This window comes from Haloterrigena sp. H1, assembly GCF_005938085.1.
GTDB lineage: Archaea > Halobacteriota > Halobacteria > Halobacteriales > Natrialbaceae > Natrinema.
This window is the reverse complement of the sequence record NZ_SMZK01000002.1, coordinates 286,440-401,782: the sequence shown is the minus strand read 5'-3', so window position 1 is coordinate 401,782 and position 115,343 is coordinate 286,440. Positions and strand designations below refer to the sequence as shown.

Below are 115,343 nucleotides of genomic sequence, written 5' to 3'. Positions count from 1 at the left end.
GGCGACGCCGACGAACAGGACAGTGTTCACGAGTGACGTTCGAGACAGCGATGCGATTCCGGAGACACCGTGACCCGACGTACAGCCTTTCCCGAGGCGCGTTCCGATCCCGACGAGGATACCGCCGCCCAGTAACCGCCACCACTGGACCCTGGTTACGAAGATTCCACTGGTGAGAACGAGTCCATAGAGGGCTGCACCGATGACAATGCTGACCGCAAAGATGACTCGCCAGTCGCGTGAACTGACATACTGTTCACGCTGGAACCGCGGGAGATCAGAAACATATGATAGCGTCGTCTCGAAAAATGTACTGTTTCCCGCGATGATCCCCGTCCCGAGATAGATCACTGCGATGCCGAGGCCGACAAAGAGTCCACCAATGAGATACTGAGTGATCCCTCGTGGGAACAGTTCAGTCGCCAGTGAAAGGGTCACGGCAGACATGATCATCTGTCACCGGGAGCCACACCCTGACTGGTAGCGCAGTTGCTCGAGCTGATTCCGAGAGGAACGGTTTCGGCATTCGTCTGGGAACGGTTCCCGTTCCACTCGCGGGAAGTTGGTACTGGCACTAGCAAAATGTGAGTCGTTTACGTCGCATAAGGATTCTATTTGCAGTCCACTGCAACACCATCCATATCATCTAACTAATGAATATCCAAATATTATTACCAACAAAAAGAGACAGCAGCGATGAGTGCAACGATTGAACTGGTAGACTACTCGCTGGGGCGGGGTGCGTTCTCGTATTTGACCATCTTCTCGGGCTTGTCGTCGTGAACGACGGGGTTTCCTCGCTACCGCAAGATGAGGAGTCGTTCGTCCCCGAAGAGGTTCTGACGAGTGCGAAAGGGACAGTCGATGAAGCGGAGCTCTCGCTGGCGGACAACGAGGAAATCCTCCCCGCCCTGAGCGAGTTGACCCCTGTGTGCGAAAACGACCGGTCGTACTTCGTGCTCGGAAACTACGACCGAGAGCCGATTCGACGGTTGAACCTCGTGACCAACCGACTGAATCGGCGAACGGATGCGTACGCCTTCCGGATGGTCGACATCCGTGGCGAGTGGGATAATAGCATCCAGAAATTCTGCCTGATCGCCGATATCGTCACATATCTCGTCGGTGTCGCCGAAAAGGAACCGAGCGACTTCCTCGTCGAACAGGGGCTCCTGGTCGGAACGGTCGACTATTTCTCGAAAAGCCACGTCCTCAAACGCGAATACGAGGACGAAGACCCTCCCTTTGGCTGGATGCAAGACGGTGTCTTCGAACGCTTCGACGACGAAGACCGGCTGTATCGCTGGCGCACCGAGGCGGATCTCGTCGAAGCAACCGACGAGCTTCGATAAGCATCAGCCCCGTCGTCGGTGTCATGATTTGTGCCGAGCAGTCGTTGACAGTCAGCATATTCTGCACAACGGCTATGGCTCAGGCCCAAGTCATGAGAGTGAATGTCCACACGTGAACCGTTCGGTCAGTCCGGTCGGCTTCTGGCCGGCGTCCTCCTCCTCATCGCGCTCGTGGGGCTCCTGTCTTGGGCAGGCACAGCCGCCGTCGATCCGCTAGAAAGCACGTATCCCGATGAAGCCGACGTGACGACAGCTCGCGACTCGTATATCGGTGAGTGTGTCGTTCTCGGTGGGTCTGTCGTCGAAACTGACCCCCTCGTGATCGCAACGCAGCCGAACGGGAACGGCAGGTTCACCGTGGTACAGACCGCCGACAGCTTCGAGCGTTCGACCGGCCCCCTCGAGACGGGCGATCGCGTGACAGTTTTCGGGACACTCGAGGACACGTCGACGCTCGGCGCGGAGCGAACGATCTCCACGGACCTGTGGGAGACGTTCTATATGGTCGTCGTCTCTTTCATCGGCGGGTGCTGGGTTCTCGTACGGCTCGTCCGCGGTTGGCGCATTGATTGGGATCGGGGTGTACTCGTTCCACGACTTACAACGCCGACGAGTGGTGGCAAACCCGGTGTCGATCCCAGTCTGTCTCGAGGTGATGAGACATCAGCCGATGGCTCGAACGAGCGATATCAGGACCGCTCGAAGACTGATCGACATCGGGAGCAGCGTGATCGGTGATGCCCGACCTCCTCACGCACGTGCTGGTCGGCTACAGCATCGGGACGCTGCTTTCGGTTCGATATGAGCAGGTCCGACCCGCACAGGTTACCCTCGTGATGGTCGGTGCGCTGTCGCCGGATTTCATGAAGATCACGCCCGCGATCCCGACTGGCCCGCTCGAGATAGTGACCGACGATCCCATCTCGTGGGCGCCTCTACACACGCTCGGGGGGAGCGTGCTCGTCGTCCTCCTGGGATCGCTATTGGTTGCACCCGACTATCGACGACAAGCGATTGCGCTGACTGCGATCGGCGCAACTTCTCATCACGTCCTCGATGTTGCGTTGCTCACGGCGACCGGCGAGGCGTACGCTGTTTTCTTCCCGATCAATACGTATCGGCCACCGTCTCCGGATCTGTATCTCAGTACTGATCGCTGGCCTGCAGCCGTTGCAGGCGTCCTCGCAGCTGTTTCGTGGGCCGCCTGCCGGTATGATCTCACGGAGCCATTGCCGATCTCGGATTAGACTCGTTTCCGGGTGCTGGCTGGTCTGGTGGACAGAGCTACTCGTTTTCCTTCCACTCGCCAAGTTCGCGTGGATCGACGTGGACAAACACATCATCAACCTCCGGGATGTCACGGATGTCCGCCGCGATCGTTGACTCGATGTCGTGCGCTTGCTGGAGCGTAAGGTCGCCTTCCACCTCGATGTGCAAGCTAACGTCGACTTCGGGGCCGACGTAGTGGGCGACGACATCATGGGCACCGTGGACGTCCGGATGAGCGAGCGCCCGCTTGCGTATCTCCTCGCGGAGTTCGGGTGGTGGCGCTGCACCAACGAGATAGTCGATGTTTTCGCTGACAATCTCGTAGCCCGTATAGAGAATTCCCAGCGCGACGAAAGCGCCAGCAAGCGGGTCGAGAAGCGGGTACCCTGCAGCAGCACCCAAGACGCCCGCAAGCGCCGCAGCAGCGGTGAGGATGTCGTTGCGGTTGTCGAGCGCTGTCGCGGTCGTCGCTGGTGAGTTATACGCATTGGCAACTCGCAGACAGTAGCGATAGAGCCCGAACTTCACCACCGCGCTTGCGACAAGCACGCCGACCGCCCACGGGCCAGCGACCGCTGCGTAGTTACCCGCGACGAGCGTCATAACTGATCGGTAGAAGACGGTTCCGCCCGCGGCGAGTACGCCGGCGGCAACGAACAGCGAGACGAACGGCTCGATACGCTCGTGGCCATGTGGATGTTCGAAGTCCGGGGGTTGGGTAGTAACGTACAGCCCAGCGAGCACGATGATGCTGTAGACCGTGTCGGCAATGCTGTTGACTGCTTCCGAGCCGATGGCATAGCTCCCGGACGTCCACCACACCGCACCCTTCGCGACGGCCAGCAGGAGATTTACCGCAAGTACGACGACACCGACGCGTCGGACAGCGTCTCGTCGGTCCATTCACTGGTGATTCCGCGGGAGCGCCGATAGTGCTTTTGTTACCAGTGAGGTCAGCGCGCCCCTTCGGTGACGTTGCGTGTTCGATTGAGCAGAGATGGTGATGAACTGATTAGTGAGGCTTAGTTGGCAGTGTGTGCGTGCTCTTCGTGACCTCCCTCATTCCTGATCGAGTCCGTGCGATGGAGCCAGTAAAGGACCAAGAAAAAGCCGGTCGCGAACACGTTAAGAATCAGCTTATAGTTCATCTCGATTTTGACTTCTGCGATCTGGACACCGGACGGGTCAGGAATGACTCCCAGGCCCAGGAAGACGAAGTGGATAACGAACCCGGTGAGGACAGCGGAGACAAAAATCATCCCCGAGAGGAGGGCTGCGAATTTCGTCCCGTAGTACTCACGGTATGCGTCCATGATCGGCGGGACGATGAGGTCAGCGTAGATGTAAGAGAGGACCGACCCGAACGGGAGACCGTTACTGAAGAGGACGGCCCCGAACGGGACGTTCCCAACCGAACAGACGAACGTGGCGACGCCAATGACGGCACCGAGGGCAGCAGTCCAGAAGACATAGACTGGCAAGCCGAACGTCGGGCCCGAGAACACGGACGTCCAGACCTGGTGGGGAATAAAGCCGGCAATAAGACCGGCGAAAATGAACCCAATCGCGATCTCGTCCCAGAGCATCCCCCACTCTTTCCACTGCTTGTCGGCGAGTGCCTTCCAGCCAGCAAGCGATGTTGCCTGCTCGCGAATAGCGGTGTTGGCCGCTTCGGGATCGAAGCTCTCCTTGCAGGACTGCGAGCAGAAGTAGTACGTTCGACCGTCGTGGTCGGTCGAATAGTCAGCTTCGTCGGGATCGACTTCCATCCCACAGACAGGGTCTTGGACAGTTTCGGACCCCTCGTCACGGACGTTCGCTCGAGCCTGCTCGACAACATCATCAGGAGCTAGATAGACGAACCCGAGCGCCATCAGGCCGATAAGCATGAACCCGCCGACGATGTCCGCCAGAAGGAACTGCCAGCCGAGCAGGATCCAGATGACAGCACCGATCTCGATGACGAGGTTCGTCGAGGCGAACATGAACGCCCCGAGAGTGGCTGCCGCAGACCCACCCTTCTTGAAGAGGTTCTTCGCGGTCGCGATGGCACTGTAGGAACACGACGAGGAGACGAAGCCGAACAGCGACCCGTAGCCGATCTCGCGTGGGCCGTGTCCCTCCAGCAGGTCCGAAATTGCTTCGCTCGAGGTCCACGCCTCAACGCCACCGGCAATTGCGAACCCGATGACCAGCGCCCACCACGTGATCCACGCCATCGCCGCAGTGGTCGTCACGAACTGCCGCGTGCTCTCGAGGAAGAACGTGGACAGTGGTTTGGCTGTGGTGAATACGCCGAGGCCGATCGTTGCGAGCGCGATGGCCGCGAGAATCGCGTATTCAGTTCGCTCCATACCTATAGTATCCGTTAGAACTTTCTACTCAGACAGTGTTGCTAAACACAGTGGATCATCTCGACGAGATCTCTGTCGAGGAATTGCAAGATGCCCTTGACAACGTGGAGGGGAAAAAGCCGACAGAACGGCTCTTAGCAGCAATAGCATACAAGAACGGCGTCACGCAGACTGAACTAGCCGAGTGGTACGACGTTCAGCGACGGACAATCTATAGCTGGCTCACGCGACTCGACACCGACGAGTCGCTTGAGCAAGCCGTTACTGATGCTCATCGCTCTGGGAGAAAACGGAAGCTCTCAGAAAAAGAGCAAAAAGAATTCGAAGAAGCTGTCCACGAATCACCAGAGAATGTTGGGGTTGATGCGCCGGCGTGGACGCCGGCGCTCGTCCAGCAGTATCTTGACGAGACGTACGATGTCGAGTACTCAATCCCGAGCTGTCGGCGGTTGCTCAAAGAAGCGGGATTGAGCTATCAAAAGCCTCGCCGTACAGCCGCTGAGTCTGATGCTGATGAGCAAGAAACGTTCCGTGAGGAGCTCAAAAAAAGCGGCGGGAAATGGACGCCACAGTAGTCTGCATCGATCAAACCAAGAAATCCGTCCAAGTCGAGCCGCGTGCCGCGTGGTTTCCCCGCGGTACGCGGCCGTCCGTCGAGTTATCTGGACAACGTGACTGGACGTGTCTGCTAGGCGCGATCACCGAGGACGGTGATCGCTTTTTCTCTCGGTTTGAAGAGTATGTTACCGCCGATCATGTAAAACATTTCATTCTCGCATTATGCAAAGAGTTCGAAGATGATCTAATTATTGTCCTGGATGGAGCACCATATTTTCGGGCGTCGGCCGTCACGGACCTAGCGGCCCGTGACGACCTCGCCTTCGTGACGTTGCCGGCGTACTCACCAGAGCTAAATCCTGTCGAAGAGTGCTGGAGACAACTACAAGCGGCACTCAGCAACCGTTTCTTTGGCTCACTCGACGATCTCACAACAGCAATTGACACTGCTATTGATCGAATTTCTGTACCAAATATGAGTAATTACTTCTAATGGTTACTATAGTGGGTGGAGACTCCCGCCTAATGCGGTTGTGACTAGAAACCCACCACCAACCTGGCTCCCAAATCTTGCTTTTCAAACGCGATGGGCGATTATCCTTAGCAAAGCGGGAGGATTAGATACGAGTTCGATAGAGTTCCAACTACCGGAGGTGCTGTCCAAAAGCCGGTTTGTAAGGGTTCCAGCGGTCGTAAACACAGTTTCAGTATTCTCCAATCGAATCCCCGATGGCACACCCATAAGATATTATACATAATATTTAACAGCCCTTGTGGAATGCTATCAGGGAGAATGCAAGCAGTACTGCTAGAAGAGTTCCAAGAACCGCTAACCGTCCAAGATGTCGAACGCCCTGAACCAGATCCGGATGGTGCCGTTGCCGAAGTCATCGGCTGTGGCATCTGCCGATCCGACTGGCACTGCTGGCAGGGAGACTGGGATTGGTTCGGCTACCGACCCGATCCCCCACACGTTCTCGGCCACGAGCCGACCGGCCGTATCGTCGCCGTCGGAGAGGATGTCGAAAACGTTGAAGAGGGACAGGAGGTTGCCATCCCGTTTAATTTTGCCTGCGGGACATGTGACCTCTGTCGCAACGGTCGAGAGAACATCTGTGAAAACCACGTCGGCCTCGGCTTTATGAACGAAGCACCCGGGGCGTTCGCCGAGGAGGTTCACATCCCCAACGCGGACATCAACGCCGTTCCGCTGCCGGACGGCATCGACGCTGAAGCAGCCGCCGGGATGGGCTGTCGGTTCATGACGTCTTTCCATGCAATGGCTCACCGGGCACCGGTAAGCGCCGGTGACGACGTCGTCATCCACGGCTGTGGCGGCATCGGGCTGTCGGCGGTCCACATCGCAAACGCCCTCGGGGCGAACGTCATCGGTGTCGACCTCATGGACGAGAAACTGGACCGAGCAGAAGACCTCGGTGCCGTTGCCACCGTCAATGCGGCGGATGTCGACGATCCTGCTGGTGAGGTCAGAGATATCACGAACGGCGGAGCGGACGTTTCTGCGGACGCACTCGGTATCGAAACGACGTGCCAGAACGCAGTGAACTCGCTCCGGAAGGGCGGAACCCACGTCCAGATCGGACTGACGACCAGCGATGAAGAAGGGATGATTCCACTCCCGACCGACGAGTTTGTCGCCAAAGAAATCGAGTTTAAGGGATCGCTCGGGCTCCAGCCCTCGCGGTACAGCGAAATGCTCGACATGGTCGAATCCAGCAAACTGGATCCGACAGCACTAGTCGAAGAAACGGTCGACATCCACGAGGTGCCCGACGAACTGGCCGCAATGAGCGATTACAACACGATCGGCATTCCCGTCTGCAACGAGTTCAGCAGTTGATCCTCCGGCCACTTCCACCGCTTTTTCGACAAGCGTGTGTAATAGTCGCGGACACTTGTCAGTGACCGCTCGAGCGTGCCACCTAGCCTGCACTACAGTCAACGATGGATGAACGATCACGTGCGGTCGGTTCAGCGCTGGTGTCGCAGATCCTCGAGCGTATCGACGTCCCGGAGGGCACCCGGATCATCGGTCGTAAGACAGGTACTATCATCGCTTTCGATCAGGACGGAGCGACCGCCGACGTCGCCGTCGACGGCGAGAAGCGCTTCGACGAGATGCGCGAGGAGTCCGCCGACGAGGGTCGATCGTTCACTGACGCCGAACTCGAGCGAAACTATACGCCGATCGGGATGAGCCTCGGCGGCGATACACCCTATCAGATCGCTTTCAGCATCGTCGCGGAACTACTCGCGGTCGCCCACGACCGGACACCACAGCACCTCTGCCGGCGAGAGGAACCGATTCACGACCGCGTGAATGTGGAGACTGACTGAGATGACTCACATCGACGACCCCGACGACGCTCCGTCCTCGGACGAAAAGGAAGGACAGATGCTCGCTCGAACATGGGTCATTGCCGCAAACTTCCGAACGCCCGCTGACTATGGCATTCCGACCGCGCCATCGCTCCCTGCAGAACGCCGGGCTGACGGGACCCTAACGTTTGTCGATCCTGATGACTTGACACCACTACTGACAGTCGAGACGCCAGTCTCGATACGGCGGTAGTTCCCTGACTCGAGCCGAGTCCACACGTCTCCAACGCCCGAGCGCCAATCAGGATCACTCGTCAGGAACCACGGCTGGATCGCCGAGTCGAATCCCCATCGGGTCCGGTCCGGGCAGTTCATGACCGTGAACGTAGCCGAGGTACAGCGCGCTATTGATGATTCCAATGTGGCTGAACGCCTGCGGATAGTTTCCGAGATGTGCACCAGTCTCGGGGTCAATCTCCTCTGCGACGAGCCCCAGCGGACTCAAATACTCGAGCAGTGATTCAAACCGTGACCGGGCATCCTCGACGCGTCCGGAGAGCGCGAGCGCATTGATGAACCAACATGAACAGAGGACGAACGCGCCTTCATCGCCGGGGAGTCCATCGTCACCGTGGTAGCGAGCCACAAAAATATCGTCCGTAACCAATCTCTCGTCGATTGCATCGATCGTCCCTCGGACGCGCTCGTCGTCGAAGGGCAAAAAGCCGACGAGCGGCAGCAAGAGCGCTGTCGCGTCGAGCGCGTCTGTCCCGTAGGACTGGACGAACGCGCCGATTTCCTCGTCGTAGCCGTTCTCGAGCACGTCTGCTCTGATCCGCTTGCGAGTCTCCCGCCAGCCCTCGAGCGGGGCGTCGCGGTCGCGTTCACGAGCGATTTCGATCCCGCGGTCGAGAGCGACCCAACACATCACTTTCGAGTAGACGAAGTGTTCGTTCCCGCCGCGGACCTCCCAGATACCCGAATCGGGTTCCTCCCAGACATCGCAGACGTAGTCGACGATATCCTGGATTCGGACCCATTCGTCGTCGTTCAGTGCTCGACCACGCTGGCACATTTCGTCGACAGCCAACAGGAGTTCACCGTAGATATCGAGTTGTCGCTGCTGTGCCGCTTCGTTGCCGACCCGCACCGGCCGCGAGCCGCGATACCCCTCGAGGTACTCGAGTTCCCGTTCCTCAAGATCCGCCTCGCCATGGAGGCCGTACAGCGGCTGAATTGCCCCGGGATCGGCCGTCTGACAGAGATCGACGAACCACTCGAAATAGTCGATCGCTTCCGTGACGGTCCCGAGGTTCATCAGGGCCTGGACGGTAAAGCCTGCGTCACGAAGCCAATTGAACCGATAGTCCCAGTTGCGGACGCCGCCGATGTCCTCCGGCAGCGACGTGGTCGGTGCGGCAGCGATCGCTCCCGATTCGGCGTGTGTCAGGAGCTTGAGAACGAGCTCCGAACGAACGACGATGTCGTGCCAGGGCCCTTCGAATGCACAGTCGTCCTCGGGACCGCAGTGATGTCCCCACTCGGTCCAATACTCAATCGTCTCGTCCAACGCGGCGTCGGGATCCGTGCTTGCGCTCTCGGCACCAGTACACCGGAGCAAGACCCACTCCGTCTGGCCTGCCTCGAGCGAGAACTCGCCGGTGATTCGACCGGCTTCGATCTCGAGGTCGACCGGGGTCTCGAGCAGTACCCGCTCGGCCTCGCCGGCAGCGAGGACACCGCCATCGACGGGTTCGAGCGTCGTCTCTGCACGACCGTAGTCGAACTGCGGTTCGAGGTCGATCGCGAGGTCGACGTCCCCATTCGTACAGGTGACTTTCCGGTAGAGGACCTGCTTCGGCTGGTCGACCTGCCCGGCTGGCGGCAGAAAGTCAGTCACCGTTACTGTGCCGCCGAGTGTCTGGAATGTCGTCTCGAGAACGTTCGTATCGTCGAGATACTGTTGCTTCGTCTCAAAGGGGGTTGTCGGCTTGATTTGGAACCGCCCACCACGGTCGGCATCGAGGATCGCGGCAAGAATACTTGGCGACTCGAGGTGTGGAAAGGGAAACCAGTCGATCGAGCCGTTCGGTGCGACGAGCGCACACGTCTCGAGGTTGCCGATGACGCCGTAGGACTCGATCGGCGAATACGCTTCGGACTCAGCCATCGTCACCACCAATGACACGGCTCGAGGTGACACACACAACGCACTCTACGGATGCGCCAAGAGACATGTGATCCTGTTTGGCGACCAGCACGAAAAAAGCGAATCACGCCCGACGTGAGATACTCGATTGTCAACTAATAAGCGGCCATGTCCTGTACTATTGGACAGCAGTCGGTACGGTGCCAGTCACATGCGTGCAGCCGTCACCTATAGGGCGGCCGTGAATCCGTGACTTGCTTCACGTCGTTCTGTCCGGCAATCTGAGCACCGATCGCAACTGGAGCAATGCGCTATCCGCGGCCCCCGGCGAGTCGGTCTGACTCCGGCAAGGACCAGAGTCGAAGCATCGAGAGCGTTCCGATCAGCGGCCCGATAGCGAGCGGGACGAACGCCCACCGCCAGCCGACGGCACGCTGGACGACGGGAATGAGCTGAATCGACCCGATGGTGATCAGGAAGCCGATAGCGGTCTGCAGCGTCAGTGCAGAGCCGACGTAGCTATCGTCTGCGAGTTCGGAGATGGCCGCGGAGAACTGTGCGGAGTCCGCGACGATGAAAAAGCCCCAGACGAGTACGAAGGAGGCGATGACGGTTAGCGACGAACCAAAGACCACGCCGGCAAGCAGACACGCACCTCCGGAGACAATCATCGACACACTGGTAACGACGGATCTCCCGGCGCGATCCGCGGCTGACCCCGCGATCCACGCCCCAACACCACCGATCGCGATCGTCCCGAACGCAAGCAGTGCCGCGTATCGCTCTGGGTTTGCCGTCCCGCTGGCCTCGAGGCTGGCGAGAAGATAAACCGGGATCCACGTCCAAACCGCGTAAAGCTCCCACATGTGGCCGAAGTAGCCGGTGTTTGCGAGGACGACGCCACGGTCGGTTACGATACGGCGGATCGCGCTTGGATCGAAAGGTGCTGTTTCAGGCTGATGGGGGCCGTCCTCGTAGGCCAGTACGAGCAGGCCGCCGACCGCTGCGATGGCGGCCGTTCCGTAGAGGACGACTCGCGGCTGTCCGATCCCACTAACAGCTCGAAGAAGGTGCGGCGAGGCTGAGCCGACAGTGAGCGCGCCGACGAGGACGCCGATGGCGAGGCCACGTCCCTTAACGAACCACGAGGCCATCATCTTCATCCCGGTCGGGTAGACCCCGGCCAGCGCGACGCCGGTGAGAAAACGCAGGACAATCGCTGACAAGCCTCCATCGACGACGCCAGCGATGAGGGCGGTCGCCGCCGCACCGGCAAACGCACACCCGGCGAAGAGATATCGTGGTCGGATCACGTCGGCGATGGTGAGCGAGGCCGAGAGCAGTGCCCCGACGACGAATCCGAGCTGGACGGCATTGGTCAACCACGCCGTCTCAGCCGGCGTGAGATTCCACATCTCGGCTAACTCGGGGCCAACAGCGGTCCCGCTGAACCAGAGTGTCATCGCGAACAGTTCGGCGATTCCGACAAGAACAAGTGCACGCCACTTGGTAGCAGTTGCCGTTGCCATTTCCCGATACACAACGGATGGCTAATATAAAAAATGTGGCTGATCAGTTGCGAGTCGACGCCAGTCGATACGCAACCACGAAGAACCTACGCTCGTTACGAGCGGGGCTATTTGACATCTCACGTCGGGCATCTTTGGCAGAAATCGTCGCAAAGTGAGATCTCCCTGCCTCATACTATCGGACAACAGTCAGCGAATGCTCGATCGCGTCCCGACGGCTGTCGCCGTCGGTGACAGCGTCTCGAGTACGATCGATGTATGAACCGTTTTGTCCGACAGTACAGTAGAGTGGTCGCGTTGTACACAGTTGTCTCGGAACCTGTGATATCAGATCATGTGTTTTCCTTAATTTTGTTGATGTTTTCATCAAGGAGTAGACGCCCATACGAGGGAGTTCCTCGATGGCCTCGGCGAACGGTCGTCCCTCTGGATATGCATATCGGTCCTCCGGAGTGAATAGCAGGGTGTAGTCGACGTCAAGGGTGACTGAAAGCCGACACAGTAATCCAAAAATCGAGTTCATTATATTCTGATATTCAGTTCACACCTATCGAGACCCATGACGCAGTGAAAATTCACGTTGATCTACACGGGGTTCCAGACGAACTTCGGGGATATGAACCCGATTTGATCGCCACGGAAGCATTCGTGAGAGAAGTGTACCGTACTCTCGCCAACTGGTATGAAGACGCGTACAGTATTAACCCCGAACTGACCGCTACCGAGTGGTTCCAAGACTTCGAGACGTCGTTACGGAACGCAGAACAAGCAATGGCAGAAGCAGACATTGACAGTGACGATACACTATCCATCGGATAACGATGACAATCGGCCTGAAACGTCACTTCCTATAACCCGACAAGCAGTGAATCCAGATTTATCCTATCCACTGCGTGGATCAACGTCCTGTTCGACGGAACGCACCTCATCTGCATACACCTTCACTCCACCGTCTTTCGTCAGACCGAGTGTCGTCGTCTCGGTGAGTTGATTAGCGGCAGTGATCGCTTCGAGCATCCCGTAGAGATGCGTGTATAGTTCTGGTCGACAGTATGCGAGCTTGATGCCAGCTTCGTCACCGCGAGCGTACACTCGAGTGACGAGGTCATCGAACGACGTTCCGGCTGGAACAGTAAATTGCACCGGCGCGCGTAGTGTCCGGGCAAGTTCGAGCGTCCGGCGTGCCTTCTCGATGTTCTCTTCTGCAGCCCGTTCGACAGCACTCACGTTCGAGGCGGTCGTTCCCAACGTGTCGGCCACTTCCTGCTGTGTATGACCGTTCTCACGGAGCGTGAGTACCTCCACCTGTCGGTCTGTCAATATTGTCTCCGTGGTCGCCACCATATAAAGTCAAACAAGAGTGTTTGAGATAAGCTTATTGATGAAACACTAATTGTTGTGATATGGCCGGTGACGGAAAGCGGATTCGCCGACGCTCAGTTCTCTCGGCGACCGCTGTCGCACTCTCGGGAGTCGCTGGTTGTTCCGGCACGCTCCAAGGGACCGACGGACAGTCAGTGACCGTCTCCATGCTCGCTGCGGGAAGCTTGAACAATGCACTCGAAAACGGATTGCGACCGAGCGTAGATGCAACGGTTCAGATAGAAGCACACGGCTCCGCCGAGGTTGCTCGGCTCACCGCAGCGGGACAGAAAGATCCCGATATCGTCTCGGTTGCGGATATCGCCCTCTTCGACTCACCACTTCAGCCGGACTGGTTTGCCGAATTTGCGACCAATTCGATCGTCATCGCGTACAACCCCGATACGGACGGTGGCCAACAGCTCGCCGACGCAGGAACCGAGAACTGGTATCAACCGCTCTTGAACGGAGACATTACGATCGGGAGAACCGACCCGGATCTCGACCCGCTCGGGTATCGAGCGCTGTTCATGCTCGAGCTCGCGACTGCACACTACGGGACGGACACGAATCTCCGAGACGCGATTCCACGGACAGAACAGATCTATCCCGAAACGCAGCTCATTAGCCAGTTCGAAACGGGGTCGATCGACGCTGCCATTGCGTATCGAAACATGGCTGTCGAGCGCGAATACGACTACATCGACCTCCCGGCGGAAATCGATCTCAGTGAGCCAAGCTATACAGACACCTACGAATCAGCGACCTACGAACTCCCGAGTGGAAAGGTCGTCAGCGGTGGGCTCATCAGTTATGGCGCAACGATTCGGAACCAATCTCCAGCCGCTGTTGATGTATTCATGGAACACATAACGGGCGAGTATCTGAACGAGTTCGGGTTCGTCGTTCCGGACGATTATCCACGGTTCACAGGCAATGCTCCCGACAAAGTCACGAACTAGTGCCGCCGTCGGGCGGTTCGACTGGCTGACAGTCGCGTTCCTCCTCGGAGCGGTGCTGCTCTGTTACTACCTCGTTCCGCTCCTCGCGCTCGTTCTCAGTCAGCCTCCAGGGGTCGTCATCCAGCGACTGACTAGACCTGCTGTCGTCTCAGCCGCGACCACATCACTGACGGCGTCGGTCACGAGTGCAGCCATCGCGACGCTGTTCGGACTCCCACTCGCCTACTGGCTTGCCCGCGTTGACGGACGAGTGAAAACGATCGTGACCGCCGTCGTCGTACTGCCGCTCGTGCTTCCGCCGATCGTCAGCGGAATGGTGTTGCTCACGGTCGTCGGCCCGAACACGTTCATCGGGGGACTGGCAGCAGCAAACGGACTCCAACTCACCCGATCAGTCGCCGGAATCGTGCTGGCACAGACGTTCGTCGCCTCGCCGTTCGTCGTCATCACGGCGAAAGCGGCGTTCGAGAGCGTCGACCGGAGTCTCGAGTATGCCTCACAGTCACTCGGAAAGAGTCGGCTGACGACGTTTCGCCGGGTCACGCTGCCGCTCGCTTGGCCGGGAATCCTCGCCGGCATCACACTCGCGTTCGCTCGTGCGATCGGTGAGTTCGGGGCGACAATCATGCTCGCGTACTACCCACGGACGATGCCCGTGCAGATCTGGGTCTCGTTTACAACGCTCGGATTGGAAAACGCCTTCCCCGTGGCTGTTATTCTGGTCGGAATCGCCGTCGCAACGCTCGTCGTGCTGAACGTGCTCGGGACAAACCCACTGGAGTAATCGATGCTCGACGTGACCTCCCTCACCAAGACGTACGACACCTTCGACTTCGGCCCTGTCGATCTCACCGTCGACGACGAAGTCCTCTCGATTCTCGGCCCGTCGGGCAGTGGCAAGACAACACTGCTGTCGCTGATCGCAGGCATCCTCGATCCGGATGGGGGTGCGATCTCGCTGAACGGCGAACATCTCGATGGACGCCCCCTCCAAGAACGGCGAACAGGTCTCGTGTTTCAAGACGGTGCCCTGTTCCCGCACATGACTGCCCGGGAGAACATCGGCTATGCCGCGACTGACCGGGAGCGAATCGCAGAGTTCGCGTCGCTACTCGAGATCGCGGATGTGCTGGACCGTCGACCGCCGACACTGTCAGGTGGCGAACAGCAACGCGTTGCGCTTGCACGCACGTTAGCGGCAGACCCTGATCTCCTGCTACTGGACGAGCCGTTAGCAAGCCTCGATGCGCCGATTCGGCGTCGACTTCGCAGGGAACTCCATACGCTGTTTACATCGCTCGAGATTCCAGTGATCTACGTCACTCATGATCAGCGAACGGCGACGGCGCTCGGTGACCGAACGGCTATCTTTCGCGACGGTGCAATCGAGCAGGTTGGATCACCAATGGCCGTTATCAACCGTCCCACAACGCGATTCGTTGCGAGATTTACCGGCAACGAGAATCTGTTCGAGGCAACCGTCGTTGAACAGCGCGAAGATACCACTCTCCTTCGAGTTAGCAATGTTCGTCTTCAGGCGACAGCAGCGGCCGCAGCTGGAACAGGTGTTACGCTCTGCATCCACCCATCACGTGTACAAATGCACGCACCGAGCGGGAGTGATGACCTCCACTGTGAGAACACGGCTTCGGGAACGATCGATCAGTGGTTAAACGAGGGTGATGAGTACCGAGTGGAAGTCGCTCTCGACGACGCACCGATCACGCTCACGACGACGATTCGTCCATCGAGTTTCGACCAATTACCGCTTGAAGCCGGTTCCAGCGTTCGGGTAACGATTCCACCAGATGCGATCCATCTGATCAAGTAATTCCTACACCGACGACGCTGCCAGATAACCGGCAGACGGGGTTACGACATCGAAATTCAGGGCCAACAGTCTCTCGGAGTCGTCTATCGCTCGCAGCGGGCTGCCGGTCGCCCTCTTGAGCACGACGTTGAGCCGTGTGAAGCCGTCGGCGCACTTGAGGTCGAGTAGCTGTTTTTCAATGTCCTTGAGTAGACCTCAAAAGCCGCCCGGATGGGCGCAGGGTGGTGGCCGCCGGGCGGACTGAGACAAAGTTCGGTTGAGGCTGATTGGATCGGTCTCTGTCGCGCGGGGTAACGCGACGGGAGAGGGTTCTGGCGGAAAGGCTATGAAATCCGTCTCGATTCTCAGTTGCTCGGAATCGGCTCTGCTGAACCTGTGACTACCTACTGTTCTGCTGTGTCCGTTCGCAGCTTCCTGTGACGTGGCGATGGGTAACTCTGCAGCAGACGTGTGAATTTATTATCTTGATTGAGCAGTAGAGTCTGACGATGACATCATATCAACGAACGGTTGTGATGTTCACCCTCATTGTCACCGTTTTGCTCTCCGGGTGCGTGTTCACCACGCCAACAGACGAGGCAACCCCCAACGTGACGAATCCGAATGAAACCGTTCCTAATAAGACAAATTCGAGCGAGACAACCTCTGATGGGACGGCTCAGAACGAGACATCAAAAACGGAGACGCAGCCAACGCCGAGTCCCGTGATCGATTCCGATCGGGACGAGTGCGGTTGGGACGGGCGCGAGTTCCTGTACAGTTATGCGAAAACCAATCAATCGCAGGCAGAGGCAAATTTCAGCAACCTCACAGACCCTCAACAAGAGTTCGTGCAGAGTCGACTTCTCAACTTTGGTGGACCGTTCGACGACCGTGACGATATTCCTGCATGGGTTTCGGAGACACTCCGCAAGAACGAGACGGTCTACAAACTGCAGTCTAATACGATTCGTGCAGAAGCCGTCTGGGAGTGTCCACCCAACTCGACTTCGCCACCGCCGTATTAAAAGCGCTCGTGGTTCGCTAGCTCGGCAGCGTCTATTGCTAGCACTGCTGTGTCGAATCTGTCATTCCGTCTGGCAGCTATCGAGTGCTCCAGCTACCGCTGTAAGAATTGCGACCGTACAGTCAATGACCAGAGGAGCACTGTCTTCGAACAGTCCTTGGTCGGACTCAAAACGTGGTTTTGGCTGTCTACGTCGGCATCCAGTCCAGCACGGATATGTGACAACCTGCTATTGATATGGGTCATAGGGCCGACGGATGATCAACTGTGACCCCCCGGGTGGTGGTGTTAGTTTCAGACGGACCCGTGGGGGGTCGAATACGACGCCGTCCGTGTGTCTAGGATGTGCCTCTGACTGAGCGTGATTTCTATGTCCCCAGTTTCACGCTCGAGTCAGTAGTTCGACCGAACCCATATCAGTCTTTCTGATAGTTCACAATATTACACAATAATATCTTTCGCTCTGTTGGATAGTGGTGTCTTTGTGGCCGGTAACAGCGCTCAGAATCAGCCAATCCGTGCGATGTCCACCGGCAGTCCGCCGCAGTCTCACTTCGGTTGGGGGAAACAGCAGACCGTCGTATCCCACGGGGTAACTGGTCTCGCCTCCGTGAGAACACCACCGTGCAGGCGCTGATTGTCTAGGTCGGCACAGGGGCTGGTTGGGTTTCGAGGGCGGACGACGAGTTAGAGCGGCGTGCAAGGCGGCGGCCACGCGGAGGCGAGTTCGACTCTGAGACCGGGAAATAGGATGCTAACTATCACCGAGATAGTCGTTGACGTTGACATGCTCCCACCCGTCGCGAACCGCTTCGTCGCCGGCGAGACGGCAGCCGAAGCGATCGACTACGCCCAGCAGACAGAGGACGCAGGCGTCGAGACTGTCATCAACAGACTCGGATCACACCACGACGAGTACTCAAGTGCCCGGGCGGACGCCACAGCGTACTGTCGACTCGTCGATGACATCATCAGCGCCGAGTTGGACACCGCAGCGTCGCATCCTTGTCTACGGCGGTCCGGAGCGACTCCGTCGGCGGCAGATAGAGGGGGACGTCCGACGGAACGGCAACACGGATCGCGCTAACGCTGGCCGTCGATTCGTACCCAACCAAGGACGATATCGGGGCGGTACGACTGGATAACCGTCAGTAACAGATCTGTAGCGTCAACGCTCGTCGTGAGGGACTACCTAAAACAGCGAGAGAGTCCAGCCGTTTACGGCGGTCGTGAATCGCGTCACTCGACGACGCGAACCACCGGTTACTCCCCGGCCGGAGTCTCCAAGTCGTCGGCGGCGTGGATCAACATCCCGCGCCACGTCAGACCGTGTTCGTTTTTCACGCGTTTGATGCGCTCATACTGTTCGTCGTCGGGGACTTCGATGTTAACGTGGTTCGACACAGTATCTACGAGAACCCGTATATTTATGTTAGTTATGCTCGTGCACAGAAGTAGCGATGAAGCGCACCAACGAGTTCGAAGTAGTTCCCCAATCCGACGCGGACGAGGAGTTGCTTCGACGGCACTTGGACGCTTCAGCCGCTCTCTGGAACGAGATCAATTATCAGCGCCGAACCAACTTCGAAGACCCGGACGGCGACGTTTGGGAGATCGACGAGTACCGCGGACGGTACGGCGGTACGCTCGGCGCGTCAACCGTTCAGCAGATCGAACGCAAGAACCGCGAAGCGTGGCGCTCGTTCTTCGCACTCCGAGAGAAGGGAGAAGCCAACGGCAAGCCCGGCTTCTGGGGCAACCAAGACAAGGGTCGCGAACTGCGGACGTACATCCGAAACACGTCGTACTCGGTCGAATGGGGCCAACACTCTCGGCTCGATATTCTTGTCGGCCAAGACCTGAAAGAGGAGTACGGTCTTGGATACGGCGAGCGTCTCGGGCTCGAAGTTCGGGGCAAACCCAACTGGAAAGAGTACGACAAACAGGGCCGATTGGAACTGTATTACGACGATGTGAGCGAGACGTTCAGAGCCTTTCAGCCAGTCACAATCGACAATTCTCGACTGGCACAACCACTGGCGGACGAAACCGCCGCTCTGGACATCGGCGCGAACAATATCGTCGCCTGTACGGTTTCAACCGGCGAGCAGTACCTGTACGAAGGGCGCGACCTGTTCGAACGGTTCCGCGACACCACGCAACGAATTGCCGAGCTCCAGTCAAAACTCCGCGAAGGGCGGTACCGTTCGACTCAAATCGACTCGCTGTACCGACGACGGACCCGACGGCGCGACCATGCACAGGACGCGCTCTGCCGGGATCTGATCGAACGTCTGTACGACCAAGGCGTCTCAACGGTGTATATCGGCGATCTCACCGACGTACTCGAGACGTACTGGTCTGTTCGGACGAACGCCAAGTTGCACAACTTCTGGGCGTTCCGGCGATTCGTCGGACGAATCGCCGATACCGCCGAGGAGTTGGGCATAACCGTCGAAGTCCGCACGGAAGCGTGGACCTCGCAGACGTGTCCAAACTGCGGCTCAACCAAGGACACAACGCGGCATCAAGACACGCTCACCTGTCGTTGCGGCTTCGAAGGCCACGCGGACCTCGGCGCAAGCGAGACGTTCCTGAGACGGCACGAAGACGTAGCACGGCCGATGGCACGGCCCGTGTGCCTCAAGTGGGACAGCCACGACTGGCTGGAGTCACCACGCTCTCTCCGTCCCAACGAGGAGCACACGAACCCGCAAGTTGCCTCCGTGGACTCGGCGTAGCCGAGACTCCCAGCGAGAGGAAACCCCGGCGTGAACGCCGGGGAGGATGTCATATCATCCTCATCTCGATGCTCGCGACGCCGCTCGTCGAGTTCGGGATTCCACTGCTCGCCGCACACCTGTTCATCCTCTACTTCGGCGTTATTGCCGACATCACGCCCCCGGTCGCTGTCGCCGCCTATGCCGCGAGCGGCGTCGCCAAGTCGGATCCGTTCGAGACGGGCGTGAAAGCGTTCTCGCTGTCGCTGAACAAGGCGATCGTCCCATTCGCATTCGTTCTCGCACCCGGAATCGTACTGCTTCGTGAGAAGGCCAACGCCGACGAGTTGCCGATCCGCGAGCAGTATCGTGTCGTCGGCTTCAGCGATCTCGCGGAATTATCGTACTCCGTGCCGGAAATCGTGATTCCCGTGATTGGTGTCTTCCTCGGAGTGATTGCCCTGGGTGCGACTGTCATCGGAACACTGTATACAGGTGTTAATCGCGCCGAACGGACCGGCTTCGCACTCAGCTCACTGCTGCTTATGGCACCGCGGCTGCTCTCAGCATCGGTGTTCGATCTGCTCGGCGTCGCCGGCATCACTATCTCGGTCGACACACTCCTGCTCGATCTCACGCTTCGTGGCATCGGCTTCGTGTTGTTCGTCGTCCTCGTGGCCAAAAACCGCCGTGAGGCGACGAGCCTGCACGAGACGAGACAGGCCACCGTGAGCTGAACCGGAACGAGCGATGAATCTGCCAAGCCGGCCGCTCTCGAGGCGATCCAGTACAGGTTGGCGGCTCATACTGCCGGACAGAACGACGTGACGCCGGTCGCATGTATGCGGCCGTCACTGGGGGACGGCCGGGAATTCGCGACCGGCTTCGTATTGACTGCTATCCAGTAGTATCAATCACGACAACCTAGCTGAATCGAGCAACGACGCCGGAAAGTCTGTTAACTGTTAACTCATTGTAGAACGTAGTCTACTGACGACAACTGCCATGGCCGAAGAATGGATCGAGGAGGCGTTAGCGGACCTCCCGCCGAGTGCGAACCTCGTCTACAAGGTCCTCGAGTACAACGGACGCCTGTCACAGAAGCGGCTTGTCGAGGAGACTCGGCTCTCGTCGCGGACACTGCACTACGCCATTAGACAACTGGAAGACGCCGGACTCATCGAGTCTCACCCAGCACGTTACGATGCCAGACAGACCTGCTACACCCTCGTTAATGACTCGGGGTGCTCGACGTACTCGCGCGATGCACTCGTCAATCCGGAGTGGGTCCGCGAGCGGCTCTCATCGTTCCAGCAGGACGATCCGTCCGCACGACTCGTCTACATCGAGGCCGATGACTCCGGCGGTGCGTTCATCCCAGGATCGATCGTTTTAGACCTGGAGTCGGACCTGCCTGACCCTAATCGTCAGCGGCTTCCCGACCGGCCGGAACTCGAGGAACTACTCGGCGGTCACGGCGTGACTGAAGACACGAGTCTGCTTCTCTACGATGATGGGGAAGGGCATCACGCCGCGTACGTATACTGGCTGCTCGCCTACTACGGACATCGAGACCAACGACTGCTCGACGGCGGCCTCGAGCACTGGACCGCGAAAGGCTACCCCACGACCGATGTTCCGGGTTCGTTTCCCTCGGTTGACTACACCACCAGCGGAACGTTCGATCACGTGCGTGCGTATCGCGACGACGTGGTCCGTGCAATCACCCAGGATACTATGCTGCTCGATGTCCGAAAGGCGTCCGAATACCACGGTGAGCTCGACGACGGAAGCGATCTGGCGGCGTCGACGCCTATCCAGGGACATATCCCCGGGGCCACCAACATTCCGCTTGATCGACTGTTCGACGGCCACCAGTTCGCTCCCCGGAGCGCCGTCGAGGACGTCCTGGCCGCCGCCGACGTCACCAGCAACCGGAAGATCATCGTGTACTGTGGGGTGGGAGCACGCTCGGCACTCGGGTGGTTCGTCCTCTCGGAACTACTAGGGTACCCCGACGTGATGAACTACGACGGCTCCTGGAGTGAGTGGGGAAGCCTCGTTGATGTCCCCGTAGAAACGGAGTGAGCGTTCTGTCCGGCACTCACTGTAGACGGAGTACGTGACCGCTTCTGGCCTCACCGCTGATTCACGGAGACCGTCCGGTTCGCCCCGACGAGAGACGCGTCCGCGTTCGCGGATGACGTTGACGTTGTCACCAGCCGAAACGGACATTGCTCCAGGATCATCGCAGATCAAAAGCTGCAATTATTGCAGCAAACTTGCCATGGGTCGGGCGAGTTCCGGTAATTACTCCCATCGCTATCTTTGTCACATTGGTTCACCTAGCCATAGGGTGGGAATGACACACATAGCAATTCTCGGCGCCGGAGCGGGCGGTGCGATGACCGCCAACATCCTGCGTCGGAAACTTGACCGACGCGAAGCGACGATTACCCTCGTCGACAAGAGTGTAGAGCACTTCTATCAGCCGTCGTTCTACCTCGTCCCGTTCGGCTATCTGGAGCCGGAGCAGTCGCGAAACATCCGCGACCTCGTCCACAGCGATGTCGAGTTCGTCCACGACGCGGTAACGGGTGTCGACCCCGACGATCAGGTCGTTCACCTCGAGGAAGCCGACGAGGATCTAACCTACGACTATCTGGTGGTGGCCACCGGCCACCGGCTCGCCCCGGAGACGACCCCAGGGATGGTCGAGGGCTGGGAGGAGACCGACACGGTGTACCCGTTCTACCACTACGAGGCGGCTCTCGAGATGCGCGAGGGACTCGAGGACTTCGATGGCGGCACCTTCGTCGTCACGATCCCGGACACACCGTTCAAGTGTCCGGGTGCGCCGCTGAAGATGACGATGCTCGCCGAGGACTACGCCCGGCGACAGGGGTTCCGCGACGACGCCGAGTTCATCATGACCCGGAACGCCGACCATCACTTCGGCGTCCAGCCCTACCGCGACAAACTCTACGAGATCTGGGACGAACGCGACATCGAGTTCAAGGCCAACACGTCGGTCACCGAGATCGACCCGGACGCGCAGGTCATCCATACGGACAACGGCCAGATCGAGTACGACTTCTGCGCACCCGTCTCGCCGCAGTACGGTCAGCAAGCCATCACCGACAACTCGCCACTGACCGAGGGAGACGACGAACACGAGGGTGAGTACGTCACGATCGACAAGCACACTCTTCAGCACGACGAGTACGATACTGTCTTTGCGCTGGGCGACTGCGAGAACGCACCACATTCCAAGACTGCAGCAGCCGCCCGCAAGGAGTCCCACGTTGTGGCAGAGAACGTCGTCCGCGAGATGAACGGCCGAGAGCTCGAGCCGGGGTACGACGGCTACGCGGCATGTCCGCTGCTGACCCAGAAAGGAAAGGCGATGGTCGCGGAGTTCGACTACGAAGAAAGTATATCCGCACCCGTCGAGACCCGTTCCAATTGGATCCTGGACGTCAACGTCCTGCCGTCGGTGTATTGGGACCTCTGGATGCGCGGGTACGACCCACTCCCAGTATAGACCCATGAGCCAAACAGACGCGAGTGGCGCGGCCGAAGCGGCACTCAGCGACGAAGAGGTGGCGGAACTCGCCGCGACACTCAACGAGAACGCCGACGAACTGCAAGAGTTGCTGGAATTGTTAAGCGTGCTCCAGGAGACGGCTGCGGACCTCGCTCCCGAGATGCGGACGGCTGTCCGGGAGAACCGCGAACCACTCCGTGACGTCAGGATGGCCTTCGAACGTGAGGAGACCCTCGTTCTCCTCCAGCAACTCGGCGAACATTCCGAGGACCTGACCGAACTGCTCGGCCTGCTGGATGCCACCGAAGGGCTGGCCTCGGATCTGGCGCCGGAACTCCGTCTCGCCGTCCGCGAGAACCGTGACGTCCTCCGGCGACTCCGAATGGCCGTCGAGAGCGAAGACATGGTCGTCCTCATTGAGCGACTGGGCGAGAACGCGGACGTACTCGCCGAAACACTCGACCTCCTGGATGCAACAGAGGGACTGGTCGAAGACCTCATTCCGGAACTCCAGGATGCCAGCGGAGACATGCGGCCGATGATCCGACAATCCCGCCTCGTCGCGGCTGGGTTAGTCGACGCGACTGCCGAGTACGACATCGATCCGTATCAGCTCGGACAGAATCTAGGGCACATGATGTGGCTCACACAGCGGGTCGGCGATCCCCAGGTTCTCAAGACGCTCGACGCTGGCTTGGGCGCATTCGCCGAGGAGGAACCCAAAGAGATAGGCATTCTGGGGCTGTTCAGGGCGCTTCGGAATCGGAACGTCCGGCGCGGTATCGGCCGAATCGTCGATTTCCTCCGGCGCGTGGGAGCAAGATGACGGCCCCGACCCTCGCGGCGACGTGTTGTTCCGGTCGAAGATGCGCCTTCCCCAGCCTGCGACGGTGTTGGCAGCTGTTGGCAGCTCATCGCGGGGCGCACCACGATGGTGGGGAACACTAACGAGCGGGTAAACGACATCTAGACAACACAAATATTCAATCATGGTTGACAAAATCACGGCAGACGAACTCAAAGAGAAGGTCGATCGAGACGAAGACTTCGTCCTCTTCGACAACCGAAGCCCCGAGGACTACGAGAACTGGCACATCGCGGCGGCCGAGAACATGGATTACTCGGCCACGGACGAGGAACTCCGAGGCGATTTCGACGCGGTTCGAGACGAACTCGACGAGGACACCGAAATCATCACCATCTGTGCCGTCGGCAATGCCTCCCAAGCGTTCGGCGAGTGGCTCGAGGAACGGGACTACGAGAACGTATCCTCTGTCGACGGCGGCATGGAGGCATGGAGCCGCGTGTACGATGTCGTCCCTATCGCGACGCGTGACGACGACATAGAGATCATTCAGCTCCAGCGTCGCTCGAAGGGTTGTCTCGGCTACGTTGTCGGGTGCCGACGCACCGGCGAGGCGGCGATCATCGACCCCTCTCGACACACCCAGCAGTTCCTCGAGACCGCCCGGGACCGTGGCTTCAATGTGACGGCAATCTTCGAGACGCACATTCACGCCGACCACCTGATGAGCGGCGGGAAGCGTCTGCGCGACGAGCTGGATGTCCCGTACTACCTCGGGAGCGAAATCGAGACGCGGGACCCGCAGTTCGAGTACGACCCCGTCGACCCCAACGACACCGTCGACATCGGCGAAGTCACGATAAAGGGCATCCACACGCCCGGTCACACTACTGGTTCGACGAGCTGGCTGGTCGAAGACGAGGCGGTCATGACCGGCGATACCCTGTTCGTCGAGTCCGTGGGCCGGACCGAACTCCAGTTCGAAGGTGGTGACGCCGAGGAGGCGTCGGCGGTGCTCTACGAAACGCTGCAGAAGTTGATGGCCGAACCGGACACCGTGGCGGTCCTTCCGGGACACTTCAACGTCACCGACGACGGCGAGTACGTCGGCGTCACGCCCGGGATGCCGATGCAGTCCCCCATCGGGCACATCCGGACTCACAACGAGATGATCCAGATGGACAAAGCGGAGTACGTCCAGGCCGCGTTCGATACCATCCCGGAGAAGCCTCCGAACTACGAGGAAGTCATCGCGACGAACGAGGGCAAACGCGAACTGGAGAGCGAGGAAGAGGCCGACGAACTCGAGCTGGGGCCGAACCGGTGTGCCGCCACCGAGGAGAGCGTCGTCGGCGACGACTAATCAGGGGGCACTCGAGAAGAATTACCGGGTCGTTCCCCACGATCGAATGGCCTCGGTGAGACCCCGGTCTTGCCCAACGATGTCACGGCGATAGTGCATGTACATTGCGCCGAGTGGTGGCTGGATGAGGTAGGCGAGCGCGATCGGCAAGACGGCTTCCGCCGGCGGGAACCCGGGCGCAGCTGCAATAGCCAGCGCGATCGAGAGGTTACGCATACTGGTCGCGTACACGAGTGCGACCGATTGGGAATCCTCGAGCAGCGTACGACCGATAGCGGCTCCGGTGGCGAGAATTAGTGCGTAGAAGGCCACCAGCGGCACGATCACGAGCGCCGAAGCGACGGGCGCTGAGAGGATACTCTCCGATTGCATCGTCATGGCGATGAACACGATGACCATCACGCCGAGGGAACTGACTCCGCCGAGTTTCGGCTTGAGGCGCTTGAATCCCGCAGCGCCGCGCCGGTGTAACAGCCACCGCCGGGTCAGGTTACCGGCAACCATCGGAATCACGACGACGATCGCCAGCTGGCGGTAAAGCGCGGCGGGATCGAATCCGACCGCATCCCCGACGAGCACCGACAGATACGGCGGCAAGACGAACACCGCTGCGATCAGGTTCACGGCGATCGCGACGAGGGCGTTCTCAAGATCACCCCCCGCCAGTCCGGTCCAGGCCGCCGTCATCCCCGATGTCGGGATCAGCGCGATCAGGTACAGTCCGACTGCGTAGTAGGGATTCCCCGCGAAGAACAGTTGGGCGAGACCGACGGCGAACACCGGCGCGATCACGAAGTTCATCACGAGACCCAGCACAACCGCCCGGAAGTGATGTCTGACCTGGAGGATCTCCCGCACGTCCAGGTTGATCATCATCGGATAGATCATCACGAACAGCGCTGGCAAGACTGCCTGCTTGAGGAGCGAGCGCGTCTCCGGCCCTACGACTTGGCCGGCAGCCAGCCCCGCGAACAGCGACGCCACTACGACGTAGATGAGGTTTTGTTTGACCGTTTCGAGTACGTGTCCGATCATCGTTCTCCCCCTCTGCCGCGTCGGCCGGACTCGGTGGTCGTTGCGACCCACACGTGTTGCGTCGAATTCTGCACCATCGTATTGTGTAGTATTGTAGTATCCATACAAAATACTTCTGTCTACGATAGTACATATCGAGAATCATCCGTCCGAACGTGGTCACCGGTGTGGTACGAGTCTCGATCCCCTCACCTATCGAGAACTGGAGACGTACACCTTCGCTTGCGAGTATGCGCTAGAGCCAATACAAGCAGCCTAAAAGGCTGTATCCACCGTTAACCCATCGCGGAATAAGCAGTGGCGGCGAGACTGATACCCCCTGTGCCAAGTGTAAGGTGATCACCTGTGGCAACTGCATCAAAACTGAGTGACTCGAGAGCAACTCGTGTGTACTGGCTGTTCGGTCGCTGGATAGTTTGCACTACGTGCAAAATACTCCGGGAACGCCTCGAGACGGTTCGGACAGTGTACACAGCGCTGTCGCTTCAGAGAAGAATAGTATTGGGCTCGATGGCTGACACTCGATCACAGATATCGCCAGCGGACTACCGTTCAGGAGTCCGTTACTGGTCGCGGGTGACGAACCACCAGTCGTAGTAGTTCAGGTCGTCGTCGTCGGCGGCCTCGGCTTTGCGCGCTGCGGCGTCCGCTTCGGTGCCCGGCGGCGACAGGAGGACTTGATCGTCGAACTTCTCGTTGTTCGGCCAGTCTGCGGGAGCAGCGACGCCGTCGTCGTCGCTTTTCTGGAGGGCACGCAGCGAGCGGAGGACTTCGTCGATATTACGGCCGATCTCCATCGGATAGGTCAAGCGCAGTCGGACCGTTCCCTCGGGGTCGATGACGAAGACGGTGCGGACGGTTGCCGTCCCCGCACCGGGGTGGAGCATGCCGAGTTGCTGAGCGACTGTCCCCTGATCGTCGGCGATGATCGGGAACTGAATGTCGACGTCGAGGTTCTCGGCGATCCACTCGGTCCACTTGATGTGCGAGTGAACGCGATCGACCGACAGCCCGAGCAGTTCGGCGTTCAGGTCCTCGAACTCCTCGCGGCGCTGCTCGAAGGCGACGAACTCGGAGGTACAGACCGGCGTAAAGTCACCGGGATGGCTGAACAGGACGAGCCACTGGCCCTCGTAGTCGTCGGGCAGCGATCGCTCGCCCATGCTCGTCTCGACGGTCAGCGCGGGGAACGTATCGCCAATGCCAGGTACGTCAGTCGCCGATTCGTCAACTTCAGGTGGTTGCTTCGACATCTACAGTTTTTCTTTGGGTAGCAGAGTACTAAAGTGCCCATCTACAAACTATATTTCCTTATTCTGCAACCCTCTTCCAGAGTACAACACATAATTTCCGGTTACTCACTCGAGTGACGTACCTATAGGTCAAATTGGATTCTACTCGAGTCCCAGTGACCCCGGGTGCAGGTTCTGTGGTGCCAGATGAGGGGACACTACGACAGGACATCCGGCGCTCTCGGAGTCCGTCACGAACCGAGCGACTGAACCGAGGCCGGCCAGTCAGCCATCGACTGACGAGAGCGTGACAATGACGGCTGACGAACGGGTCGCAACATACCTTCTCGAAGATCAGACGGCAGATCACACAGGCGCGATTCGGGAAGCGGTCCAAAACGACATCGACAGTCTCACTCAACACCACCCCTCGCTATCTGACACACTCAAGCGACTCAGAACACATTTAGCAATTGAATAATATGTTCTGAATATCTCCGAAATGGCTGTCTTGGATAATTTCTCCGGATTCGAGTTCGAGGATCTGATGGAAGACGTCTTCCGAAACCTCGGCTACGAAAACGTCCGGCAGGCCGTAAAAACGGCAGACGAGGGTCGAGACATTCTGATGGAGGAGGTCGTCGACGGGACTCGGCGAGCGATTGTTGTCGAGTGTAAGCATACAGGGACTGTCGGACGGCCGGTCGTCCAGAAACTTCATTCGGCCATTGCGACGTTTGACTTCGACGGACCCAAGCGCGGAATGGTCGTCACGACAGGTCGGTTTACCAGTCCCGCCCAAGAGTACGCTACCCGCCTCGAGCAGACTGGCGATCCATATCCTATCGAGCTGATCGACGGCACGGAGCTCCGCGAGATTGCTGATGAGATCGGTCTTGACCTCTATAACGGCCGCATCGAGATCCTCTGTGACGAGACGCTACGTCCCTACGACCCGGCGGCGACTGTCGATACACCTGTTCGAGAGGCGTTCCGCGACATCGAGAACATCGAGGCTTCCAACCTTCCGGAGCCACACTCGCAAGTGACGTTCCGTCCAGTCGTCTCGATTACTGCCGATACGAATGCGGTCTTCGAGACATCGGTGGGTGTCATCCACCAGATCAACGAGCGAACGCGGTTCGTCGTCCATGCGGAACGCGGCTATCCGGAGGTAGCCGATGACAATGTCGCGACGCTCGTCACCGAGAATCTTCACACGACAGTCGACCTTGACGAGGATCGATTTGAGAAGGTCTTTGATCAAGTCACCGAACGCCGGTTCGGACAGACCCAGACCGAGTACAAGGAGTGGGCCGTCGACCGACTGCAAGACTACCACACGACGGCAGTGACCTACACTGGTGACAACAACGTCACATACAACAAGACCTGCGAGCCGAACCTCTCGGACATCTCGGTTCAATCGATCGAGCCAGTGTACCTACCAGAAGTCCGTCAGACGACCGAACTACAGGCGTACACGTACTCCTATGAATACTATGCAGCGGGGCCGTCACGAGTAACTCTCGAGAACGGAATCCACCGCTGTGTTCACTGTGAGACGAGCGACGGCGACGAGGCCTACACTTACTGTGCCAACTGTGGAGCGATTGCCTGTGGCAGTCACATCAGAACTGAACGACTCGAGGACGAGCCGGTTTGTACGGGCTGTGCGGTCACTGAACGGTTCGCGTTCAAAACGAAATACTTCTACGACGAACACAACCTCGAGGCGTTCCGGACAGAATACGCGGAGATGCCACTTCACGAGAAAGCGATGGAGAACAAGCCGCTGGCCGGCGCTCTTCTCGTGTCGCTCTTCGTGATCGTCGGGCTCCTCGTTGCTGGTGGCGCGATCTGAGCCTCTGATAGTACCAATGGTGGTTTCCAGAAGATTTGGAAAGATCTTCGCGAGTGAAACGAGCGACGAGCAGCGAGACGCATGCGTCTCGCCAAGCGCGGGACTCGAGCACTCAGCTTGCTGTTTTCCATCGAGGCTGGACGGCTGCCCGCGACGCCGATGAGGTGAGCGAGTGATGCAGCAGACGCTCGCTGGCTGTGCCTTCTGCGACGCCCTGCCGGCACCGAGGCCGGTGAGGCATATACGTGGGGACGAGACAACTGATCTCCCACCTGATCTATGACATTTCTGAGGACGCAGTAGGGAAGAGAGGAGCCGACAACTACCAATCATCAAGTAACTTCAGCACTACATTGAACATAGTGCCGGACGACGACTACCACCGCCGAACTGCCATCACGCGGCTCGCCGTATCCCCCACCGACGAGCCACTTCTCCGAGATACCATCGGAGAGTGGAACAGGGATGCCAAATTGCCGTGAACAAGGCGTGGGAGCGGTGTCACTCCAAGTCCGACTACAAAACCTCGCCTACAACGATGTACGAGAGAACACACGTCTCGGCAGCCAACACGCTATCCTAGCGTGCCATCAAGCAGCCGAGAACATCAAGTCCTGTATCTCTCGCCGTCAAGACGGAAAAAGCCAGCAAACCCACGTACACCAGTCCGACCGTCACCTACGATAATCGGATGATGACCGTTTTCCCCGAGAAAGAGCAAGTCTCGCTCACTACGCACGGCGACCACTCTCGCGTTCGAGCCAACCTCGTACTTCCCGACGACAAGGACAGCTACCAGCACCAGTATATCGACAGCGATGAGTGGGAACCCACAGAATCCACTCTCCATTATCGAGACGGAGAGTGGTACTTGCACCTTGGCTTCCGCAAACCCAAGCAAGACGCCGAAGAAGAGATGACCGAGAACGGAACGGTTTTCGGCGTTGACCTCGGCGTCAACGAAATCGCTGTCACCAGCACAGCCCGCTTTTTCTCGGCTGGTGAACTCAACCCCAAGCGACGAGAGGTTTGAGCGCGTGCGTGGCGACCTCCAAGAGTGTGGCACGCGGAACGTGCATCGCACGCTTGAAGCTGTGAACGGACAGGAAGACGAGTACGTGAAACACGTCCTCCACAGCGTGGCAAATATCCATGACGATAATCGCCCAAGTCGGGATGCGTTTGAGTGCCAGCAGTGCGGGAATCAGAATCACGCTGATTACAATGCTGCCAAGAACGTGGCAGATGTGTATCTCCGACGCGAGCAACAGTCCTCGCGTGGGAGGGGCGTCAGTCAATACGCCCTGAAGTCTGGGACAGTGACGCCGAATCGAGGATACACCCCGTACTCTGATGAGACAGAGGCCGAGTCCACGGACAAGCCCCACCCTTAACGAGCGAACCCGTCAGGGTGAGCGAAATAGATTGGGGTGGTTGACCATACAAGCGACCCTCGAGACGATTATCCATCGCGTCCTCGTCGACGACTACCCTTTCGGACCACCACGCACGACCTCAAGCTGCGCAACGTCGACGGCGTTCGTATCAGGACGACCGCTGGCCAGTTCCTCGAAGAACTGAACACACAGGACGACGGCTGAGACCAGCGTGAGCGATTCCTGTCTCACAGGGTTTGATGTGCAAGCTCTGTGCATACGCCGAAACCGTTATGGAACTATGTGCAGAACCTGCACATAGAATGAGTGCAAGCGACGATCCGCGACGGGTTCACTTCCAGTCGCCGGAGTACCTCATCGACCGGCTCGATGCGATTGCGGAACTCTTCGATAAGGATCGGACGGATCTCCTCGTCGAGGCCATCCGAGAGTACATCGAAGACACTGCCGACAGCGAGACGTTCCAGGAACTCGTCGCGACAAAGTACTACGACGACCAGCTCGAGTTCGAGATGGTCAAGCAGTTGGTCGGTGCCGAGACGGCCCAGCGGCTCCGCCTTCTCAAAGCGGACCTCGAAGACGAGCCTCTCGATCTCGCTGCCCCCGACGACATCGACGTCTACGAGGGCGATGTGACGACGGTCGACACCGCGGTCGACGACGATCGATGAGCAGTCCACGACTGCGAACGGTCGTCGCCGACACCAGTGCACTCGTCAGTCTCGCCGTGCCCCGTGCCGACGCTGCCGTTGACATTGGCGCTCCGGACCCACTCCAGTACCTTCTCACCTCCTGTGACGTGTTCGTGCCACCGGAAGTGGCCGAAGAACTCCGCGACATCACACAGTATCAGGATATCCACGCCGCGGCTGCGAGTAACGTCCTCGCGGCCCGCAACCACTATACCGTCGAGGGTCCCTACGAACGCGACGATACCCCGGACTCTCGGCCGACTTTCGGCCTCGATGACGGCGAAACTGATGGCATCGTCCTTGCGAACGCGCTCGCCGTCGACGGGTTTCTCACCGACGAGTTCGGCGGAACGAACTTTCCACTCATCCACGCCGTGCTTCAGGGGCCGCGGATCGTCCCGACACCGCGGCTCATCTGCGACTACTTCCGGAACGGGCATATAGCCAAGGAGGAATCGAGAACACTGATCACGACGATCAGCCCGCATCGTAGCTGGGAGAACAGCCCCTATGTCACGCAACTGCTCCAGCGTCTCGAAGAGTAACCATTCTGCGAGTGGCCTTCATCCACTTGCGGTTATGCCGAGCATCCAGCGCCGGCACTCCTGAAAGCCCTCTGCCGCTCGGCATCCCACGACCGCCGCTGCGCTCCTCGTTCCAGATCGTCGTCTCCCCTTCTTTGACGTGTCGGTCAAACTCGTTTTGCCATGTTCGGTAGCCGGCAACGCGCGTTGCATGCGGACACTGGAGTTTGATCAACAGCGTGTTTCGGTGGGAGTAGTCGTGGAAGCGGCTCTGAACGTCGAGCCACTCTGTGAACTGCTCGCTCGAGACGGCGTCATCGACTTCGTCGACGAGGTCTTGGATCCATGCTTCGATCGTACTGTGCATCTCGTCGTGCCGGATGTCCGAATCGTCGAACGTTTCCCGGGAGCTGTTGCTCGTAGCCATGTTTGATTAGTGCTTCTCGAGTCGAATCGAATTGAACTGAACCCGAGAAGACCTCCGCCCCTCTGGGGTCTCACAAAACACGCCGGACTTGAGCAGCTGGGGTGCTGTTAGGAGTGGTGGTGAAGCTGCTAAGCCCCACCCTCAACGAGTCGCCGAAGACAGCGAGTAGGGCGGGGCAGTTCACACCGGAGAAGATCTTAATCGGATATTTTGACGACCTGTTTTCCGATATTGTCTCCGGAGAACAATCCGAGGAATGCGTCGGGTGCGTTTTCGAGTCCGGAGACGATGGTCTCGCGATGAGCGATGTCACCGGCCGCAACCCACTCGCCAAGTTGTTCGCTAGCTTCCTCGAACCGAGTGGCATAGTCAGCAACGAGTAGTCCCTGCACTTTTGCTCGCGTTGCGATGAGTTGTGTAAGCTTCCGTGGCCCCGTCGCCACTTCCTCGTCGTTATAGTGGGCAATTTGCCCGCAGACGGCGACGCGGGCGTCAAGGTTCAGCTTTGTAAACACCGCATCCGTGATCGGACCTCCGACGTTGTCGAAGTAGACATCAACGCCACTTGGTGCAGCATCATCCAGTGCTGCCTCGTAATCATCAACCTCTTTGTAGTTGATCGCGGTATCGAAGCCGAGCTCCTCGGTAAGCCAATCGACTTTCGCCTCGGAGCCAGCAAATCCAACAACGCGACAGCCACTCATCTTCGCAATCTGCCCGACGACGGAGCCGACTGCGCCGGCCGCTCCAGAGACGACAACTGTATCCCCCGGATTAGGGTCACCAACTTCGAGCAGTCCAAAGTACGCTGTTCGGCCCGGCATTCCGAGGACGCCAAGGTACGCAGGAGGGTCCGCCACATCGGGGTCAACGGGCATGACGCTATCGGCATCAAGGAGACTGTAGTCTGCCCAGGTTCCGTTTCCTGTCACAAGATCGCCAGCGTCGTAGGCGTCGCTCTTACTTTCGACGACCTCACCAACAACGGCGCCGTGCATTACGTCGCCAACCTCCCACGGCTCTGCGTACGATTCGGTGTCCCGCATCCGTCCCCGCATATACGGATCAACTGAGAGGTAGCGAACGCGGACAAGGAGTTGTCCGAATTTCGGGTCCGGAATGTCGCGCTCACGGAGTTCGAAGCTGTCCATGTCTGGCTCGCCCTCGGGACGTTCGGCGAATATCCATTCGCGGTTTGAATTTCGCACACCTACCATTCGGTACCCAGATAGAGGGCGTTTCGATCCCAGCAACACCTACCGGAACGGCAGATTCACCCAGGTGAAGTATGTGAACACGGTCACGCAGTCGACACCCACCAGGGGAACGATAGAAGTTACTACGAACCGAATAGTGGTTGCCGAATCAACGTCTGGTAGCACTTGAGGTGTATTCGACGGTGCTCACGGCGATAGAGCAGCGTCTCAAGGCACTCGAGTCCAAGCCACTAACTTGTGACTGGCGATAACCGGGCTAGGCCAATAATATTGCTATGTGTTGTAATTTCTCAGAAGGTATGTCGATCATAGTTGCGCGGCAATCAATCGTATGATTCGGGTATAGGTGCTTGTGAGTGGATTTCAGGAACGGTGTTGGCTGCGAGAGTAATGTAGCGGCGATACACAACCCTATCCAGTTACTTTTCCGTTCCAGATCTCGACACGAAATCGATGCCATCTGCTCTGTTTGTTATCAGTGAAGAAGGCTATTGGGGCGAAGAATGCGCGAATCCACTTGACGAACTCAGAAACAAGGACTTTGATATTGACATCGCGACTCCATCGGGATCGAAACCGGTCATCGATGAGACCTCACTGAATCCTGACAATGCTTTCGTCACCGAGGAGGCAGCAGAACTCGCTCAAGACCTCCACGAGGGTTACGAAGGAATTCAGAATCCCGAGCCAATCGCCAGCGTCGACTCAACGAACTACGATGTCGTGGTGTTCCCGGGAGGACACGGGACAATGTGGGATATCAACACCGACAGTCACGCTCGCGCGCTCCTGCGCGATGCAGTCGAGGGTAACGACGGAAAGGCATTAGTCGTCTGTCACGCTGCTGGACTAATGGCGTTCACGCGTACCAGTGATGGTGACTATCTAGTCGCAGACCGAGATGTGACCGGATTCCCTAACGCGTGGGAGGAAGACCTCGTTGACGAGAATGACCGCTTGCCAGATGGGCGTAAGCTCCCCTACTGGGTTGAAGATGAAGTGCGGGCTGCTGGTGCCAATTGGGATGCTGATCCTGATGCCGAGGAGAACGTTATCGTTGACGGCGACTTGATTACGGCCCGTGGTCCTCTGTCTTCCAGCGCTGCAGCTGACACGCTTTTGTCGGAACTCGGCGACGGAACATCTTCGGACGATTGATATCTTCTCTGCCCTGCTCGCACCCATTCGGGCGCTCGCTGAGGATGGGGGTTCCCAACCGCAGGTGGGAGATTACGGTTCGCGGTTCGTGACCTGTTCTCGCGGGACGAAATTGCCCTCGCTACGGTCGAACAGGCGAACCGCTGGCTGTGCCAACCAGCCGTTATTTCTATCCTGCGGAGAATTCGATCGTATCTCGTACAGTCTGTACCTATCTGAGTGGATCCAGAAGATTAACTGCCCAGATAGCGCACCTCTCTATGATGGCTATCACTACCGAGTTCGTCCTCCAGTCGTCCTCTCTTCCGCTTGTCAGTATTCCGAAGACACTGCAACCCGACGAAATAGAGTGTATTCACGCGCTCTGTTTTCAACCGGACGTGCAGGAATTTACCGTTCAGTTTAATCACGAAGATGATATCTCCAGAAACGACCTGCTGGCTCTCGAAGAAGTCGTGAAGGCTGATTCAGTGGGAGAAACAAGTGAGAAGACGATATACAAGCTCATCGTTGAACTGGAGGAATCAGTATCACAGGCGCTTTCCCCTGATTTCGACGGAGCACAGTTAGAACCGACTACCATCACTACCGAAGGGTGGCACGAAACGAAGGTGTTCAAGAAATACGAGGCCTTCAATGAATTCCGAAAGAGTTGCGAGAACCACAGTATCTCTCTCGATCTCATCTCCATTACTTCCGAACCATCTTCCTCTGACGATTCGTCCCAACATGGATTGACTGACCGGCAACGAGAGGCCCTCAACCTCGCTATCTCTCGTGGCTACTATGAGAGCCCGCGCCAGGTTACAGCCGAAGAGCTTGCCAAGGAACTCGGTATCTCACAACCGTCGCTGTCGAGTCTTCTCCGCCGTGGGGAACGGCAACTTATCACCACCTCCCTTGACACTCAGGTTCCAGTAGACACAATTTCCAGATAGTCACGAAATTGCCGAGTGGTTTTTGTCTGGAAGAGAGGAAAGCTTCTGGCGCTATTTAAATGACCTATCTGGATAGCATCAGCGATATCCAGTCTTGGGCCGCACAGTAGACTGTATACGATTATGAAGGCAGCAGTCTATCGTGGTCCCGGTGACATCCGTATCGAAGACAGACCCGATCCGTCGGTTGAGGAACCGACAGATGCTATCATCCGCGTTACACACACCGCCGTCTGCGGGTCCGACCTCTGGTTCTACCGCGGTGAGGAGGAGAAGGAAGAGGGTGAACCTGTTGGTCACGAACCGATGGGTATCGTTGAGGAAGTCGGTGACGATGTCCGGTCGGTCGAACCTGGCGACCGCGTGTTCGCTCCGTTCTCTACCAGCTGCGGCGAGTGCGAGTTCTGTCGCAAGGGACTCCACACGTCGTGCCCGAACGGCAGTTTCTGGGGCGGCGAAGGTCGCGGCGCGCAGGGTGAGAAACTCCGCGCGCCGCAGGCTGACGGTACGCTCGTCCGTGTCCCTGACAGGTACGCCAACGACGAGGACACGCTCGAAGCACTCCTCCCGCTGACAGACGTGATGTGTACGGGTCACCACGCCGCCGTCTGTGCGGATGTCCAGGCCGGTGACACGGCTGTCGTTATCGGCGACGGTGCTGTCGGGCTCTGTGCCGTCCTCGCCTCTAAGCGGCTTGGTGCAGAGCGCATTATCGCAGTTGGTCACCACGAGGACCGTCTTGAGCTTGCCGAGGACCTCGGCGCGACAGAAACTGTCGCCAGCCGCGGCGAAGAAGCCATCGAGGAAGTTCGGGAACTCACGTACGGTGGCGCGAATCACGTCCTCGAATGCGTCGGCGCGGAGTCCTCGCTGGAGACCGCTGCGAGTGTGGTCCGCCCCGGTGGCAATATCGGATATGTTGGTGTCCCGCACGTCGAGGACCCGTCGTTCCTTCAGCCGCTTTTCCTCAGCAACGCGTCGTTCACCGGTGGCCCTGCACCCGTCCGTGCATACGCCGAAGAACTCATGGAAGACGTACTGCAGGGTACCCTTGATCCATCTCCGATCTTCACGAAGATCGTTGACATCGACAGCGTCCCCGAGGGATATGAGGCGATGGACGAGCGAGACGCAATCAAGGTCTTGGTGAAAGTCGACCAGTAGAGCTCTGACCACCTCTCTACGTCCACCTCGAGTAAGTCTGCTATCTTGAGGAGTGCAGGAACCAACTCGTCAGCATCACCTCTCGCTTCGGTCTCGAGGTCGGGCAATGGCTCGCCGTCAGTCTGCGAAATATCGAAGACGGGCACTGGTCGAAAGCCCACGAGTCCCTTTTCCCAACTGTCCGGTGGGGTGTCCTCATACTCACAGTCACTGAGCTCGTGGTACGAGGAGGAGTTCCTCCAGTCAGGACACTGTTTTCTGATGATGGGCGCTCAGATACAGCTCGCCGTCTCGCCTTCTTTGACGTGTCGGCCAAACTCGTTTTGCCACGTTCGGTAGCGCGTGTCGCGTGTGGGCATTGAAGTTCGATCAACAGCGTGTTTCGGTGCGAGTAGTCGTGGAACCGACTCTGGACGTCTAACCACTCTGTGAACTGCTCGCTCGAGACGGCGTCATTGACCTCGTCGACGAGGTCCTGGATCCATGCTTCGATCGTACTGTGCATCTCGTCGTTCTGGGTGCCCGAATCGTCGAACGTTTCCCAGAAGCTACTGCTCGTAGCTATGTTCGATCACTGTTCCTCGAGTCGAATCGAACTGAACTCGAGAAGACCGCCGCTCCCTCTGGGGGCTCACAAAAGACGCCAGACTCGAGGCGGCATGCATTGCACTCGCTCGTCGAGAGATGGGCGAGAGCCCAACGGCCAACTTTGGACGGATCATCTGTCACACAGGTGAACGTCAAAAACTGCGCAAGGTTCCTTCCCTCGAGGGACAACTCCTCCATCACGACAGACGCCGGCCAGCCCATAAGGTTGCTCTAGGGTCGAGCGACCGACACGAGTTGTCGCTCGACAACTGAATTATTATTTATGCACACCATGTGAGTGTTACTGTCTCGCATGAGCACTGACGAACCTAGCAGCGCGGCCGAGAAGCACGGACACGAACACCACGAGGTAGAGGGACCGGGCTATCCGACGCCCGCGGCGATGCGGACCGAGTCGGAGCGCGAGAAGACGGCGTTCGTCATCGCGCTCCGTGTCGGGATGGACGTCGACGGCTCCGACTTCATCGGCGTCGTCGACCTCGACCCCGAATCGGACACGTACAGCGAACTGGTCGACACCGTCGAGATGCCGAACAAGGGCGACGAACTCCACCACTTCGGCTGGAACTCCTGTTCGTCATCGTGTCACACCGAGGGGCTGATGCGCGATCACCTCATCGTCCCCGGACAGCGGTCCTCCCGCATCCACATCCTCGACGCCGAGGACCCGCGTAACATGGAGATCGAGAAGGTCATCGAACCCGAGGAGATCTTCGAATACGATCTATCTGCGCCGCACACGGTTCACTGTGTCCCCGGTGGGAAGGTCGTCATCAGTATGCTTGGGGACGCCAACGGCGAACTCCCTGGTGGCTTCCTCCAGTTGGACCAGAGTGACTTCTCCATTGACGGCCACTGGGAAGCCGATAGCGGCGACATGGAGATGAACTACGACTACTGGTACCAGCCCCGTCACAACGTGATGATCTCGACGGAGTGGGCCGCGCCGAATACCTACTACCCCGGCTTCGACCTCGACGATGTCGAGGAGGGCAAGTACGGCGACAGCATCCACATCTGGGACTGGGAGAACAAGGAGCACCAGCAGACCCTGGACTTCGGCGAGGAGGGGCTGATTCCGCTGGAGATTCGCATGCCGCACGATCCCGAGGAGACCCAGGGCTACGTCGGTGCGGCGCTCTCCTCGAATATCCTCCGCTTCTGGGAGGAGAGCGACGGCGTGTGGGAGTGGGAGAAGGTCATCGACGTCGAGTCCCGCGAGCATCCCGACTGGGACATGCCCGTCCCCGGTCTCGTGACGGACATCGTCCTCTCACTGGACGACCAGTACCTGTTCTTCTCGAACTGGCTGCACGGCGACATGCGGATGTACGACGTGAGCGACTTCGGCAACCCTCGGCTGGTCGATCGGATCTGGGCCGGTGGTAACTTCGCCGACCGACAGGAGATTCAGGGCACTGAAATCCGTGGCGCGCCCCAGATGCTCCAACTCTCCCGCGACGGCAAGCGCGTCTACTGGACGACGTCCCTGTTCTCCTCGTGGGACAACCAGTTCTACCCCGAAATTGGCGAGCAGGGGTCGCTGATGATGAAGGCGGACGTCTACCCCGACGAGGGACGGATGGAACTCGACGAGGACTTCCTCGTCGACTTCGGCGACGCCCCGGGTGGCCCGGCCCGCGCCCACGAGATTCGCTGGCCCGGCGGCGACTGCACCAGCGACGTCTGGCAGTAGCCGCCGATGCCCCACGCAGTCACTCTGGAGTGGCGCGACGGCCGGGAGGCGACCGTCGAGGTTCGGGAGGCCGAGACGGTCATCGACGCTACTGAGCGTGCAGGCCTCGGCGTCCCCTACGGCTGTCTGTACGGTGCTTGCGCCACCTGCACTGGACGCCTGCTAGAGGGCGACCTCGTCCACGTCAAACGCCCGCGGGGGTTAAAACCCCGACACCGACAGGACGGTTACGTCCTGCTCTGTGTGGCCGAACCGCGCTCCGACTGCCGGATCGAGGTGGGTGCGGAGATACAGGCCGACCTCGTGCCGAACCCGTGGAAATGAGTTCGATCCCCCGACGCGCGGCTGTCGCCGCACTCGGTGTCGCCCTCCTATCGCCGCCGGCGACCGCCCACGGCGCGACCACCACCGCGACGGGTCTCCCCTTCCCGCTTGTCGCCGCTGGCGTCGTCCTCGTCAGTCTGCTCGGCGGCGGTTTCGTTCTGGGCGCGTACGGCCGACTTCCGTGGTCGCCGGGGCGAGCGGCTCTCCCAGTTCTCGTGTTCGTGCTCGGCGCCGCAGCGCTGGCGCTCGCCGCCACGCAGGCAGCGGCAGCGACCCTCGTCGGTACAGCAGCCGGCGTTGGCGTCGTCTATGTCGCCCGCGATGCGGCGATCACGGACTGCGGTACCTGTGCGGACGCTGCGTTGGGAGCCGTGACGCTCCACCGCGGCCTCGAAGGCGTCCTTCTCGCCACCGTCTACGCCGCCGATGCGGCGCTCGGTCTGGCGGGCGCCCTCGTCGTCGCTGGGCACGCCGCCGCCGAGACGGCCGTCGTCGGGTCGCTGTACGCTACCGCCGGCCGTCGGTACGCCCTCGCCGCGATTCTCGTCGTCCAGACGGGATTCGTCGTCGGCGTCGCGGCGGGATGGGGAGTTGTCGTCAGCGTATCGCCAATCGCCGAAGCCGGCCTGCTGGCGCTCGTCGGGGGCGTCCTCCTCGCCGTCGGCACCCGGGAGGCACGGCGTCGACACGTGGCGGCCGTCATACCAGCGTGAACTGCCTCGAGGTCAGAGTGATCGGGATTTGGTTTGAATACTCGTTTTGGAAGCATCCGCTTGAGCCGCCGGATTCGAACGGCGTACTGGCGTAGCCACGATTCAGAAGTGACGCAGACCACTCAAGCCCCGAGGCGGTTCACAGGGGCCGCCGTTCGAGTCACTCATCTGCCGATACCGCTTCGCCGTCTTCCATCTGCCATTCGAGTTCGACTTCTAGCTCGGCCTCGTCGTCAGTGACCTCGTACTCGACTTCCAGTTCGAAGCGCTCTGGTACCGCCACCATGAAGCCGTTCTCACCTTCGATGTCGATCATCCCGTTCTCGACACCGGTAGCGACTTCTCGCAGGATCTCTGCGCCGTCTGCCCGGTTCATCACTCGCTCACCTTCGCGTTCCGTCTCGTTGTCTGCCGATTCCGCTTCGGTCTCGGGTTCTTGTTCGTCGTCTGCCATACTGAGCCTACAATGGCTGCCAATAAAGCATATCGGGCTTCGTACCCAGGTTGTTCGGCGGTGGTCACCACTTCTGTCAAGACATGACCGGGAGGTCTCGCGGCTCTGAACGGGACCTACCCGGTCTGACGGATGGTTGTTCGTGCGACGGGTTTCATCGAGGAGTAGTCCACATACTGGTCGACCGATCGATAGTGCCCCGTGGCGTCGTACACGTGATCCTCGTTGATGACGGCAACGTGTGCCTGTGCGATCTCTGCTGTTGGTCGGAGGACGAGCAATTGAACGTCGGTGTCTCGGCGATAGAGGAGCCAACTTGCGACGAAATTTGCGAGGTCTGCACAGTCCCCCTCTTTGGTCCGCTGGACGGTTTCAACATCCGTGACGACATCATACAGACCGTATGCTGCGTCGGTTCGCTGGGTGAAGTGGCGGATGAAGTATCGGAGGTCGGGAGTGTGTTTTGTTTTCTCCGGTTGGACGAATTGTTCGGGGGCGGTGAGAAATCGAAGTGAGGAGCGGTTTTTGTAGCGGTGGATGTCGTCCGCGCGGGCGATGGTGCCGACGGTGAGGCCTCCCGCGAGAGCCGTGAGATACTGTCGGCGCGTAGGCATGGGAAAGTGCGGCAACCCTGGTGATATAGCTTTTTTGCTCTGTAGGATCGCTAGACGACACAGCTACAATCTCGTTATCTCCGTAGAAAGCGAAGAGACGGAGTATTGTGATATCGGAATTCCGCATCTTCACTCGTAATTCGGTCGCCAAAGCTAAACAAGTGTCAGTGTCGTGATCATCTGATAACACTCTCATCTATGGCGAATGGACCGACAAGTTGGTCTGCGTGTATTATATGAACGACGTATGAATTTGACAGAAGATTGTGGATACGAGTACGTGCAAACGCCCCAAGACTTGTGATATTCCGGTTGAGAATCTAGTATATGGATCTCAACATCTTGTCATGGCTTCTCAACTGGCCGCCTAGCCGGCGGATGATTGCGGTGTTTCTCGTCATCATTGTAGCGTCCATCGGGACGATCGCAGTACTCGGTGGGGTGACAGACACGCAACCCGACGAGAACATTACGGTTTCCGACGTCGATCTCTCGATTCGTCTCAACGATGACACTGAATACCCAGACACGAACGGCGCGGTCGAAACCTGTCTTGGGAGTGGGACACCAGGAGATCATCTCAGTGTACTGGGAGAGATCACAGTTAGCATCCCGGCAGCACACAGTGACGACACTCAAGCGGTTGTCCTGCAGTTGAACCAGACAAAAAATCGGACGGTTGGAACAATCGAAGGACAGGGTAGTGTGACGAACAACGTATTCTGGGTATTGGAAGATGACGAGACGCTCTCGGTGGGGAACACAACAACTGTCGAAGTTCACGTACGGGAGCAGGGCGCATCAGTAGCCTCGAGGACTCTCTCGGTGCCCGTCAAGAACGGCTCACGATCGTACGACTGCTAAATTCTTGCTCTATACTGACCGTCCACTGCGGAGTCGAATGGGCCTGTGACCGATTCTATGACACGCTCTATGTTCCTGCTTATCACGTCGATCATCACGCCAGTTGTCCTCATTCGCGACGCATGAGCGAATGCCGAGTCGGATGCGAATTCAACGATGAGCGGGCTTCCGTATGTCGGCAGTCCGCTCGCTTTCCCCGCACTGACGTACATTCTGACAGCGCTACAGTTCGGTTCGGAGAATCCTTTCGGTGACGCGATTACGCCTTTGCAGGGGCCTTCTGGCTCACGACGGTTGTGTATCTGGTCCGGCAGTAGTGACGAAGGATGAATGGGCTCGAGACCGGTACAGTCGAAGGGTACCTCGATAATAAGAGCCAGCCATCGGTCGTCGTCGCCTCTCGAAGAGGGCGGGCAAGCCCACTTAGTTCGGCCAAGTGTTTTAATTACTTGCTGCTATTTACAGTATATGAGAAGTCGTTCACGTTTGATATTGTCTGTTAGCTGTTCTTTTGGCACCCATCTGCAGAGTGCGGTCACAGTCGGTGAAATGACGAGGAGGGTTGATAAATGAGCCGACCGCGGTGGGTAATCTTGGCAGTCACCGCTCTTGTAGCTGTCAGTAGCGTGGGAGCAACGGCGATGAGGGTATCGGCGGACCAACCAAAAGTACATATCTCAGATGTCTCGGTTTCAAATGATGAACCAGTAACCGGCGAAACCGTCACGGTCACTGCCGAAGTGTCGAACCTCGAAACCAGTAACGAGACTATCGACATTAAGAGAGTGCAAGTGCGGAAGTCAAACAGCGCGAAGACATACAGACGCGTTGAAGACATCGGTTCGCTCGCTCCGGGGGGATCGGTAAGCGTTCCGATGACGGTCAGCTTCGACAATCCCGGTATGAAGTCACTGACCGTCTACGTGCTTGTCCAAGGTGAGAACGGAGGCACCGAAGCTTACGAATATCCTGTCTCGATAGAGGTGTCTGAATTAAACATCAACGCTGATCTGTCGGTGACCACCGAGGACAACAAATCGACTGCAGTCGAGTTCACCAACTACGGGAATGTGAACGTGAGCGACATCGAACTGACTGCAACCGCTGGCGAGGAGACGATCGCTCAGAAGTACCTGTTTGAGACGGAGCCCGATACCAGCCGCTCTGTGGCCTTCGATACGGAGGGTCTGAACGGGGAGGAAGTAACGGTCACTGCCACCTACACAGCTCAGGAAGAGACCTATACGGCGACCACCACTCACGTCGTGGATTATCCGTTGTCGGGTGAGATACGACTCACGAGCATCGAAATTACGCAGAGTGGCTCTGGAGTGACGATCCAAGGCGATTCGGCGAATATTGGGAACACCGACGCTGAATCAGTCCTCGTTAGCGTTGAGGACACCGACAGCGTGAGTCCAACGTCTCCGTTGGGAGACTACTACATTGGAACGGTTGAGGCTGGCGAGTTCTCCACCTTCGAGCTGACGGCGGAGGTTGAAGGATCGACGTCGTCAGTTCCCGTCGAGATCATGTACATCGTTGATAACGATCGAGTGACGACAACACAACTGGTCGATGTCTCTCCGGGGAGTTCGTCTGCGGTCCGAAGCAGTCAGACGACCGACACCACGACCGGACAGGAGCCATCTGGCGGGTCGGGTCTCCCGGTGACATCGATCAGCGCAGTCCTCGCAGTACTTGTTGTCAGCATCGTCGGATTCGGCATCTACCGGTGGCGTAACCCATGAGCGTCATCGCGCTTACTGACGTGGTGAAACGGTATCAGACCGGTCACGAGACGGTCGAAGCACTGAAAGATGTTGATTTCCGTGCTGAGCGTGGAGAGATGGTCACGATAATCGGTCCCTCGGGGTCCGGGAAGAGTACGTTGCTCAATATGATCGGATTACTCGACACGCCAACGGAGGGCCATATTCGGCTTGACGGCCACGACGTGACCGACTTCACGGAGGACGAACTCACGGAGGAACGCCGATCGGAGATCGGCTTCGTGTTTCAGGACTTTCACCTCCTACCGATGCTCACGGCGACGGAGAACGTTGAACTTCCAACGATGTGGGATACCTCGATTGACCGTCACGACCGCGCAGTGGATCTCCTTCACCGCGTTGGACTTGGCGATCGTCTCGATCATAGGCCAGACCAACTGTCGGGAGGCCAACGCCAGCGCGTCGCCATCGCACGTGCGTTGATCAACGAGCCGGATATCCTGCTCGCGGACGAACCGACTGGGAACTTGGATCAAGACACCGGCCGGACAATCCTCGAGGAACTCACTCGGCTCAAGGAGGTGGAAAATATCGCCATCGTTTCGGTAACCCACGACGAGCAGATGATCGGGTACGCGGATCGCGTTGTTCGGCTTATCGACGGGGAGATTCAGTAATGGGAATTACGGAACTACTGTGGCGGTTCCCTAGCGCTCAGATGGCTTGGCGGAACCTCGGGCGGAATCGAATCCGAACAGCGTTGGCGTCGCTCGGGATCGTGATTGGTGTGATCTCCATCGCATCGCTCGGTATTACAGGCGTGGCGATCCAACAGCAAGCGACGTCCGACCTCGGTAGTCTCACAAACGAGGTGACAATCACGTCCGGTGAGGACAGTTCAACTGCTGGCGTGACCGGTGATCAGGTAGATGAAGTCCGAAACGTCGCCGGCAATGTCGACGTCGTCCCACAGTATTCCGACGCAACTACTATTAGCTCGCGGAATGGACAAGAAGAAAACGTCAGTGTAATCGCCTTGACACAGGCGAACGTGTTGTATGACGTGTCGGCCGGTGAGTCTCCCGAACGACTCCAGTCCGGTGTATTACTTACCGATAGCACAGCCAATCAACTCGGAATTGAGATTGGCGATCCCATTGAGTATAACGGGCAAATGTACCGTGTTCGTGGGCTCATTGAATCCGATCAAGGATTCGGAGGAGGAGGACGAGGGCAACTCGTTGTGCCGGAGTCAGCACTTTCTGATCGGGACAACTACGATTCGGTGACCATTGTAACCGAAGATGGTGATGCAGCCACCGAGATTGCGGCGATCCTCCGGGACCACTTTAATGAGGAGACTCACAACGGAGAAGTCGACGAAGAACTGAGTATCACCGATTACGGTGATGTTCAAGAGAATATTAATTCATTCATGAACACGCTGCGCCTCGCGTTACTCGGGATCGGATCGATCTCGCTGGTCGTTGCGAGCGTGGCCATCCTCAACGTTATGCTGATGAGTACAATCGAGCGTCGCGGTGAGATTGGCGTCCTCCGGGCGGTTGGTATCCGTCGCGGCGAGGTGCTTCGGATGATTCTCATTGAAGCAGCGTTTCTCGGCGCGATCGGCGGTCTCGCCGGAGTGCTCATTTCGCTCGTCATTGGACTCGCACTATTCCAAGTGCTTGCTGGTGACGCGATGATTGTCTTTGAGTGGGAGAGCGCTAGATATCTGGTGTACGGATTTCTGTTTGCAATCGGGGCGAGCGTGGTGAGTGGGCTCTACCCTGCATGGAAGGCAGCCAACGATCGGCCCGTTGAAGCATTACGCGGCTGACCAAATTGTTGGCCCTGAGAGTGTCATACAACGGTTCTCATACTCATCTTCCGCCTCTTCTATCCGCTTCAGTAAGATCACCGAGCGGAATTGGTTTGAACGCGAGCGCGACAACCGAGCTCCGACTGCTGTGATTGCCGGTAGAGCCCATCCAGGTGATGCAGTGGTCGTCCACAGAGGACATGAAATCAGGACCAAATTCCGGATGACAGTGGCACCATACTTATTTATCGCGGTCTGATACTGGTCTCACATGTCGGGTTTTAATTTTCACGAAACGGCCATGTCTTGGCCGCAGAATCTGTATTTTGCTGTCTACGGTCTCGTCATTATTGGGACACTAACAATTCTTCAGCAGGCGTTTGGGTTGAGTGAGACAGAACTCGCTGCAGCCGCATTCATAGTTGCTTTCGGGCTGTTTTGGGGAGGATACCTCCTACTCTACCGCCGTCTACCAAGCCGGTGGAAATAGTCCTGAGCACACTTACTGAGTTGTAGATTTACTTACAACAGTTCTGAAATCAACCACGCTGTGAGGTGTTGTATGACACCTAGAGACTTATTAAAACGCTGTCAGCTATCTGAAAGAGAGGGGGCGCCAAGCCCCCGTCGTCAGGGAGCGAACCGAGCAAGCGATGAGCAAGTAGGGGGGATACAGCGTTCACAAGAGCAAACTCTTGTGCAGCCCATCAGAACCGACGGTTCTGAGGACGCCCGCACGTTTCTCTATACGTTAGGTGATCGTCAGGAGTGTATTACTTGATTCGCCAAACAGGTGGGTTCAAACAACCGGAGCTGTAGTGATTAGATGAGTAACGATGGTCTCCCAGTCAGAGATTGAGCGGCTTAAACTGGAAGCAGACACGATTATGACTCGCTACCAAGAGGTCGAGCAGACGTTGGAACGGGCACGTAACGAGGCTGGTGAACACTGGGAGACGGAAGAAATTGAGACTACACTCGAAACGCCGAATGGCGAGGAGATCGATGTCACGCTTGATCTCCACGCGAATCCAGCGCGGAATGCTCAAGCACGGTATGACCAAGTCGCCGAACTTGAAGCTGAGCAAGAGCGGCGACAGCAAATCGCCGATCAACTGGATCCACTCCCGGCAGATCCGGTCGCGTATCTTATCTGCTACCACCTTGATGCTGTCGAAGGGAATTACCCAAAATCGATTGCTGGACACCTTGATGCGGAGCGGAGCCAAATTAGGACACTGTGTAAGGAGATGGAACAGTCAGGGTTGCTTGAACGTATTGAATCTGGAACTGTCAAGCAACGTCGAGTCAAGGCGAAGATGGCTGACGAGGTCCGTCAGCATCACACCTACTACCGTCTGTCACGGGACGGGGATCACCTTCTCCGATTTCTCTCTAAGCGCGAAGGGAAAGTGAACGCCTTACGACATCTCCCGGATGGAAAAGCGATTGTCCAGCGGCTTTCCCGTACCGGTCCGGACTCTCCTCGTACGACTGCTGCAGAATGGGAGATGGAGTTCGAGTACGTCAGACACCTCTACCGGGCACTTCGGCGCGTAGGACTCGTCATGCAGTGCAATGATGAGCCGGTCGATGGCGAAGCCCGATTGACGATGGACCGTACATACTATGCGACGACAGAGACTGGGGATGCTGTGCTCGAAGCGGTTGGAAGCAGGTGAACTAGCGATTACAATCTTCCGTGCTGTTTCGGGAGAAGAAACGACCAATATTCTAAACACTAGCTTTCACTTTTATCGATATGCTTGAGGGAGTTGACGATACCGTTAAGTTCGTCGAATCTCGAGGCAATCCCTATCTCACGTCATCAATCTGTGTCTACGAGGTTCTCGCAGGCACACTCGGACATGGGGAGACCGATGTGAACGCAGAACGGCAGCACTTCAGCGGTGTCCGTTCACTCGAGTTCAACGAGGATATCGCGCTCGAGGCAGCTCGGCTGCAAAATGAATTACTTTCTAACGGCGAACGGATGGCCGTTCGGGATCTCATGATCGCGGCGACTGCTCGTTCGGCCGGCGATCATTTCGTCGTTGCAGATTCTGGTTTTCAGACGGATTCCCTCGAGTCGAAAATGCGAGCGACAAATCTTCGTGACGGGGAAACTACCCACTTGCCTTTGTACTTTCAGCAGCGGGTGGTCAGTCCAGGAACCACGATCAGGGTTAGTCCGGAGGCATCTGGCGCGGCAAGACTTGGCCCCAGACGTGCTTGTCCAAGAGCCTGACCGTCATCGGCTGCTCAACCGTGATGCAACAAGAGAGTCGCGGATATCCGAACCGAACTGCTGCGGCGTCGTGCCAGTGGGTTGGATCTGGCGCGGGATCGACCTCGACGGTACAGGTCGAACACAAACCCCGCCCACCGCAGTTTGCATACTGTGAAAGCGTACCATATACCGGCAAGTCGTGGTCGAGCAACGAATCTCGGAGGTTTGCACCGGGTTCGACCTGAATAGTAGTTTTCTCGCTTCCGGTGATGACCTGCACCGGAATTTCTTCAGCCATAGATTTCGGTACGTTCTCACACCTCGTGATTCTATCGGGGAATATAAGGACTACAGCAGTAAGCCCCCGACACAGATTCCGCCGAGGCTAGTCCCAGACTCACTGCGTCGAACGCCCGCCAACGTCCGAATCGGCGTTAGTGTGTCCGAGAATTGCTACAGAGCAGGACAAACGGCTGTGAAGTAGCGTTCAATACAGGGTGTGTATTTATCATCCAGTCAGAAAGTTTGGTTTGATATACAGTAGCAAACATGCCATCTCCACAGCACCTCAGGGAAACTCGGCAGTAAAGTCTCCAGTCGCACTATACTCAGTTCTCCAAAAACCGTTGTTCGAAAGTGTGGCCTCGGTTCCAATCCACAGTTCTTGAGGATCCTGTTCGTGATCTCCAGCAAGAAGAAGATCTGCCTTCACGCTTCCACGGCCGATACCAGTAGTGTTGGGCATGTCTAAGATGGTCGTCGATGGATCGTCGCCGTCCTGAGAGAGTGTCGCTTTGTATGCGTGGGCGCCTTCCCGAAGGGAGATTCCGGCTGGTGAGAAGCCAGCAGTGTATGGCGGAGAGCGGAATTTGAGACGGAGTGAGTCGAGTCGAATGCCATCTGGCTGCCACGAAGCCACAAAGAAAGGATAGTACTCGCGTTTCTCGTCATCGGGGAACTGTTTTTGGAACTGAATTTTCAATACATCTTCACCGTTCTCGCTAAACGGCAGTACGACACTGCCATCGTCCTCGATCACGTGATCGGCGGTGAGTCGTATCTCACTCCCTACCGTGGTACACCCAGCTAAGGGTATAGTCATCAATCCGCTTGTAGCGAGATACCGTCGCCGGTTCATGAGATGTTGTGGCCGAAATGTAAGTAAATATCTTCTGATCAGTTGTCCTCCGAAAAGTTCGCATCTCTACTTACCACGAGCGCGGAGTCCGAGAACTCCGGTAGAGTCGGACAGGATTACCCCGATCACGGCCTCGAGCACCTCGAAATTACTATATTTCTGACTTTTTACCTGGAATGTATGTAGTTCGGATGAAATAAATATTGGCAACTATGTTGATTCTAATCAATCTATGGTGAATAATATGGGTATAATGTATGTCTATACACTAGACGAAATCGATAGAGAGCGCGCCCATCACCAAGCAGCCATTCAGGGTGCGGATAATTTGGACGTCAAACGAATCGGGAATCTTGGTGAACTCGCATTTGAACAATTCTGCCGAGAATACCTCCCTGTCGAGATGTGGGAGTGGAAAAAGAGGAGGCGATCCGTCGGTGTAACTCCGAGAGTTTCTCTGGGCACGACTTCGAGGTTTTCGGATACGAGATCAATGTGAAAACCTCGAGAGATGTCTCTGCGTTTCGGCCGGCAAATCTCCTCGAGAACGACCCAGACGACGATATTATCGTGATGGTCTGGCACCGTGACAACGAAGATACGCTCATTCTCCTCGGTTGGGAGCGAACTGACACGCTCGAGTCGAAAGTCAAGACGCAGGATGCGTATTTTGGTGAAAAACCAGAGACACTCGCCCACCTCGCTGCTAGACCGATAAACGAGTTGCAGGAACTGGGGCTAAACACGGCACACATGAACCAGAAGCCACAGAACCCGTTCAATCCTGGCGACCGGGTAGTCAAAGCGGAAGATAGCGATGTAGCAGTTGCGGTAGTCGTCGAGGTACTCCCACCGGAACAAGACGTCAATCTGTACGGGCAGACACTGGATGGTGAAGCCGTCAGCATCACGTTCCCAAATATGCTCAATGACGGTCCCGGGAACTGGCGCGAAATCCATCCAACGAAGCTCGCTTCCTACTGTGACGACCAGGAGATCAAACTCTACACGTACAAACACACGAATCTCGAGTACGCGGAAAACCCCTTCACGCCGGGCGACTACGTCATCAAATCAGATTATGACGATCCGGACCTAGCAGTTGTTCTCGAGGTCACAGACGACGAGGACCGAGATATCACCGTTTCGTTCCACAAACATCTCGAGCAGGAATTCGGTGAGCAGATAGACATTCCACCAGCAGATCTTAGCTCGCGCTGTGACGAGGCTGGTATTAAATCGTATTCGTACAAACACGACGAACTCAATTTCAAACATCAATACTGATCGGCTCATCACTCGTGTATACTATTGAGCTACATGTGCTGGAAGAAACGGCCGTGGAAACCGAAGGGTTCCGCGTGTGGGAGAACGGCCCGTGCCTGAACATCTAGCGTCGGTGCGTCAAAGATCAGGAGTTCCGTCCGCTCACGTTTGGAGTTCAGCGCCGTCGCGAGCACGACTCCTTCGTCCTCGTTGTCGGCAGTAGGATGTTGGATGGGAATTGGTTCCTCAATGTAAACCGACTGCTCCCACCACTCCCTGGCGGTGCCTGTCTTACAATCCACTTTGACAAGCCCGTTTGCCCCTGTGCGGTCGGTCACTTGCCCGTACGCATAGCGGTGGCGTCGGCCGACGACTGAGCGGGCGACGCGTGGCATCTCCATCGCGCCATCGTAGAGTCGCGTTCGGCTGACCGTGTTCGAGTTGGGGTTGATGCGGTACCGCATCAGGTGGGCATCGGGCACGGCTGGGAAGCCGCCGCTGTCAAGTTCAGACAGTGACATGGTGTCGACGATGTCGCCATTCGGGAACTCCACGAGGTCAAGGACGATCGTCCCGCCGTCGACGTAGGCGTTGACATGGTGGAAGGTGAAAACCGGCTCGAACGTCGGATCAGCCACAACGTCGCCGGTATTCCGATCGATCACGAGTACGCGCGTGTCGCGCTCTGGCTGCCAGTCGAGCATGTCGATCGCACCCTCAGTAAGCGGATTCAGTGCCTGAAACACCGACAGGACGAGCGGTGACTCCACGATGATGACGTGGTTGGCGGTGACGCTGCAGTCGTGGATGTACGCCGGCCCGTTCGCGTCAATGGAGGCGATACCCTCTCGCGTGCGACTCCCAGCAGGGAGACGATAGAGGTGGTACTGTGGTGTCCGTCCGAACTGCGTGGCGAAGCCGACCAATTCGTCCCGGTGAGGGTCGTCGACCAAATGCGCGGTCGTGATGTGTTCGGGCAGGTCGTCGTGGAATCGAAAGCGTCCGCGTGTCTCGAGTGTCTCGGGATCGAAGGTGACCCGGCGTGGGGCCTCGGTGAGTGCGACGTATTCGCCGTCGATGCGGGCGACATGAACGTTCGCATTGTCGGTCGGCTCGGGGACTCCCAGAGAGGTTATGGTCTCGAGAAGACGACGCCAGCCACGCGTGTCAGTGCCGAATTGACCGGTCAGCCGACCGTCCATCGCCTCCGCGTAGGCATCGGTGCGGAGGAACCGGTTCGAGTAGCGGAGCGCACCGTCGTCGAAGGCGTAGCGGCGAAGCATCGCTAGGCCGTCGAACCAGTGGTTGACGCGGCGATCACCGACCTCGAAGCGGGCGGGACCGTTACGAATCAGCGTCCCGGAGAGCCAGTCGGGGATGGAGCCCTCTACCGTTGGGTGGTGGTCATGGACTTCGGTGGTCAGCGAGTGAAAGCCAGACCCAGATCCTGTCACAGCCGCGTATTCGGGTGAGACAGCAATAATCCTTCGTGCGCGTCGATCCGAATCGCGTGATTTCCCTACTACCGGAACATTCCTCGGACGGGTTCTTCCTGTTGCTCCTGCGTCTGTTGTAGCTGTTGTTCGACTCGCCGTTTCTGGCGCTGAATCTCCTCTGCCTGCTCGCGAAGTTCGGTAGTATCAATATCAAACTTGACGAGCGGTTCAAGCGCCGTTTCGATCACGGACTGTGCCGTAGCCGGATCCGGGAGACGCGGGTCTGCGTGGACAAGAAGCAATGCTGCTGGAACATCTGCCTGATGACAGACATTGATGAGTACACCGGTCACACCACCCACAGCACCCGAATCCTCTGCTAGCTCAATCTCGGCGTCCTCAAGATCCGTCTTCAACGTCTCGGTCGTCGCGGAGCGTTGGGGTTGTTGGTCGTTCGATCCTCGTGAGTGGCTATGAACTGTCTGGTCTGGGAATCATCCTGCGGACCATCTTCGGAGGAGATTCATGACGCCCGCCGAGTTGTCGGTTCTGACAGTGGTGACACCTAGCGAAATTGCGTGGGGTCGCGGGCACTGACCGCGCTCGTCGGCTTCTTGGTTGCTGCCCTCGCCTACCGTGGGTACTGGCGCAACGATGCATCAAAAATGCGCTCACTTGCAATCGGCATCTTTCTCTTGACTACCGGTGTCTTCATTACGGTTGCCGTCGTCAGCAGGTTGGACGCTGGAATTGGGCCGGTGCTACTCATACGCGGGCTTGTGACCGTCGCAGGACTCGGCTTCGTTTTGTATGCCCTTGTGTACCAGTAAGAGGGGTAAATTGGTCCCCTCCCCCGGCGGACAACCCTGAAAGGGGTTCCGACTCGTTCTCGAAGCGGTCGAGTTCTCGCTCGTGAGCGACGCAGATGCCGTCGAAGATGAGAATCAACAGACAGTGTCGGATGATGGAGCGTCGCACCAACTCTCACTCGTCAGGCATGATTTCCTATGTCATATATGACAGTAATTAAGAGGTTCGTCTATTGATAAGTTCATATGACATGGAATCGGCGACAAACGCTTGCGGGCGCGGTCGGGATAAGTGCAGGCGCTTTGTCGGGCTGTCTCAATATTTTGGTCCCGTCCCAAACTCGTCTAGAGTTCGCCTCTGGTAGCGTCAACTGACACCTCCATTGTGATGGCTGTTTTGGCTGATCGCTCGAGCAGTTCGTCGGCGAACGCCGCGAACTGCTCGGGATCGGCATACTGCACCAAATTCAACCAGAGAAGCGACTCTAACCCTGCTTCTGACCACTGCATCCATTGATTCTTACACCGCTTCGAAACTTCACCCATGGCTCGTTCGACCACGTTTGACGTCCACGGAACCTGCTGTTGATCAAGCGCGAGTTCCGCGAACGTCACGGTTGCTTCTGCCCATTCCTGGAGGTACGCCGTAGCTTTCGGGGAGTCTTGACGCTCTAACCTCCAGGCTTCCTTCCCGAGATTCTCGAGCGTTTGGTCGATCCGCTCGCGGATCGCCAAACGCTCATTCCTCGGTGCATGGAGTGCGACAGAGTTCTTCAGATGGAACAGATCATCCGTAACGCCAGAGACGATCGCTTTCCGCTCGGAGAGCGGAAACGCATCGTCTTTCCAGAGCTTGTACCCGAGCGTTCGACCGACGTGAACGAGATCGAGCTGGTGAGATCGGTCACCACTCTCGAACGCATCGACAAGTGCCTTTTCGGCGTCACTGACGACCGTGGCGTCGTCAGTGACCGCCTCAGTCTCTTCGAGGGCTTCTGCTGTTTCATCCCAGGGTTCGTTGACGTTGACGTCTAAGAGTGTGGTTTCTGTGTCGTCACCCTCGGCCGTCTGCCCGAGGGTGACGTTGACATCATGGTAGGTGCAGTGATCCTGCTGGCTATGACACTTCGTTCCGTCAGGAACGACAGTGTCTGCATTCGTCCCAGGAAGCCGATTACGAACGAAGTCACCGAGCTTGCTGCCGTATTCACGGACTCGGCGGTTGACCGTCGTGATCGAGGGCATGGGAGTGAAGCCGTCGCCGTGGGCGACGGCATCACGATAGCTGAGCGAAGTAGCGAGTTCGGCAGCTTGGAGCGAGATATCTTCTTGATAGATGCGCTGGCCGTCGAAGTCGATGAGATCCTCGAGCGGACGGAAATAGGTCGGGTTGCCGTCGGTGGCAGCAGTGTCTTTGACGTGGTGGAGGGTGAATTCGTGTTCTCCTGCGGTTGTCACCGCGGTTCGTGTGGAGGTTCCAGCGCGCTGGAAACGGCAGTCGCCGTTTCCGCGTGCGTGTTTCTCACCACAGTACGCCTCGACGAGGCGCTCGTCGAGGCTTCTGACGAGCTCCTCGAGGATAGTGGCCTCAAGCTGAATCTCGGTAAGAGATTCAGCGAGCGTGGCGAGCGGTAGCGTTTTGTCTTGGGCGATGCTAACTGCGAACCGCACGTTGATTTCGGCGTGCATGGGTCACTTCGGGCTGGATACCAGAGGTGACCCTGCTTCCACAGGAGTCAGTTACGACTCTAGACGAGTTTGAGACACGACCAATATTTTTACCAGCAATGAAAACCGCCCTCTCCCCGAATCCCCAACGGGGACGTGGCTACAGTCGGCCCACGATGCCGGCAACACGGGCGCCTCGAATGTCACTGTCCCAGAACGTGGAACGCCGGCATGGAATGGGGGAAGTGCCGAAACGATCCCACCGCTGGTCGACGAGGAGACGGTGTATTCCGTCGGCGACGCACTGGTAGCGCTGGACGCCCAGACTGGCGAACAGCAGTGGCGGACCAACCTCGAGGTCGATTCCTCGGGCGCACCGCTGACACAACCGGCCGTCACCGGTGAGCACATTTTGCTCGGGTCCACAGGCCGGTTGATGTCGTTCGATCCGGCCGACGGCAGCAAGCAATGGACGCGGACGATCGATGGGGTTCCAATCGGACCGATGACAGTCGCTCCCGACCTGTCGATCGGGGTTGTCCCCTTCGAACGCCCCCAACAGGACGACCCCGTTCTCGAACTCGTGGCATTTTCCGTCGCCTCGGGTGAGACGGAGTGGACAGCCCCGCTCCGGGCCTCCGTTCGCACGACGCCACCGGCGGTGTTCGACGAGTGCGTTTACGCCAGCGGATACACAGAGGACGAAACGCCGATCCTCCGCTCTTTTGCAGCCGAAGACGGAGCTCTGATGTGGGAACGCACTCTCGACGCTCCAACAACCCCACCGGTGGCCACTACGGATGGCGTCTTCATCGGCGACGACGGCGCCGTTCTCGTTTACGACCCAAAAACGGGCGAACACCGCACTTCAGTCGCCGTCGCCGACCGAACGATCCGCGCGATCGCCGTCGCCGATGTAACGGTGTTCGTTCTGGGCGCTGACGGACTCGCTGCGGTTTCCGCCTCAGATGGCTCAGAGCGGTGGTCAACCGATGGGGACCCACAGGCGGACGGCCTCGCAGTCGGGCAGAACACTGTCGTTGCGCCGATCTCCGGCGATGCATTCGACCTCGAGACGTCTTGGCCGTGTATCGGCGCTTTCGACCGAATAGACGGAACGACCAGGTGGTATTACGCCGTTGACGACACGTTCGACCCGACAATCAGTGCTCCACCCGTCATCGCCGATGGGGCAGTCTTTGCGATGAGCAACACGAACTCTGGGATCACTGCCCTCGGCGATCTTCCGCCGAACGAGGAGTGAACCAGACGCTCGTACAGTTGCGTGCGTCAAGGCTTTCCGATATTCGAGTCGAAACGACGATCGATCCACTCGGCAGTCAGACTGAGTTTATAGGTGGAACAGGCGCAATACCACGCCGTTCACGGCGTGGATACGCGCCGTCACTCGGGGCGGAGACACCGTTTGGATGTATAATCCGAGTTTCCTATGCAGACGTTTAAGTGGCAGGTCGCCCAATCGAACGGTAGGAATTGGTCGGAACGGAGCGGATTCCGAACCGTCCTGCGGAGGCGGCCTGTCCGCCCCCGATAACGAGGCAGTATCCGAAAGGGCAGTCGGTGAACGCCACATCCTCGAAAAGTGTGCCGATGTGCCGACTGCTCAAAACACGAGAGACGATACCCCCAAGTCCGCTGACTCCTGCTGGCATCCCAGTGGCCAAAACAACACCGGGATGCCATACACGGTTGAGGATAGGGGTAACGGCCACTTGGCATGGCCAGCAGTCCACCAGTCCGACGCTGTGGGACTACCCGTCCCCGAAAGGACTGGGAGTCCGCCGATTGGACTGCAAACCTGAAACTCCCACCGCTCGGGATTCCTCCGCGTTTACGCGGAGGAGGATGTCAATTTCGCGAAGCGTGGCAAGTCATGGGAGTGTAGATAATATTGTCTCTTCTGAATTCCATAATCAAACCCTATTCATCCATGTATAAATATGCAAAGGTTGAATAGTGGGGACAAAATTGGCATTCGTTATCACATGCCAATTACACACGAGGAGTCACTGAAGCGGCTACACGAGACCGTATCGAGTGGAGATCCAATCATCGGTGCTGGTGCAGGAACGGGTATGTCGGCGAAGTTCGCCGAGCGCGGCGGTGTCGATCTCCTGATTATCTACAACTCCGGACGCTACCGAATGAACGGTCGTGGCTCGCTTGCCGGCCTGCTTCCGTATGGCGATGCCAACGAGATCGTTCTCGATATGGGCCGACAGGTGTTGCCGGTCGTAGAAGACACACCCGTTCTTGCAGGCGTCAATGGAACCGACCCGTTCCGTCAGATGGATGTCTTCATCGAAGATCTCAAGCGGCGCGGATTCTCGGGCGTCCAGAACTTCCCGACGGTCGGTCTTATCGACGAGGACAGCCAGTTCCGGCAGAACATCGAGGAGACGGGTATGGGGTATGACAAGGAAGTCGACATGATTCGAGAGGCTTCCGAACAGGACATGCTCACGTGTCCGTACGTCTTCAGTGAAGAACAGGCCCGCGAGATGGCCGAGGCAGGCGCCGATGTGATTGTATCGCACATGGGCCTAACAACTTCAGGCGACATCGGAGCCGAAACGGCACTTGACATCGAAACTGCTGCCGAACGGGTTCAGGCTCACCACGACGCGGCAACAGCCGTCAATGATGATGTGCTGGTCATCTGCCATGGCGGCCCCATCGCATGGCCCGACGACGCTGAATACGTCCTAAACAACACGGAGGGCGTCGTCGGATTCTTCGGTGCATCCAGCCTCGAGCGGCTTCCGACCGAGGAGGCTATCGAAAATCAGGCCCGCGAATTCAAAGCGATCGAGTTCTAATTATGTCGGAGGAAAACCACTTCATCGAACCGGATGACGTCGAGAGCCAGGTGTTTGACTGGGGGGTGCTCAAATGGCTGAGTACACCCGAAGTCACCGGCGGTGAACGTTTCAGCGCCGGCGTTGTGAAACTCGAGCCGGGTAAGGGCCACGAGCGGCACACCCACCCCGACAGCGACGAGATTCTCTACGTCCTCCGTGGAGAGGGCGAACAGGAAGTCGCGGATAAAACGCGCGAAATCACGGCGGGTGAGTTGGTATTCATCCCAGAAGGAGTCGAACATGGGACCGTCAACACTGGCTGGGAGCCGTTGCTCCTCTTGGCCGTGTATGCCCCTCCCGGACCGGAAGACGTGCTGCGGGACCTCCCTGAGTGTGAGATCGTTCCCGCCGGAGAGCTACCGACCGAGGAAGACGCCGTTGCAACTGAGACTGACTCATGAGCGTCGTCATCATCGGCACACTGGACACGAAAGACGAAGAGATTGGCTTCGCGAGGGAAATCATCGAAGCACAGGGGGTGGATGTCCACGTCGTCGACACCGGCGTGGTCGGTGAACCCCCGTCCGAGCCAGAGACGGCTGCGAGCACGGTCGCCGAGGCGGCCGGGACGACACTCGAGCAATTGCAGAATGAGGCCGATCGCGGTGAGGCGATGGAGGCGATGGGCGAGGGGGCAGCCGAAATCGCTCACCAGCTCCACGACGAGGGTATTCTTGATGGTGTTCTCGGACTCGGTGGCTCGGGTAACACCTCGATTGCGACGACAGCGATGCGGGCGCTGCCGGTCGGCGTACCCAAACTCATGGTTTCGACGATGGCGTCCGGCGATACAGAGCCCTACGTCGGTTCCCGGGACATCATGATGATGTATTCCGTCGCAGATATCGAGGGGTTGAATCAGCTCTCGCGGCAAGTCATAGCCAACGCTGCTCTCGCGATGGTTGGAATGGTCTCGAATGAACCCGATGTCGACGTCGAAGACCGGCCGACTATCGGCATCACCATGTTCGGCGTTACGACGCCCTGCGTTCAGACGGCCCGTGAGCGACTCGAAGCAAACGGCTATGAGACGATTGTCTTCCATGCGACTGGGACAGGCGGTCGTGCGATGGAGACGCTTATTGAGGAGGGCGTCATCGACGGCGTTCTCGACGTCACGACGACCGAGTGGGCCGACGAACTGGTCGGGGGTGTACTCAGCGCTGGCCCGGATCGACTCGAAGCGGCTGGGGACAAAGGCATCCCACAGGTCGTCTCGACGGGCGCGCTCGACATGGTCAACTTCGGTCCACGTGATTCAGTTCCCGAAGAGTTCGAGGGACGACAGTTCCACATCCATAATCCACAGGTAACGCTCATGCGGACGACACCCGAGGAGAATGCTGAACTAGGAACGATCATCGCCGAGAAACTCAATGCCGCGGCCGGGCCGACTGCTCTCGCACTCCCCTTGGAAGGTGTCTCGGCGATAGATACGGCAGGTGAAGATTTTCACGATCCAGAAGCTGACACAGCATTGTTCGATGCGTTGCGATCGACGCTCGATGACGACATCGAACTCATCGAAATGGAGACTGATATCAACGACCAGGCCTTTGCGGAGGCACTTGCAGACACTCTCAGCGAGTATATGCGGGGAGATACGCGCGAGCAAGCAGGCTGACGCGTCGGGACCTCTCGATCCACAGCGCGTCGCTGAGCATCGGCGTGGAATGATGGTGGGGTCAAGGGGCTCCGCCCACGCTTCGGCGGCGGTTGGCTGCCGAAGTTCACCTCCCAACAGTGGGACGAACTCTGTACCAGTCTCGAAGAGAGCCAGCCGTGACGCCTAAGCAGATTCACGCGCTTATCGAAGACCGCTACAACGTCACGTACCATCCACCCATTTGAGCCGGAAATTCCGAGAAGCAGGGATGAACTACGCCAAACCGCGGCCAATGGATCCACGACGACCCACCGATGCAGAAAAGATTCTCGCCGAGCGTCTAGGAGAGGCGCTCGGTGAGGACAATCACGAGGAGAAAGAAGACGAGCAGGTCGTGTTCGGGTTCTTTCGATGAAGTTCTCCTTCTAGTTCTTGACCAGCAGTATGGAGACAACCGGTACATTCGACTCCAGAGAAGCCACAGATACCAGTTGTACGTAGCATCATTCGAGATAGTCGTGTGACCGAAACGCGTGGTGGATGAAGCTGGGTCTGTCGAGAGTTTAATACACCTAACAATTGAATAGTCATGTATGTCCAACTCCTCTGTTATCGACCCTGGAATTGACGACTGGTTAACCCTTGATCAGGACGAGGAGATCATCTGGTCTGGGAAACCCCATGAGAGTAGTCTAATCCCGGCACTCATCATTGGTCTGCCCTTGGCTCTCGTCCTCGTTGGGTTATTCATCATCGCGGGGGCCTATCTTCACCGTGAGAATACGCAGTACGTTGTGACAACCGATGGACTGTATAAGAAGACAGGAATCCTCTCTCGTGATGTCCAGCGCATCGATTTCGGCAAGGTCCAGAACACCTCCTACAGCCAGGGGTTTTTCGGCTCCCAGTTCGGCTATGGAAACGTCGATATCTCGACTGCTGGCGGATCCGGTATCGAGATGCAGTTCCAGTCAGTGCCCGAACCACGTGCTGTTCAGGAACTCATCAACAAGCGCGTGAAGGCTAGTCGTGGTAAATCGGCTACGGAATCCGGCGAAACAAAGCGTGATGTGCTTGACGAGATTCTCATTGAGCTCAAGGAGATTCGCTCTACTCTCGAGACACAACAGGAGACTGTGGGCGATACCTCAGCCACAATGTCCAATATCGGTACTTCAGAAAAGCGGCATTCAACTAGCGAGAACAACTCCGAATCGAACGAGTCTAAGAGTACTAAACGGCCAACTGATCCCTCTGAAACCGAACAGGGATCGAGCCAATGACCGGTAGACAGCAATGACGGAGTCAATCGACCCGGCTGTCCCACTCGACAGCCACGAGTCAGTCACGTGGGCCGGTCATCCGCGAATTACGACCGTACTTCCAGCACTCGCAACGGGATTGCTGCTCGTGGCCGTCGGGGTTGTCAGCAGCCTAGTAGAAGAGACGCTACTCTTTCTCGCAGCCGTTCCAATCGGTGCAGCAATTCCTCTCTGGAAGTATCTGGCTATACAGGGCACGCAGTACGTGATAACGGACCAAGCACTCTACGTGAAACATGGGGTAGTGACCCGACATGTCACACAGGCCAATCTCGAAACGGTCCAGAACAGTGCCTATGGCCAAGATATTACAGGATCGATGTTCGGGTACGGCTCCGTCGAGTTCGAGATCGCTGGTGGGAATGACCTCTCATTTCAGGCGATAGACGATCCCCGTAAAATTCGGGCACTCGTCGATCAAGCAGCATCGAACAACGACGGACTTGGTGGGAACGATCGGCAAGAGTCGGATATTCCTGGCACTTTGACTCAGTGGCAGCGGATCCGGGATGAGATCCGAGAGATTCACACGACGATCGAAGATTAGCGGTGGCGGTGAGGGTGCCAAGCCCCCGCCCTCAAGGAGCCGCTGAAGGCGGCAAGTAGGGCGGGGTAGTTCACAGGATACACCACCATCAGGACAAAACGCCGAACGAGTCGACGAATATAGATCTGTTAAGGTCGCCGTGTCAGACGTTCAGCTGTAGTACCCGACCGAAATTCATCGAATAGGCACCCTCGAGCCCTTCATTCGGACGATTGCTCCGCGCTCCAGCGGTCGATAACGTCATCGACCGATTCCTCGGGCTTCACACCGTCAATGTTCGTCGCGAACCCCATCGTTTCGAACATCTGTACGACCTCGGGCTCGGCTTCCGCAAAACGGAGGTCAATTCCACGTGCTCCGAGTTTCTGTTGCAGTTCCTCCAACATTTGCGCGGCTTCGAAGTCGACCGTTGACGATGATGTGAGGTCGAAGACGACCAATTCGACATCAGAGTCGTGTTTTGCGAGCCGTTCAAGGAGATCGGTCCGAACTGTATCAGCGTTCGCGTAGAACAGTTCAGCTTCGACGCGGTAGACGAACACATCCGTGATGGTCGTCGCCGCCGGGTATAGATCGAGAGCGACGAAATGGTCCGTCCCGGCGATCTGGCCGAGTTCGTGTGTCGTGGGACTACTGACCCGAGAAATCGCGACCAGCAACGAGAGGACGACGCCGATGAAGACGCCCCAGAGCATTCCGACCGTGAGTACTCCGAGCAAGGCAGACATCGCGATGGTAAACTCACTCTTGCTCACGTGGTACAGTTGGCGGAGTGCGCTCGCGTCGAAAAGGGACGTGACGGCGACGATAACGATCGCTGCGAGAATCGTTTCTGGGAGATTCGCGAATACGCCGGTGAGAAAGAGCAGGACGATGACGAGAACGAGAGCGATCACGGCGTTCGTGAGTTGCGTCTTGCCGCCGACAGCGTCGTTGAGCGCCGACCGAGACATACTTCCCCCGACGACGAATCCGCCCCCGAAGCCAGCGGCGAGGTTGGCAACGCCGTCGGCCAACAGTTCCTGATTCGCATCGGTTCGGTAGTCGTGTCGTCTGGCAAACGTCTCGACTACGCCGATGCCTTCAACGTACGAGAGCAGGAACAACGAAGCGGCGACGGGGACGAGGGCGCCCAGCGTCGCGATCCTGGGAATCGATGGAACCGTCAGCGAGGGGAGACCGCTCGGAATCGACCCGACGATGTCGACACCGCGGGCCTGCAGGTTCGTCACCGACATGAGCATGATCGAGAGGACGACGACGACGAGCGCGGAGGGGGCACGCGACGCGTACCGTTCTCCAAGGAGGAGCAACACGATGCCAGCAACACCGACGGTTAGTGTCTCAGGGTTCGTCTCAGCGAGATGAGTTCCGGCGAACCAGATCCGCCCAAAAAACGTTTTCCCGAAGAAGCCGCCCGACGTGCTGCTCTCGATGCCGAAAAGTTTGCTGAGCTGGGTTGACATAATGTACAGCGCCGCTCCGGCGGAAAATCCCGTGAGAACCGATCCCGAGATGAAGTGGACGAGAAAGCCTAACCGAAACGCCCACGAAATACCTGCGAAGATGCCGACGAGGATTGTCGTTACGACGACGAGTGACCCATACGAGGCGGTGTTTCCGCTAGCGACTGTCCCGACACCACTCGCGAGTAGAATCGCCAGCGCCGAGGTCGGTCCCACGATGACTTGCCGGGAGGTACCGAGAAACAAGTAGGCGATGACGGCCATCAACCCGGCATACAAGCCAGTCTCCGGCGGCATGTTCGCTAATGATGCGTACGCCAACCCTTCGGGAATGACCGACGCTGCGACGGTGATTCCCGCGACGACGTCCAGACGGAGCCACGACGTATTATACTGTGGGAGCCACTCGAGCACCGGGAGAGTCGACGAAAATCGTCTGCTAATTCGTTCTCGTAGGCGTTTTGTCGACACCGAAACTTACCTCCTGATCATAGAGATTATCGCCGTTGGTTGGTAACCCGATTCAGGACGTCGTCCCGAGATACTCGCTGGTTTTTCTGTAGAATGCATTGTTTATCAATACGAATCGTTCGTCGTTATTCTTCCAACTGGTGCCAGTCGTCGATGTCTAGTCCGGAGATGGTGACTATGGGCCGAGTTGAAGACCGCTGGGAGACGAACACGGTACGACGTCACTCGTGCTTCTCTGAGCGGTCTCGGCACCATTGGGCCCTACTCACATGTTTTCGACTCTAGCGTTCCATATAATACGGGTGTGATACTTGTCTACAAGTTATTGACCGAATGATAGTTCTCACGGTGCGACAAACGCTAATTCTTTAATATGTCGCACGATCGTGCTGGACGTATCCTCTGTCTGATCACTCCAGAGTCTCCAAAAATGAAATCGCTCTGATCACAGCTGAGAGAACGAAACTTGACGACGAATCTGGACCTGCCGAGGTCGTCGTATTGGCCGTTTGGATGCGGTGCACGACCGAGATTCATCGGACAGGCCGTTCCCGTTGGGGAGAAACCGGCACGCTGATACTTCAGTCGGATATTCGATAACCCAGCAGATGTCGTCATCGAACCTCAGGAAGGTCAATGTGCGCAAGGTCCTCGTGTTTCTTGCGCTTGCATTCGGCATCTCGTGGGTGGGGGCCACCGTGTTCGCTATTGTCGATGTCGACCTGAGGGGTCTCCGTGGAACGGTCCTCGTGGTCGTCGTCTATATGTGGGCGCCAGCCGTTGCCGCGATACTGATTCAGTGGTGGGACGGCAAGTCAGTCCGAACCGGCTGTGGACTCCGCAGGGGACGACTCCGGTGGGTCGGCCTAGCCTGGTTGACACCAGTCGGACTTCTCGCACTGACGGTCGGGATCGGTGTCATCTTTCCGGAGGTCTCTTTCACGACGGACTACGGGGCGTTCCTCCGTGAACTCGGGCTACCCGAGGCACAGGTCGAAGCCTCACTGGCCGCCCTCGAGGATGTACCGGTTCCCATTCCCGTGTTTTTCGTCCTGCAAGGGCTTATCGGGGGACTGACGATCAATGCTGTCGCAGCGTTGGGAGAAGAGTTGGGCTGGCGGGGACTGCTCCTACGAGAACTCTCACCGCTCGGGTTCTGGCGGCTATCGCTCCTGACGGGCGTCGTCTGGGGTATCTGGCACGCACCGCTGATCGTCCAGGGACACAACTTCCCCGACGCACCGGTCGCAGGAGTCGTCGTGATGATTGGCTGGACGGTCGCCGCCTCCCCGCTGTTCACCTACCTGACCGTCCGTGCGAGGTCCGTCCTCGCCGCGACGCTGCTCCACGGTTCGTTCAACGCCGTAGCGTCGCTCTCGCTTGTCTACCTCACCGGTGCGGGCAATCTCTTCGTCGGCCCGGTCGGCATCGCCGGGATCGGTGCCGGACTGCTCGCCACCGCCGTCTGCGTCGTCCACGACCGATACGTGGCGGTCGACAAAGTGACGTCGGGTGGACCACTCGACCCGTGGTAGCGACTGGTGAGAGGGGGTCGTAATCGGATAACACCTATACACGAGCTACTGGACACATTATCCACGTGGGTTGAGGAAGTCAGCAGGCTACGAACCGGTCCAGCGGTCTAGTACAGAGGAAGCAAGTGGCAATAAGATCGCTAGTTCTGGCCGCCAAGGATCACCCCGCTAGATGGCCCTGTTGATCACAAGTCACAGAAGTCGTGCTGCATGAGGGCGCGAGTCGGTCAGGTTCAAACGGACATTCGCTTACGAGGGTAGAGCCTGGACTCTGGTGCTACTCCCTTGATTGCTCTTCAATAACTCTGGGTAAAGTGACGGAGAAAACCGTTCCCTCAGGAGTGGTATCCGATACGTGTACCTCCCCATTGTACCGGTCAACCAGAACGTTGACGAGGTAGAGGCCGATTCCTGTCCCTCGGCTCTCCAGTCCTTTCTCCCCCTTCCCAAAGATCGTGTCCTTCTGCGGGTCTGGGATACCTGGGCCATTATCCGCGATTCTGACGATAACCTCGTCGGGACGCTCGTCTGTAGAGATACGCACTTCTGGGACTTGCTTGTCGTTGTGTTGGACAGCATTCTTCAGTAGGTTCCGGAACACAGAGCCAAGCATACCGTCTGCGATGACGGTAGCCTGCTGAATCTCATCGGTGACCAGAATGGCAGCGTCGGGATGGGCTGTTCGGACGCTTTCGATCTCCGCGTGTAGAACGTCCCGAAGCGAGAGACGCCGCAGCGACTCGTCCTCCGCGAAGAGAACTTTCGGGATTTCGGCTGCGGTCGCCGTGAGTTCGACAGCGTGTTCCGCACTCTCAGAGATGGTCGCTACGTATTCTTGATCTTCCTCGCCGAGACGGTCGGCAATCATATCGGCGTAGGCAGTGACGAGCTGGAGGTCGTTTCGGATATCGTGCGTGAGTACCCGGTTCAATACGTCTAATGTATCTCGCTGGCGTTTCAGCCGCTCCTCGTACTCCTTCCGCTCGCTGATGTTCCGGGAGTAGACCGAGATGCCGTTTTCGTCGGCAAACACCCGAATCTCGACCCAGTAATCGTATGGCTCAGGAAGGTACTGCTCAAACTCGGCTGGCTCACCCGTCGCCATCACGCGCCGATACCGCTCTTCGAGTTCGTCGGGAATGGAGTCGCCGAAGACCTCCCACAGGTTCTTCCCCACGATCTCCTGAGGCTCTGTGCCTGTCCGGTCTGCCATCCGCTCGTTCCAGAACGTGACTTCCCAGTCGGAGTCAACGGTGTAGACGGCGTCGATAGTCCGTTCGAGAAGCCGGTACCTGTCGGAGAAGTCGATGGCTGCGAACATGGCTCCTTCAACCTCCCCATCGCCATCGTAGAGTGGTTCGGCAGCCGCTCGATATCGGTTCTGCCCCCACGGCTTGATGAACGTGAACTCGCGCCCGACGTGCGATTCAGTTTCGATGGCCTCCCGTTTGATACTCATCGTGGGCTCTGCCATCTCCTCGGAGAACAGTTCTGCATCGGTCTTGCCGAGGGTCTCCTCGTCCGGGGGTTCCGGGGCAGAGTTGTGAACCCACGTGTGTCTGAGGTCGGTATCGACGTACGCACCGTTCATCTCACCTGTCTTGAGGACGAGTTCCAAAAAGCGCCGTGTCCGTTCGGGGTCGCCGTGCAGTTCACTACCATTCATCTTCCGGGAGTGTTGTCTCACCCCGTACTTATACGTTGGCCGGGGCCGGTGGTTATGCTGGTGCTGAACTCACCCTCGATATTCAGCAGCCCGTTCTTCTCAGAATTATGGATATTCGCTCCCTTCATGTGAAATAGCGAGGCTACGCTCCAGATTGCTATGACTTGGGGCGAGCACTAATCGCCGCAACGACCCGTTCGAAGACGCGGACCTCGTCATCTTACGGAAAATTCGAGGCAAAAGCCTCGCACTTCAGGGCGGGGATGAAGCCGACCAACAGTATTCAACCGCCGACGATGGCGTAGGCGGGGTTCCCACGCAATCTTTAACCCGTCCGGTCACAATAGTATGCATAGATGGTAAAGAGTACCCGTCACGCGAAATACGAACTCTACTACCACATAGTGTTCGTGCCGAAATCGGGCGGAATCGAAGATTCCGCTGACCTCGCGGAACAGGGTTCCGCTCAGTATCGGCGCTCGAACCTGACGGGGAAGACGAAGGAACGTCTCGAAGCCATCTTCACGGAAATCTGTGAGGACAAGGGCCTCGAACTGGCCGAGTGCGAGGTCATGCCCGACCACGTACACCTGTTTATCGGGAGTCCGCCGAAGAACGCCCCATCACTCATCGTCAACTGGGTGAAAGGCATCTCGGCGCGGAAGTATAACCAGCGCTACGACGACCGCGTGAAATGGACTCGTTCGTACTACGTCGGTACGGCGGGAAGCGCCACGAAGGGCGCTGTCGAACGCTACATCGCTGAACAGGAGAGCGACGACAAATGAAGCGCGTCAACACCTTCGAGGTGGTTCCACAGTCCGAGAACAGCAAAGAGTGCCTCCTACGGCTACTCGACGCCTCCGCCTCCCTGTGGAACGAACTGACCTACGAACGTCGTCAGAACTACTTCGGTGACGGCGACGTGTGGGACACTTCCGAATACCGTGGACAGTACAACGGTGTCGTCGGAAGCGCGACCGTTCAACAGGTCACGCGCAAGAACAGCGAAGCGTGGCGGTCGTTCTTCGCCCTCAAGGAGAAAGGCGAGTACGCCAACCCACCGTCGTACTGGGGCAACGAGGCAGATGGGCGCGAACTCTGCACCTACATTCGGTGCAACCAGTACACGATTCAGTGGGGAAAGCGGTCGCGTCTCGAAATTCCTGTCGGGCAAGAACTGAAAGACGAATACGGACTCGGCTACCACGAACGACTCCGCCTCGAAGTCCGAGGCAACCCGAAATGGGAGGGGAAACAGGGTCGTCTGGAACTTGAGTATGACGAGGTGAGCGACACGTTCAGGGCTTTTCAACCAGTCACCGTACCTGATTCTCGACTGGATTCACCACTGGCTTCTCACGAAGCCGCCCTCGACGTTGGCGCGAACAATCTCGTCGCGTGTTCCACGACCACTGGGAACCAGTACCTCTACGACGGTCGGGAGTTGTTCGGACGGTTCCGCGAGACGACCGACGAAATCGCCCGTCTACAGTCAAAACTCCGAGAGGGGTGCTACTCCTCGAATCGGATTCGACGGCTGTACCGACAGCGGACGAAACGCCGTGACCACGCACAGAACGCGCTGGTGCGCGAGCTCGTTGAACGGCTGTACGACGAGGGCGTGGCGACAGTGTACGTGGGCGACTTGACCGACGTGCTGGAAACGCACTGGTCGGTCAAGGTGAACGAGAAGACGCACAACTTCTGGGCGTTCAAGAATTTTATCCATCGTCTCGTGTGTGTCTGTGAGGAGTACGGCATCTCTCTGGAAGCCGAGTCGGAAGCGTGGACGAGTCAGACGTGTCCCGAGTGTGGCGACCATGAGGCGACGGTTCGCCACGAAGATACACTGACGTGTCCGTGCGGTTTCGAGGGGCACGCCGACCTCACGGCGTCAGAGACGTTCCTTCGAGAACACAGCGATTGCGAAATCAGGCCGATGGCACGGCCCGTGCGATTCGAGTGGGACGACCACGACTGGTCGGGGAAACCACACCCTCATGAAAGTCCCAAAGAAGTGCGCACAAACCCGCAAGTTGCCTCCGTGGGTCGGTAGCCGAACCCCCAACGGGGGAATCCTCGCGCTTTAGCGCGGGGAGGATGTCAAAAGCGAAGAAGGGTTTACGTTCGAATACCAGTTCGAGGACACTGGCACGTACCTCTACGTCTGTGAGCCACACCGTCAGCAAGGAATGAAAGGTGCAGTCGTCGTCGAGTAGCCGCGAATACCAACGGCCAGTCAGCTATCCTCGCGACCGCCTCGAGCCCCACCTGAAACAAGAAACCCAACTCAGTTCGACGATCAGTCTTGGAATGTCACAGCAGCCTCGTTCAGCCGTGCTGCGATTCGGCTCGCAGCAATCCGCAACTTCTCACGGGCGGCACCGCCGTCAGCCCTGAGAGCAAGCGGGGGCGCTTTGTCGCCTCGCGTTCGCTCCTCGTGCGTCCGAGGTAGCTCGAGGCGACCGACGAGTGGAACGTCGATACCCGGAGGACGTGCGGACTCGCCGTCACCGTCCATCATCCCGAGGGCTGGCTCGAGTGGGATGCGACCCAGAACGGGAACGTCGAACTGCTCGGCCAGATCGTCGGCACCGCCGGTTCCGAAGATATCGTGAAGGGACTCGCAGTCCGGACACTCGAATCCGGCCATGTTCTCGACGATCCCCAACACCGGTGTGTCGTGGCGTGCGAAACCGACGAGGCCACGGGCGGCGTCGTCGACCGCGACTTCCTGTGGGGTAGTCACGATAACAGCGCCGGCGACAGGGAAGTGCTGCACCAGCGAGAGATGTGCGTCCCCCGTTCCAGGTGGCAAGTCCACAATCAGATAGTCCAGTTCACCCCACTGAACGTCGCCGAACAGTTGTTTGATGAACTCGTCGACCAGCGGGCCGCGCCAGATGATTGGGTCGTCCTCACCGGTGATGAACTCCATGCTCATCGTCCGGACGCCGTAGGACTCGCGCGGGACCATCTCGTCGTCGCTCGTGGCGTTGGGTTGTCGCTCATCGAGGCCGAGCATCGTCGGCGCGTTCGGCCCGTACACGTCGGCATCGAGCAGGCCAACGGCCGCGCCCGTATCGGCCAGCGCAACCGCGAGGTTCGCCGCGACAGTACTCTTGCCGACACCACCCTTGCCCGACGCGACGGCGACGACGTTGTTGACGTTAGGAAGCATGTCGACGTGTTCTCCCGGATCGGCAGCGCTGGCCCGGAAGTCGACGTCGACCGAGTCGACACCATCGACAGACTCGGCGGCAGCGATCACCTCCGCAGCGAGTCGCTCGCGGAGTGTCTTGCTCGGCACTGGCAGCGAGATCTCGACCGACGCCACGCCATCGCGTATGGCGACGTCACTAACGCCATCGATCGCCACAAGGTCGGCATAGAGGTCTTCCGTTCCCACGCCTGCCGAGGCAATAGCCTCCCGGATGGCCGCGGCGATATCGTCCCCCCGACCGGCGTCAGCTGGCGCTGTCGATACCGTATCGGTCCGTCCGGCGCGAGGACAGTCGTCGGAATCGTCCATCGCTGGTCAGTCCTCGCCCTGCGGGCCGAACTCATCCGGATCCCATCGCTGCTCGCGACCGATCGGGCCATCCAGATACCAGGCATCGTCATCGTCGGGATCTGACGGCGGCGCGATCGGTCGTTTGAGCCACTTCGGCCGGCGTTTCCCGTCCGGCCCATCGACCGGCTGTGTCTTCTCGACCCACTCGCGGTAGATCTCCATGGCGCGGTCGGTATCGACGTAGACATCACCGTAGTAGTCGTCCGCCTTCGCCGGCCGGATCCGGACCTTCTGGTGCCAGCAGTGCATCCCCGAGATGGGGTCGGGATGAGGTGCATGCGTGAGGTTCTGTGGAACGCCACCGTCGGTCCACCAGACCCTCGCGGAATCGGGATCGTCGCTCTCGAACGGCCCGATGCCGGACTGCTGGCGCATCCCCCACTGGCTATCTTCGTCTTTCAGATCGACCGTGACCTTCCCGTAGGGATCACCGCCCTCGTCGAAGTCCCCATCAGCCTCACCGTCGCCGTCACGGTCGATTTTCCACTGACCCATGTGGTGGCTCATCGCAGCGATCCCGGGCTTGATCGACTCGGTGACCCAGACCTCGTTGACGTAGTAGCCGATGTCCGTCTCGACGCGCACGAGGTCGCCCGTCTCGACTCCCAGTCTCTCGGCATCCGTACGGTGCAGCCAGACCGGGTTGTTGTGCGAGATTTCCTCGAGCCATTTGGAGTTCGACGAGCGAGAATGAATCGCCGTCGGCAGGCGGAACGTCGGCACGAGCACCATCTCACCGTTCTCGTAGTCGATGTTTTCGGGATGGACGTGGCTTTTCAGATAGTGGGGGATGGTGTATTCCTCGTCGTCCCAGCCCCACTCGGCGAGCGTCTTCGAGTAGAACTGCTGCTTTCCGGTCGGCGAGGGGAACCCGCGTTTCGGTTCGCCGTCGACGAGCACGCCGAGCACCTGTGTCTCGAGGTCCGAGACCCCACCGTGTGGAATCGTGTCGTATCCTTCAGGGTGGTCGGCACCGGTATCGATTTCGGCCGACTGCGCCGCCCCTTCCGGGATGGAGATGTCGGCGTCCTCGTCCAGTACCCGGTGGATGGTCCCGTACTCGTCGACGAACACGTCGTCGTCCTCGAGCAGCGCCGGATCGAGCGGCTCCTCGTGGAGTTCGTAGTCGTTCTCGCTGGCCTCGAACGCCCCATGGTGTTTCATGTACTCGAGGGGATCCATGCCAGCCTCTTCGGCTGCCTCGACGAGGTTTTCCTCGTGCTCAAAGACGTAGCGGTAGTACTCGTCGACGGTCATCTGGGGCGGTTCGTCGGCGGCCTCGTCACTGCTCGATTCCTCCCGCTCGGCCGCGCTGTCGCCTCGCTGTGTAGCCGCGCCGCCGTTCGCTGCGGCCGTCTCGCCATCTCGATAGGGGCTCTCGAAGTGCTCCCGGATACCTAGCTCGCCGTCCTCATCGACGCGCCAGGAGAGGTCCATCCAGAACTCGTCTTCCTCCCAGACTTCGCCCGGATTGGCTTCGTAGGTGCGCTCAATGTCTTCGCCCTCGCGTTCGGCGAACTCCCGCTGGACGGGCTGGCGGTAGGTGACCCACGTCGCGGCGTGGGTTTCCTGACTCTGGATGTCGTGGCGTTCGGGACTGTGGCCCATCGGCAGGACGTAGTCCGCGAAGTACGCCGTCTCGTTCCAGGTGGGCGTCAGCGCGACGTGCATCCCGACTTTGTCCTCGTCGCTCAGCGCCTCGATCCAGGAGAATCCGTCGGGGTAGGTGTAGACGGGGTTGAACACGCGAGTGAAATACACCGATAGCTTGCCGCGACCTTCCTTGAGGAAGTACGGCAGAAGCTGGCTCATCTCGTAGTGGGCGAACGGCCACTCCGGCGGCAACTGGAGTTCGTCCCACAGCCGCTGGCGCGGCGGCTCCTTCGGCAGCTCCGGCTCGAACTGGTGCCAGGCGTTGGGCGAGGTGCCGCCTTTCGTGCCAACGCTGCCGGTGAGCACGGACAGGAAATGCAGTGCCCGACTGACCTGCCAGCCGCCCTCGTTGCCCGACGCCGCAGAGCGCCAGATGTGGCTGGCAAAGCGCGAGCCGGCGATGCCGATTTTCCGACCCACTTTCTCGATCGTGGCGGCGTCGACGCCGCTCTCGGCCTCGGCGTACTCGGGTGTAAAGCCCGCGTACGTGTCCTGGAGGACGTCGATGTACGTCTCGAACGTCCGTTCGCGGCCGGGATGTTCCTCGTCGAGGAACTGCCGCCAGTTCACCCAGTTGTAGAGGAACTCCTCGTCGTAGAGCCCTTCCTCGAGGATGACGTTCGCCATCGCCAGCAAAACCGCGGCCTCGCTACCGGGCTGGGTAGGCAGCCAGTAGTCCGACATGGCAGCGGTGTTCGACAGTCGCGGATCCAAGACAGCGAGCTGGCCGCCCTCCATGACACCCTCGATGATTCGCTGCGCGTGGGGGTTGAAGTAGTGGCCCGACTCGAGGTGGGCGGACAACAGCAGGATGAACTCGGCGTTGGCGAAGTCCGCGCTCGGCCGATCGTACTTGTGCCAGAAGGCGTACCCCGCCCGGGCACCCGCCGAGCAGATGTTCGTATGGGAGTTGTGACCGTCCAGTCCCCAGGCATTGATGACCCGGTCCATATATCCCTCGTGGCCAGGCCTGCCGACGTGATAGGTAATCTCGTTTTCGCGGCCGTCAGTGATGGTCTCGCGCATCTCGGTGGCGATGTCCTCGAGGGCGTCGTCCCAAGAAACGCGAGTCCACTCGCCGCTCCCACGTGGACCGTCACGCTTGAGCGGATAGCGGATGCGCTGGGGGTCTTTGATCTGGTTGATCGTGGCCGGTCCCTTCGCGCAGTTGCGCCCTCGGCTTCCGGGGTGTTCGGGATTGCCCTCGATTTTGCGGATGTCGCCGGTCTCCTTGTCGATATAGGTGAGCAGCCCACAGCCGGCTTCGCAGTTGAAGCAGGCCGTCGGGACGACCGAGTACTCCTTCGGGAGGCCCTCGGACTCGTACTCGACCCAGTCATGCCACTGGTCGGGGTCGGGGTATGAGCCGAGTTCACCCTCCGGAGCGATGCGGTCGATGCCGTCGACGCCGCGACGCTGTCGCTGTTTTTTCGTGTTCTCGGTGCGATTCGAAATGACGCCGAGTCGTTCGGCGAGTTTCTCGATGCGGCTCGGATCGAATTCGTGTCCCATGGTCAGGCGAGTGAGATCGTCTGCGGAGCGGTTATCCAGCAATACTCGAAGGCGAACAGCCCGACAAGCGCGAGCGCGCCGGCCACCGCCGCGAGGATCGGTACACCGACGGCCAGCGCCGCAAGCGGCAACAGGATGCCGACAACGACGCCGCCGATCCAGAACGCCGTCCGGAACCGGCCGCGAGTGATGCGCGCGGCGGCCTCTTCGGCGTCCTCGGTCTGATGGGGTGTGAAGATCTCAGAGGCGACCAGCACGGCATGGCCGACGAGGCCGGCACCGAGTGCCAGCGCCGATGGCCCGACCATCGCTTCGAACCACGGCACGCCCGCGACGCCGAGGACGACCAGCGTCGCGCTGCCGGCGATGACCGACTGCGTGAACATGTGCAGCGGCATTGCGGGGCTCTGCCAGAGGTCGCGTCCCTTCGATTGGCTGAACAGGAACGCCGTGTAGACCGCCGTCGCCGCACCGAGGACAGCAGCCACACCAAGCGAGAGCGGGGTGACGATGGCCTCGATTCCGAGGAGCGCCCCCAACACGACGAGCCCGAGATACGCCCCAGTTGCGGAGATTATGTAGGCTCCCTTCACGAGCCAGGAGTTCCAGTTCGGCCGCAACAGCACCCAGTGGAACCGCGTTGGCTGCTCGAGATCCAGGATGAGGAGAACACCGGTCGCCGCCAGAAACAGGCCGCTGAAGAACGCGCTCGCGCCGAAGGCGGCCACATTGGGATCGACCAGTCCGAACAGCATGAACAGCGCCGGGAGCATGAGCATCCCGGCGGCGATCCCTTTCGTCCAGGTGTAGGAGTACACCTCCCACCCCCAAGAGCCGTAGTGGCTCTCACCGATGTCGTAAACCCGCGTTGCCTCCTCGTGGAGGAGTTCATACGCGCGCTCGGTTCGACTCGTGTCGCCCTCGTCGTCACGCGTCCGTCCGGACGGTTCAGTGGCGTAGCCACCGTCGGATTGGTATCCGCCGTCCGACTGCCGGTCTGCGGTGTCTCCTTCGCCGCACGCACAGGAGTCACAGCCACAGTCTTTCTGTCCACCGTCAGCGCGGGCCTCCGAGTCGTCCGATCCGTCGGCACTGCCAAGCGAGACATCGGACGCCGCGAGCGACTCGGCTGCCTTCTCGAGGTCGAAATCGGGAACCGAGCCGCCCTCGGTCTCGACTTGATGGGGCGCGTCGCTCCACATGTAGTGTTCCTCGCGGGCGGTCGTCCCCGGGGTGGTGCTGCCCTCGTCGCCGTCAACGTAGAACAGCTTCGGCTCCGTCCCCTTCTCGGGTTTGCGGGCCTGAACCTCCTCGCGGGAGATCGTGCGCGCGATTTCGGTGTCGGGGTTCTCGAGATCGCCGGCGAGAATCGCGTCCTCGGGACAGACGGTCACGCAGGCCGGCTCGCGACCCGTGTCGACCCGGTGGCTACAGTAGTTACACTTCGCCGCGGTCTCCGAGTTGGGGTCGATATAGAGCGCGTCGTACGGACACCCCTGCATGCAAGCTTTGCAGCCGATACAGCGCTCCGGATCGAAGTCGACGATCCCATCCTCACGTTCCCACAGTGCAGTCACGGGACAGACGTCGGTACACGGAGAGTCAGCACAGTGATTGCACCGCATCACCGAGAAGTTGCGGTTCGTGTTGGGGAACTCGCCTTTCTCGATGTACTTGACCCACGTTTTGTTCACGCCGATCGGATCGTCGTGCTCACCCTTACAGGCCACCGTGCATGCGTGACAGCCGATACACCTCCTGTTGTCGATGACAAAGCCATAGTTCGTTATGGGGACCACCTCCGTTGGTTCATGGCAACAATCAACGTGCGTCAAGATAACACTTAAAACTTGCGCGGATTGCACAATATACCGAATAAAGAGCACTTCAGTGGACGATACAGTTTGGATTAAAGTCGCGATTTCTCTCCCCTCGATCGAACACCGCTGTCAGAAACAGACGATAACGCCACGAACGCCAGTATCTGCGGTTGGGAATGTCACTCAATTTTCAGAGGTACGAAACTTTATCCACCTGTTCATGATAGCTATTGTTGTACGAGGCCGGCAAGACACATGAGTACGGAATACGACATCACCGAAACGGTCGACGTGAAAGGGATGAACTGCCCGATGCCGGTTGTGAAGGCGAAGCAGGCGGTCGACAGCCTTGAGTCGGGAGACGTCCTTGCGGTCATCGCGACCGACCCCGGAAGTATGTCCGACATCAAAGGGTGGGCGAGCTCGACGGACGGGGTAGAGCTCCTCGAACAAGCCGAAGGCGATGAAGACGGTGAGACCGTCTATCGACACTACGTCCGGAGGACAGGGACATGAGCACTGATTCGCCGACGGATGCAGCGACGACGGATCAAAACACGGCACACCTACAAGAACAAATAGACGACCTCCGGGATGATCTCGCCGCGGTGAAACGCGACGACAATGACCAAAAGCGGATGACCATCATCGCAACGAAGGGCACGCTGGACATGGCGTATCCACCGCTCATTCTGGCGAGCACGGCAGCAGCGTTCGGCTGGGACGTCACGGTCTTTCACACGTTTTGGGGCCTGGAGATGCTCCACAAGGAGCGCTCGACGGAACTCAAATTGAGTTCCGTCGGGAACCCGAACATGCCGGTCCCGAACATCCTCGCCGCGCTTCCCGGCATGGATCGAATGACGACGTGGATGATGAACCGCCGCATCGAGGATAACGACACGGCCACCATCGAGGAGCTCATCGACACCTCACTCGAGATGGGCGTCGAGCTACAGGCCTGCCAAATGACCCAGGACCTGATGGACTACGACGAGGACGAGTTCTACGAGGGCGTCACGACGGGCGTTGGCGCGGCGACCGCACTCGAGCACATGGCCGATGCAGATATCCAACTACTGGTGTAACAATGCCATCAATCGACAAGATCGGTATCATCGTGTACAGTGACGATCCGAAAAGCCTCGCGATGGCGATGAACCTCGGTCAGGTCGCCCTGGCAATGGACACAGAAGTGGTCGTCTACTTCACGTTCGACGGCCTCTCCCATCTGATGGCGGGCGAGAAGGACCTCGGCGACTTCGAGCGGATGGTCGAGGCGGGCGTGCCCGATCCCTACGAGATGCTCGCGGACTTCGTCGAAACCGGAGACGAGCTTGTCACGACTGTCGCCTGCACGACGACCATCGACATGCTCGGCTGGGACCGCGAAGGAATGGATGACGCGGTGACGACGGAATTCGCCGGTGCAGCCGCGTTCCTCGACGAAACGTCGGACGCTGCCCACGTGTTCAGCTTCGGGTAATTATACGGTCTGCTGTCACGAGTGACCGGCCCGACCGCAGTGCGGGTCGCGGGCGGGCCGGACCTGACTGACAGGAGTCCGTATCAGTCGCCCGTCATCGCCTCTTGGGTTGCAGCGCAGTTGTTCGGGCCAAGCTCTAACTCGAACGCACGGTCGTCGTCGACGTCCTGCTGGCCGAGATTCGTCGCGATGATCTCCTCGAAGTTGGCCGGCCGTGGCGGCATATCCGACAGGATGAACTCGACGAACTTGTCGCGGTCCATCGACAGCGCCGCCATGCGGTCCTCAAGGTCGCCCAGCCGCACCGTGTAGGTCCCGTCCGACGCTGGCTCGGCCGCGTCGCTGAAGTGCCCCGGCGCAATGACGGTGTCGTCCGGCAGCGACAGGATCTCCTGTAGGGTGTCGTACAGTTGGCGGGCGGCGTCGGGTGCACCCTCGGCCCCCTCTTCCAGATCCGGCCGCGCGACGCTCTCCGTGAACAGGCCGTCGCCCGTCAGCAACACACCGTCATTGACGAGGAAGGACGTCATCCCCGTCGTATGCCCCGGCGTCGCGTGAACCTCGATGGTGGCGTCACCGACCGAGAGAGCGTCACCGTTCTCAACAGTGCGATCCACATCGTACTCGACGCCCCGCTCGATGGCACGTTGTGACAGCACGGCGGTGGCATCAGTGCGGTCTGCAACCTCGCGAACGCCGCTGATGTGGTCCGCGTGGACGTGCGTGTCAATCGCGTACGTCAGTTCGATATCGAGATCGTCCGCGAGATCGACGTAGAAGTCGGCGAACGCCCGGAGCGAATCGACGAGCCACCCCTCGCCGTCGTGGTGAACGAGATAGGAGAGACACCCGCTCGAGGGCCGCTGAAGCTGCAGCACAGTCGCCGGCCCGGGCGCGCGCGATACCTCGACGACGTCGTAGATGCGAGCCCAACCGTTCATCCCATCGGCCATGTTTACGGCGTCGACATCGTGCTCGAGGAGCGTTCCAGCGACGAAGTGGCTCGAGCCACCCTTCGCGCAGACAGCGACGACCGGATCGCCCTCCGGGACCCGCTCAAGCAGTTCGTCGTCGACATCATCGAGGAATTCGTAGTACGGGATGTTCACCGTCGTGATATCGTCATCCTCGATGTGCCACTCTTCGTACTCGTCTTCTGCACGGACATCGAGGATAGTCACCTGTTCACCTGCGGCAATACGGTTGCGGAGTTCCTCCGGCTCGATAGACGTCACCTCGAGGTCCTCGGGGAGATACTCCGCTAGTTCGTCTGGGTCAGCCATGCTAGGTGTTAGCACAGAACTCGTCTTAATGATTTGTCTCAGGCCCACAGAGCGTTCAAATGTCGAGTACATGCGAGGCGGCGCGGTTTCTGAACGCCGCTGTTAAAACCCGCGAGGTCCAGAACCCGACGCTCGCGGGCAGGAACAATAGGAACGGGAACGGCTGGAACAGGAACGGTTGGAACGGTTCGACACAGTAGCGTGCTTGCTGTGAGATCGGAGACTGACCCGGACGACGGAAGTGTCCGTAAGACGTTACCGGATCACTGACTCAGGTTTGGAGCGATGCCCCCAGTTACGATGGAAGACGAAGTATGCGGCGAGCACTGCCGAAACGATCCCCACCGGGACGCCACCAAATAATATCGCTGTGGCAAGTCCCATAGCCTGCGTCGAGAGAACGATCATGGCAAGCCCGCCACCGCCGAGGAAACCGAGTATCGCCGCGACCGTCGCCCAAAGCCGTCGCGACGTTTTCGGAGACGCCGTGCCAGTGGCGGTGCGCTCCTCCCAGTAGGTCAGTCCCAGATGTGTAAGTGGGAGCAAGGCAGCCCCGGCAACGATCCCAGCAGGTAAGCCCAGCATCGCAGACGGCCAGACGTAGGGATCGAGCGCTTCGGTCACGCCGATCCCAACAGCGAGAAAGCCGAGCACGCCCACGAGGAGACTTCCGAGACATTTGATATATTTCCCCATAGATTCAATTCACGGAGTCTGACTATATGATCATGCCGGCGACAACCTACACCATCTCTTCCAGCGATCGGACGGTATCGGACATGATCCACGCCGTCTCGCTGTCCGGTTCTTCGATGCAGATCGCAAAGAACGAGTCACGGCCGTCATCGACGGTAATCCGATAGCCACGACTGACTAGCGCTTGCTCCTCGCCAGCACGGGGTTCTGCGGAGGTCACATCCGTCTTCAGAGACACCAGCGGATAACGAATACGATTTGCGCGCGCACATATAAGACAGGACTAGTACTCCGTGACGCGTCGACGTGCGAGTCGAACCAGATAACCGCGATCGGCTCGACCAGCAAAGTCAGGCTTGACGAGCCACCAGATCTAGTTTCGACTGCTTCGGCGGCCGATCCAGCAGGTACGGAACTTTCACATCGCGGGAATACCGGAGGGGGTACTTCAACCGGTTTCTCGATAGTCAGATCAGCGCGAGCCATGACCGAGTTCCCGATTACGGACGAAGACGGACTCGTGCAGTGTACATGTGAGACAGACGAGCTGCTTCGTCTGCTTGCGGACGCCTCTCGACGACGGGTCGTCGTATTGCTAGAAAACTGTGACAGTAACTGGATTCGCATCGATCAGATGGCACAACTGCTGTCGATGACATGCGATGGCGAAAGTGTAAGCGGCTGGAAAAGAGACCTCCACCACATCCACTTGCCGATGCTCGAGGACACGGGGGTGATCGAATATGACAGACAAGACAACGTCGTACGATACTACCACTGCGACGTGATAACAGACGTTCTCGATGCGATCGACTCGGAGTAGCTCGCCTCGAGAGGTGACGCAGGACACGGCTCGAAGACGCTACCCGACCGTCAACACGGGAATCGGCGCACGACGAACGACGCGCGCTGTCGTACTCCCCAGTAATCGACCGGTCCCGACGGTCCGGCCGCGCGTCCCCATCGCAACGATGTCGGCGTCGACTGCTGATGCCGACGTGAGCAGTTCGGTTGCCGGCTCGCCGCGACGAATGTGTGTCGTCACGGAGAGATCGCGATCGCGTGCCATGGTCGCGACCGTCTCCGTCGCTTCGCGTCCACCCTCTTTGAGCAATCCAACGATACTCCGTGATGCGTCCTCGAGAACGTACGGTGTCGGATCGACGACGTAGACGACGTGCACGTCGGCGTCGTATTTCTCGGCGACGTCGAGCGCTGTTTCCGCGGCACGTTCGGCGGCGTCGCTCCCGTCGGTTGGAATCAATATCCGCTCGTACGGCCCCGCTGTCGCTGTCTCGCGATCGTCCCCCAGCCGGACCGAAAGCACCGGCACGTCAGCGAGCGTGAGGACACGTTCGGTCGTACTCCCCAGACGAGCCCGATCGGCGCCGGTCCGACCGTGCGTCCCCATCACGATGATATCGATATCATGTTCATCCGTGTACGTGAGAATCTCCTGATGTGGGACTCCCTCGCGTACCTCGCGAGCAGCCGTCAGATCGGCGTCCTCAGCACGGTCCGTGATCCGGATCGTCGCCTCGCGGCCCCGTCGTTCGGATGGCGCGTAGAGTTCCTCGCGGTCGGCTCCGGCGATACCAGCGGGCTCGGCACCGGTATCGACGACGTAGAGCGCGTGCACGGCCGCGCCGTAGGCGCGGGCGAACTCGAGCGCATGACTGATCGTTGCTTCAGCACCAGCGCTGCCGTCAGTCGGGACGAGCATCGTACCAAACATACCCGCTCGTTCACTCCGAACGGGCATCAAACGCATCCACACACACAGCGATCGTGATACATCGTGGAAATGCTGGGAGTCGGGAGCGCCGGACTCATCGAACGACAGTGACCGGGACCGGGGTACGACGGACGACGGTCTCGGTGACACTCCCGTAGAGTGGCCGCCGTTCGTCCAGCCGTCCATGGGAGCCGAGGACGACGTGGTCGACGTCTTCGACCGTCGCGTACTCGACGATGAGCCGCTTCGGGTCGCCGATATCCGAGTCGGTCACGACCGCCCGGTCGTACTCGTCGGCGATGGCGGAAACGTCCGCAAAGAGCTGGTCGGTAGCCTCCTCGACGGCACGGTCCCACGCTGCCGTCCCGATCATCGGTTCGTACGTCGAGTCGACATCCACGAGCGTCCCGTAGTCGGGCCTGAACAAGTCGACGACGTGGTACGCGACGATCTCTGCGTCCGGAAACTCTCGACACGCATGCCGGAGTGCGTCGAACGATAACGGCGATCCGTCGACGGGAACGAGCACTGTCCGCGACATACCGATGGCTTTCACAGGGAGACCTATAGTGTCGCGGGCGACACCGCTCACTGGTCGGCGTCGAAACTGGCTCGGAGTATGTACTCTCCTTCGACAGACGGTCACAGACAACCGTCCGAACCGTCACGAACGGTCTCTCGAGAGAGGTATTTTTTCCCTGCTATCGAACGATCACTATGGCTCCGATCGAGCTACCCGATCCCGACATGGACGGATCGATAAGCGTCGAGCGAGCGATCGCAACCAGAGAAAGTCGCCGTTCGTTTGCCCGAACGCCGATCGAACTTGAGGCCGTCTCCCAACTTCTGTGGGCGGCACAGGGGCAAACGCACGTCCGAGACGGCGTCGAGCTACGCGCCGCGCCGAGTGCCGGCGCGACGTATCCACTCACCGTCTTTCTCGAGGTCGCGCCGAACGGAAGCGAGGAACTGGAACCGGGTGTGTACCGATACGATCAACAGCGACACGCACTCGAGCGCGAACTCGAGACAGCCGTCCACGACGACCTCACGACCGCATCGCACGACCAGGTAGTCATCGCGGATGCACCGATGACGATCGTGGTAACGGCAGACGACGACCGAACGAAACGGCAGTATCCAGACCACGGCGAGCGGTACGTCCACATGGAGGCCGGACACGTCGCGGAGAACGTCCACCTCGTCTGCGAGTCGCGCGGATTGAATACCTGCCCCGTCGGCGCGTTCACCGATACTGCCGTCGCAGCGGCGCTGTCGCTGCCGACACGGCTCGCGGCGCTGTATCTGTTGCCGGTCGGTCACCGACCGGCGGAACAGGAGTAGTCGTCGAAAATACCGGTCCAGAGGCCTGATACGGACTACCGTCAGTCAGTGCCGGCGCATACGCCACCCGTCCTGCGGGTGCGCCGATAGATCGGGACAGCAGACCGTATGAGAGGAACGCCGCAGTATCGAAGAGGTTTCAAGGACGTCTTCGCCCTCGGCTCGGCACAGACAGACACCGAGGACGCGGCGCATACGATGTCTACTGGTCGGCAGCATCGCGGTATCGTCGCGTGGATCGGTTGGAATCGCTCACTCTTCGAGAGCCACCCGAACCGTCTCTCTCAGAACTGCGCGCTCGAGAGGTTCTTGTTCCGGCCGTGCGTCTTCTGGTCGCGTGTCTGTCATTCCAGCACCTCGCGGCCCTCATTGAGCGCGTGGCTCGCGCCGTCTCCGTCGCCAGAAGCGATGGAGAGCCCCCGATCGGCGTGCAACCGACTGCGAGCGGACAGGAGTGGCCGCCCACGACGTGGTTCGTCGTATCCCGATCACGTCTCCGTCTCCAGATACTCCATCGCCTCCGCGTCGGATACTTGAGAGAAGTCCGTGTAGAACTGCCCGACGCCCCGGAAGCCGCTGGGCGTCTCGAGACAGACGACCGCGTCGGCTTCATCTGCCAACTCGTCGATCGTACTCGGCGGGCCGACCGGCACTGCGAGTACGATGCGCTCGGCCTCCGTGTTCTGAAGCCGCTTGAGACACGCTCTGACAGTCGATCCCGTCGCCACGCCGTCGTCGACGACGACGACGGTTTTGTCCGTCAGATCGGGTTCCGACCGGCCACCGCGATAGCGGTCGGCCTTTTCACGCGCGTTCGCCGCTTCCTTCTCACGCATTTCCTGGAAGTAGTCCTCATCGGTGCTCGTCCCCCGAAACGCTGTTTCGTTCCGCCAAACGCTCCCGTCGCTTGCGACAGCACCGATCGCGTACTCCGGGTTTCCCGGGGCACCGATCTTCTTTGCGACGACGATATCGAGAGGGACGTCGAGTGCGTCGGCAACGGCACGCCCGAGCGGCAGACCGCCCCGTGGGATGGCAAGCGCGATATCCGCGTCGAGTTCCCGCTCACGGAGCGCCGTTGCGAGTTGCTCACCCGCATCAGTTCGGTCGGTAAATCGACGAGCTCCTCCCATCGGATCATCGAACGAGAGACAGTAGCATATAACACTGGTGTGTCTCGCCGGCAGTGCTCAGCTACTACTGCCGGACAGACGGCCGCCCAGTACGGTGACCCCTACAATTATTCGGCGAGAGGGTGAAAAAGGAGTACAATGCCATCGGCAACCGAGTCGATTGATGCAGTGTTGCTACCGACAGACGGGAGCGATGGCGCTCTCGCGGGCGCAAAACGCGGTATCGACCTGGCTGTTGCAGCGGACGCGGAGGTTCACGCCCTCTCGGTCGTCGATACGTCAGACTTCGATGATCTCTCGTTAGTTCTCGACACCGACGCGGTAGCGGACGAACGAGACGCGCTCGAAGCCGACGCCGAGACAGCCGTCGAAACCGTGGCGACGATCGCTCAGGAACGAGCCCCCGACCTCGAGGTCACGACGGCGATCGAACGGGGCACGCCGTTTCAGTGTATCGACGACTACGCCGATGCGGCCGACATCGATCTCATCGCGATGGGGACGAAAGGCCGGACAGGGCTCGAGCGGATCGTACTCGGGAGCGTGACCGAAAACGTCCTTCGGACGGTCGACATCCCGGTACTGGCCGTCCCACCGGTCGCGGCTGACAGCTCAGTCACTCCGGAGACCACCGAGAACGTGCTCCTGCCGACGGACGGCAGCGACGGTGCCACGGCCGCCGTCGACTGGGGGGTCCACCTCGCGGACGTGTTCGACGCGATGGTGCACGCGCTGTACTCGGCAGACACGAGCCGGCTCACGATGGGATCGAGTCCGAGTACGATCCTGTCCGAACTCGAGCGCACAGGCGAAACCGTACTCGAGACGGTTCGTGAACGCGCGAAAGCAAGCGATGTTAGCGTTACGGGAACCGTCGCAAACGGCCCGCCAGCGAGGGTTATTCTAAACTATGCCGACGAGAAGGCGGTCGATATGATCGTGATCGGAACGCACGGTCGCTCCGGATTCGAGCGTCACCTGCTCGGCAGCGTCACCGAAAACGTCGTCCGAGGTGCTGACGTCCCCGTGTTTTGTGTACCGATGCCCACCCAGGAATAGTGACAGTAGTTACAATAGGTAGAATTGGTACAGTAGGTAAATGAGGTGAAATAGGCTCGATTAGTGGTGGCGGTGAGGGTGCCAACCCCCCGCCCTCGAGGAGCGACCGGAGGGAGCGAGGAGTGCGGGGTAGTTCACTGGCGATTCACAGCGATTTCGCAACGGCAACCGAGACAACACTGTGACTGGGAACTGACACCATTACGCGCGCCCGAACACACAGGGGTACCGCTCGCGTTGCTATAGTGGCTGTCCAGATGCAGGGCAACCCGTATGCTGGTTCCTGCGTAGCACAACGTATTCATGGCGACCGTTGAGACAGTCCTGTCGTCGATTTTTAGTACGATCCCTGAACTTCACTCCGGGCAACTCGGCCTCCTCGCGGGACTCCTCGTCGGCGTTCTCTACTGGCACGGCCATCGCCAGTCGGCACTCGGTCTCGTCACCGGTTGCTATCTGCTGGCACTCGGTGTCGTCCCCGCGTCCACGAGAGGACTCATCGTAGTGCAATCCAAGCCGTGGTATTTTTGCTCGTTTCTGGTGCTGACCTCCCTTGGCGCGATCGGTGGGCATGCCCTCTGGCGTCGGATATCGCGATCGGGTCGGTCTCGAGCACCGACGGCAAGACACCGGGCATCCGACCATGAGGCGGGGAGCAGTCCACACCAGAACCGCACGTGACCGGTGTGCGGAGAGGCGACGGCTGCCGATCTCGAACTGGAAAATACCGACGCCGAGATGGAAAGGGTTCGATGCGATCTATTTCGACCAAGGCGGCCGCCCGGAGCGGATGGAATGGCTACCCGGCGGTGTGACAAGAGGCATCGTCGAACGGACGACCGTTCCGGTCACCGTCGTCCGCTGGCGGTGGGCCATCCCAGCGTGTCGTCGACGGTTCGCGATCCATCGTTGGACGTGGCAGTGCAGTCGGACGGGTCGAACGAACCGACAGCGAGCTGGGCCGCAGGAATTTATCCATCCACGGAGAAGGGGGCCATATGTCCGAAGCCAACGGTGGCTGGGCCGCGCTCTTTTCGGGGGGCAAGGAGTCCTCGTGGGCACTCTATCAGGCCCTCGAGTCCGGCCGTGACGTCCGCACACTGGTCGTCGTCCAGCCGCCGGAGACGTCGTATATATACCACGCGCCCGCACAATCGGTGATCCGACTGGCCGCACACAGCATCGGCCTTCCGATCCTCGACGTCGGGCTCCCGGTCACCGACATGGAGCCACCCGATCTGACGTCCGTAGAAGGGCAAGAGAGCGAGCTGGAAGCACTCGAGCCCGCCCTCGAGGGCCTGGACGCCGAGTTCGATGGCAGCTTGCGTGGACTTGTCGCCGGGACCGTCACGAGCGACTATCAGGCCGATCGGCTGCAGTCGATGTGTGACCGGCTCGGCTGTGCGTTCGTTGCGCCGCTGTGGCAGGCGGATCCGCGTGAACTCGGAGAGGCGATGATCGACGGGGGACTGACCATACGCATCGTCGAGGTGGCAGGACCGGGCTTCGACGAGTCGTGGCTCGGTCGACAGTTCGATCACGACGCCCTGACAGACCTGGCGGCGCTTCACCGCGAGTACGGCGTTCACCTGCTTGGAGAGGGCGGCGAGTTCCAGACGATCGTCACCGACGGCCCACACATGTCTCGTCCCATCACGCTCGAGTTCGAGCGAGAGTGGTACGGCACGTGGGGGCAGATTCGAATCACCGACGCCCGACTCGACGCACCCACATCAGCGGACGAAGACGAACATCGGTGATCGACCCAGGCTGCCCGCTCACGGCTGCTGCGATATCGCACCGCTGCTGGTCGCAGCGTGGGCCGCTCGAGGGCAGTCGGTACCCCTGGTTTATTTCTCTCGGCGTCGTCGGGGATCACCGCGTCGCATCGTCCATGACGATGTGTGTCTCATCCCAGACCTATGTCAACGAACATCCTCGTTCCGATCGATCGCTCGTCACAGTCGACCGCAGGGCTCGTCTATACGCTCGTCTCGTTTCCCGATGCCACCATCACCGCGATACACGTTACCGACACCGAACACGACGCGTACGCAACGGTCGGCTCTCCCGAATCGAGCGAGGAGCAACTTGAGCACGCCAGCGAGAGGCTCCTCGAGCAGGCAGTCGAGACGGCAGCGGAGTATGGCTGCGAACTCGAGACGGTACTCGAGAGGGGGATCCCACATCGTACGATCGTCGAGTACACCGTCGAACACGACATCGATCACATCGTCCTGGGAAGCCACGGCGAATCCCCGATCGTCCGTCCGTTTCTCGGCCACGTCAGTGAAGCAGTCGTCCGACGAGCCCCCGTCTCGACGACGATCGTTCCGGAGGCGCAGTCGGAGCTTCTCGAGCGAGAGTTCCCCGGTCGCATTCTGGTTCCCGTTGACGGCTCCGACCAGGCACTCGCCGCACTCGAGTACGCGACCAACCAGTTTTCGGAGGGGCGAATCACGGTTTTCCATGCTGTGTCGCTCCCGTTCGAATACGATGTCGATGCCATCGACGGAACGTACCTAGAGCGAATCGTTGACGATCTCACCGAGCAGGGAGACTCGGTTCTCGAAGCAGCCGGCGAGACGATCGAAGGCGACGATCTCGCCGTCGAGACGGAACTGCAATACGGGGAGCCGTCTCGGTCGATCGTCGACTACGCAGCGGACAACGGATTCGACCAGATCGTCATGGGGAGTCACGGTCGATCCCTGCCGGCGCGACTCATCACTGGAAGCGTCGCTCAGACGGTATCGCGTCGATCGACCATACCTGTGACGCTGGTACGGGGTCGACCGAGCGACTCGTCATAGTACTCAAAGACGTATCGAATCCACTGCACAACGTGGCCGACGCCGAAAACACGCACAGACGGGGCTCGGACAGTGATGACCCATCCTGATACTACCGGACAAAAGTCAGTGAATACTCGATCGCGTCTCGATGGTTGTCGCCGTCGGCGACAGCGTCTTGGGTGCGATCGAGGTATGAACCGTTTTGTCCGGCAGTATGAATTGCGGCTGTGGTCCAACGGGGACAGTACGGTTATTCGACTTCGATCGTGTGCCCGTTCGCGCTTGAGAGGCGGCTCCTTCTGGGCTTCAGCCTCTTCTTCGCGCTTCGCTGTGCCCTCGAAATGACTCCCCCAAAGCGTATCACCGCTGGCCGTCCACAGGAAACGCATGACACCTCGGATCCTGGTTGCGTTCGACGAATCACCGCAAGCGACCGCCGCGTTGCATCACGCGCTGTCGACGTACACCGACGCCGAGATCCACGTTCTCTATGTGAGAGACCCACGAGAATGGGTGAGTGCTGACGGCATGGATGGCTTCTACTCGGAAACGGCCGACAGACAGTCACAGGAGTCCGCCGAGCAACTCCTCGAGAAAGCAACCCAGATCGCACAGGAATACGATGCAGCCCTGACGACTGACAAAACGGTCGGAAATGCAGCATCTTCGATCGTCCGGTATGCAGAGGGAAACGACATCGATCACATCGTGCTCGGGAGTCACGGCCGGCGGGGGCTGTCACGATTCTTGGTCGGGAGCGTCGCCGAACGGGTCGTCCGGCGCTCGCCGGGATCCGTGACGATCATCCGGGAAGAAGCGCCAGCCGAAACACCGTAAGTCCGACCGGGGCCTGTCTCCAGTCGTTCTCTTGGACGCCACGTCACGCCGCGTGAATACGTCGAGTCAGCAGCGAGAGGTGTACGGTAGCATCGTCGAGTGGTTCGCGGACCGTCAGTATGGAAAACTCACCGCAGGAAGATCTTCAGTTGGAGGAGCAATACCGTTACAAGGCCTGGGTTGTGGTACCACGGACGAGCCATGAAAGCGTTCGTCATGAACGGAATCGGCGAAACCGGATTCACAGACAAAGACGAGCCGGAAGCGGGACCGGCCGATGCGATCCTCCGGCCGACGAAAGGGCTCGTCTGTACCTCCGACGTGCATACGGTCCACGGCGCGATCGGTGAGCGGGAAGATCTCACGCTCGGCCACGAGATCGTCGGGATCGTCGAGGAGGTAGGTAGCGATGTCGACTCGTTCGAGCCAGGAGACCGCGTCGCCGTCGGAGCGATCACTCCCGACTGGGGGTCCGACGCGGCACAGGCCGATCATCCATCACAGTCGAACGGCGCCCTCGGCGGGTGGAAGTTCGCGAACGTCAAAGACGGCACGTTCGCCGAGTACGTCCACGTCAACGAGGCCGACGCGAATATGGCCCACATTCCCGACGATGTCACCGACGAGGAGGCCGCCTACACCACCGACATGATGAGTACGGGGTTCATGGGCGCCGAACACGCCGACATTCCGATCGGTGGGACCGTCGCCGTGTTCGCCCAGGGTCCCGTCGGCCTCATGGCCACCAAAGGGGCTGCACTGCAGGGAGCCGGCCAGATCCTCGCAGTCGAATCGGTACCCAAACGCCAGGAGCTCGCCGAACGCTACGGCGCGACGGCGATCGTCGACTTCGAAGAACACGATCCCGTCGAACGGATTCACGAACTGACCGACGACAGAGGCGTCGACGCTGCCATCGAAGCACTTGGGTCCTCGGCGACGCTCGAGCAGTGTGTCGCAGCGACGAAACCCGGTGGAACCATCTCTAACGTCGGCTACCACGGCGAGGGCGAGTACGTAACCATCCCGCGGGAAGCGTGGGGCGTCGGTATGGCTGAAAAAGACATCGTAACCGGCCTCTGTCCCGGTGGTCGACTCCGATTGCGCCGGCTCTTACGATTGCTCGAGGAGGGCGTGGTCGATCCGACGCCAATGACGACCCACGAGTTCGCCTTCGACGAGATCGGCGAGGCGTTCCGGCTGATGGAGACCAAAGAAGACGGCATCATCAAACCCCTCATCGACTTCGAGTAAGGGGCCGAGCGTCGGTTCGACGTCATACGCGTCGCAGAAGTCGTACCGTGACGGGGTCGCGATATTCGTCACGAGTAGTCGCCGGCGAGGTATTGCATCGCCTTCACAGGCGGTACCTGGCCGACCGTCCGGCAGAACTGCTCGACCAGTCCGAGACAGCAACAGCCACACAGGTCGTTGTATGGTGTCGTGCTGCATTATCAGTTGCCTACTGCCTAACGCACCATTAGCCATCAATACATTGCTGGAGCCTCTCACGAACGAGGGACATGAGTTGGGAATCAGCAAGCGATGTTCACACACATACACAGCGCGCATCCTCGAATGGGTTCGTAGATTGCGCTGTCCGAAAGTTCCATGACCGTGGTTATCATAGATCACAACGTGACGACCGTAAACAGAACTGTTGAAGACGTGATGTCAACACCGCTCGAGATCGTCTCGAAAGATGCAACGCTCACGGAGGCTGCAACGGTGATGCGCGACGAGGAGATCAGCGCACTGGTCGTGTCGACGGATCCGCCATCGATCGTCACCAGCACTGATCTCGTTGCTTCGGCCGCTGCGGGCCACGATCCCACCACACAACAAGTGTCCGACGTGATGACGCGCTCAGTCGAGACCGTCCCACCGGACCTCTATCTCGAGGAGATCGCTGCGATGATGACCAATTTCGGAATTAACCATCTGCCGGTCGTCGACGGTGACGACTACTTGGGGATGGTTTCGTCGACCGACGTCACATCCGAACTGTCGTGAACTACCCCGCCCTCCTCGCACCCTCTGGTCGCTCCTCGAGGGCGGGGGCTTGGCAACCTCACCGCCACCGCTAAACGGTTCCAGTCCGGGACCGGACGCGAGTTTCACCTCGCCTCGCGGAGTACCACGGTCCGGTTCCAGTAGCTGAACCCGCTACTGTGCTCTCCAGAACGACTCGACAGCACAATTTAACTATTGCACCTATTGTAGATTGTACTCCTGTTGTAGATGGTGCAGCTAGTGTGGATATCCCCTCTATCGAACACGAGAGAACAGGATGAAGCAGACTATTCAGACGGTAGCCAAGTCGCACCGATACTGGGTACTGAGCTACGACGGTGCTCAAACTCATCGAACGCTGTCTCGCTAAGAAGTACACGGACCGCGACGAAAAAGCAAACCGACCGACGTCAACGGCAGCTCACGGCGACACAGACCACACCGTCTTACGTCCCACCGGACTGTCGTCGTTCCTCGAGCACGAGTTCGGCGACGCGTTCGGGCTGTTCGTTTGCGAGTCGGAGGATTGCGTCGTGAATCTCGCGGCTTTCCTCGTCGAGTACCCCTGCTTGGGCGAGTTTCGGGACGATCGTCGTCCGGATCTGGTTCTCGAACTCGGTTACCGTCTCGGTGCGCGCGTAGAACGGTTTCTGTTGTACCTCACTGTATTCGAACGCCGGGCCCGTCTCTGCAGGCGACACTGATTCGTCAGGAGTGTCATCGACAGCCTCTCGATCGGCGCTCGGCTCTGCGGTCGATGTCGATGCATCAGTCGGACGCGAGGGGGTCGTCTCTGTCGTCGCCGACTCGTCATCGAGTTGCTTCGAATCGGATTGTGATTCAGGCTCGGGACTGGTCTCGATCCCAGACCCTGTCTCAGTCTCAGCCTCGGCCTCGATCGCAGCGTCCGACTCGGACGTCTCCGTGTCGTCCGCTTTGAGATCGTCAAACGGGTTGCTCATCGATCCATCCCTCCGGAAGCGACGATCTCAGCGAGTTGTTCATAACACGCGATTTGATCGTTTTCAGGATCGTAATCCTGCAGCGGTTGGTTGTGCTGGAGCGACCGTGAGAGCGCCGACCGGTGACGGATACCCGGCTTCGGCGGTGTCATGTCACCGGCATCGATCGCCTCGAACTCCGCGGCCGTGATCCGGGCAAAGTCCGGAATCACTTCCTGCAAGGGCTGTCCTGGATTGACCTCATAGGTCGCAGTATTCAGGTTCTCAAGCAGTTCTCGGTCTTCGGTCTGTTGATCGATCCGGTCGGCGAGTTTGTTCGGAACGACGGCGAGAACGTCGACATCGATGTACTCCCGTGCCGGTTCGATCAGCCGTTCCATCGTTCGCTTGTAGCCGCCGATCGCGCTCGAGCCCGGCTCGATCGGAATCATGACGTTCCCCGTCGCTACGAGTGCGTTGTTGTTGAGCATCCCCGGATACGCCGGACAGTCGAACACCACGTACTCGTACTCGTCACCGAGCAGCGGATCAACGATCTTCGATTTGATTCGCGCCGATCCTTGCATTGCGCCCGCGAGGTCTTTCTCGACGTCCTCGAGCGTGTCCGAGGAGGGGAGCAGATCGAAGCCATGTTCGGTCGGACGGATCAAGTCGTGTGGTGTCGCATCGCCCTCGAGGATGACGTCCCCGAGATTGATGTCGTCCTGATATGCAGCTTCGAAGCCGAGCCCGTTCGTTGCGTGTCCGTTCGGGTCGAGGTCAGCAAAGAGGGTCGTTCCGCGCTCGGCGAGTTGGCGCGCGAGGTTCATCGAAGTCGTTGATTTGCCGACGCCACCTTTCAGGATGACCACGCTTACGGCACGTGGATCGGTCGTTGTGTCGTTCATTGTTGAAGTTCCCTGTCTCAAAGGAAGTGGGATAGGTACCTATTGTTCCGATTCCCGTTATTTCAGCTTACAGAGAATAGGTTTCTTTCCACCATATTAGTTCTACCTACTGGAGATACAATAGAAAGAGTATCTACAATAGGCATAATAGTTGGGATAGGTTGACAAGGTGCTGTGGGTAAGACAGTTGCAGTAGGTCAGGTACCTATTGTACGTGATTACACCCAAAATAGCTATTTTTTCTATCACACTAACACCCGCTGTCAGACCGGCTGCGTCGTGCTATGCTTTTGCACCTATCGAGCCTATTGTAGATAGTACAGCTATTACAGCTACTGCACCACTCGTAGCTACCTCACCGACCGCAACGAAGACCTACGTCTCAATGACAGGCCATATACTACAACTACTTCACCCTCTGTACCTATTGTAGCTATTCTTCAAATTATGCCTCTTAGTACGATCGTTCTTTTATTGATAGTCACACGTAATATTTGCGAGTGGCTAATATTTCACCGCGAAGAGACGACGATTCAGAACGGGGGTCGAGAAACACTTCGATAGAGGTGTGTGGTAGTACCCAACCGATCGAAAATCAGAAATCCGCCTGTTGATGACAATACGGATTCGCAGAATGAAACGAGAGGACCAGTCATACGAGCATCACACACAACTCGTCGGAAAACCAGTGATCGTCCGAGCGGTCGCCGGTGCCTCGTGACTGCGAGTTGGAGCCACAAATGCCACGTTCAGCAGAACTCGAATCTGTGAGTTCCACATCGATCAGGGCATGGGGAACGTCAACGGCCCATCCCAGTCGGAAGTTCGAGCCAGTCAGGGAGTCCGATCCCGTTCGGGAGTTCAATTCTGTCTGGGCGCGTCGATTCCTTCGGTGAGTCCGGAGCATCGGCAAACGTACCGTTGAGCGCCATAGAATGATCGTCGTAATAGGCGTAGAGGTTTTGTGGTGCCACGTACTGGCCGCCATAGTGTCCTGCGGGACCGTTCGTTCCGATACCATTATCGGCGTGGTCTTCCGTGAACCGGAAGTTCCGACGATCGTAGATCAAGTCCCTGTCAAGCCAATATTGGATGACGCCATCAGGATTAGCTGTTCCGTTATCGATCGTATTCACGCGCACGTAGTACTCGAACTCGTACCACTTTCCGGGAACGATCTCCGGTTGCTGGACAGCGTACTCCTCGCCGTCGAGGATGAAATCGTGATCCAGGTTCTGATCCATATGGTACGTGTACGACAGCAGGTGGAACGGTCCGTCCGGACTCGTCCCTCGCGTGGTGACGTACAGTCGATTGCTCCAGCCGTTGGTACCGTCCGGGACGCCGCCACCCGCACTACCCTCACCCAGCGCCATCGCACAGTTCCAGAGCCGGCAGTTGCTTACCTCTCTGTTTTTCATCGTCCAGTTCGAGTTCAGCGCGAAGTGGACGCGGCCGTTGAGCTCGAGGACCTCGTCCTCGAAGTCGTAGTGGGTACTCGCTCCCCAGTGGTCGCCGTCGCGAACTCGGAGCTGAAGCGCGGTCCCACCAGTATATGTTGGACTAGAAACGAGCGAGAGATTGTCGCGGTCACCGTTTGACAGCCAGTACAGGTCTCGCCAATCCTCGTACTCGTCGTACACGAGGTGGATGACCTCGTCCGGCACACTGTTGCTACTGGCAGGAGGTGCTGCACGTCCTGCCCCAGTCCCGGTTGCACCGAGCATGCCTCCTGCACTCAACAGACACCCCATACGAAGCGCTTGGCGCCGGGTTACACCCGTGGTGGCTCTCGGCTGGGTCACGTCGGTTCTGTCGTCTCTATTCAAAGTCGTACGATCAGCATGATCGTCCTCCATACCGCCCAAGCACATTTCATGCGCGGTAATAGTATTAATACGATTTACAAGAAGTAGATGCTGTCATCGAACGATTGTGTAAATTGGACTCACACCACTAACGCAGATTGGACTCCTTAGTTATCGTTTCGTGACTGCAACAAATGGCTCCCGTACAGCGATACGCAAACGCTACTCCGGCAGACATTTGCACTGCTCGTTTCGTCCAAGTACACATCGATAGAGGGGTGTGGTAGTAGCAACACAAAACAGAAGAGACCACCACAAAACGAGCCGAAACGACTCAGTTCTCGTTTCGAACCTGTGCTTTAACGACGCTCGTTACTTCGTCCGTGGAAACCATGTCGATACGCGAATCTTCCCGAAGCGTTTCTAGGATCGTGTCAGGACATTCGCCAAACTGAAACTCGAGGAACATACCAGAACTCGGCCCGTGGCTCCGACGTTCGAAGTCGACGAGCGAGTACGTCGTCATCTCCTTCATCTTGTTGACATAAGTCTCCTGGTGGTACTGCTCGGCGCCGATCGCGTCAGTGAGGAACTGATAAACACGGTACCCGGTGGTGCTCCGAGCGGATTCGTCGTCCGTCTCAGCGGCGACGGCCGCTGTCGCGTAGAGACACAGCTTCTTCTGGGTGCTGATACCGCGGACGACCTCGAGGACCCGGTTTTTCTCGACTTTGTCCTGTGCTCCGCGGACGTGTTCTTCACGAACGCGCTCGTCGCCTTCGCGTTCGGCGAGCTCGCCAGCAACGCGCATCAGGTCGATCGCCTTACGGGCGTCACCGTGGGTCTGAGCCGCAAAGGCCGCTGCCAATGGAATGACGTCTTCGTCGAGTACGTCCTCGTAGAAGGCATCCCGACGACGACGCAGAATCGACTGCAGCTGGTTCGCATCGTAGTCGTCGAAGTGGACGTCTTCGGGGGTAAACGAACTCAGGGCCCGACTGCCCACGGACTCCATCATTTTCGTATCGTTGGAGATCGCAACGACGGAGACGTGGGCCGTGAGTTCGTTGTTTGCGCCGGCCCGAGAGAGTTGGTAGAGAAGCCGAGAAAACGCCGGCTCCTGCTTGTCTCGACGACCGACGAGCATGTCGAGTTCGTCCAGAACGAAGACCGCCGAGTCGAAGTTCTCGTTGACGATCCGATAGAGTTCGTCCCACTTTTCTTTCGTCGCGACGCCGTGTTTCGGAACCTCCACGTCGACATCAGCTTCATCCGCAGCGCGGCTCGCCAGTTCGTAGACCGCAACACCGAGGGTGTCAAGGTCCTGGCAGTTGACTTCGATGGTTCCGAACCGGATATCCCGAGTCTCACAGATGGAACTAATGTTCTTGCAGACGGCTTTCGTGATGAGAGATTTGCCGGTTCCAGAGGGACCGTAGAGAAAGAGGTTCGGCGGGCGATTATTTCCGAGGGCGACACGGAGCATCTTGGTAACTTCCTGGAGTTGCTCGTCACGCCCGACGATCCGATCCTCTGCGACGATATGATTCGGATCGAGAAGCGACCGGTCGCGAATGAGTCCGTCCTGCTGATCAAACTCCAATAACATGTCCTCGATCGATTTCGATTCACTGGCCGACTTCGGATCGTTCGGTGATGGGGATCGTTCGGATGCAGTCGAGTCAGACGAGGAAAGAGCCTGCTCCGTCATGTCATCCTTCGATGTCCCCGCCCCATCGCGGGGATCCTCGAAGTCATCCATACGATGTCCCATACAGGGTGGGACCAAAAGTGTTCCCCACCACTATCGATGTGTGTTTCTTCGATTGAGACGGTATTGCCTCCTGTACTCCTGAGCTGAGAACGGACAGCCTCGAACTGCGACCGACGGCCGACGATATGTTACGCTTCGGAATTGTGGTAACACAGACACCCCTCTATCGATGTGTTCGATGTGTCGAAGGGGTGGGGGTGTCCGACGAGAGAGATTGACTGAGAAGCTCGATATCTCGAGGTATCGAAGTAAAGAGCCGATCAGCGGTTATCGAGGACGCTAAACAGGTCAATTCTCGCTTCTCTTCTTCTAGCTTCTAGACTAGACACTCACACACCCCTCTATCGATGTGTTCGATGTGTTCCGGACTGGCCCTCTTTCGTGGCCTCGACTTTATTACATTTCCCCATCCTATCCGAAGCAAATAGGGTCACTCTCGAAAGCAGACCCTCACTATATATCCTTCTTGAGGCCGCTCTGTATCGAATCCACCTAGGACAGTTTTCCTACCGCGCTCGTTTTCCATTCGGAGGCTCTGTTCCCGCCTTTCGCTTCATCTCGAACACATCGATAGAGGGGTGTCTGTGTTGCAGTGACCTTGTTCGTTCTCGGCACAGTTGACGAAGTGTGAACTACTCCGCCCTACCGCGCTCGGGCCTACCCGGCCCTCGCTTGTTGAGGACGGGGCTTCCTGTTTCTGTGTCGGAACGTGCAGGAACAGATCCCCAGCGTTCACGATAACGGAGTTCTCGTGCGGCCCATCAGAACTCTTCGACTTCTGAGGACGGTCCAGACTCCACAGGCGACTTCCCGTCACGGGTGGTTCGGAGTGTACCACTCCTACCGAATTGACACCCGGCCACAGCCGACGATGCACGCTTTTTATTGTCGTTCGAAAGAGCGGCGCTCTTTCGTGATGAGGAGTTCGGCATAACCATCGAAGTCCGCACGGAAGCGTGGACCTCGCAGACGTGTCCGAACTGCGGCTCAATCAAGGACACAACGCGGCATCAAGACACGCTCTCCTGTCGTTGCGGCTTCGAAGGCCACGTGGATCTCGGCGCAAGCGAGACGTTCCTGAGACGGCACGAAGACGTAGCACGGCCGATGGCACGGCCCGTGTGCCTCAAGTGGGACAGCCACGACTGGCTGGAGTCACCACGCTCTCCCCGTCCCAACGAGGAGCACACGAACCCGCAAGTTGCCTCCGTGGACTCGGCGTAGCCGAGACTCCCAGCGAGAGGAAACCCCGGCGTTCACGCCGGGGAGGATGTCATACGTGCAAACTCAATTGCCAGTCGATAGTCGTATCTCTTTCTGCTAGCCTGTGTGGTACTAACTACCTTTGAAGTGAAGGTTCATAGGACTTAAATAGTGGTCGGCGATTGTGTTTTAATACGAAGAAGATGAGGACCCCGCCCCTGCGGTCCGCCGTACAGACGGGATCTGATGTTAGCCTTGGTAGTTCGGTGACGCCCGATCGGTCGTTCGATCTGCGTCAGCGAACGTGTGGACCCATGTGTGAGTGTATTTACATTCACCGCCAACTCCCCCAGCTTCGCTGGGGAAGAGCATTACATTCCGGTTGATCCTGCCGGAGGTCATTGCTATTGGAGTCCGATTTAGCCATGCTAGTTGCACGAGTTGAGACTCGTAGCAGATAGCTCAGTAACACGTGGCCAAACTACCCTATGGATCCGGACAACCTCGGGAAACTGAGGCTAATCCGGAATACGACTCTCAGCCTGGAAGTGGCGAGAGTCAGAAACGCTCCGGCGCCATAGGATGTGGCTGCGGCCGATTAGGTAGACGGTGGGGTAACGGCCCACCGTGCCCATAATCGGTACGGGTTGTGAGAGCAAGAGCCCGGAGACGGTATCTGAGACAAGATACCGGGCCCTACGGGGCGCAGCAGGCGCGAAACCTTTACACTGCACGAAAGTGCGATAAGGGGACTCCAAGTGCGAGGGCATATAGCCCTCGCTTTTCACCACCGTAAGGAGGTGGTAGAATAAGTGCTGGGCAAGACCGGTGCCAGCCGCCGCGGTAATACCGGCAGCACGAGTGATGACCGCTCTTATTGGGCCTAAAGCGTCCGTAGCTGGCCACGCAAGTCTATCGGGAAATCCGCGCGCTCAACGCGCGGGCGTCCGGTGGAAACTGTGTGGCTTGGGACCGGAAGATCCAGAGGGTACGTCTGGGGTAGGAGTGAAATCCCGTAATCCTGGACGGACCACCGGTGGCGAAAGCGCTCTGGAAAGACGGATCCGACGGTGAGGGACGAAAGCTCGGGTCACGAACCGGATTAGATACCCGGGTAGTCCGAGCTGTAAACGATGTCTGCTAGGTATGCCACAGGCTACGAGCCTGTGGTGTGCCGTAGGGAAGCCGTGAAGCAGACCGCCTGGGAAGTACGTCCGCAAGGATGAAACTTAAAGGAATTGGCGGGGGAGCACTACAACCGGAGGAGCCTGCGGTTTAATTGGACTCAACGCCGGACATCTCACCAGCATCGACAATGTGCAGTGAACGTCAGGTTGATGACCTTACTGGAGCCATTGAGAGGAGGTGCATGGCCGCCGTCAGCTCGTACCGTGAGGCGTCCTGTTAAGTCAGGCAACGAGCGAGACCCACATCCCTAATTGCCAGCATGACCCTTGTGGTCGATGGGTACATTAGGGAGACTGCCAGTGCCAAACTGGAGGAAGGAATGGGCAACGGTAGGTCAGTATGCCCCGAATGTGCTGGGCGACACGCGGGCTACAATGGCCACGACAGTGGGATGCAACCCCGAAAGGGGACGCTAATCTCCGAAACGTGGTCGTAGTTCGGATTGAGGGCTGAAACTCGCCCTCATGAAGCTGGATTCGGTAGTAATCGCGCCTCAGAAGGGCGCGGTGAATACGTCCCTGCTCCTTGCACACACCGCCCGTCAAAGCACCCGAGTGGGGTCCGGATGAGGCCTCGATTCCGAGGTCGAATCTGGGCTCCGCAAGGGGGCTTAAGTCGTAACAAGGTAGCCGTAGGGGAATCTGCGGCTGGATCACCTCCACAGACCGGGACTGGGGCGCTGCCCCAGCCCACCTTAGCGGTATTCCGCACGTTCGATCGACCACCGAGTGGCCGATCGGGCACCTTAGAACTACCAAGGCTAACGCAATCGCTGTCCACTCATTTGAGTGGACGTGGGCCCATAGCTCAGTGGGAGAGTGCCTCCTTTGCAAGGAGGATGCCCAGGGTTCGAATCCCTGTGGGTCCATGCTTCGTACTTGATCGACGAAACCGTGCCCTTAAGTGGGAGACGGAACTTCGATTGAGTACGACCGAACCGATGCACCAGCCCGCGTAAGTGTGGCTGGGAAGGGTTAATGCAGGCCAGCTGTCTACTGGCGTGCAGATGAGACCGTGTGTACGTGTAGTCCAGGCGTCCACTGGACCCGTTCCCGGGTCACGATGTTGCGACTCTGTCGCAACGCCGATCCGATGAACGTGGCTACTGTGCCAGCTGGTGGATCGCTCGGCTTGAGAGCTGAAGAAGGACGTGCCAAGCTGCGATAAGCCTAGGGGAGCCGCACGGAGGCAAAGAACCTAGGATTTCCGAATGGGAATCCCCACCGCAATTGCTTCGCGCAATGGGGAACGTCGAGAATTGAAACATCTTAGTATCGACAGGAAAAGAAAGCAAACGCGATGTCGTTAGTAATGGCGAATGAACGCGATACAGTCCAAACCGAAGCCGTCAGGCAATGTGGTGTTCGGACTGACGATCACTTCCCGAACGTCGACACGAAGTCTCTTGGAACAGAGCACGAAACAGGGTGACAGTCCCGTATTGTCGACAAGTACGGAACGAGTCAGCTCCAGAGTATCGGGGGTTGGATATCCCTCGTGAAGATCGCGGGCATCGACCGCGAAGACTAAACACTCCTCAAGACCGATAGCGAACAAGTAGCGTGAGCGAACGCTGAAAAGCACCCCACGAAGGGAGGTGCAATAGGGCGTGAAATCAGTTGGCGATGGAGCGACAGGGCACACAAGGTCCCGGACTTAATGAATCAGGTGCGAACCTGTAGTAAGCAGTTTGGGAAGCCGGTGTTCTGTCGTACGTTTTGAAAAACGAACCAGGGAGTGTGCCTGTTTGACGAGTCTAACCCGATCATCGGGGAAGGCGTAGGGAAACCGACATGGCCGCAGCATCTTTGATGTGAGGGCCGCCGTGTTCAAGCGCGGGGAGTCAAACGGGCACGACCCGAAACCGGACGATCTAGGCGTGGACAAGGTGAAGCGTGCCGAAAGGCACGTGGAGGCCTGTTAGAGTTGGTGTCCTACAATACCCTCTCGTGATCTACGTCTAGGGGTGAAAGGCCCATCGAGTCCGGAAACAGCTGGTTCCAACCGAAAGATGTCGAAGCATCACCTCTGCCGAGGTAGTTCGTGGGGTAGAGCGACGGATTGGGGGACCGCACTCCGAGAGGAGTGCGCCCCCCTGTCCAACTCCGAACCTACGAACGCCGTTCGACGCAGGGAGTCCGGTGCACGGGGTAAGCCTGTGTACCGTGAGGGAGACAACCCAGAGCTGGGTTAAGGTCCCCAAGTGTGGATTAAGTGCGATCGAAGGTGGTCTCAAGCCCTAGACAGCCGGGAGGTGAGCTTAGAAGCAGCTACCCTCTAAGAAAAGCGTAACAGCTTACCGGCCGAGGTTTGAGGCGCCCAAAATGATCGGGGCTCAAATCCACCACCGAGACCTAGCGGCACCTGTCACAAGGTGATCCCGTAGGTTGGCGTTCTGTTCGGGTGGAAGCACGGAAGAGATTTCGTGTGGACCGTTCAGTAACGAAAATCCTGGTCATAGTAGCAGCGTTAGTCGGGTTAGAACCCCGACGGCCGAACGAGTAAGGGTTCCTCAGCAATGCTGATCAGCTGAGGGTTAGCCGGTCCTAAGTCAGCCCGTAAGTCGAAGCTGACAACAGGGAAATAGGTTAATATTCCTATGCCAGTGTGCACTCAAAGCCAACGCTTTGGGGCCGCCTGAGCTGGGCTTTCGCCCAGTCGAACTGTCGAAGTTCGTGGAAGCCGTAATGGCACGAAGCGACCGAATGGCAGGATAGCGCAAGTCAGGTCAACCTAGAGCCCGTGAAAAGGCAAGCACACTGTCCGTACCGAGATCCGACACAGGTACTCGTGGCGGCGAAAGCCAAGGTCTGTCGGGAGCAACCGACGTTAGGGAATTCGGCAAGTTAGTCCCGTACGTTCGCAATAAGGGATGCCTGCCCCGCAATGGGGCAGGTCGCAGTGACTCGGGCGCTCCGACTGTCTAGTAACAACATAGGTGACCGCAAATCCGTAAGGACTCGTACGGTCACTGAATCCTGCCCAGTGCAGGTATCTGAACACCCCGTACAAGGGGACGAAGGACCTGTTAACGGCGGGGGTAACTATGACCCTCTTAAGGTAGCGTAGTACCTTGCCGCTTCAGTAGCGGCTTGCATGAATGGATCAACGAGAGCGCCACTGTCCCAACGTTGGGCCCGGTGAACTGTACGTTCCAGTGCGGAGTCTGGAGACCCCCAAGGGGAAGCGAAGACCCTATAGAGCTTTACTGCAGGCTGTCACTGAGACGTGGTCGCCATTGTGCAGCATAGGTAGGAGGCATTACACAGGTACCCGCGCTAGCGGGCCACCGAGCCAGCATTGAAATACTACCCGATGGTGACTGCGACTCTCACTCCTGGCGGAGGACACTGGTAGCCGGGCAGTTTGACTGGGGCGGTACGCGCCTGAAAAGATATCGGGCGCGCCCCAAGATTTCCTCACCCGTGTCAGAGACGCGGGGAAGAGCGCAAGAGCATACGGAAGTCTGACAGTGTCCGGCACAACGACGGACGCTGACGCGAAAGCGTGGTCTAGCGAACCAATTAGGCTGCTTGATGCGGCCAATTGCTGACAGAAAAGCTACCTTAGGGATAACAGAGTCGTCACCCGCAAGAGCACATATCGACCGGGTGGCTTGCTACCTCGATGTCGGTTCCCTCCATCCTGCCCGTGCAGAAGCGGGCAAGGGTGAGGTTGTTCGCCTATTAAAGGAGGTCGTGAGCTGGGTTTAGACCGTCGTGAGACAGGTCGGCTGCTATCTATTGGGGGTGTTACGGTATCTGACGGGAACGTTCGTATAGTACGAGAGGAACTACGAATGGGTGCCACTCGTGTACCGGCTGTTCGAAAGAGCACGTGCCGGGCAGCGACGCACCACGGGGTAAGAGCTGAACGCATCTAAGCTCGAAACCCACCTGAAAAAGAGATACCACCGAGGCCACTCGTAGAAGACGAGATCGATAGACTCGGGATGTACGCACCAAGGCAACGAGGTGTTGAGTCCGCGAGCACTAATCGGCCAAGCCACACACTCATAACTACAATCGCATTGGATCCGTGACGCGCGAACGGGTCCGGACGCAAACTGGACTACACGTATACAACGGTCTTGGACACACCACCGATATTGGAATGACGGCGGTTCGATTCCGCTGGTCGGCGTTACGGCGGCCACAGCGGCGGGGCTCCTCCCGTACCCATCCCGAACACGGAAGATAAGCCCGCCTGCGTTACGGTGAGTACTGGAGTGGGCGACCCTCTGGGAAACTCGTTTCGCCGCCTCCACTCATATCGACCAATACGGTCATCATCCACCGATCGTGGTCTAACGGCGGTTCGATTCCGCCGATCGGCATTACAGCGGCCACAGTGGCGAGGTTCCTCCCGTACCCGTCCCGAACACGGAAGATAAGCTCGCCTACGTATCGGCAACTACTGGAGTGAGCGATCCTCTGGGAACGTCGATTCGCCGCTCCTATTCATATTGATACCCAGACAGTGCCTACGGCTGGGGTCATCTATATTCTATAATATCTTACAGATAGTGGTAGATATTGAGAATGAATTTGGTCAGACTATTTCATAGACAGCAACCAGATAGCAATCCTTAATCATGGTCGGCAGAGATAGATAGATAGCGGGATGGGATAGCCAGGAGATTCCGGCGGGCTCATAACCCGCAGATCAGTAGTTCAAATCTACTTCCCGCTATTTCTTGACTTTGAGCAAACTTCTGCCGTAAGTTGGTCGATAAGTCCCCACAGCCATAAATAAATGACTGCCGATCGAGTAAGAATGTCAAATCGATCGACGATCCGTTGCAGCTCTCGATCAGGTCTTCACTCCCTTTCCACGTCTCATTCACCCAGTCGCAATCGGCACGCAGATACTCCTCTGCTTCTCTGAGCGTTCAATGCACAACAGAGCTGAGCCGTTTGAGAACGAGACTTTCGGGGATGTCGTAGTCCACCGAGCGATTGTCGCAGACGAAAATCGAGCTGTCTCGAGGGTAGGGACGACGAGTTCGTCGAAGACATCGTCGAGTTCTCGCTCGACATCGGGTTCCGGTCACGCTGGCGGACATCGGTCTCGACGATCCTACGGAAGACCAGCTCGATACGGTCGCCGAGGCGGCCTGCGTCGAAGAGGAGACGATCCACAACGAGCCGTTCCCAGTTGAGCCCGCGATGGTCCGGGACGCACTGTTGACCGTGAACGGGCTCGGGGAACGTCATAAGTAGCGGTCCCTGTCTCGGAGCGAGATTGCCTGATGGTCGGTGTTGGCCTAGCTTCTGGTGAGCAACTCCCGTTACGCGGGCGGCCGATCCCACACGTCCACCTTCACATCCAGTCCCGCCTGTCGAAGCCTGTCAGCAAGTGGATCACCGATACCTGACGCTGGCGTGAGAATTCCACCCTCGAGCGGTGAGTCAGTCTGGTCGCGCACCAGACACATCGAAGCTTCGCTGAGCATCCTCGCGGTCGCTCCGTACCCCGGATCCCGATCGGCGCTAATCTGACTCTCCACGACGAACGGGCCGTCAGTGGCGATTCCACGGCCGAGTACACGGACGGTGAAATACCCGTTTTCGATCTGCTCTCTCGTCGGCCCCTCGCCCGGATCCGGGAACACGAATCGACGTAATCCTTCTCGTGTTGGCCCGAACGCCATCCCAGCAGTAGCGGCTGTGAGACCCGCCCAGACAGCGTTTGCACGTGCCAGGCCGCCGAGGCCGTCGCCCATGGGCAGCACTTCTGTGCACTCGAACTCACGACCCCACGGATACCCGAGCAGCGCGTTGCTGCGTCGAACGACTCGTTCGTTCACCATCGCCATCGGCGAGGGAGCTGTCCACACCGATCGTAGTGGGTCCTTTTTCGGTACGGACTGTGCGCCCGGATCGACGCCGTCGCGCTCACCTTTCGGTGCCAACGAGTACGGGTTCCGAAGCGTCTGCCGGGCCAGCGGGTCGGTCGACGCGGCGCGAAATACTTCGATTGCACTGGCCATCGTCCCACCGCTCACGCTACCGCGACTGTCCTCCAGGTATATTTGCGCCATATCACACGGAGTCCCGAACTCGTCGATAGCGAACGATTGAACGAGTTTCGTACCAAGATCGGTGGGGATCGAGTCGAATCCACAGCTATGGACGATTCGAGTGCCAGCCTCGACTGCGTCGTCGTGGTATCGGTCGATCATCTCCCGCACCCAGTTCACCTCACCAGTCAGATCACAGTAATCCGTCTCAGCGTCGATGCATGCCTCAACGAGTGGTGTACCATACTTCGTGTACGGGCCGACCGTCGTACAAACGACATGCGTGTCTTCGGCGATGGTGTGAAGACTTTCAGGCTCGGTTGCGTCGCCGAGGACGATCGGGATGTCATCCCACGCAGAACGCCGGTCTCTGAGTGCTGTTTCCAATTTGTGGAGTTGACTCTCGCTGCGACCGCCGAGTGCGAGCGAGAGCTGGTCTGGTGTGTACTGCTCCGTGAGATACTCAGCGACGAGGCGGCCAGCGACGCCGGTTGCCCCCCAGACGACGAGATCGTGCTGCCGGTCCGTGTTAGACACAGGTATCGGTTGCAATTAGCGGTCCATGGACTCAACTGTTGGGTGAAGTACCTCGGGTTCAAGCCCTGTGGCAGTTCATACTGATAGCTCCACCCAGCCAACAGCCTGCTTCCGAAGAACGAATGGTGAGAGTAGTTTTTAGTGATGGTTTTCTGACTATGAAACACGTGACATCCAACACAGTTCTTGTTGTCGGAGGGACAGGCAATCAAGGACGAGCTGTCATCGACCAACTCAGTAAATGGTTTATAATACTATAATATTTATATGGCTTCTGTTTAATGAATATAGTACGACTACGATCCGAGCAGACGGGGAGGGGGCAAATCAGACAGACGATTCAGAGGTAGAGGTGTCTTATCTAGTCATGGTCATTCAAGTGAGCCTCGCGACACTGTTTATCGTTGTGGCGTATGGATGGATCCATCTCACTATCAACGCTGTGCTAACTTTGGAGTCGGGAGTCACAGAGTATTTCTGGGCGCTCCCAGCTATTTTGCAGTAGGTGGGGCCTTTCTGATCGTCAGTCTTCTATCTCGATAATCACTTTCCATCTCCATTCCGTCCATGAGTTAGTGACGAATATGATCATGACCGGATAGTTCCGGACGGACCATTCGACTGTCCCCAGCGGGCAAACCCGCCGGAGTGGTATACATAATTCTGAACAGCATAGGACTCGCTCAGAACCCGGTCCTTTAGCATGATTTGCCCACTTCTCGAGGGAGCCAACTGTTTCGCTGATCACTCACGTCGGCAGGTCCTCCAACGTCGTCCTTATTTTAAGGAAACCGAGGAATCGGAAGAACCGTGAGTCGATTCTATGAAACAAGCATAGTGTATTAGCCACCGTCTCGCTGCGGTCGTCCGGGCATGTCAGACACGGTCAGTACACGTAGTTCCAGAAGAGCGGGTAGCCCCTGGCGGCGATGGCTCGCAGAATCGCCGGCCACGTCCCGCAGTGGACGATCCTGTCTGCCGCGAACAGGGCGGTGGTCCGACCGAGGTAGACGATTCTCGGATGCCACCGTTCGTCGTACTCTTTCGGCGGCCGTTCCCGGAGATCCCGCAGCACGTTCTTCGCGGCTCGTCTGGCTTCCAGCCCCGCCGAATAGCCGTCTGTGACCTTTCCGGGGTAGTCGACCACGTCTCCGACCGCGTAGACGCCGTCGGCGTCCCGACAGCGGAGGTACTCGTTGACGAGCAGGCCGCGCTCGTTCCGCGGGAGGTCGAAATTCTCGATCACCGGATTCGGCTTCACTCCGCCCGCCCAGACCGTTAGATCACTTCGCTCGACGCGCTCCCCGTCCAGCACGACGCCGTCGTCCGTCACTTCTGTCGCGCGTGTTCCCGTCCGGACATCGACGCCTCGTTGCCCTAATTCTCCCTCGGCGATGCGCCCCGCACGCTCCGGAAAGTCGGCGAGCGGGTGCTCGCCTGACGTGATCAGCGAGATGTCGAGGTCACTCACGAGTGACGCAAGCGTCGCCGCCGTCTCGACGCCGACCGGGCCACCACCGACGATGACGACATCGCGAACACTCCCAGAGTGTACTGCATGCTGAATCTCTCTGGCGTCTGTCCGAACATCCGACACGCGACTGCGGTCGACGGCGTCGAGTCTAGTCACACCGCCGAGCGCGATCAGGAGGGAGTCATACTCTATCGACCCGCTCCGCAGGTCAACCCGCTTCTCAGCTGTGTCCAGCCACCGGACGTGATCCCGGACGACGGTGACAGCCCTGTCGGCGAACGCGTCCCGTAAGTCGAGTGTCGCCCCGTCGAACGGCATCCCTTTGATCACCCGGTAGAGCTGGAACGAGAATACGTGGCGTTCCCGCTCGGAAACGACGACTACGTTCGTCTCGCTCGCGCGCTCCAGGTACGCCGCAGCGATCAAGCCCGCCTCTCCGCCGCCGAGGATGACTGTCCGTTTCATGCATGGTCGATCAGTCGCGCCGGAACGTTCGACGTCCGACGCATCGGTCTCTGAATATTAGATTGAGTATACTATGCCAGTTTTGCTTAAAATCACTTCATCATCGATCGAGCAGACACCCGGCGATACGTCTCTCCTCTCAAACAAGGATACCAGGTGTTCGGTCACCTCCGCAATGCGGACACCACGCCAGAAAACCCAGAGAAACAAATTGGAGAAAGTCGAACTGACGAGGATCTCAATACGGAACTCGCAGAATTGGAAGACATCAAACAACACTCGACATCCTGAGGATGCCGCGCTGGCGACTATTCGCGGTCGTCGTCGGACTCCACCAGATCGGCGGCCGCGACGAGTGATTTCCCCGCGCTCGCGCATCCCGTCGGCGTCACTGCGGAGCCATACGGTCTTGCTCTCGTGATCGCGAGCGGCACTAAGTTTAATCCGATATCGGCTGGGTCGCTCCCAGCGGGCGCAAGCACGCGGCACTGTACAAGCGTCGGCTCGCTCTCGGGCTTATCGTGATCGAACAGTGACGAAAGCTTGTCCATCGTTTCATCGTACTCGGTCACGCTATCTCACCTCCGGTGGTGAAGGCCGCGTCGTCTTCAAGGACGACGAGATTGAGGAGATGACTACATACGATCCATCCGATCAGGACTCCCAGATCGCCGAACTGTGCCACGACTGCGCTGCCAGCAAGCCGTGACGTCTACTGACGTACATACAAAGCCGCGACCAACGCCGGCGATGTCACTGACCGATCGCCGCGAAGACCTCCTGATCGCCGTTTCACTGACCGAGTTCTCATAGGGATCAGCGTGAATATTCAGAAATTCTCACAAGGAAAACAGCCTACTGGAAAAACCGCACGACGAGAGAAACTATGAACTAGTCTGCTGATCCCTATCAGTTCACTACGAGTAGGCCGGTCTCCGAACTCGCCGAACACGCCTGGCAACTGGCCGCCGATCGCCTCCTCGAGTCCGAGATCGAACCACGCGAAGCCGTCGATGCACTCGCGATCGAGTAGCTATACCACTCACCGTCCTTAATCAGACCTCAAAAGCCACCCGAATGGGCGTAGGATGGTAGCTGCCGAGCGGGCTGAGACAAATAGGGTACGGATGATTTGACTGGCCTGTCGCGTCACCCCGCACAGGGGAGATGTCAGAGCTGCTTTTTACGGGCTAACATCTGGTTTTGTGACCGTAGTTCATCAGCCAGGTTCGCATAGAGGTGGGCACAGCTCTCCTCTGGTGAGCGATGTGGTGCGACTGTACCCAATGGTTCCCAGTTCCCGATCAAGACTAACCGCTTCCGAGCGCGGGTGAGCGCAACGTTCAATCGACGAGGTCCCTCTTCGGAGAACTCGGGGCCGACACCAGCACCGTCATCGAAGATGAGTGACCGCTCGGGCGAGATGCTGACTAGCACACGAGATGAACCGGTACTGTCGATGCCATTTTGGACGGCCTCACGGATCGCGTCTGTGAGATCCGCCATCTGATCCTCGATGAGGTATGTTGCGACCCACTCGTCAGCCGTCATCGTCACGGTCTCGTCAGTCGATGGCCGACTGGCCGGCTTCGGGTCAGCTGCTTCGTTCGTAGCGAACTCCGATAACGTCGGATGATCTGTTATGGTGTTCACCCATCTGGCACCATAGAAACCGCACCGGGCGGTCACTTGGAAACCGGAATGAATTCTGGTTCAACTTGGCGCAGTCTTCCGGTATTCTCGAGGAACGAGTAGAAATAGTCATACAGGCCCGTGTCTTCGTCGGTGCCGTCTGCGGATGAGCGTAACGGGCACTAGTCGCCAACGACCGCACAGAACCGTTGGTACGAGTTATTGTGATGTTTAACCCGTCGGTCAAGCGGACGTCCGAGGAAGCGACTGCGTGGGCGCCTGTAGGCCTGTCACCGAACAGTGTATGAGAACTGTGCAGCGCTGTATCCCCTTCCTGCTCTCGCCTTCCATTTAGTCGGCGCTCCCTGAGGAAAGGGCTTAGCGCCTCAGTTCAGCTAAATTTTGTTGATACTATCTTCAAGCAGGGACTCAAGGTTTCGAATTCGCTCTTTGAGAAATTCAACATCGCTTTCCGTTTCGCTGTCCGGTTGTGATTGGACTGCTTGAGAGATGATCTCATTAAATGCCTCTTCCAGATCTCGGATTTCTATCGCCATCTGTATCCCATCACGAACAAACTCGCTACGCGTCTGCCCCTCTTGTTCAGCGACGGAGTCTGCACCCTCAATCAATGCGCGTGGGACACGAACCGTGATTTTCTTCGTTTCTTGAAGACTATAATCGGTCGAAGTATCGGAGTCTGAAAAATGAGATCCACTCAGGAGAACTGCAACTTGATAATGGCTTGGACACAGGGCGATTGTTGAGCTGTCACCTGACGACGATTCCAATGAGTATTTCGAGAGTGAGTCTGTTGATCCACAGATCTCACACTCGTTTTTAGACCCTGGATCAGTGTCCTGAATAGAACGGCTTGTATTGGATGGTCGGTTGGGTGACATATGAGTTATCCAAGTCTCGTTACTCCCACTATCATACTCTAACCTAATAGTATTAGTTCCTCTCACTGATCAATTTCATAACATAGTTTTGATTGAGCAGTCACTCTCAACCCATGCGGATAATCTCGAGTAGAAGCGTTCTATCACTTATTCTTGGTCACCTCACCGATAACATCGATGAGTTCTTGAGAGGTTGAACTGATCCGCTCAAGCCGATCAAGGATCGCCTCCGGTTCATCTCCGCGCCATGCGGCAAGATAGAATGCTGACCCACTGGTATCCAACTCGAAGTACCGCCCAGCGATGTAGCCGACCGCTTCAGCCTCGAGTACACGTTTCGATCGTTCAGTCTCGTCATCAATGCCGCTGTGCAACAGCGCATGTGCGTACTCGTGAACGAGCGTGACAGCGAGATCAGCCTCGTTCTCACGATCACGGACGGCGACGCGTGGCTGCTCTTGAGGGCGGAACTCACAGACGCCCCTAGGCGACCCAACCACGCAACAGAATCTAATCAACAGATCACGGCACAGTCTGCGCCAAAGCCGCCTGTTGAAGAGAGTGAACGGCGGACTGTGACGATTGAAGACGTCGGTGAGCAAGGTGATGGAATCGCTCGCGTTGAACGGGGATATGTCATCATTGTGGCTGATGCCGAACTAGGTGACCATGTGGTGATCGAGGTCACGAATGTCCGGCAGAGCGTTGCCTTCGCTGACGTTGTTGAGCAGCAGTAACAGCAATCGGAGGCGACCTAACACCGGCTAAGAGATCTGTGTTGCTACCGGCCAGGAGTGCCGTAATCGACGTGAATGGTTGGTGTGCTCGGAGATTCCCCACCTTTCATACCGTTCCAATCGGTAACGTGGATATTTGCTAACTCGCCAGAGAACCGGAAGCGTTGAACACCAACATCGATCGAACCCTCAACAGCGTTCTTCGTAACGACAGTCGCCTCTTCTACAGGATTATCGCTAATCATTTCGATGTCACCGGCAACAGAGAACTCGAAATTCGACGGAACACCGCGTCCGACAACAGTAATACAGTTCGGAAGTTGCTCCGTGTTTGACTCACTGGATGCGGCTTTACCGTTGATGCGCGTCATACTCCGATAATTCGAACACCTCAGTATAGGCCTTCCTATCTGGAAAAATACATGATGGGGTGAATTTGTGGAAACAGGGAATTGAGACTGGTATGAGAGCTACGTTTAGGATGTATTTGGTAACTATAACATCTATGAGTTGCATATACAAGCAGGGTAACAAATATGCTGTTTATCGTGAACAGTGTATGCACGATCTGACCGGCTTCCAACGTGACCTCTTATATGTGATTGCAGGCGCTGACCAACCGTCTGGCCAAGATGTCAAAGAGGAAGTCGAGCAGTACTACAGTACCGAGATCAATCATGGCCGGCTGTATCCAAATCTGGATACACTTGTCAATAAGGAATTAGTCGAAAAAGGGCAGCTAGACCGCCGGACGAACTATTATGAAATCTCAGATGCCGGGCGTAAGCAGATCCAAGAACGGCGCGAATGGGAAGAACAATACGTCGAATTGTAAGCCCTGAGAAAAGCCCTTATACGCCTTGCGACACTTTCTCGTTTAGATGACGTCATCTCCAGACCCGGATCTGGACTCTAAAGTCCATACTCGCGTCCGTCAACAGGAGGTCGTTGCTGAACTTGGACAGCAGGCGCTCGAGACTGACGGCCTCGATCAGTTGATGCACGATGCTGCCGCTGCTGTCGCGGAGACGCTCAATGTCGAGTATGCGAAGGTTTTCGAGTTACTCCCTGGTGGTGACGAGGTATTTCTCCGGCAGGGTGTCGGATGGCGCGACGGTCTTGTCGGGAATGTGAGGGTCCCTACTCATTTCGACTCACAGGCGGGGTATACGCTGAACTCCGAAGAACCGATCATTGTTAGTGATATCAACACTACAGAACGGTTTTCCGGCCCCGAACTACTCACCAGTCATGACGTCGTGAGTGGGATTAGTGTCATTATCGGATCGGTGGAGGACCCGTGGGGAATATTAGGAGTGCATACGACCGAGCGACGAGAGTTTACCAACCACGACGCAAACTTCGTGCAGAGCGTCGCCAACGTGCTCGCCTCGGCTATCGCAAACAGGGAAACACAGAATGAACTCAAAGAGATGCACAGTCGCATCTCGGACGCATTTTACTCGCTCAACGAAAACTGGGAGTTCACATACCTAAATGACCGTGCAGAAGAGTTGATCGATATCACAGGGGAGGGCCTCGTCGGCAAAGACGTCTGGGATACGTTCGAGTGGGCGGCCGATTCGAAACCCCGAATGGAGTATGAACAAGCGATGGAAACGCAAGAATCGACCTCGTTCGAGTTCTACTATCCCGATCCCCTCGACGCATGGTTCGAAGTTAACGCGTATCCGTCCGAGACAGGTCTCTCGGTCTACTTCCGCGACATCACGGAGCGAAAGGTGCGCGAAGCAGAGTTCCGAATGGTCGTAGAGAACATCGAAGAGACTATCTGGATCACCGCGCCGGATACGATGGAATACCAGTACATCAGCCCGTCGTTCGACGACATCTGGGGTATCAGTCGTCAGCGGCTGTACGACGATCCAGGTGCATATGTACAATGGGTCCATCCAGAGGACCGCGAGCGCGTCCGCACGAACTTCAATAAACTTCCAGATGAGCCATTCGACGAGACGTTCCGAGTCGTGAGGCCCGACGAAGAGACTCGTTGGCTCCGCATCCGAGGAAAACACGTCGAAAACGACGAGGGAATCGCTCGAGTAATTGGTATCGGTCAGGATATCACCGAACGCAAAGTCTACGAGCGCGAACTCGAAAAATCGAACGAACGACTCGAGCAGTTTGCGTACGCCGCTAGCCACGACCTGCAGGAACCCTTGCGGATGGTCTCGAGTTACCTGCAACTTATCGAGAGCCGGTACGCAGACGACTTCGACGACGATGGTGAAGAGTTCCTCGAGTTTGCCGTCGACGGGGCTGAACGCATGCGTGAGATGATCGACGCCCTCCTCGAGTACTCGCGGGTGGATACACAGGGTGATCCGTTAGAACCGGTCGATTTGAATCGTCTCCTCGAGGATGTGCAGAAGGATCTCCAGATGCAAATCGAGGAGAGCAACACCACTCTTACAACTGACGATTTGCCGTGGGTCAAAGGTGACGACAATCAGCTACGTCAGGTCTTCCAAAATCTTCTGAGTAACGCGATTACGTACAGCGGGGATGGCCTACCTAAAATTCACGTCGAAGCCAATCGTCAAGGGCGGATGTGGAAGATCTCAGTTCACGATGAGGGTATCGGTATTGATCCAGATCAGCAGGATCGCGTCTTCGAGGTGTTTCAGCGTCTCCACGGCCGGGAGGAACATTCCGGGACCGGAATCGGGCTGGCACTCTGTCGGCGTATCATAGAACGCCACGGGGGCGAAATATGGGTCGAGTCTAAGTCCGGCGGGGGAGCGACGTTCTCATTCACGCTTCCACCAACTGATACGTGATCGCCTTTTTACAGGAACGAGTCAGATCGATTGACAAACTGTTCGATACGCAACTGAGAATGATCGATCCCATATAAGTCAGGAATCTGCCACGCCTACAATTATACAATCTTAGAATGATGATTTCGATATATGATTCTCTCCGTCGAATGTAAAGCCCCGTCACCGGCCATGTCCAAGGCCGTGCTGGCGCACCGCGACGCTAATCGGAGCGACTAAGATGGTGAGCGTGTCCCGGCCACCGATTCCCCGCTCGTACCGTATCGCATCGCTCACGACGCTGCTCCTAACGATAGTTGCCACAGCCGTCGGACTGTTCGTCCCGAACTTTTACCGCGACGACCCGGTGTTGCTTCCCCAGATCTACGGACAAGATCTGTTAACGCTCGTGGTTGGCGTTCCAGCCCTTGCTGTTTCGCTATATTACGCAAACCGTGGGTCGCTCCGAGGCTACGTCGTTTGGCTTGGCGTGACTGGCTACCTGTTGTACACCTACGCCTCATACGCGTTCATGACCGCGTTCAACGAATTGTACCTCGTGTATACGACGTTGCTCTGGCTGACGCTGTTCACGTTCGTCGGCGGGATGGTCCGGCTCGACGCGGCGGCGCTGAAACGGGACCTCGGTGAGGCGTCCGTCCGCCCCTACGTCGTCTTCCAGCTATTCCTGGTCGTGTTAGTCTCGTTGCTATGGCTCTCGGAGATTCTGCCGGCGACTCTTGCAGGGACGACACCAGCGAGCATCGCCGAGCCGGGACTCCCGACGTCAGTCATCTACTCGCTGGACCTGGGTATCATCATCCCCGCATTTGCCCTGACGGCCTACTGGCTCTGGAACCGTCGGCCCTGGGGATACGCGTTCACCGCTGTTCTGCTCGTGAAAATCGCCACGCTCGGCGGCGCGGTCCTAGCGATGATAATCTACATGATCCTCGACGGACAACCTGTGCCGCTGCCCCAGATCCTAATCTTTGGAACGCTGACGGCCATCAGTCTGGGGCTGATGGGTCGATTTCTGGTCGCAATCAGTCCCGGGTCCAACCCAGTTTAGGAAGGAACGAGCCCAGATAGTGGAATTGAAGCGTAAAAAGTCGAGATTCCCAGCAATAGTATCCTGGTGTCAACGATTGCGGCAATCTTGAATGTGACCTGTATCTTCAAACGTCACAAACCACTCTCCCAGAGTGCAGTCGCTGTGCCGCCGACAAACTGGGTTGGCTGACGCGGATCTAGCGACTGCTCAAACACACATCCTTCAGTGTAGAGTTACGATACATCTTCGAGCAGTGCATGTCTATCTTTGAACAGCGAGAGAATTCCGGCGTTTACGCCGGGCGTGAATCGCGTCACTCGGGTACACAACCCACAGTCGATGGCAGGCTGGATATTTAACGTGAATCCACACCGCTAAGTTGGATTGTCTATATAGGCTATGTATGGCGATTCAGGTTACTCGCAGCTATGTTGGTTCCATTCAGAACCAGCGACAGGTCTGCGATGCCCTGGATTTGCTCGGAGACGCCGCCTCGAAGATCTGGAACGTCGCACGCTGGACAGCCGACCGCATCTGGGATGAAATCGGCGAGGTACCCGATGAAGGGACGCTGAAGGCATATATGAAGAATCAAACGTGCTGGAAAGACCTGAATGCACAATCCAGTCAGAAAGTCATCGAAGAACTCTCTGACGCTTTCCAGTCGTGGTTCGATCTACGACAGAACGACGAGACGGCGAATCCGCCCGGCTACCGCAAACACGGTGACGAACGACCGCGCAGTACGGTCACGTTCAAAGCAGACGGCTTCAAACACGATCCCGAGAACAACCGTGTCCGACTCTCGAAAGGGTCGAACCTTAAAGAGAATTGGTCGGACTTCATCCTCTGTGAGTACCAGACCCGGCCAGATGTCAACCTCTCAGAAGTCGCCCGAGTGCAGAACGTTCGCGCCGTCTGGAACGGTGACGAGTGGGAACTACACTTCGTCTGCAAAGTCGACCTCGAAACCAACGACTCCGCAGGCGGCGGGGTAGCAGGCATCGACCTCGGCATCACGAATATCGCCACGGTCGCATTCCCCAACGAATACGTCCTGTACCCCGGCAACTCGCTCAAACAGGACAAGCACTACTTCACCCGGGCTGAGTACGACACCGAAGGTGAGAACGGCCCGTCAGAGAAGTCGATGTGGGCGCGTCGGAAACTCGCAGACCGCGAGACGCATTTTTACCACGTTCTCACGGACACCATCATCACCGAATGTGTCGAACGCGGTGTTGGAACGCTCGCAGTGAGTTGGCCCGAAGACGTTCGAGAGTCCGACTGGGGGAAGACGGGGAACAAGAAGTTGCACTCGTGGGCGTTTGACCGCATCTACCAGTACCTCGCATACAAAGGCGAGATTCGTGACGTCGAGGTGCTGAAGGAGAACGAGTGGGATACCAGTAAGACCTGCTCACGCTGTGGCGATGCGACGAAGTCGAACCGTGTCGAACGTGGCCTGTATGTCTGTGAGTCGTGTGAGTTGGTAGCCAACGCGGATTGTAACGGAGCGGAAAACATGCGCCAGAAGATAACTCCGAGTCCTCACGGTGAGGATAGGAGTAACGGCTGTGTGGCACAGCCATCGGTACACCTGTTCGACCGCGAGAGCGGGACGTTTCAGACGAGAGAACAGGTCGTGTCGTAGACCAGTAAATATCCCACCCGCGGTACGGGAAGCCGCGCCGTTTACGGCGCGGAGGATGTCACGAGCAGGCCGATCCCGAACTCGCCGAACACGCTTGGTAACTCGCCGCCGATCGGCTCGTTGACTACAACGTCGAGCCACGGGAAGCAATCGACGCACTCGAGATAGGATCGTAGAAAACGGTCTCAGAACGAGTCAGATAGGGTGTCACCTCAAGTATTAGAACAGTTCGTCGAGCGGGCGGTCTGCGTCGTCCTCGGTGATAGCGTCCGAGTCTGGTATTGGAATGCGGTACGGCGGTAGGATTATAGCTTCTTAGTCCGTGGCGACCTCGACCTTTGCTTCCTCGGTCTTGCCGATGGCCTCGACGATGAGTTCGGCGACGTCGACGATTTCGATCTCGTCCTCGTAGCCGCCGGTCTTGCGGCCGTCCTCGTACATCGTCATGCACATCGGACAGGCGACGACGAACTTCTCGACGCCGCTGCCGGCGTCGGTGTCCTCGAGCGCCTCACGAATCCGTTCCTCACTCGGTTTGGGCTCTTCTTCGAAATCCATCCAGAGGCCACCGCCACCGCCACCACAGCAGAAGGAGTTGGCGCGGTTGCGGGGCATCTCGTCGAGTTTACAGCCCGTCGCTTTAATGAGTTCGCGGGGGGCCTCGTACTCGTCGTTGTATCGGCCGAGATGACACGGGTCGTGGTAGGTGACCGTGTAGTCGAGTTCCGTTCCCGACAGGTCGAGGTGACCCTCGGAGACGAGTTCCTCGACAGCCTGGGTCCAGTGAAGAACGTCAATTTCGCCGTCTGCGTTCCATTGCTCGTCGTACTCGAAGGGCATCATCGGGTCGTCGGCGAACTCCTCGAAGTCGACCTCGGGGTACTCGTTTTTGAACGTGTTGTAGGAGTGGGGGTCCGTACAGACGATCGTATCGAACTCGCAGTCTTCCCAGGTCTCGACGTGGTGGCCGGCGAGTTCGATGTAGAGGAACTCCTCGCCGACGCGGCGGATGTCGTTGCCGTCGAACTTCTCGTCGTCGAAGAGGATCCCGAAGCTGACGTCGGCCTCTTTGAGAATGGTCGCCAGCGACCGCGCGACTTGCTTGTTGCGCTCGTCGTAGCTCGGGAAGTCACCGACGTACCAGAGGTAGTCGACTTCCTCCTCGCGGGCGTCGGACACGTCGAACTCGAGTTCCTCGGTCCAGTCACCGCGATTCCGTGGAGAGTCACCGAAGGTGTTGCCGTTTTGCATGACGTTCTGGAAGACGTCCTGCATGCTCGAGTCGATGTCACCCTGATCGGTGAGCTGGCGGTTGAGCCGGGTGAAGCTGTTGAGGTGCTCAATCTCGACGGGGCAGGCGTCCATACAGGCCATACAGGCCATACAGGACTCCATCGTCTCGGCATTGATCACCGAGGTGCCGCCGTCGGCGACGATCGGCTGTTCCTCGCCACCGGCGTCGAGCTCCTCGCGATAGGATTTTAGATCAAGGATGACGTTACGCGGATCCAGCGGGCGATCGGAGGCCTTGGCGGGACAGACCGACGAACACCGGCCACACTTGGTACAGGCGTCTTGGTCCAGCAACTCTTTCCAGGTGAAGTCGTCGATGGACTCGGCGTTGGTCGCGTCCAGATCCGAGGGGACGTTGGGCA

Annotated in this window: 95 protein-coding genes, 2 tRNA genes, 4 rRNA genes and 14 pseudogenes (2 of these 115 cut by a window edge); 71 read left to right on the top strand and 44 right to left on the bottom strand. The window is 58.2% G+C overall.

Annotated features, from left to right (window positions below; translation table 11 throughout):
* Nucleotides 1–453: the 5' portion of a YeeE/YedE family protein gene (locus E2L06_RS17290; RefSeq protein WP_138782877.1), read on the bottom strand. The gene continues 45 nt to the left of window position 1, outside the view; the window shows 453 of its 498 coding nt (coding positions 1–453); its start codon is at nt 451–453; the stop codon falls past the left edge of the window.
* 326 nt (nt 454–779) lie between these two features.
* Here E2L06_RS17290 and E2L06_RS17285 point away from each other — a divergent pair, with 326 nt between their 5' ends.
* The 3 genes from E2L06_RS17285 to E2L06_RS17275 all read left to right on the top strand — a co-directional run bounded on the left by E2L06_RS17285 (nt 780) and on the right by E2L06_RS17275 (nt 2,599).
* Nucleotides 780–1,352, top strand: coding sequence for a hypothetical protein (locus E2L06_RS17285; RefSeq protein ID WP_138782876.1), 573 nt, complete (start codon nt 780–782; stop codon nt 1,350–1,352).
* A 102-nt stretch (nt 1,353–1,454) separates the two neighbouring features.
* On the top strand, nt 1,455–2,090 hold the full coding sequence (locus E2L06_RS17280; protein ID WP_138782875.1) for a hypothetical protein: 636 nt from the start codon (nt 1,455–1,457) through the stop codon (nt 2,088–2,090).
* Nucleotides 2,090–2,599: a metal-dependent hydrolase gene (locus tag E2L06_RS17275; RefSeq protein ID WP_138782874.1), complete on the top strand. Its 510-nt coding sequence runs from the start codon at nt 2,090–2,092 to the stop codon at nt 2,597–2,599. Before E2L06_RS17280 ends, E2L06_RS17275 begins: the two co-directional genes overlap by 1 nt.
* Nucleotides 2,600–2,636: 37 nt before the next feature.
* Here the strand turns inward: E2L06_RS17275 and E2L06_RS17270 are convergent, their stop codons facing one another.
* Entirely contained in the window at nt 2,637–3,524 is an 888-nt protein-coding gene (locus E2L06_RS17270; protein WP_138782873.1) for a cation diffusion facilitator family transporter, read from the bottom strand.
* A gap of 119 nt (nt 3,525–3,643) precedes the next feature.
* Nucleotides 3,644–4,975, bottom strand: coding sequence for a permease (locus E2L06_RS17265; RefSeq protein WP_138782872.1), 1,332 nt, complete (start codon nt 4,973–4,975; stop codon nt 3,644–3,646).
* A 50-nt stretch (nt 4,976–5,025) separates the two neighbouring features.
* On the opposite strand from E2L06_RS17265, the gene E2L06_RS17260 reads away from it, so the two are divergent.
* The 4 genes from E2L06_RS17260 to E2L06_RS17245 all read left to right on the top strand — a co-directional run bounded on the left by E2L06_RS17260 (nt 5,026) and on the right by E2L06_RS17245 (nt 8,126).
* A protein-coding gene (locus E2L06_RS17260; RefSeq protein ID WP_138782871.1) for an IS630 family transposase occupies nt 5,026–6,026 on the top strand; the annotation gives its coding sequence in 2 pieces (ribosomal slippage) (nt 5,026–5,518 and nt 5,518–6,026; 1,002 coding nt in all).
* A gap of 300 nt (nt 6,027–6,326) precedes the next feature.
* The gene (locus tag E2L06_RS17255) at nt 6,327–7,394 is read left to right on the top strand and encodes a zinc-dependent alcohol dehydrogenase family protein (protein WP_138782870.1); all 1,068 of its coding nucleotides are present in this window, start codon (nt 6,327–6,329) and stop codon (nt 7,392–7,394) included.
* A gap of 104 nt (nt 7,395–7,498) precedes the next feature.
* Nucleotides 7,499–7,891, top strand: a complete 393-nt coding sequence (locus tag E2L06_RS17250) for an XdhC family protein (protein ID WP_138782869.1) — start codon at nt 7,499–7,501, stop codon at nt 7,889–7,891.
* A 1-nt stretch (nt 7,892) separates the two neighbouring features.
* Entirely contained in the window at nt 7,893–8,126 is a 234-nt protein-coding gene (locus E2L06_RS17245; protein WP_138782868.1) for a hypothetical protein, read from the top strand.
* Between the two features lie 54 nt (nt 8,127–8,180).
* On the opposite strand, the gene E2L06_RS17240 is transcribed toward E2L06_RS17245, so the two are convergent.
* The 3 genes from E2L06_RS17240 to E2L06_RS17230 form a co-directional block, all read right to left on the bottom strand.
* Complete coding sequence (locus E2L06_RS17240; RefSeq protein ID WP_138782867.1) at nt 8,181–10,043, bottom strand: glycoside hydrolase family 15 protein; 1,863 nt, start codon at nt 10,041–10,043, stop codon at nt 8,181–8,183.
* A gap of 290 nt (nt 10,044–10,333) precedes the next feature.
* Nucleotides 10,334–11,551 (bottom strand): MFS transporter, encoded by a 1,218-nt coding sequence (locus E2L06_RS17235; RefSeq protein ID WP_138782866.1) that lies wholly within the window; start codon nt 11,549–11,551, stop codon nt 10,334–10,336.
* An 882-nt stretch (nt 11,552–12,433) separates the two neighbouring features.
* The gene (locus E2L06_RS17230) at nt 12,434–12,895 is read right to left on the bottom strand and encodes a Tfx family DNA-binding protein (RefSeq protein ID WP_138782865.1); all 462 of its coding nucleotides are present in this window, start codon (nt 12,893–12,895) and stop codon (nt 12,434–12,436) included.
* Between the two features lie 59 nt (nt 12,896–12,954).
* Between E2L06_RS17230 and E2L06_RS17225 the strand changes: the two genes are divergently transcribed.
* The 6 genes and pseudogenes from E2L06_RS17225 to E2L06_RS17205 all read left to right on the top strand — a co-directional run bounded on the left by E2L06_RS17225 (nt 12,955) and on the right by E2L06_RS17205 (nt 17,799).
* Complete coding sequence (locus tag E2L06_RS17225; protein WP_138782864.1) at nt 12,955–13,875, top strand: extracellular solute-binding protein; 921 nt, start codon at nt 12,955–12,957, stop codon at nt 13,873–13,875.
* Entirely contained in the window at nt 13,850–14,659 is an 810-nt protein-coding gene (locus tag E2L06_RS17220; RefSeq protein ID WP_138782863.1) for an ABC transporter permease, read from the top strand. The genes E2L06_RS17225 and E2L06_RS17220 overlap by 26 nt, the downstream gene beginning before the upstream one ends.
* Before the next feature lie 3 nt (nt 14,660–14,662).
* Complete coding sequence (locus E2L06_RS17215) at nt 14,663–15,706, top strand: ABC transporter ATP-binding protein (RefSeq protein WP_138782862.1); 1,044 nt, start codon at nt 14,663–14,665, stop codon at nt 15,704–15,706.
* Nucleotides 15,707–16,194: 488 nt separating this feature from the next.
* Nucleotides 16,195–16,713: a hypothetical protein gene (locus E2L06_RS17210; RefSeq protein ID WP_138782861.1), complete on the top strand. Its 519-nt coding sequence runs from the start codon at nt 16,195–16,197 to the stop codon at nt 16,711–16,713.
* 44 nt (nt 16,714–16,757) lie between these two features.
* A pseudogene (locus E2L06_RS22505) lies at nt 16,758–16,893 on the top strand (IS1595 family transposase); the annotation flags it as partial.
* Nucleotides 16,894–17,499: 606 nt separating this feature from the next.
* The gene (locus tag E2L06_RS17205) at nt 17,500–17,799 is read left to right on the top strand and encodes a hypothetical protein (RefSeq protein WP_138782860.1); all 300 of its coding nucleotides are present in this window, start codon (nt 17,500–17,502) and stop codon (nt 17,797–17,799) included.
* Between the two features lie 176 nt (nt 17,800–17,975).
* Here the strand turns inward: E2L06_RS17205 and E2L06_RS22075 are convergent, their stop codons facing one another.
* A complete protein-coding gene (locus tag E2L06_RS22075; protein WP_021780798.1) occupies nt 17,976–18,116 on the bottom strand; it encodes a hypothetical protein in 141 nt (46 codons plus the stop codon).
* Nucleotides 18,117–18,172: 56 nt separating this feature from the next.
* Here E2L06_RS22075 and E2L06_RS17200 point away from each other — a divergent pair, with 56 nt between their 5' ends.
* From E2L06_RS17200 to E2L06_RS17175, 6 genes and pseudogenes are all read left to right on the top strand, one after another.
* On the top strand, nt 18,173–19,453 hold the full coding sequence (locus E2L06_RS17200; RefSeq protein ID WP_138782859.1) for an RNA-guided endonuclease TnpB family protein: 1,281 nt from the start codon (nt 18,173–18,175) through the stop codon (nt 19,451–19,453).
* Nucleotides 19,426–20,169 (top strand): annotated as a pseudogene (locus E2L06_RS17195) (TRAP transporter large permease subunit); the annotation flags it as partial. The gene E2L06_RS17200 and the pseudogene E2L06_RS17195, both read left to right, overlap by 28 nt.
* 268 nt (nt 20,170–20,437) lie before the next feature.
* The gene (locus E2L06_RS17190) at nt 20,438–21,520 is read left to right on the top strand and encodes a rhodanese-like domain-containing protein (RefSeq protein ID WP_138782858.1); all 1,083 of its coding nucleotides are present in this window, start codon (nt 20,438–20,440) and stop codon (nt 21,518–21,520) included.
* 274 nt (nt 21,521–21,794) lie between these two features.
* Complete coding sequence (locus E2L06_RS17185) at nt 21,795–22,976, top strand: NAD(P)/FAD-dependent oxidoreductase (protein WP_138782857.1); 1,182 nt, start codon at nt 21,795–21,797, stop codon at nt 22,974–22,976.
* A 4-nt stretch (nt 22,977–22,980) separates the two neighbouring features.
* Nucleotides 22,981–23,805 carry a DUF1641 domain-containing protein gene (locus tag E2L06_RS17180; protein ID WP_138782856.1) on the top strand — a complete coding sequence of 275 codons (825 nt, stop codon included), beginning with the start codon at nt 22,981–22,983 and terminating at the stop codon, nt 23,803–23,805.
* Nucleotides 23,806–23,968: 163 nt separating this feature from the next.
* Complete coding sequence (locus E2L06_RS17175; protein ID WP_138782855.1) at nt 23,969–25,147, top strand: rhodanese-like domain-containing protein; 1,179 nt, start codon at nt 23,969–23,971, stop codon at nt 25,145–25,147.
* Nucleotides 25,148–25,168: 21 nt separating this feature from the next.
* Here the strand turns inward: E2L06_RS17175 and E2L06_RS17170 are convergent, their stop codons facing one another.
* Both E2L06_RS17170 and E2L06_RS17165 read right to left on the bottom strand, forming a co-directional pair.
* Nucleotides 25,169–26,182: an arsenic resistance protein gene (locus tag E2L06_RS17170; RefSeq protein WP_138782854.1), complete on the bottom strand. Its 1,014-nt coding sequence runs from the start codon at nt 26,180–26,182 to the stop codon at nt 25,169–25,171.
* 563 nt (nt 26,183–26,745) lie between these two features.
* On the bottom strand, nt 26,746–27,435 hold the full coding sequence (locus E2L06_RS17165; RefSeq protein WP_138782853.1) for a peroxiredoxin: 690 nt from the start codon (nt 27,433–27,435) through the stop codon (nt 26,746–26,748).
* 481 nt (nt 27,436–27,916) lie between these two features.
* On the opposite strand from E2L06_RS17165, the gene E2L06_RS17160 reads away from it, so the two are divergent.
* Nucleotides 27,917–29,278 carry a restriction endonuclease gene (locus tag E2L06_RS17160; RefSeq protein WP_138782852.1) on the top strand — a complete coding sequence of 454 codons (1,362 nt, stop codon included), beginning with the start codon at nt 27,917–27,919 and terminating at the stop codon, nt 29,276–29,278.
* A gap of 362 nt (nt 29,279–29,640) precedes the next feature.
* Nucleotides 29,641–30,672 (top strand): annotated as a pseudogene (locus E2L06_RS17155) (RNA-guided endonuclease InsQ/TnpB family protein).
* 93 nt (nt 30,673–30,765) lie between these two features.
* Here the strand turns inward: E2L06_RS17155 and E2L06_RS22070 are convergent.
* The gene (locus tag E2L06_RS22070) at nt 30,766–30,906 is read right to left on the bottom strand and encodes a hypothetical protein (RefSeq protein ID WP_171052420.1); all 141 of its coding nucleotides are present in this window, start codon (nt 30,904–30,906) and stop codon (nt 30,766–30,768) included.
* A 71-nt stretch (nt 30,907–30,977) separates the two neighbouring features.
* Here E2L06_RS22070 and E2L06_RS17150 point away from each other — a divergent pair, with 71 nt between their 5' ends.
* A complete protein-coding gene (locus E2L06_RS17150) occupies nt 30,978–31,346 on the top strand; it encodes a hypothetical protein (RefSeq protein WP_138782851.1) in 369 nt (122 codons plus the stop codon).
* Nucleotides 31,343–31,912: a hypothetical protein gene (locus tag E2L06_RS17145; protein WP_138782850.1), complete on the top strand. Its 570-nt coding sequence runs from the start codon at nt 31,343–31,345 to the stop codon at nt 31,910–31,912. Before E2L06_RS17150 ends, E2L06_RS17145 begins: the two co-directional genes overlap by 4 nt.
* A 112-nt stretch (nt 31,913–32,024) precedes the next feature.
* Here E2L06_RS17145 and E2L06_RS17140 read toward each other — a convergent pair.
* Both E2L06_RS17140 and E2L06_RS17135 read right to left on the bottom strand, forming a co-directional pair.
* Nucleotides 32,025–32,318: pseudogene (locus tag E2L06_RS17140) on the bottom strand (ArdC-like ssDNA-binding domain-containing protein); the annotation flags it as partial.
* A gap of 197 nt (nt 32,319–32,515) precedes the next feature.
* Nucleotides 32,516–33,526, bottom strand: a complete 1,011-nt coding sequence (locus E2L06_RS17135) for an NADP-dependent oxidoreductase (RefSeq protein WP_138782849.1) — start codon at nt 33,524–33,526, stop codon at nt 32,516–32,518.
* 462 nt (nt 33,527–33,988) lie between these two features.
* On the opposite strand from E2L06_RS17135, the gene E2L06_RS17130 reads away from it, so the two are divergent.
* Entirely contained in the window at nt 33,989–34,693 is a 705-nt protein-coding gene (locus E2L06_RS17130; RefSeq protein WP_138782848.1) for a type 1 glutamine amidotransferase domain-containing protein, read from the top strand.
* 72 nt (nt 34,694–34,765) lie between these two features.
* Here the strand turns inward: E2L06_RS17130 and E2L06_RS23035 are convergent.
* Nucleotides 34,766–34,867, bottom strand: a pseudogene (locus tag E2L06_RS23035) (transposase); the annotation flags it as partial.
* A gap of 89 nt (nt 34,868–34,956) precedes the next feature.
* Between E2L06_RS23035 and E2L06_RS17120 the strand changes: the two are divergent.
* Complete coding sequence (locus tag E2L06_RS17120; RefSeq protein WP_138782847.1) at nt 34,957–35,631, top strand: helix-turn-helix domain-containing protein; 675 nt, start codon at nt 34,957–34,959, stop codon at nt 35,629–35,631.
* A 123-nt stretch (nt 35,632–35,754) separates the two neighbouring features.
* Nucleotides 35,755–36,795 (top strand): zinc-dependent alcohol dehydrogenase family protein, encoded by a 1,041-nt coding sequence (locus E2L06_RS17115; RefSeq protein WP_138782846.1) that lies wholly within the window; start codon nt 35,755–35,757, stop codon nt 36,793–36,795.
* On the opposite strand, the pseudogene E2L06_RS22500 reads toward E2L06_RS17115, so the two are convergent.
* Nucleotides 36,786–37,360: pseudogene (locus tag E2L06_RS22500) on the bottom strand (DUF955 domain-containing protein); the annotation flags it as partial. The gene E2L06_RS17115 and the pseudogene E2L06_RS22500 sit on opposite strands and share 10 nt — an antisense overlap.
* Nucleotides 37,361–37,696: 336 nt before the next feature.
* Between E2L06_RS22500 and E2L06_RS17105 the strand changes: the two are divergent.
* From E2L06_RS17105 to E2L06_RS17095, 3 genes are read left to right on the top strand one after another with little or no spacing between them, the layout of a single operon-like run.
* Nucleotides 37,697–39,100 (top strand): selenium-binding protein SBP56-related protein, encoded by a 1,404-nt coding sequence (locus E2L06_RS17105; RefSeq protein ID WP_138782845.1) that lies wholly within the window; start codon nt 37,697–37,699, stop codon nt 39,098–39,100.
* 6 nt (nt 39,101–39,106) lie between these two features.
* A complete protein-coding gene (locus tag E2L06_RS17100) occupies nt 39,107–39,424 on the top strand; it encodes a 2Fe-2S iron-sulfur cluster-binding protein (RefSeq protein WP_138782844.1) in 318 nt (105 codons plus the stop codon).
* Nucleotides 39,421–40,137: a hypothetical protein gene (locus E2L06_RS17095; RefSeq protein WP_138782843.1), complete on the top strand. Its 717-nt coding sequence runs from the start codon at nt 39,421–39,423 to the stop codon at nt 40,135–40,137. Before E2L06_RS17100 ends, E2L06_RS17095 begins: the two co-directional genes overlap by 4 nt.
* Nucleotides 40,138–40,297: 160 nt before the next feature.
* Here E2L06_RS17095 and E2L06_RS17090 read toward each other — a convergent pair whose 3' ends face one another.
* Nucleotides 40,298–40,591: an amphi-Trp domain-containing protein gene (locus E2L06_RS17090; protein WP_138782842.1), complete on the bottom strand. Its 294-nt coding sequence runs from the start codon at nt 40,589–40,591 to the stop codon at nt 40,298–40,300.
* Between the two features lie 116 nt (nt 40,592–40,707).
* Nucleotides 40,708–41,205, bottom strand: a complete 498-nt coding sequence (locus tag E2L06_RS17085; RefSeq protein WP_138782841.1) for a hypothetical protein — start codon at nt 41,203–41,205, stop codon at nt 40,708–40,710.
* A 327-nt stretch (nt 41,206–41,532) separates the two neighbouring features.
* On the opposite strand from E2L06_RS17085, the gene E2L06_RS17080 reads away from it, so the two are divergent.
* The 6 genes and pseudogenes from E2L06_RS17080 to E2L06_RS17050 all read left to right on the top strand — a co-directional run.
* Nucleotides 41,533–42,069, top strand: coding sequence for a hypothetical protein (locus E2L06_RS17080; protein WP_138782840.1), 537 nt, complete (start codon nt 41,533–41,535; stop codon nt 42,067–42,069).
* A gap of 569 nt (nt 42,070–42,638) precedes the next feature.
* Nucleotides 42,639–43,820, top strand: coding sequence for a hypothetical protein (locus E2L06_RS17070; protein ID WP_249361490.1), 1,182 nt, complete (start codon nt 42,639–42,641; stop codon nt 43,818–43,820).
* Nucleotides 43,817–44,479 (top strand): ABC transporter ATP-binding protein, encoded by a 663-nt coding sequence (locus tag E2L06_RS17065; RefSeq protein WP_138782839.1) that lies wholly within the window; start codon nt 43,817–43,819, stop codon nt 44,477–44,479. Before E2L06_RS17070 ends, E2L06_RS17065 begins: the two co-directional genes overlap by 4 nt.
* Complete coding sequence (locus E2L06_RS17060) at nt 44,479–45,642, top strand: ABC transporter permease (protein WP_138782838.1); 1,164 nt, start codon at nt 44,479–44,481, stop codon at nt 45,640–45,642. Before E2L06_RS17065 ends, E2L06_RS17060 begins: the two co-directional genes overlap by 1 nt.
* A gap of 818 nt (nt 45,643–46,460) precedes the next feature.
* Nucleotides 46,461–47,306: a DUF2250 domain-containing protein gene (locus E2L06_RS17055; RefSeq protein ID WP_138782837.1), complete on the top strand. Its 846-nt coding sequence runs from the start codon at nt 46,461–46,463 to the stop codon at nt 47,304–47,306.
* Between the two features lie 80 nt (nt 47,307–47,386).
* Nucleotides 47,387–47,740: pseudogene (locus E2L06_RS17050) on the top strand (PIN domain-containing protein); the annotation flags it as partial.
* 70 nt (nt 47,741–47,810) lie between these two features.
* Here E2L06_RS17050 and E2L06_RS17045 read toward each other — a convergent pair.
* Nucleotides 47,811–48,152 carry a 2Fe-2S iron-sulfur cluster-binding protein gene (locus E2L06_RS17045; RefSeq protein WP_138782835.1) on the bottom strand — a complete coding sequence of 114 codons (342 nt, stop codon included), beginning with the start codon at nt 48,150–48,152 and terminating at the stop codon, nt 47,811–47,813.
* A gap of 270 nt (nt 48,153–48,422) precedes the next feature.
* Nucleotides 48,423–48,893 (bottom strand): hypothetical protein, encoded by a 471-nt coding sequence (locus tag E2L06_RS17040; protein ID WP_138782834.1) that lies wholly within the window; start codon nt 48,891–48,893, stop codon nt 48,423–48,425.
* 352 nt (nt 48,894–49,245) lie between these two features.
* Between E2L06_RS17040 and E2L06_RS17035 the strand changes: the two are divergent.
* Nucleotides 49,246–50,279: pseudogene (locus E2L06_RS17035) on the top strand (hypothetical protein).
* A gap of 29 nt (nt 50,280–50,308) precedes the next feature.
* On the opposite strand, the gene E2L06_RS17030 reads toward E2L06_RS17035, so the two are convergent.
* From E2L06_RS17030 to E2L06_RS17015, 3 genes and pseudogenes are all read right to left on the bottom strand, one after another.
* Nucleotides 50,309–51,712, bottom strand: a complete 1,404-nt coding sequence (locus E2L06_RS17030) for a carotenoid oxygenase family protein (RefSeq protein WP_138782833.1) — start codon at nt 51,710–51,712, stop codon at nt 50,309–50,311.
* 68 nt (nt 51,713–51,780) lie between these two features.
* Nucleotides 51,781–52,125 (bottom strand): annotated as a pseudogene (locus E2L06_RS17025) (PAC2 family protein); the annotation flags it as partial.
* A 723-nt stretch (nt 52,126–52,848) separates the two neighbouring features.
* Nucleotides 52,849–54,192: an ISH6 family transposase gene (locus E2L06_RS17015; protein ID WP_138782832.1), complete on the bottom strand. Its 1,344-nt coding sequence runs from the start codon at nt 54,190–54,192 to the stop codon at nt 52,849–52,851.
* Nucleotides 54,193–54,277: 85 nt separating this feature from the next.
* Between E2L06_RS17015 and E2L06_RS17010 the strand changes: the two genes are divergently transcribed.
* From E2L06_RS17010 to E2L06_RS16985, 7 genes are all read left to right on the top strand, one after another.
* A complete protein-coding gene (locus E2L06_RS17010; RefSeq protein ID WP_283241370.1) occupies nt 54,278–55,435 on the top strand; it encodes a PQQ-binding-like beta-propeller repeat protein in 1,158 nt (385 codons plus the stop codon).
* A 742-nt stretch (nt 55,436–56,177) separates the two neighbouring features.
* Nucleotides 56,178–57,011: a phosphoenolpyruvate hydrolase family protein gene (locus E2L06_RS17005; RefSeq protein ID WP_138782830.1), complete on the top strand. Its 834-nt coding sequence runs from the start codon at nt 56,178–56,180 to the stop codon at nt 57,009–57,011.
* Between the two features lie 2 nt (nt 57,012–57,013).
* Nucleotides 57,014–57,454, top strand: coding sequence for a cupin domain-containing protein (locus tag E2L06_RS17000; RefSeq protein WP_138782829.1), 441 nt, complete (start codon nt 57,014–57,016; stop codon nt 57,452–57,454).
* Nucleotides 57,451–58,677 carry a Tm-1-like ATP-binding domain-containing protein gene (locus E2L06_RS16995; protein ID WP_138782828.1) on the top strand — a complete coding sequence of 409 codons (1,227 nt, stop codon included), beginning with the start codon at nt 57,451–57,453 and terminating at the stop codon, nt 58,675–58,677. Before E2L06_RS17000 ends, E2L06_RS16995 begins: the two co-directional genes overlap by 4 nt.
* 250 nt (nt 58,678–58,927) lie before the next feature.
* Nucleotides 58,928–59,074, top strand: coding sequence for a hypothetical protein (locus tag E2L06_RS22065; RefSeq protein ID WP_171052419.1), 147 nt, complete (start codon nt 58,928–58,930; stop codon nt 59,072–59,074).
* A gap of 178 nt (nt 59,075–59,252) precedes the next feature.
* The gene (locus E2L06_RS16990) at nt 59,253–59,942 is read left to right on the top strand and encodes a PH domain-containing protein (RefSeq protein WP_138782827.1); all 690 of its coding nucleotides are present in this window, start codon (nt 59,253–59,255) and stop codon (nt 59,940–59,942) included.
* Nucleotides 59,943–59,955: 13 nt separating this feature from the next.
* Nucleotides 59,956–60,528 carry a PH domain-containing protein gene (locus E2L06_RS16985; RefSeq protein WP_138782826.1) on the top strand — a complete coding sequence of 191 codons (573 nt, stop codon included), beginning with the start codon at nt 59,956–59,958 and terminating at the stop codon, nt 60,526–60,528.
* A 200-nt stretch (nt 60,529–60,728) separates the two neighbouring features.
* On the opposite strand, the gene E2L06_RS16980 is transcribed toward E2L06_RS16985, so the two are convergent.
* Complete coding sequence (locus E2L06_RS16980) at nt 60,729–62,408, bottom strand: SulP family inorganic anion transporter (RefSeq protein WP_249361487.1); 1,680 nt, start codon at nt 62,406–62,408, stop codon at nt 60,729–60,731.
* A gap of 665 nt (nt 62,409–63,073) precedes the next feature.
* Between E2L06_RS16980 and E2L06_RS16975 the strand changes: the two genes are divergently transcribed.
* Nucleotides 63,074–64,000 (top strand): CPBP family intramembrane glutamic endopeptidase, encoded by a 927-nt coding sequence (locus E2L06_RS16975; protein ID WP_138782825.1) that lies wholly within the window; start codon nt 63,074–63,076, stop codon nt 63,998–64,000.
* A 277-nt stretch (nt 64,001–64,277) separates the two neighbouring features.
* On the opposite strand, the gene E2L06_RS16970 is transcribed toward E2L06_RS16975, so the two are convergent.
* Complete coding sequence (locus E2L06_RS16970; protein WP_138782824.1) at nt 64,278–65,666, bottom strand: PAS domain-containing protein; 1,389 nt, start codon at nt 65,664–65,666, stop codon at nt 64,278–64,280.
* Nucleotides 65,667–66,022: 356 nt separating this feature from the next.
* On the opposite strand from E2L06_RS16970, the gene tnpA reads away from it, so the two are divergent.
* From tnpA to E2L06_RS22820, 3 genes and pseudogenes are all read left to right on the top strand, one after another.
* A complete protein-coding gene (gene tnpA / locus E2L06_RS16965) occupies nt 66,023–66,454 on the top strand; it encodes an IS200/IS605 family transposase (protein ID WP_138782823.1) in 432 nt (143 codons plus the stop codon).
* Complete coding sequence (locus E2L06_RS16960; RefSeq protein WP_138782822.1) at nt 66,451–67,725, top strand: RNA-guided endonuclease TnpB family protein; 1,275 nt, start codon at nt 66,451–66,453, stop codon at nt 67,723–67,725. The genes tnpA and E2L06_RS16960 overlap by 4 nt, the downstream gene beginning before the upstream one ends.
* Nucleotides 67,726–67,792: 67 nt before the next feature.
* A pseudogene (locus tag E2L06_RS22820) lies at nt 67,793–67,888 on the top strand (plastocyanin/azurin family copper-binding protein); the annotation flags it as partial.
* An 83-nt stretch (nt 67,889–67,971) separates the two neighbouring features.
* Here E2L06_RS22820 and E2L06_RS16950 read toward each other — a convergent pair.
* The 3 genes and pseudogenes from E2L06_RS16950 to E2L06_RS16940 form a co-directional block, all read right to left on the bottom strand.
* Nucleotides 67,972–69,201 carry an Mrp/NBP35 family ATP-binding protein gene (locus E2L06_RS16950; protein ID WP_138782821.1) on the bottom strand — a complete coding sequence of 410 codons (1,230 nt, stop codon included), beginning with the start codon at nt 69,199–69,201 and terminating at the stop codon, nt 67,972–67,974.
* A 531-nt stretch (nt 69,202–69,732) separates the two neighbouring features.
* A pseudogene (locus E2L06_RS16945) lies at nt 69,733–72,408 on the bottom strand (molybdopterin-dependent oxidoreductase); the annotation flags it as partial.
* Between the two features lie 2 nt (nt 72,409–72,410).
* Nucleotides 72,411–74,138: a 4Fe-4S dicluster domain-containing protein gene (locus E2L06_RS16940; protein ID WP_212750800.1), complete on the bottom strand. Its 1,728-nt coding sequence runs from the start codon at nt 74,136–74,138 to the stop codon at nt 72,411–72,413.
* Between the two features lie 345 nt (nt 74,139–74,483).
* Between E2L06_RS16940 and E2L06_RS16935 the strand changes: the two genes are divergently transcribed.
* From E2L06_RS16935 to E2L06_RS16925, 3 genes are read left to right on the top strand one after another with little or no spacing between them, the layout of a single operon-like run.
* Nucleotides 74,484–74,744 (top strand): sulfurtransferase TusA family protein, encoded by a 261-nt coding sequence (locus E2L06_RS16935; protein WP_138782818.1) that lies wholly within the window; start codon nt 74,484–74,486, stop codon nt 74,742–74,744.
* On the top strand, nt 74,741–75,316 hold the full coding sequence (locus E2L06_RS16930) for a DsrE/DsrF/DrsH-like family protein (protein ID WP_138782817.1): 576 nt from the start codon (nt 74,741–74,743) through the stop codon (nt 75,314–75,316). The genes E2L06_RS16935 and E2L06_RS16930 overlap by 4 nt, the downstream gene beginning before the upstream one ends.
* A 2-nt stretch (nt 75,317–75,318) precedes the next feature.
* Nucleotides 75,319–75,714 (top strand): DsrE family protein, encoded by a 396-nt coding sequence (locus E2L06_RS16925; protein WP_171052418.1) that lies wholly within the window; start codon nt 75,319–75,321, stop codon nt 75,712–75,714.
* An 83-nt stretch (nt 75,715–75,797) separates the two neighbouring features.
* On the opposite strand, the gene E2L06_RS16920 is transcribed toward E2L06_RS16925, so the two are convergent.
* The 3 genes from E2L06_RS16920 to E2L06_RS22060 all read right to left on the bottom strand — a co-directional run bounded on the left by E2L06_RS16920 (nt 75,798) and on the right by E2L06_RS22060 (nt 77,913).
* Nucleotides 75,798–76,997, bottom strand: a complete 1,200-nt coding sequence (locus E2L06_RS16920; RefSeq protein WP_138782816.1) for an MBL fold metallo-hydrolase — start codon at nt 76,995–76,997, stop codon at nt 75,798–75,800.
* Between the two features lie 255 nt (nt 76,998–77,252).
* On the bottom strand, nt 77,253–77,693 hold the full coding sequence (locus tag E2L06_RS16915) for a hypothetical protein (RefSeq protein ID WP_249361486.1): 441 nt from the start codon (nt 77,691–77,693) through the stop codon (nt 77,253–77,255).
* A 46-nt stretch (nt 77,694–77,739) separates the two neighbouring features.
* A complete protein-coding gene (locus E2L06_RS22060; protein WP_171052417.1) occupies nt 77,740–77,913 on the bottom strand; it encodes a hypothetical protein in 174 nt (57 codons plus the stop codon).
* Nucleotides 77,914–78,177: 264 nt separating this feature from the next.
* On the opposite strand from E2L06_RS22060, the gene E2L06_RS16910 reads away from it, so the two are divergent.
* Nucleotides 78,178–78,516 carry an ArsR family transcriptional regulator gene (locus E2L06_RS16910; protein ID WP_138782814.1) on the top strand — a complete coding sequence of 113 codons (339 nt, stop codon included), beginning with the start codon at nt 78,178–78,180 and terminating at the stop codon, nt 78,514–78,516.
* A 39-nt stretch (nt 78,517–78,555) separates the two neighbouring features.
* Here E2L06_RS16910 and E2L06_RS16905 read toward each other — a convergent pair whose 3' ends face one another.
* Both E2L06_RS16905 and E2L06_RS16900 read right to left on the bottom strand, forming a co-directional pair.
* Nucleotides 78,556–79,428, bottom strand: coding sequence for a universal stress protein (locus E2L06_RS16905; RefSeq protein WP_171052416.1), 873 nt, complete (start codon nt 79,426–79,428; stop codon nt 78,556–78,558).
* A 94-nt stretch (nt 79,429–79,522) separates the two neighbouring features.
* Nucleotides 79,523–79,969 (bottom strand): universal stress protein, encoded by a 447-nt coding sequence (locus tag E2L06_RS16900; RefSeq protein WP_138782812.1) that lies wholly within the window; start codon nt 79,967–79,969, stop codon nt 79,523–79,525.
* A 176-nt stretch (nt 79,970–80,145) separates the two neighbouring features.
* Between E2L06_RS16900 and E2L06_RS16895 the strand changes: the two genes are divergently transcribed.
* A complete protein-coding gene (locus E2L06_RS16895) occupies nt 80,146–80,772 on the top strand; it encodes a SagB/ThcOx family dehydrogenase (protein ID WP_138782811.1) in 627 nt (208 codons plus the stop codon).
* Between the two features lie 488 nt (nt 80,773–81,260).
* Here E2L06_RS16895 and E2L06_RS16885 read toward each other — a convergent pair whose 3' ends face one another.
* On the bottom strand, nt 81,261–81,905 hold the full coding sequence (locus tag E2L06_RS16885; protein ID WP_138782810.1) for a phosphoribosyltransferase: 645 nt from the start codon (nt 81,903–81,905) through the stop codon (nt 81,261–81,263).
* A gap of 138 nt (nt 81,906–82,043) precedes the next feature.
* Here E2L06_RS16885 and E2L06_RS16880 point away from each other — a divergent pair, with 138 nt between their 5' ends.
* From E2L06_RS16880 to E2L06_RS16850, 7 genes are all read left to right on the top strand, one after another.
* A complete protein-coding gene (locus E2L06_RS16880) occupies nt 82,044–82,964 on the top strand; it encodes a universal stress protein (RefSeq protein WP_138782809.1) in 921 nt (306 codons plus the stop codon).
* A 303-nt stretch (nt 82,965–83,267) separates the two neighbouring features.
* Complete coding sequence (locus tag E2L06_RS22485) at nt 83,268–83,645, top strand: hypothetical protein (RefSeq protein ID WP_138782808.1); 378 nt, start codon at nt 83,268–83,270, stop codon at nt 83,643–83,645.
* 317 nt (nt 83,646–83,962) lie between these two features.
* Nucleotides 83,963–84,724, top strand: coding sequence for a diphthine--ammonia ligase (locus tag E2L06_RS16870; protein ID WP_138782807.1), 762 nt, complete (start codon nt 83,963–83,965; stop codon nt 84,722–84,724).
* A gap of 162 nt (nt 84,725–84,886) precedes the next feature.
* Nucleotides 84,887–85,777 carry a universal stress protein gene (locus tag E2L06_RS16865; protein WP_138782806.1) on the top strand — a complete coding sequence of 297 codons (891 nt, stop codon included), beginning with the start codon at nt 84,887–84,889 and terminating at the stop codon, nt 85,775–85,777.
* Between the two features lie 369 nt (nt 85,778–86,146).
* Nucleotides 86,147–86,596, top strand: coding sequence for a universal stress protein (locus tag E2L06_RS16860; RefSeq protein ID WP_138782805.1), 450 nt, complete (start codon nt 86,147–86,149; stop codon nt 86,594–86,596).
* A 201-nt stretch (nt 86,597–86,797) separates the two neighbouring features.
* Complete coding sequence (locus E2L06_RS16855) at nt 86,798–87,850, top strand: NAD(P)-dependent alcohol dehydrogenase (protein WP_138782804.1); 1,053 nt, start codon at nt 86,798–86,800, stop codon at nt 87,848–87,850.
* A 417-nt stretch (nt 87,851–88,267) separates the two neighbouring features.
* The gene (locus E2L06_RS16850; protein WP_138783023.1) at nt 88,268–88,609 is read left to right on the top strand and encodes a CBS domain-containing protein; all 342 of its coding nucleotides are present in this window, start codon (nt 88,268–88,270) and stop codon (nt 88,607–88,609) included.
* 446 nt (nt 88,610–89,055) lie between these two features.
* On the opposite strand, the gene E2L06_RS16845 is transcribed toward E2L06_RS16850, so the two are convergent.
* The 4 genes from E2L06_RS16845 to E2L06_RS16830 all read right to left on the bottom strand — a co-directional run bounded on the left by E2L06_RS16845 (nt 89,056) and on the right by E2L06_RS16830 (nt 94,028).
* Nucleotides 89,056–89,571, bottom strand: coding sequence for a hypothetical protein (locus E2L06_RS16845; RefSeq protein ID WP_138782803.1), 516 nt, complete (start codon nt 89,569–89,571; stop codon nt 89,056–89,058).
* Nucleotides 89,568–90,458, bottom strand: a complete 891-nt coding sequence (locus E2L06_RS16840; protein WP_171052415.1) for a ParA family protein — start codon at nt 90,456–90,458, stop codon at nt 89,568–89,570. The genes E2L06_RS16845 and E2L06_RS16840 overlap by 4 nt, the downstream gene beginning before the upstream one ends.
* 800 nt (nt 90,459–91,258) lie before the next feature.
* The gene (locus E2L06_RS16835; protein ID WP_394348746.1) at nt 91,259–92,185 is read right to left on the bottom strand and encodes a hypothetical protein; all 927 of its coding nucleotides are present in this window, start codon (nt 92,183–92,185) and stop codon (nt 91,259–91,261) included.
* Nucleotides 92,186–92,600: 415 nt separating this feature from the next.
* Entirely contained in the window at nt 92,601–94,028 is a 1,428-nt protein-coding gene (locus E2L06_RS16830) for an orc1/cdc6 family replication initiation protein (RefSeq protein WP_138782802.1), read from the bottom strand.
* 930 nt (nt 94,029–94,958) lie between these two features.
* Between E2L06_RS16830 and E2L06_RS16825 the strand changes: the two are divergent.
* The 7 genes and pseudogenes from E2L06_RS16825 to E2L06_RS16795 all read left to right on the top strand — a co-directional run.
* Nucleotides 94,959–95,264 (top strand): annotated as a pseudogene (locus tag E2L06_RS16825) (zinc ribbon domain-containing protein); the annotation flags it as partial.
* Between the two features lie 354 nt (nt 95,265–95,618).
* A 16S ribosomal RNA gene (locus E2L06_RS16820) occupies nt 95,619–97,092 on the top strand.
* 135 nt (nt 97,093–97,227) lie between these two features.
* Nucleotides 97,228–97,299, top strand: a tRNA-Ala gene (locus tag E2L06_RS16815).
* A 225-nt stretch (nt 97,300–97,524) separates the two neighbouring features.
* Nucleotides 97,525–100,445 (top strand): 23S ribosomal RNA (locus E2L06_RS16810).
* A gap of 130 nt (nt 100,446–100,575) precedes the next feature.
* Nucleotides 100,576–100,697: ribosomal RNA gene (gene rrf / locus E2L06_RS16805) — 5S ribosomal RNA — on the top strand.
* A 71-nt stretch (nt 100,698–100,768) separates the two neighbouring features.
* Nucleotides 100,769–100,890, top strand: a 5S ribosomal RNA gene (rrf, locus tag E2L06_RS16800).
* The 16S, 23S and 5S rRNA genes sit together here with 2 tRNA genes alongside, the layout of an rRNA operon.
* A gap of 158 nt (nt 100,891–101,048) precedes the next feature.
* Nucleotides 101,049–101,123 (top strand) — tRNA-Met (locus E2L06_RS16795).
* Nucleotides 101,124–101,721: 598 nt separating this feature from the next.
* Here the strand turns inward: E2L06_RS16795 and E2L06_RS16780 are convergent.
* From E2L06_RS16780 to E2L06_RS16755, 6 genes and pseudogenes are all read right to left on the bottom strand, one after another.
* Nucleotides 101,722–102,990: a trans-acting enoyl reductase family protein gene (locus tag E2L06_RS16780; protein WP_138782801.1), complete on the bottom strand. Its 1,269-nt coding sequence runs from the start codon at nt 102,988–102,990 to the stop codon at nt 101,722–101,724.
* Nucleotides 102,991–103,876: 886 nt separating this feature from the next.
* Complete coding sequence (locus E2L06_RS16775) at nt 103,877–104,929, bottom strand: NAD(P)/FAD-dependent oxidoreductase (protein WP_138782800.1); 1,053 nt, start codon at nt 104,927–104,929, stop codon at nt 103,877–103,879.
* A 308-nt stretch (nt 104,930–105,237) separates the two neighbouring features.
* Nucleotides 105,238–105,501 (bottom strand): hypothetical protein, encoded by a 264-nt coding sequence (locus E2L06_RS16770; protein ID WP_138782799.1) that lies wholly within the window; start codon nt 105,499–105,501, stop codon nt 105,238–105,240.
* A 721-nt stretch (nt 105,502–106,222) separates the two neighbouring features.
* Nucleotides 106,223–106,573 (bottom strand): annotated as a pseudogene (locus E2L06_RS22480) (ATP-binding protein); the annotation flags it as partial.
* A gap of 383 nt (nt 106,574–106,956) precedes the next feature.
* Nucleotides 106,957–107,352, bottom strand: coding sequence for a ribbon-helix-helix domain-containing protein (locus E2L06_RS16760; protein WP_249361483.1), 396 nt, complete (start codon nt 107,350–107,352; stop codon nt 106,957–106,959).
* A 254-nt stretch (nt 107,353–107,606) separates the two neighbouring features.
* Nucleotides 107,607–107,957 (bottom strand): annotated as a pseudogene (locus E2L06_RS16755) (ImmA/IrrE family metallo-endopeptidase); the annotation flags it as partial.
* On the opposite strand from E2L06_RS16755, the gene E2L06_RS22815 reads away from it, so the two are divergent.
* Entirely contained in the window at nt 107,844–108,200 is a 357-nt protein-coding gene (locus E2L06_RS22815; protein ID WP_138782798.1) for a TRAM domain-containing protein, read from the top strand. The pseudogene E2L06_RS16755 and the gene E2L06_RS22815 sit on opposite strands and share 114 nt — an antisense overlap.
* Before the next feature lie 44 nt (nt 108,201–108,244).
* Here E2L06_RS22815 and E2L06_RS16745 read toward each other — a convergent pair whose 3' ends face one another.
* Nucleotides 108,245–108,571, bottom strand: a complete 327-nt coding sequence (locus E2L06_RS16745; RefSeq protein ID WP_138782797.1) for a hypothetical protein — start codon at nt 108,569–108,571, stop codon at nt 108,245–108,247.
* A 188-nt stretch (nt 108,572–108,759) separates the two neighbouring features.
* On the opposite strand from E2L06_RS16745, the gene E2L06_RS16740 reads away from it, so the two are divergent.
* From E2L06_RS16740 to E2L06_RS16725, 4 genes are all read left to right on the top strand, one after another.
* Nucleotides 108,760–109,035: a PadR family transcriptional regulator gene (locus tag E2L06_RS16740; RefSeq protein WP_138782796.1), complete on the top strand. Its 276-nt coding sequence runs from the start codon at nt 108,760–108,762 to the stop codon at nt 109,033–109,035.
* Between the two features lie 46 nt (nt 109,036–109,081).
* The gene (locus E2L06_RS16735) at nt 109,082–111,001 is read left to right on the top strand and encodes an ATP-binding protein (RefSeq protein ID WP_138782795.1); all 1,920 of its coding nucleotides are present in this window, start codon (nt 109,082–109,084) and stop codon (nt 110,999–111,001) included.
* Nucleotides 111,002–111,221: 220 nt separating this feature from the next.
* Entirely contained in the window at nt 111,222–112,052 is an 831-nt protein-coding gene (locus E2L06_RS16730) for a hypothetical protein (protein WP_138782794.1), read from the top strand.
* Nucleotides 112,053–112,437: 385 nt separating this feature from the next.
* Entirely contained in the window at nt 112,438–113,688 is a 1,251-nt protein-coding gene (locus E2L06_RS16725; protein ID WP_138782793.1) for an RNA-guided endonuclease TnpB family protein, read from the top strand.
* Between the two features lie 315 nt (nt 113,689–114,003).
* Here the strand turns inward: E2L06_RS16725 and E2L06_RS16720 are convergent, their stop codons facing one another.
* Nucleotides 114,004–115,343, bottom strand: the 3' portion of a protein-coding gene (locus E2L06_RS16720) for a (Fe-S)-binding protein (RefSeq protein ID WP_138782792.1). Its footprint extends 847 nt past the window's final position; 1,340 of the gene's 2,187 nt are visible here — the last part of the coding sequence; the start codon falls outside the window, past its right edge — the gene reads right to left on this strand; the stop codon is at nt 114,004–114,006.

What these genes read in the sequence shown, in the direction of transcription:
- E2L06_RS17280 (WP_138782875.1), top strand. Translation starts at nt 1,455, where the DNA reads ATGTCCACACGTGAACCGTTCGGTCAGTCCGGTCGGCTTCTGGCCGGC.
- E2L06_RS17275 (WP_138782874.1), top strand. Translation starts at nt 2,090, where the DNA reads ATGCCCGACCTCCTCACGCACGTGCTGGTCGGCTACAGCATCGGGACG.
- E2L06_RS17270 (WP_138782873.1), bottom strand. Translation starts at nt 3,524, where the DNA reads ATGGACCGACGAGACGCTGTCCGACGCGTCGGTGTCGTCGTACTTGCG.
- E2L06_RS17265 (WP_138782872.1), bottom strand. Translation starts at nt 4,975, where the DNA reads ATGGAGCGAACTGAATACGCGATTCTCGCGGCCATCGCGCTCGCAACG.
- E2L06_RS17255 (WP_138782870.1), top strand. Translation starts at nt 6,327, where the DNA reads ATGCAAGCAGTACTGCTAGAAGAGTTCCAAGAACCGCTAACCGTCCAA.
- E2L06_RS17250 (WP_138782869.1), top strand. Translation starts at nt 7,499, where the DNA reads ATGGATGAACGATCACGTGCGGTCGGTTCAGCGCTGGTGTCGCAGATC.
- E2L06_RS17245 (WP_138782868.1), top strand. Translation starts at nt 7,893, where the DNA reads ATGACTCACATCGACGACCCCGACGACGCTCCGTCCTCGGACGAAAAG.
- E2L06_RS17240 (WP_138782867.1), bottom strand. Translation starts at nt 10,043, where the DNA reads ATGGCTGAGTCCGAAGCGTATTCGCCGATCGAGTCCTACGGCGTCATC.
- E2L06_RS17235 (WP_138782866.1), bottom strand. Translation starts at nt 11,551, where the DNA reads ATGGCAACGGCAACTGCTACCAAGTGGCGTGCACTTGTTCTTGTCGGA.
- E2L06_RS17230 (WP_138782865.1), bottom strand. Translation starts at nt 12,895, where the DNA reads ATGGTGGCGACCACGGAGACAATATTGACAGACCGACAGGTGGAGGTA.
- E2L06_RS17225 (WP_138782864.1), top strand. Translation starts at nt 12,955, where the DNA reads ATGGCCGGTGACGGAAAGCGGATTCGCCGACGCTCAGTTCTCTCGGCG.
- E2L06_RS17220 (WP_138782863.1), top strand. Translation starts at nt 13,850, where the DNA reads ATGCTCCCGACAAAGTCACGAACTAGTGCCGCCGTCGGGCGGTTCGAC.
- E2L06_RS17215 (WP_138782862.1), top strand. Translation starts at nt 14,663, where the DNA reads ATGCTCGACGTGACCTCCCTCACCAAGACGTACGACACCTTCGACTTC.
- E2L06_RS17210 (WP_138782861.1), top strand. Translation starts at nt 16,195, where the DNA reads ATGACATCATATCAACGAACGGTTGTGATGTTCACCCTCATTGTCACC.
- E2L06_RS17205 (WP_138782860.1), top strand. Translation starts at nt 17,500, where the DNA reads ATGCTCCCACCCGTCGCGAACCGCTTCGTCGCCGGCGAGACGGCAGCC.
- E2L06_RS17200 (WP_138782859.1), top strand. Translation starts at nt 18,173, where the DNA reads ATGAAGCGCACCAACGAGTTCGAAGTAGTTCCCCAATCCGACGCGGAC.
- E2L06_RS17190 (WP_138782858.1), top strand. Translation starts at nt 20,438, where the DNA reads ATGGCCGAAGAATGGATCGAGGAGGCGTTAGCGGACCTCCCGCCGAGT.
- E2L06_RS17185 (WP_138782857.1), top strand. Translation starts at nt 21,795, where the DNA reads ATGACACACATAGCAATTCTCGGCGCCGGAGCGGGCGGTGCGATGACC.
- E2L06_RS17180 (WP_138782856.1), top strand. Translation starts at nt 22,981, where the DNA reads ATGAGCCAAACAGACGCGAGTGGCGCGGCCGAAGCGGCACTCAGCGAC.
- E2L06_RS17175 (WP_138782855.1), top strand. Translation starts at nt 23,969, where the DNA reads ATGGTTGACAAAATCACGGCAGACGAACTCAAAGAGAAGGTCGATCGA.
- E2L06_RS17170 (WP_138782854.1), bottom strand. Translation starts at nt 26,182, where the DNA reads ATGATCGGACACGTACTCGAAACGGTCAAACAAAACCTCATCTACGTC.
- E2L06_RS17165 (WP_138782853.1), bottom strand. Translation starts at nt 27,435, where the DNA reads ATGTCGAAGCAACCACCTGAAGTTGACGAATCGGCGACTGACGTACCT.
- E2L06_RS17160 (WP_138782852.1), top strand. Translation starts at nt 27,917, where the DNA reads ATGGCTGTCTTGGATAATTTCTCCGGATTCGAGTTCGAGGATCTGATG.
- E2L06_RS17150 (WP_138782851.1), top strand. Translation starts at nt 30,978, where the DNA reads ATGAGTGCAAGCGACGATCCGCGACGGGTTCACTTCCAGTCGCCGGAG.
- E2L06_RS17145 (WP_138782850.1), top strand. Translation starts at nt 31,343, where the DNA reads ATGAGCAGTCCACGACTGCGAACGGTCGTCGCCGACACCAGTGCACTC.
- E2L06_RS17130 (WP_138782848.1), top strand. Translation starts at nt 33,989, where the DNA reads ATGCCATCTGCTCTGTTTGTTATCAGTGAAGAAGGCTATTGGGGCGAA.
- E2L06_RS17120 (WP_138782847.1), top strand. Translation starts at nt 34,957, where the DNA reads ATGGCTATCACTACCGAGTTCGTCCTCCAGTCGTCCTCTCTTCCGCTT.
- E2L06_RS17115 (WP_138782846.1), top strand. Translation starts at nt 35,755, where the DNA reads ATGAAGGCAGCAGTCTATCGTGGTCCCGGTGACATCCGTATCGAAGAC.
- E2L06_RS17105 (WP_138782845.1), top strand. Translation starts at nt 37,697, where the DNA reads ATGAGCACTGACGAACCTAGCAGCGCGGCCGAGAAGCACGGACACGAA.
- E2L06_RS17100 (WP_138782844.1), top strand. Translation starts at nt 39,107, where the DNA reads ATGCCCCACGCAGTCACTCTGGAGTGGCGCGACGGCCGGGAGGCGACC.
- E2L06_RS17095 (WP_138782843.1), top strand. Translation starts at nt 39,421, where the DNA reads ATGAGTTCGATCCCCCGACGCGCGGCTGTCGCCGCACTCGGTGTCGCC.
- E2L06_RS17090 (WP_138782842.1), bottom strand. Translation starts at nt 40,591, where the DNA reads ATGGCAGACGACGAACAAGAACCCGAGACCGAAGCGGAATCGGCAGAC.
- E2L06_RS17085 (WP_138782841.1), bottom strand. Translation starts at nt 41,205, where the DNA reads ATGCCTACGCGCCGACAGTATCTCACGGCTCTCGCGGGAGGCCTCACC.
- E2L06_RS17080 (WP_138782840.1), top strand. Translation starts at nt 41,533, where the DNA reads ATGGATCTCAACATCTTGTCATGGCTTCTCAACTGGCCGCCTAGCCGG.
- E2L06_RS17070 (WP_249361490.1), top strand. Translation starts at nt 42,639, where the DNA reads ATGAGCCGACCGCGGTGGGTAATCTTGGCAGTCACCGCTCTTGTAGCT.
- E2L06_RS17065 (WP_138782839.1), top strand. Translation starts at nt 43,817, where the DNA reads ATGAGCGTCATCGCGCTTACTGACGTGGTGAAACGGTATCAGACCGGT.
- E2L06_RS17060 (WP_138782838.1), top strand. Translation starts at nt 44,479, where the DNA reads ATGGGAATTACGGAACTACTGTGGCGGTTCCCTAGCGCTCAGATGGCT.
- E2L06_RS17055 (WP_138782837.1), top strand. Translation starts at nt 46,461, where the DNA reads ATGGTCTCCCAGTCAGAGATTGAGCGGCTTAAACTGGAAGCAGACACG.
- E2L06_RS17045 (WP_138782835.1), bottom strand. Translation starts at nt 48,152, where the DNA reads ATGGCTGAAGAAATTCCGGTGCAGGTCATCACCGGAAGCGAGAAAACT.
- E2L06_RS17015 (WP_138782832.1), bottom strand. Translation starts at nt 54,192, where the DNA reads ATGCACGCCGAAATCAACGTGCGGTTCGCAGTTAGCATCGCCCAAGAC.
- E2L06_RS17005 (WP_138782830.1), top strand. Translation starts at nt 56,178, where the DNA reads ATGCCAATTACACACGAGGAGTCACTGAAGCGGCTACACGAGACCGTA.
- E2L06_RS17000 (WP_138782829.1), top strand. Translation starts at nt 57,014, where the DNA reads ATGTCGGAGGAAAACCACTTCATCGAACCGGATGACGTCGAGAGCCAG.
- E2L06_RS16995 (WP_138782828.1), top strand. Translation starts at nt 57,451, where the DNA reads ATGAGCGTCGTCATCATCGGCACACTGGACACGAAAGACGAAGAGATT.
- E2L06_RS22065 (WP_171052419.1), top strand. Translation starts at nt 58,928, where the DNA reads ATGAACTACGCCAAACCGCGGCCAATGGATCCACGACGACCCACCGAT.
- E2L06_RS16990 (WP_138782827.1), top strand. Translation starts at nt 59,253, where the DNA reads ATGTCCAACTCCTCTGTTATCGACCCTGGAATTGACGACTGGTTAACC.
- E2L06_RS16985 (WP_138782826.1), top strand. Translation starts at nt 59,956, where the DNA reads ATGACGGAGTCAATCGACCCGGCTGTCCCACTCGACAGCCACGAGTCA.
- E2L06_RS16975 (WP_138782825.1), top strand. Translation starts at nt 63,074, where the DNA reads ATGTCGTCATCGAACCTCAGGAAGGTCAATGTGCGCAAGGTCCTCGTG.
- E2L06_RS16970 (WP_138782824.1), bottom strand. Translation starts at nt 65,666, where the DNA reads ATGAATGGTAGTGAACTGCACGGCGACCCCGAACGGACACGGCGCTTT.
- tnpA (WP_138782823.1), top strand. Translation starts at nt 66,023, where the DNA reads ATGGTAAAGAGTACCCGTCACGCGAAATACGAACTCTACTACCACATA.
- E2L06_RS16960 (WP_138782822.1), top strand. Translation starts at nt 66,451, where the DNA reads ATGAAGCGCGTCAACACCTTCGAGGTGGTTCCACAGTCCGAGAACAGC.
- E2L06_RS16950 (WP_138782821.1), bottom strand. Translation starts at nt 69,201, where the DNA reads ATGGACGATTCCGACGACTGTCCTCGCGCCGGACGGACCGATACGGTA.
- E2L06_RS16935 (WP_138782818.1), top strand. Translation starts at nt 74,484, where the DNA reads ATGAGTACGGAATACGACATCACCGAAACGGTCGACGTGAAAGGGATG.
- E2L06_RS16930 (WP_138782817.1), top strand. Translation starts at nt 74,741, where the DNA reads ATGAGCACTGATTCGCCGACGGATGCAGCGACGACGGATCAAAACACG.
- E2L06_RS16925 (WP_171052418.1), top strand. Translation starts at nt 75,319, where the DNA reads ATGCCATCAATCGACAAGATCGGTATCATCGTGTACAGTGACGATCCG.
- E2L06_RS16920 (WP_138782816.1), bottom strand. Translation starts at nt 76,997, where the DNA reads ATGGCTGACCCAGACGAACTAGCGGAGTATCTCCCCGAGGACCTCGAG.
- E2L06_RS16915 (WP_249361486.1), bottom strand. Translation starts at nt 77,693, where the DNA reads ATGGGGAAATATATCAAATGTCTCGGAAGTCTCCTCGTGGGCGTGCTC.
- E2L06_RS16910 (WP_138782814.1), top strand. Translation starts at nt 78,178, where the DNA reads ATGACCGAGTTCCCGATTACGGACGAAGACGGACTCGTGCAGTGTACA.
- E2L06_RS16905 (WP_171052416.1), bottom strand. Translation starts at nt 79,428, where the DNA reads ATGTTTGGTACGATGCTCGTCCCGACTGACGGCAGCGCTGGTGCTGAA.
- E2L06_RS16900 (WP_138782812.1), bottom strand. Translation starts at nt 79,969, where the DNA reads ATGTCGCGGACAGTGCTCGTTCCCGTCGACGGATCGCCGTTATCGTTC.
- E2L06_RS16895 (WP_138782811.1), top strand. Translation starts at nt 80,146, where the DNA reads ATGGCTCCGATCGAGCTACCCGATCCCGACATGGACGGATCGATAAGC.
- E2L06_RS16885 (WP_138782810.1), bottom strand. Translation starts at nt 81,905, where the DNA reads ATGGGAGGAGCTCGTCGATTTACCGACCGAACTGATGCGGGTGAGCAA.
- E2L06_RS16880 (WP_138782809.1), top strand. Translation starts at nt 82,044, where the DNA reads ATGCCATCGGCAACCGAGTCGATTGATGCAGTGTTGCTACCGACAGAC.
- E2L06_RS22485 (WP_138782808.1), top strand. Translation starts at nt 83,268, where the DNA reads ATGGCGACCGTTGAGACAGTCCTGTCGTCGATTTTTAGTACGATCCCT.
- E2L06_RS16870 (WP_138782807.1), top strand. Translation starts at nt 83,963, where the DNA reads ATGTCCGAAGCCAACGGTGGCTGGGCCGCGCTCTTTTCGGGGGGCAAG.
- E2L06_RS16865 (WP_138782806.1), top strand. Translation starts at nt 84,887, where the DNA reads ATGTCAACGAACATCCTCGTTCCGATCGATCGCTCGTCACAGTCGACC.
- E2L06_RS16860 (WP_138782805.1), top strand. Translation starts at nt 86,147, where the DNA reads ATGACACCTCGGATCCTGGTTGCGTTCGACGAATCACCGCAAGCGACC.
- E2L06_RS16855 (WP_138782804.1), top strand. Translation starts at nt 86,798, where the DNA reads ATGAAAGCGTTCGTCATGAACGGAATCGGCGAAACCGGATTCACAGAC.
- E2L06_RS16850 (WP_138783023.1), top strand. Translation starts at nt 88,268, where the DNA reads ATGTCAACACCGCTCGAGATCGTCTCGAAAGATGCAACGCTCACGGAG.
- E2L06_RS16845 (WP_138782803.1), bottom strand. Translation starts at nt 89,571, where the DNA reads ATGAGCAACCCGTTTGACGATCTCAAAGCGGACGACACGGAGACGTCC.
- E2L06_RS16840 (WP_171052415.1), bottom strand. Translation starts at nt 90,458, where the DNA reads ATGAACGACACAACGACCGATCCACGTGCCGTAAGCGTGGTCATCCTG.
- E2L06_RS16835 (WP_394348746.1), bottom strand. Translation starts at nt 92,185, where the DNA reads ATGCTCGGTGCAACCGGGACTGGGGCAGGACGTGCAGCACCTCCTGCC.
- E2L06_RS16830 (WP_138782802.1), bottom strand. Translation starts at nt 94,028, where the DNA reads ATGGATGACTTCGAGGATCCCCGCGATGGGGCGGGGACATCGAAGGAT.
- E2L06_RS16775 (WP_138782800.1), bottom strand. Translation starts at nt 104,929, where the DNA reads ATGAAACGGACAGTCATCCTCGGCGGCGGAGAGGCGGGCTTGATCGCT.
- E2L06_RS22815 (WP_138782798.1), top strand. Translation starts at nt 107,844, where the DNA reads ATGTGCGTACTCGTGAACGAGCGTGACAGCGAGATCAGCCTCGTTCTC.
- E2L06_RS16745 (WP_138782797.1), bottom strand. Translation starts at nt 108,571, where the DNA reads ATGACGCGCATCAACGGTAAAGCCGCATCCAGTGAGTCAAACACGGAG.
- E2L06_RS16740 (WP_138782796.1), top strand. Translation starts at nt 108,760, where the DNA reads ATGCACGATCTGACCGGCTTCCAACGTGACCTCTTATATGTGATTGCA.
- E2L06_RS16735 (WP_138782795.1), top strand. Translation starts at nt 109,082, where the DNA reads ATGACGTCATCTCCAGACCCGGATCTGGACTCTAAAGTCCATACTCGC.
- E2L06_RS16730 (WP_138782794.1), top strand. Translation starts at nt 111,222, where the DNA reads ATGGTGAGCGTGTCCCGGCCACCGATTCCCCGCTCGTACCGTATCGCA.
- E2L06_RS16725 (WP_138782793.1), top strand. Translation starts at nt 112,438, where the DNA reads ATGGCGATTCAGGTTACTCGCAGCTATGTTGGTTCCATTCAGAACCAG.